The 114988-nt window shown below is 70.6% G+C and carries 93 protein-coding genes, 2 tRNA genes, 1 pseudogene and 1 riboswitch (2 of these 97 only partly in view); of the genes and pseudogenes, 31 read left to right on the top strand and 65 right to left on the bottom strand.

Annotated features, from left to right (window positions below; genetic code table 11):
* From ACFYPA_RS30200 to ACFYPA_RS30175, 6 genes are all read right to left on the bottom strand, one after another.
* Positions 1-472, bottom strand: the 5' portion of a protein-coding gene (locus tag ACFYPA_RS30200) for a DinB family protein (RefSeq protein WP_389135486.1). 113 nt of this gene lie to the left of the window's left edge; only the first 472 of its 585 coding nucleotides appear in the window; it begins with the start codon at positions 470-472; the stop codon falls past the left edge of the window.
* An 80-nt stretch (positions 473-552) separates the two neighbouring features.
* On the bottom strand, positions 553-939 hold the full coding sequence (locus ACFYPA_RS30195; protein ID WP_359082895.1) for a DUF4259 domain-containing protein: 387 nt from the start codon (positions 937-939) through the stop codon (positions 553-555).
* Positions 940-1058: 119 nt separating this feature from the next.
* Positions 1059-1472, bottom strand: coding sequence for a DUF3592 domain-containing protein (locus tag ACFYPA_RS30190; RefSeq protein WP_359082893.1), 414 nt, complete (start codon positions 1470-1472; stop codon positions 1059-1061).
* A 9-nt stretch (positions 1473-1481) separates the two neighbouring features.
* Positions 1482-1931, bottom strand: coding sequence for a hypothetical protein (locus tag ACFYPA_RS30185; protein ID WP_389135482.1), 450 nt, complete (start codon positions 1929-1931; stop codon positions 1482-1484).
* Between the two features lie 43 nt (positions 1932-1974).
* A complete protein-coding gene (locus ACFYPA_RS30180; protein WP_359082889.1) occupies positions 1975-2565 on the bottom strand; it encodes a hypothetical protein in 591 nt (196 codons plus the stop codon).
* A 25-nt stretch (positions 2566-2590) separates the two neighbouring features.
* Positions 2591-4171: a hypothetical protein gene (locus ACFYPA_RS30175; protein WP_359082887.1), complete on the bottom strand. Its 1581-nt coding sequence runs from the start codon at positions 4169-4171 to the stop codon at positions 2591-2593.
* Between the two features lie 275 nt (positions 4172-4446).
* On the opposite strand from ACFYPA_RS30175, the gene ACFYPA_RS30170 reads away from it, so the two are divergent.
* Positions 4447-4584, top strand: a complete 138-nt coding sequence (locus ACFYPA_RS30170; RefSeq protein WP_359353118.1) for a hypothetical protein — start codon at positions 4447-4449, stop codon at positions 4582-4584.
* A gap of 58 nt (positions 4585-4642) precedes the next feature.
* On the opposite strand, the gene ACFYPA_RS30165 is transcribed toward ACFYPA_RS30170, so the two are convergent.
* From ACFYPA_RS30165 to ACFYPA_RS30135, 7 genes are all read right to left on the bottom strand, one after another.
* Positions 4643-4728: transfer RNA gene (locus ACFYPA_RS30165), tRNA-Leu, on the bottom strand.
* 248 nt (positions 4729-4976) lie between these two features.
* Positions 4977-7385, bottom strand: a complete 2409-nt coding sequence (locus ACFYPA_RS30160; protein WP_389135478.1) for a glycoside hydrolase family 2 protein — start codon at positions 7383-7385, stop codon at positions 4977-4979.
* Positions 7382-8290: an ATP-binding cassette domain-containing protein gene (locus tag ACFYPA_RS30155; protein WP_359082881.1), complete on the bottom strand. Its 909-nt coding sequence runs from the start codon at positions 8288-8290 to the stop codon at positions 7382-7384. Before ACFYPA_RS30155 ends, ACFYPA_RS30160 begins: the two co-directional genes overlap by 4 nt.
* The gene (locus ACFYPA_RS30150; protein WP_359315077.1) at positions 8275-9216 is read right to left on the bottom strand and encodes an ABC transporter ATP-binding protein; all 942 of its coding nucleotides are present in this window, start codon (positions 9214-9216) and stop codon (positions 8275-8277) included. Before ACFYPA_RS30150 ends, ACFYPA_RS30155 begins: the two co-directional genes overlap by 16 nt.
* A gap of 39 nt (positions 9217-9255) precedes the next feature.
* On the bottom strand, positions 9256-10158 hold the full coding sequence (locus ACFYPA_RS30145; RefSeq protein ID WP_359082877.1) for an ABC transporter permease: 903 nt from the start codon (positions 10156-10158) through the stop codon (positions 9256-9258).
* Positions 10155-11150, bottom strand: coding sequence for an ABC transporter permease (locus ACFYPA_RS30140; protein ID WP_359082875.1), 996 nt, complete (start codon positions 11148-11150; stop codon positions 10155-10157). Before ACFYPA_RS30140 ends, ACFYPA_RS30145 begins: the two co-directional genes overlap by 4 nt.
* A gap of 152 nt (positions 11151-11302) precedes the next feature.
* Entirely contained in the window at positions 11303-13039 is a 1737-nt protein-coding gene (locus ACFYPA_RS30135) for an ABC transporter substrate-binding protein (RefSeq protein WP_359082873.1), read from the bottom strand.
* Positions 13040-13261: 222 nt separating this feature from the next.
* On the opposite strand from ACFYPA_RS30135, the gene ACFYPA_RS30130 reads away from it, so the two are divergent.
* The 4 genes from ACFYPA_RS30130 (at position 13262) to ACFYPA_RS30115 (ending at position 18828) form a co-directional block, all read left to right on the top strand.
* Positions 13262-14290, top strand: a complete 1029-nt coding sequence (locus ACFYPA_RS30130; protein ID WP_359082871.1) for a LacI family DNA-binding transcriptional regulator — start codon at positions 13262-13264, stop codon at positions 14288-14290.
* 66 nt (positions 14291-14356) lie between these two features.
* A complete protein-coding gene (locus tag ACFYPA_RS30125) occupies positions 14357-15190 on the top strand; it encodes an NAD(P)H-binding protein (protein WP_359082869.1) in 834 nt (277 codons plus the stop codon).
* Between the two features lie 268 nt (positions 15191-15458).
* A complete protein-coding gene (locus tag ACFYPA_RS30120) occupies positions 15459-16229 on the top strand; it encodes an ABC transporter ATP-binding protein (RefSeq protein WP_359082867.1) in 771 nt (256 codons plus the stop codon).
* Between the two features lie 70 nt (positions 16230-16299).
* Positions 16300-18828, top strand: coding sequence for an FtsX-like permease family protein (locus tag ACFYPA_RS30115; RefSeq protein ID WP_359082865.1), 2529 nt, complete (start codon positions 16300-16302; stop codon positions 18826-18828).
* A 68-nt stretch (positions 18829-18896) separates the two neighbouring features.
* Here the strand turns inward: ACFYPA_RS30115 and ACFYPA_RS30110 are convergent, their stop codons facing one another.
* The 13 genes from ACFYPA_RS30110 to ACFYPA_RS30050 all read right to left on the bottom strand — a co-directional run bounded on the left by ACFYPA_RS30110 (position 18897) and on the right by ACFYPA_RS30050 (position 33160).
* Positions 18897-20201, bottom strand: coding sequence for a cyclopropane-fatty-acyl-phospholipid synthase family protein (locus tag ACFYPA_RS30110; protein WP_359082863.1), 1305 nt, complete (start codon positions 20199-20201; stop codon positions 18897-18899).
* 367 nt (positions 20202-20568) lie between these two features.
* Entirely contained in the window at positions 20569-21954 is a 1386-nt protein-coding gene (locus tag ACFYPA_RS30105; protein ID WP_359082861.1) for an NAD(P)/FAD-dependent oxidoreductase, read from the bottom strand.
* Between the two features lie 434 nt (positions 21955-22388).
* Entirely contained in the window at positions 22389-23333 is a 945-nt protein-coding gene (locus ACFYPA_RS30100; protein ID WP_359082859.1) for a Ppx/GppA phosphatase family protein, read from the bottom strand.
* Between the two features lie 106 nt (positions 23334-23439).
* On the bottom strand, positions 23440-23973 hold the full coding sequence (locus ACFYPA_RS30095; protein WP_359082857.1) for a DUF501 domain-containing protein: 534 nt from the start codon (positions 23971-23973) through the stop codon (positions 23440-23442).
* 64 nt (positions 23974-24037) lie between these two features.
* The gene (locus ACFYPA_RS30090) at positions 24038-24508 is read right to left on the bottom strand and encodes a septum formation initiator family protein (RefSeq protein ID WP_359082855.1); all 471 of its coding nucleotides are present in this window, start codon (positions 24506-24508) and stop codon (positions 24038-24040) included.
* A gap of 112 nt (positions 24509-24620) precedes the next feature.
* Positions 24621-25901, bottom strand: coding sequence for a phosphopyruvate hydratase (gene eno, locus ACFYPA_RS30085; protein WP_073738482.1), 1281 nt, complete (start codon positions 25899-25901; stop codon positions 24621-24623).
* A gap of 309 nt (positions 25902-26210) precedes the next feature.
* Positions 26211-26942 (bottom strand): transglycosylase family protein, encoded by a 732-nt coding sequence (locus ACFYPA_RS30080; protein WP_389135467.1) that lies wholly within the window; start codon positions 26940-26942, stop codon positions 26211-26213.
* Positions 26943-26946: 4 nt separating this feature from the next.
* Positions 26947-27118: riboswitch (cyclic di-AMP (ydaO/yuaA leader) on the bottom strand.
* Between the two features lie 301 nt (positions 27119-27419).
* Positions 27420-28370: a transglycosylase family protein gene (locus ACFYPA_RS30075; protein WP_389135464.1), complete on the bottom strand. Its 951-nt coding sequence runs from the start codon at positions 28368-28370 to the stop codon at positions 27420-27422.
* Between the two features lie 105 nt (positions 28371-28475).
* Complete coding sequence (locus ACFYPA_RS30070) at positions 28476-29789, bottom strand: cytochrome P450 (protein WP_359082848.1); 1314 nt, start codon at positions 29787-29789, stop codon at positions 28476-28478.
* Positions 29790-29798: 9 nt separating this feature from the next.
* Positions 29799-30806, bottom strand: a complete 1008-nt coding sequence (locus tag ACFYPA_RS30065; protein ID WP_359082846.1) for a nucleoside triphosphate pyrophosphohydrolase — start codon at positions 30804-30806, stop codon at positions 29799-29801.
* Positions 30807-30839: 33 nt separating this feature from the next.
* Entirely contained in the window at positions 30840-31496 is a 657-nt protein-coding gene (locus ACFYPA_RS30060) for a SurA N-terminal domain-containing protein (protein ID WP_359082844.1), read from the bottom strand.
* A 297-nt stretch (positions 31497-31793) separates the two neighbouring features.
* Positions 31794-32195, bottom strand: coding sequence for a GtrA family protein (locus tag ACFYPA_RS30055; RefSeq protein WP_359082842.1), 402 nt, complete (start codon positions 32193-32195; stop codon positions 31794-31796).
* Positions 32192-33160 carry a glycosyltransferase family 2 protein gene (locus ACFYPA_RS30050; RefSeq protein ID WP_359082840.1) on the bottom strand — a complete coding sequence of 323 codons (969 nt, stop codon included), beginning with the start codon at positions 33158-33160 and terminating at the stop codon, positions 32192-32194. Before ACFYPA_RS30050 ends, ACFYPA_RS30055 begins: the two co-directional genes overlap by 4 nt.
* A 128-nt stretch (positions 33161-33288) precedes the next feature.
* Here ACFYPA_RS30050 and ACFYPA_RS30045 point away from each other — a divergent pair, with 128 nt between their 5' ends.
* Entirely contained in the window at positions 33289-34491 is a 1203-nt protein-coding gene (locus tag ACFYPA_RS30045; protein WP_359082838.1) for a teichoic acid biosynthesis protein C, read from the top strand.
* 111 nt (positions 34492-34602) lie between these two features.
* On the opposite strand, the gene ACFYPA_RS30040 is transcribed toward ACFYPA_RS30045, so the two are convergent.
* The 7 genes from ACFYPA_RS30040 to ACFYPA_RS30010 form a co-directional block, all read right to left on the bottom strand.
* Entirely contained in the window at positions 34603-35178 is a 576-nt protein-coding gene (locus ACFYPA_RS30040) for a suppressor of fused domain protein (RefSeq protein WP_389135458.1), read from the bottom strand.
* Positions 35179-35202: 24 nt separating this feature from the next.
* The gene (locus ACFYPA_RS30035; protein ID WP_359082834.1) at positions 35203-35694 is read right to left on the bottom strand and encodes a DUF4265 domain-containing protein; all 492 of its coding nucleotides are present in this window, start codon (positions 35692-35694) and stop codon (positions 35203-35205) included.
* 73 nt (positions 35695-35767) lie between these two features.
* Positions 35768-46360, bottom strand: a complete 10593-nt coding sequence (locus tag ACFYPA_RS30030) for a LamG-like jellyroll fold domain-containing protein (protein WP_389135454.1) — start codon at positions 46358-46360, stop codon at positions 35768-35770.
* 236 nt (positions 46361-46596) lie between these two features.
* A complete protein-coding gene (locus tag ACFYPA_RS30025; protein WP_389135451.1) occupies positions 46597-47169 on the bottom strand; it encodes a BMP family ABC transporter substrate-binding protein in 573 nt (190 codons plus the stop codon).
* A gap of 47 nt (positions 47170-47216) precedes the next feature.
* Entirely contained in the window at positions 47217-47588 is a 372-nt protein-coding gene (locus tag ACFYPA_RS30020) for a hypothetical protein (RefSeq protein ID WP_389135448.1), read from the bottom strand.
* Positions 47589-47876: 288 nt separating this feature from the next.
* Positions 47877-48659 (bottom strand): HNH endonuclease family protein, encoded by a 783-nt coding sequence (locus ACFYPA_RS30015; RefSeq protein ID WP_389135445.1) that lies wholly within the window; start codon positions 48657-48659, stop codon positions 47877-47879.
* 108 nt (positions 48660-48767) lie between these two features.
* On the bottom strand, positions 48768-49634 hold the full coding sequence (locus ACFYPA_RS30010; protein WP_389135442.1) for a hypothetical protein: 867 nt from the start codon (positions 49632-49634) through the stop codon (positions 48768-48770).
* Between the two features lie 115 nt (positions 49635-49749).
* On the opposite strand from ACFYPA_RS30010, the gene ACFYPA_RS30005 reads away from it, so the two are divergent.
* Positions 49750-50325 (top strand): TetR/AcrR family transcriptional regulator, encoded by a 576-nt coding sequence (locus ACFYPA_RS30005; RefSeq protein ID WP_359082822.1) that lies wholly within the window; start codon positions 49750-49752, stop codon positions 50323-50325.
* 20 nt (positions 50326-50345) lie between these two features.
* On the opposite strand, the gene ACFYPA_RS30000 is transcribed toward ACFYPA_RS30005, so the two are convergent.
* The 4 genes from ACFYPA_RS30000 to ACFYPA_RS29985 all read right to left on the bottom strand — a co-directional run bounded on the left by ACFYPA_RS30000 (position 50346) and on the right by ACFYPA_RS29985 (position 56492).
* Positions 50346-51659 (bottom strand): MFS transporter, encoded by a 1314-nt coding sequence (locus ACFYPA_RS30000; RefSeq protein WP_359082820.1) that lies wholly within the window; start codon positions 51657-51659, stop codon positions 50346-50348.
* Entirely contained in the window at positions 51656-52276 is a 621-nt protein-coding gene (locus tag ACFYPA_RS29995) for a helix-turn-helix domain-containing protein (protein WP_359082818.1), read from the bottom strand. Before ACFYPA_RS29995 ends, ACFYPA_RS30000 begins: the two co-directional genes overlap by 4 nt.
* Before the next feature lie 84 nt (positions 52277-52360).
* Entirely contained in the window at positions 52361-55915 is a 3555-nt protein-coding gene (gene mfd / locus ACFYPA_RS29990; RefSeq protein ID WP_359082816.1) for a transcription-repair coupling factor, read from the bottom strand.
* A 283-nt stretch (positions 55916-56198) separates the two neighbouring features.
* On the bottom strand, positions 56199-56492 hold the full coding sequence (locus tag ACFYPA_RS29985) for a helix-turn-helix transcriptional regulator (protein WP_356322329.1): 294 nt from the start codon (positions 56490-56492) through the stop codon (positions 56199-56201).
* 374 nt (positions 56493-56866) lie between these two features.
* Here ACFYPA_RS29985 and ACFYPA_RS29980 point away from each other — a divergent pair, with 374 nt between their 5' ends.
* Positions 56867-57406, top strand: a complete 540-nt coding sequence (locus ACFYPA_RS29980; protein WP_359082814.1) for a phospholipase A2 — start codon at positions 56867-56869, stop codon at positions 57404-57406.
* A 101-nt stretch (positions 57407-57507) separates the two neighbouring features.
* Here the strand turns inward: ACFYPA_RS29980 and ACFYPA_RS29975 are convergent, their stop codons facing one another.
* From ACFYPA_RS29975 to ACFYPA_RS29965, 3 genes are all read right to left on the bottom strand, one after another.
* The gene (locus tag ACFYPA_RS29975; RefSeq protein ID WP_359082812.1) at positions 57508-60090 is read right to left on the bottom strand and encodes an FtsX-like permease family protein; all 2583 of its coding nucleotides are present in this window, start codon (positions 60088-60090) and stop codon (positions 57508-57510) included.
* Positions 60087-60875: an ABC transporter ATP-binding protein gene (locus tag ACFYPA_RS29970; protein ID WP_148019058.1), complete on the bottom strand. Its 789-nt coding sequence runs from the start codon at positions 60873-60875 to the stop codon at positions 60087-60089. Before ACFYPA_RS29970 ends, ACFYPA_RS29975 begins: the two co-directional genes overlap by 4 nt.
* Before the next feature lie 326 nt (positions 60876-61201).
* Positions 61202-61807 carry a TetR/AcrR family transcriptional regulator gene (locus ACFYPA_RS29965; protein WP_389135434.1) on the bottom strand — a complete coding sequence of 202 codons (606 nt, stop codon included), beginning with the start codon at positions 61805-61807 and terminating at the stop codon, positions 61202-61204.
* Positions 61808-61883: 76 nt separating this feature from the next.
* On the opposite strand from ACFYPA_RS29965, the gene ACFYPA_RS29960 reads away from it, so the two are divergent.
* From ACFYPA_RS29960 to ACFYPA_RS29950, 3 genes and pseudogenes are all read left to right on the top strand, one after another.
* Positions 61884-62576 (top strand): NAD(P)H-binding protein, encoded by a 693-nt coding sequence (locus ACFYPA_RS29960; protein WP_359082808.1) that lies wholly within the window; start codon positions 61884-61886, stop codon positions 62574-62576.
* Positions 62573-62980, top strand: coding sequence for a TIGR03618 family F420-dependent PPOX class oxidoreductase (locus tag ACFYPA_RS29955; protein WP_359082806.1), 408 nt, complete (start codon positions 62573-62575; stop codon positions 62978-62980). Before ACFYPA_RS29960 ends, ACFYPA_RS29955 begins: the two co-directional genes overlap by 4 nt.
* Before the next feature lie 40 nt (positions 62981-63020).
* A pseudogene (locus ACFYPA_RS29950) lies at positions 63021-63911 on the top strand (haloalkane dehalogenase); the annotation flags it as partial.
* A 9-nt stretch (positions 63912-63920) separates the two neighbouring features.
* Here the strand turns inward: ACFYPA_RS29950 and ACFYPA_RS29945 are convergent.
* Entirely contained in the window at positions 63921-64802 is an 882-nt protein-coding gene (locus ACFYPA_RS29945) for an aldo/keto reductase (RefSeq protein ID WP_359082804.1), read from the bottom strand.
* Between the two features lie 14 nt (positions 64803-64816).
* Positions 64817-65752 carry an NAD-dependent epimerase/dehydratase family protein gene (locus tag ACFYPA_RS29940; protein WP_389135430.1) on the bottom strand — a complete coding sequence of 312 codons (936 nt, stop codon included), beginning with the start codon at positions 65750-65752 and terminating at the stop codon, positions 64817-64819.
* A 70-nt stretch (positions 65753-65822) separates the two neighbouring features.
* Between ACFYPA_RS29940 and ACFYPA_RS29935 the strand changes: the two genes are divergently transcribed.
* Complete coding sequence (locus ACFYPA_RS29935) at positions 65823-66809, top strand: LysR family transcriptional regulator (RefSeq protein ID WP_359082800.1); 987 nt, start codon at positions 65823-65825, stop codon at positions 66807-66809.
* A 162-nt stretch (positions 66810-66971) separates the two neighbouring features.
* On the opposite strand, the gene ACFYPA_RS29930 is transcribed toward ACFYPA_RS29935, so the two are convergent.
* On the bottom strand, positions 66972-68429 hold the full coding sequence (locus ACFYPA_RS29930; protein WP_359082798.1) for an MFS transporter: 1458 nt from the start codon (positions 68427-68429) through the stop codon (positions 66972-66974).
* Positions 68430-68601: 172 nt separating this feature from the next.
* On the opposite strand from ACFYPA_RS29930, the gene ACFYPA_RS29925 reads away from it, so the two are divergent.
* Positions 68602-69057 (top strand): MarR family transcriptional regulator, encoded by a 456-nt coding sequence (locus tag ACFYPA_RS29925; RefSeq protein ID WP_359082796.1) that lies wholly within the window; start codon positions 68602-68604, stop codon positions 69055-69057.
* A gap of 67 nt (positions 69058-69124) precedes the next feature.
* Here the strand turns inward: ACFYPA_RS29925 and ACFYPA_RS29920 are convergent, their stop codons facing one another.
* From ACFYPA_RS29920 to ACFYPA_RS29910, 3 genes are all read right to left on the bottom strand, one after another.
* A complete protein-coding gene (locus ACFYPA_RS29920) occupies positions 69125-70018 on the bottom strand; it encodes a cellulose-binding protein (RefSeq protein WP_359315119.1) in 894 nt (297 codons plus the stop codon).
* A gap of 193 nt (positions 70019-70211) precedes the next feature.
* Positions 70212-72596, bottom strand: coding sequence for an SUKH-4 family immunity protein (locus ACFYPA_RS29915; RefSeq protein WP_389135425.1), 2385 nt, complete (start codon positions 72594-72596; stop codon positions 70212-70214).
* A 5-nt stretch (positions 72597-72601) separates the two neighbouring features.
* A complete protein-coding gene (locus ACFYPA_RS29910) occupies positions 72602-73579 on the bottom strand; it encodes an SMI1/KNR4 family protein (RefSeq protein WP_359082792.1) in 978 nt (325 codons plus the stop codon).
* A 304-nt stretch (positions 73580-73883) separates the two neighbouring features.
* Between ACFYPA_RS29910 and ACFYPA_RS29905 the strand changes: the two genes are divergently transcribed.
* On the top strand, positions 73884-74417 hold the full coding sequence (locus tag ACFYPA_RS29905) for a YwqJ-related putative deaminase (RefSeq protein WP_359082791.1): 534 nt from the start codon (positions 73884-73886) through the stop codon (positions 74415-74417).
* Between the two features lie 10 nt (positions 74418-74427).
* Positions 74428-74973, top strand: coding sequence for an SUKH-3 domain-containing protein (locus ACFYPA_RS29900; protein WP_359354491.1), 546 nt, complete (start codon positions 74428-74430; stop codon positions 74971-74973).
* Positions 74974-75007: 34 nt separating this feature from the next.
* Here the strand turns inward: ACFYPA_RS29900 and ACFYPA_RS29895 are convergent, their stop codons facing one another.
* Entirely contained in the window at positions 75008-76318 is a 1311-nt protein-coding gene (locus ACFYPA_RS29895) for a histidine kinase (protein ID WP_359082788.1), read from the bottom strand.
* A 199-nt stretch (positions 76319-76517) separates the two neighbouring features.
* Between ACFYPA_RS29895 and ACFYPA_RS29890 the strand changes: the two genes are divergently transcribed.
* The 6 genes from ACFYPA_RS29890 (at position 76518) to ACFYPA_RS29865 (ending at position 81280) form a co-directional block, all read left to right on the top strand.
* Positions 76518-76589, top strand: a tRNA-Gln gene (locus tag ACFYPA_RS29890).
* A 108-nt stretch (positions 76590-76697) separates the two neighbouring features.
* Complete coding sequence (gene glmU / locus ACFYPA_RS29885; protein ID WP_389135420.1) at positions 76698-78146, top strand: bifunctional UDP-N-acetylglucosamine diphosphorylase/glucosamine-1-phosphate N-acetyltransferase GlmU; 1449 nt, start codon at positions 76698-76700, stop codon at positions 78144-78146.
* 120 nt (positions 78147-78266) lie between these two features.
* Entirely contained in the window at positions 78267-79241 is a 975-nt protein-coding gene (locus ACFYPA_RS29880) for a ribose-phosphate diphosphokinase (RefSeq protein ID WP_219573288.1), read from the top strand.
* 215 nt (positions 79242-79456) lie between these two features.
* Positions 79457-80035 (top strand): 50S ribosomal protein L25/general stress protein Ctc, encoded by a 579-nt coding sequence (locus ACFYPA_RS29875; protein ID WP_359082786.1) that lies wholly within the window; start codon positions 79457-79459, stop codon positions 80033-80035.
* Positions 80036-80140: 105 nt separating this feature from the next.
* Positions 80141-80734: an aminoacyl-tRNA hydrolase gene (gene pth / locus ACFYPA_RS29870; RefSeq protein ID WP_359082784.1), complete on the top strand. Its 594-nt coding sequence runs from the start codon at positions 80141-80143 to the stop codon at positions 80732-80734.
* 75 nt (positions 80735-80809) lie between these two features.
* Positions 80810-81280, top strand: a complete 471-nt coding sequence (locus ACFYPA_RS29865) for a hypothetical protein (RefSeq protein WP_359082783.1) — start codon at positions 80810-80812, stop codon at positions 81278-81280.
* Between the two features lie 83 nt (positions 81281-81363).
* Here ACFYPA_RS29865 and ppc read toward each other — a convergent pair whose 3' ends face one another.
* A complete protein-coding gene (gene ppc, locus ACFYPA_RS29860; RefSeq protein ID WP_359082782.1) occupies positions 81364-84093 on the bottom strand; it encodes a phosphoenolpyruvate carboxylase in 2730 nt (909 codons plus the stop codon).
* A 344-nt stretch (positions 84094-84437) separates the two neighbouring features.
* On the opposite strand from ppc, the gene ACFYPA_RS29855 reads away from it, so the two are divergent.
* From ACFYPA_RS29855 to ACFYPA_RS29840, 4 genes are all read left to right on the top strand, one after another.
* Positions 84438-85418 carry a fatty acid desaturase gene (locus ACFYPA_RS29855; RefSeq protein ID WP_359082781.1) on the top strand — a complete coding sequence of 327 codons (981 nt, stop codon included), beginning with the start codon at positions 84438-84440 and terminating at the stop codon, positions 85416-85418.
* On the top strand, positions 85415-86101 hold the full coding sequence (locus tag ACFYPA_RS29850) for a TetR family transcriptional regulator (RefSeq protein ID WP_389135414.1): 687 nt from the start codon (positions 85415-85417) through the stop codon (positions 86099-86101). Before ACFYPA_RS29855 ends, ACFYPA_RS29850 begins: the two co-directional genes overlap by 4 nt.
* A 225-nt stretch (positions 86102-86326) precedes the next feature.
* Positions 86327-88051: a VCBS repeat-containing protein gene (locus tag ACFYPA_RS29845; RefSeq protein ID WP_359082779.1), complete on the top strand. Its 1725-nt coding sequence runs from the start codon at positions 86327-86329 to the stop codon at positions 88049-88051.
* 130 nt (positions 88052-88181) lie between these two features.
* Entirely contained in the window at positions 88182-89912 is a 1731-nt protein-coding gene (locus ACFYPA_RS29840; protein ID WP_389135411.1) for an FG-GAP repeat domain-containing protein, read from the top strand.
* A gap of 40 nt (positions 89913-89952) precedes the next feature.
* On the opposite strand, the gene ACFYPA_RS29835 is transcribed toward ACFYPA_RS29840, so the two are convergent.
* Positions 89953-90336, bottom strand: coding sequence for a VOC family protein (locus ACFYPA_RS29835; RefSeq protein WP_359082777.1), 384 nt, complete (start codon positions 90334-90336; stop codon positions 89953-89955).
* On the bottom strand, positions 90336-91133 hold the full coding sequence (locus ACFYPA_RS29830) for a trans-aconitate 2-methyltransferase (RefSeq protein WP_389135407.1): 798 nt from the start codon (positions 91131-91133) through the stop codon (positions 90336-90338). Before ACFYPA_RS29830 ends, ACFYPA_RS29835 begins: the two co-directional genes overlap by 1 nt.
* 88 nt (positions 91134-91221) lie before the next feature.
* Here ACFYPA_RS29830 and ACFYPA_RS29825 point away from each other — a divergent pair, with 88 nt between their 5' ends.
* Positions 91222-91716, top strand: coding sequence for a MarR family transcriptional regulator (locus ACFYPA_RS29825; protein ID WP_359082775.1), 495 nt, complete (start codon positions 91222-91224; stop codon positions 91714-91716).
* Here ACFYPA_RS29825 and ACFYPA_RS29820 read toward each other — a convergent pair.
* Positions 91678-92478, bottom strand: a complete 801-nt coding sequence (locus ACFYPA_RS29820) for a response regulator transcription factor (RefSeq protein WP_359083002.1) — start codon at positions 92476-92478, stop codon at positions 91678-91680. The two genes, ACFYPA_RS29825 and ACFYPA_RS29820, sit on opposite strands and share 39 nt — an antisense overlap.
* Before the next feature lie 280 nt (positions 92479-92758).
* Here ACFYPA_RS29820 and ACFYPA_RS29815 point away from each other — a divergent pair, with 280 nt between their 5' ends.
* A complete protein-coding gene (locus tag ACFYPA_RS29815) occupies positions 92759-93202 on the top strand; it encodes a GNAT family N-acetyltransferase (protein ID WP_359082774.1) in 444 nt (147 codons plus the stop codon).
* Between the two features lie 15 nt (positions 93203-93217).
* Here ACFYPA_RS29815 and galK read toward each other — a convergent pair whose 3' ends face one another.
* The 3 genes from galK to galT are packed head-to-tail and all read right to left on the bottom strand — an operon-like array spanning position 93218 to position 96422.
* Complete coding sequence (gene galK / locus ACFYPA_RS29810; RefSeq protein WP_359315136.1) at positions 93218-94405, bottom strand: galactokinase; 1188 nt, start codon at positions 94403-94405, stop codon at positions 93218-93220.
* The gene (galE, locus tag ACFYPA_RS29805) at positions 94402-95382 is read right to left on the bottom strand and encodes a UDP-glucose 4-epimerase GalE (protein ID WP_359082771.1); all 981 of its coding nucleotides are present in this window, start codon (positions 95380-95382) and stop codon (positions 94402-94404) included. Before galE ends, galK begins: the two co-directional genes overlap by 4 nt.
* A complete protein-coding gene (gene galT / locus ACFYPA_RS29800; protein WP_359082770.1) occupies positions 95379-96422 on the bottom strand; it encodes a galactose-1-phosphate uridylyltransferase in 1044 nt (347 codons plus the stop codon). The genes galE and galT overlap by 4 nt, the downstream gene beginning before the upstream one ends.
* Before the next feature lie 225 nt (positions 96423-96647).
* Here galT and ACFYPA_RS29795 point away from each other — a divergent pair, with 225 nt between their 5' ends.
* Positions 96648-98318 (top strand): sodium:solute symporter family protein, encoded by a 1671-nt coding sequence (locus ACFYPA_RS29795; protein WP_359082768.1) that lies wholly within the window; start codon positions 96648-96650, stop codon positions 98316-98318.
* A gap of 15 nt (positions 98319-98333) precedes the next feature.
* Entirely contained in the window at positions 98334-98630 is a 297-nt protein-coding gene (locus tag ACFYPA_RS29790) for a hypothetical protein (RefSeq protein WP_359082767.1), read from the top strand.
* Between the two features lie 34 nt (positions 98631-98664).
* Here ACFYPA_RS29790 and ACFYPA_RS29785 read toward each other — a convergent pair whose 3' ends face one another.
* The 5 genes from ACFYPA_RS29785 to ACFYPA_RS29765 all read right to left on the bottom strand — a co-directional run bounded on the left by ACFYPA_RS29785 (position 98665) and on the right by ACFYPA_RS29765 (position 107502).
* Positions 98665-99360 (bottom strand): LuxR C-terminal-related transcriptional regulator, encoded by a 696-nt coding sequence (locus ACFYPA_RS29785; protein ID WP_359354499.1) that lies wholly within the window; start codon positions 99358-99360, stop codon positions 98665-98667.
* A gap of 368 nt (positions 99361-99728) precedes the next feature.
* Complete coding sequence (locus ACFYPA_RS29780) at positions 99729-101609, bottom strand: PQQ-binding-like beta-propeller repeat protein (RefSeq protein WP_359315144.1); 1881 nt, start codon at positions 101607-101609, stop codon at positions 99729-99731.
* A gap of 112 nt (positions 101610-101721) precedes the next feature.
* Positions 101722-103545, bottom strand: a complete 1824-nt coding sequence (locus ACFYPA_RS29775; protein ID WP_389135398.1) for a PQQ-binding-like beta-propeller repeat protein — start codon at positions 103543-103545, stop codon at positions 101722-101724.
* Between the two features lie 250 nt (positions 103546-103795).
* Positions 103796-105511, bottom strand: coding sequence for a PQQ-binding-like beta-propeller repeat protein (locus ACFYPA_RS29770; RefSeq protein ID WP_389135396.1), 1716 nt, complete (start codon positions 105509-105511; stop codon positions 103796-103798).
* A gap of 176 nt (positions 105512-105687) precedes the next feature.
* Complete coding sequence (locus ACFYPA_RS29765; RefSeq protein WP_359082763.1) at positions 105688-107502, bottom strand: ABC-F family ATP-binding cassette domain-containing protein; 1815 nt, start codon at positions 107500-107502, stop codon at positions 105688-105690.
* 191 nt (positions 107503-107693) lie between these two features.
* On the opposite strand from ACFYPA_RS29765, the gene ACFYPA_RS29760 reads away from it, so the two are divergent.
* Positions 107694-108341, top strand: a complete 648-nt coding sequence (locus tag ACFYPA_RS29760; protein ID WP_389135392.1) for a lipoprotein — start codon at positions 107694-107696, stop codon at positions 108339-108341.
* 71 nt (positions 108342-108412) lie between these two features.
* Here the strand turns inward: ACFYPA_RS29760 and ACFYPA_RS29755 are convergent, their stop codons facing one another.
* From ACFYPA_RS29755 to rsmI, 6 genes are all read right to left on the bottom strand, one after another.
* Positions 108413-109318, bottom strand: coding sequence for a 4-(cytidine 5'-diphospho)-2-C-methyl-D-erythritol kinase (locus tag ACFYPA_RS29755; RefSeq protein WP_389135389.1), 906 nt, complete (start codon positions 109316-109318; stop codon positions 108413-108415).
* Positions 109315-110187, bottom strand: coding sequence for a 16S rRNA (adenine(1518)-N(6)/adenine(1519)-N(6))-dimethyltransferase RsmA (gene rsmA, locus ACFYPA_RS29750; protein ID WP_389135385.1), 873 nt, complete (start codon positions 110185-110187; stop codon positions 109315-109317). Before rsmA ends, ACFYPA_RS29755 begins: the two co-directional genes overlap by 4 nt.
* Positions 110188-110370: 183 nt before the next feature.
* Positions 110371-111534, bottom strand: a complete 1164-nt coding sequence (locus ACFYPA_RS29745; RefSeq protein WP_389135382.1) for a ubiquitin-like domain-containing protein — start codon at positions 111532-111534, stop codon at positions 110371-110373.
* 116 nt (positions 111535-111650) lie between these two features.
* Complete coding sequence (locus tag ACFYPA_RS29740; protein ID WP_359082758.1) at positions 111651-112517, bottom strand: TatD family hydrolase; 867 nt, start codon at positions 112515-112517, stop codon at positions 111651-111653.
* A 48-nt stretch (positions 112518-112565) separates the two neighbouring features.
* Positions 112566-112955: a hypothetical protein gene (locus tag ACFYPA_RS29735; protein WP_359082757.1), complete on the bottom strand. Its 390-nt coding sequence runs from the start codon at positions 112953-112955 to the stop codon at positions 112566-112568.
* Between the two features lie 159 nt (positions 112956-113114).
* Positions 113115-114011, bottom strand: coding sequence for a 16S rRNA (cytidine(1402)-2'-O)-methyltransferase (gene rsmI / locus ACFYPA_RS29730; protein WP_359315159.1), 897 nt, complete (start codon positions 114009-114011; stop codon positions 113115-113117).
* Positions 114012-114064: 53 nt separating this feature from the next.
* Between rsmI and ACFYPA_RS29725 the strand changes: the two genes are divergently transcribed.
* Positions 114065-114988, top strand: partial view of a phospholipid carrier-dependent glycosyltransferase gene (locus ACFYPA_RS29725; RefSeq protein ID WP_359354512.1) — the 5' portion only. 855 nt of this gene lie beyond the right edge of the window; 924 of the gene's 1779 nt are visible here — the first part of the coding sequence; its start codon is at positions 114065-114067; its stop codon lies off the right edge, out of view.

Below are 114988 nucleotides of genomic sequence, written 5' to 3'. Positions count from 1 at the left end.
CGTCGATCAGCTCGCGGACGACGTCGGCGTGCCCCGCGTGCCGCTGGGTCTCGGCGACCATGTGGACGAGGGCCCGGTGGAGCGTGAGTTCCCTGCCCTCTCCCCCGGGGAGAGGGCCCGTCGCGTCGAGGTCCAGTGCGTCGATCGTCGCGTCGGAGTGGGCCCACACCCGGCGGTACCGCGCCACCGTCTCCGCGCGGGTCTCGTCCGCCGTCGCCCACAGGTCGGCGTTCGGCTCGGCGTCACCGGCGATCCAGAGGTCCGGCGCGTCGACCGGGCGTCCGAAGACGTCGCCGAAGTAGAACGCCTCGGCTCCGGTGACGTGCTTGACCAGGCCCAGCAGGTTGGTGCCGGTAGGCGTCAGGGGCCGCCGGATGTCGTACTCCGACAGTCCTTCCAGCTTCCACAGGAAAACGTCGCGGGCGTCCTGCAGGTATACGTGCAGGTCCTTCTTGTGGTCAGTCGCGCTCATGGCACCAACGTGCCGGTCACGCGCTCCGGGAGCAACGGCTTATCCGCCGGGGAAGGGCGGGGCAGAGGCGGGTCAGACCCCTACTCCGCCACCGCGGACGCCGCAGCCGTCGACGCCTCGGCCAGGCGCTCGAACGTCTGGTTGAGCACCGCCCTGCGCTCCTCCTTGTAGGCGGGCTTCGGCTCCAGGCCGTCGATCGTCGCCTCCCACACCGCCAGGAACGTCTTCTGCCACGACCGGATCAGCTCGGGCGGCGGCAGGGTCACGCCCACCCAGCCCTGGCGGTCCAGTACGAGCAGCAGTTCCAGGTTGCAGGGGACGGTCACGCCCCCGTACTCGTCCGGTTCGAGCTCCACCGGATCACCGGCCATCGCTTCCGTCACCTCGGCCACCAGCCGGGCGGCCAGGTCCCCGAGATGGTCCGCCGCCGTATCGCTGTCGAAGTTGCCCGCGCCCCACGTGCCCACTGTCCCGCCTCCGCGCCGTGCGTCGTCGCTTCCTGACTGCTCATCACAGCAGAGGGCACTGACAATCGGAGGGACAGCCGGTCAGGAGAACAGGTCGCGGCCAGGAGAAAAGGTGCCGGTCAGGAGAACAGGTTCTCCGGGAAGTCCGTGAGGAACATCAGCAGCACCAGCCCCATCAGCAGCAGGGAGAGGGCCCCCTCGGCCAGCGCGGCGCGCGGGCTGCCCGCCAGGGTGGCCGTCCGTTGCGGGTCGGCGGGGTCGTAGCGGACCGTGACCCGCGCCCCCTCGTGGAAACGCTTGGTGCCGGCGTTTTGGAACTCGACCCACTGCCCGTCCTGTGCCGTGAACGCGAAGACGTGCCAGGCCCGCCGGTCGCCCGACGAGCCCGTCGCCGAGTCGCGCTCGTGCACCCGGACGCAGCGTGCCGGGGCGGACACGCCGGAGCGTGTGCCGCGCAGCTGCTGGACGGTCCGGGTCAGGGATCTGAAGCCCAACAGCGCGACCACAGTGATGAGTACGAGCGACGTGTCCATGGAGTCCTTCTACCCGTTGCGCAGCCTGTCGACCAGGAAGCCCACCGCACAGCCGGCCACCAGGACCACCAGCTGCACCAGGAACGTGATGACCGTGAGATCGCTCCCCTGGGAGAAGAAGATCACCACCTGGAGTACGACGGCGGGGGTGAAGGCCGCGACGAAGTGCCGTATCCGCGACTCCCGCGACGCCCCTCGGTGCACGGCCGCCGCGGCCCAGACGCCCAGCGCGACACAGGCCGCGGACGGCAGGTGCAGCAGAAGGACGGTGCGGACGGGGGACGCCATGCCGGTGACGTCGTCGCCCGTGATGACGTCCCAGACGAGTACGGCGAGGGCGAGCTGCGTCACCAGCGTCACCAGGATGCCCGCGGCCCAGGGCAGCATGAAGTCCATCAGCCGCGGCCGGTCGTGGACGGGCGCGGGGGCGTACCCGCGGCGTGCGTCGTATCTGGACATTCGGCTGCCTCCTCGTCGTGGCCGGGCGCTCGGGGGTCGGGGGCTACTTCACCTGGATGCTGTCGACGATCTTCGTCCGGTCCGCGTCGCTGAGCTTGCCCTCCTGGGCGTCGATGCGGACGGAGTAGATCTTCCCCTCGGAGTCGACGCCCGTGATGACCACGCCGTCGACCTTCGCGCCCTTCGGGGGCGACTGCGGCACACCCGTACCGGTGTAGGTGAAGTCGATGCGCTTGGCATCCTTCGCACCCTTGATGTCCGCGTTCTTGGTGCTCTTGACCTCGGTGGTCGCCATGAGGAGCGCCCGGCCGACCGAGGCGGCGTCGTCACCGGTGGAGGCGTTGGCGAAGCCGCTCTGGATCGACACCTTCACCGTCGGCCGGTCCCCCTCGCTCCGCAGGGCCGCGGCGTCGTTGAGCTTGCCGCGCTCGGCCTTGCTCTGCTCGGTGAGGCCGGGCGGGTAGGCCAGCGACACCGTGGGGCCGGTGAGCTTCTTCCAGCCGCTGGGCGCGGCGGGCGCGGCCGTGTCCGCGCCCTTCTCGCCGCCGCACGCGGCGAGCATCAGACCCGCGGTGAGGACGGCGGTCGTGACGGCGACAGTCCGCACCGTCCGCCGGACGGAAAGCTTGGTCATGATCACGTCTCCTTGTACCGGTGCATCACTTGGCACAGTAGCTGTACGGGAAGAACGAGCGCTGTCCAGCGGAAGGAGCGCCCAGGAACTCGGCCTTGGTCAGGTTCTTCTCCGTCTCGGAGCTGGTGTAGGCGCCGTTGATCCCGGCGACTTCCAGGTTGATGTCGAGGCCGATCTCCTCGGACGAGGAGGATCCGTCGTACTCCTGCTTGCTGACCTGGCCGTGGTTGAACGCGTAGTGGCCGAACGGGTCGCCCGCACCGGGGTCCTTGGTCGGCACCGGTGTCCCGGTGAAGAGGTAGTTGAAGGCGCTGTTCATGCCCTGGCCCGAGAACATCTGGGCCTTGATGGCGTCGGACTCGGCCTGGGACATGTTCTTGTCGTCCAGCGGGACGGTGGTGGTGATGACCTGGGTGGTCGTCCCGCCGCCCTTCTGGTTGCCGTTCACGTCGCCCTTGAGACCGGCGTTGGCCTCGGCCTTGCCCTCCAGGGTCCGCGTCATCGTGATGCTCTTCACCTTGCCGGTCTTGCTGTCGACCGTGACGGTGATGGCGCCCGCCGCCGAACCGGACGCCTCCGCGCCCGCCTTGGCCGGTCCGGCCTCGCCCTTCGCGTACGCACCGCCGGTGGCCTTGGCCTGGTAGGTGTACGCGTCGGTGTTGTTGATGTGGTTCTGCGTCAGCGTGACTTCCTGGGCCTCGGAGATCTTGAGGCCGGCCTCGATGGTGGCGCCGGGCTTCGGGGCCGGGGTGGTCGTGCCGTCCGGGTTGGTCGTGTCGGGGGCGTTCATCCCCGCGCCGAACTGGAAACCGGCCTGGGCGGCGACTTCGAGGCTGATCTTCTGGGTGGTGATGTGCTTGTTGCCGAGCCTGTCCTCGATGTTCTGCTTGAGGCGGCTCTCCTTGGCCTTCGGCCCCTTGCCGAACCAGCTGGCGATCTCCGTGGAACCGCCCACGATGGGGCTGAGGTTGGAGAGCTTGTTCAGCCGGCTGAGCTTCTTGTACTCCTCCAGGTCCTTGCGGAACTGGTCCGCTTCCTCCTGGCTGTCGAAGACCCACGTGTCGCCCGTGGTGACGGTGAGTCCCGCGCCGATCTCGACCTTGTCCTTGCCCACGTCACCGATCTTGATGCGGGCCTTGGGTTTCTCCGTGCCCTTGATCGACCCGGCGTCCGTGAAGGTGAGCGAGACCTGCTCGTCCTTGTCGTCGATCTTTCCGTCTTTGTTGACGTCCGTCTTGGCCTTGGTCGTCGTCTCCTCGAAACCGAACTCGCCGCCGAACTCGACACCGAGCGTCTCGAAGGAGACCCCGAACTTGCCGCCCTGCGTCCCGGACCTGGTCACCGTGGCGCAGGTGAGGGGCTCGAACTCGGCGTTGGGATCGCCGCCCGCCTCCCCGCCCTTGCCGCCGCACCCGGCGCTGCCACCGCCGACCGACGAGACGAGGCACTGGATCCGGTCGCTGATCTGCCCACCGAGGCCGGCCACCGCCATGCCGCCGATGAGGGCCACGACGACCAGAATCGTGCCGAGGTACTCGAACGCGGTGGCCCCCCGGTCACCCCATCTGCTGCTGGGTATGGTCCCCCGATACCTCGTCCGCGGCATGGCTTGTCCTCCCGTATGGCCTTAGGGCAGGGAGGCTATGAGAGGTGCCCCTGTGGCGACACGGGCCCGTGGGCCCAAATCCAGGTCCCAATCGCGGGCCGCGACCGGCCTGCGGGGCCCGCACAGCGGGCGGAGGGCCCAACCGGCAGCGGTACGCACATGAGGCGTCACACACAGTGCCGCAGGGGCCCACGCCGGTACGCCGGCCACCGACCGGCGGACCCAAGCGGCTCAGCAACGCGGACCGGGCTGCGCTCGGCTTGGGGTCCTGCTTCATGCCGACGCTCGTCGCCTTCTCGCGCGGCGTGCCGAACCAGGGCTCCCTGGCCGTGGTGAACCTGCCCGTGGGGCGGACCCCGGTGGGCCGTTTCGTATCGCCGGCCGTGGCGGCGCGCACCACGCTCCGCCAGTGAGCGGGCATCCCGCGACGGGCGTCCCGCCCCCGGCCCACGCGCGCCCCCGTGCGCGCGATGGTGCCCGGAACCGGACTCGAACCGGTACGCCCCCGAGGGGCAGCGAGGTTTAAGCTCGCCGTGTCTGCATTCCACCATCCGGGCTTGGCGCGCGGCTCCGCGTTGGCACATGACCCTATCCGGGGGCTCCCCCCGGCCGGACGGACAGTGGCTCGATGTTGTCTTATTTTATTGATCGCTTGAGGGTCCGTCAGCACACGTGGGAGCCATAGTCACCTGCCCGGGCGGGGTGGCGGGCGCGGCGGCCGCGTATCCGAATTGACGGAAAGTCGCCGCACCCACACAGCCGATGCGCCAGGGCCGCGCCATGGATCGCCAGGGCCGCGCCACCCCTATCGAGTGACGGTCTCGTTGACGCAGCGCAACACCGGGTGCACGCCCAGCGCCTCCGGGTCCGCCAGGACCGCTCCTGTGATCATGAACACCTCGCTCTCCCCGGGCAGCAGCGTGACGAGCATCTCGTCCACCTCGGCCGCCGGGTCCAGCCGGTCGGGGAACAGCGCGAGGTCCCGCACCAGCGTGCGGGCCGTCACCTCGACGCGGTAGCCGGGCGCCTCGCCCCCGCTCTCCGTCACCGTGACGTCGTACCGGGCCGGCGGCAGCGCGAGGCGGGTGTCCTCCTCGTAGAACTGCACCACCCGGGTGTCACCCATGCGCGCGACCAGGAGCTCGCGGGTCCGGTCGAGCGGTTCCGCCACCGACGGCGGCAGCGGGACCCGGCCGACCGAGCGCGCGGCCGTGCTCACCACCACCTCCTCCTCGGCCAGCACCGCCCCGTCCAGGCCGTGCCGGGTCAGCCGCAGCGTGCCGGCCCAGGGCGTGGAGGCGTCGTTGACGAGGTGGACGGCTCCGTCGCGTACGGCGATCAGGCGGTCCGCGTACACCTGCCGCAGGGCGTACCAGAGCGGCTTGCGGCGGCCGTCGCCGTCGATCGCCGACCAGGAGACGACCGGCCAGCAGTCGTTGAGCTGCCACACGATCGTGCCCATGCAGTACGGGGTGTGGGAGCGGAAGTGCCGGATGCCGAACGCCATGGCGCGGGCCTGGTTGAGCTGCGTGAGCCAGTGCCAGTCGTCGAAGTCCGTGCCGGGCTGCGGCAGGTGGTCGCCCAGGCCCCGGAGCAGCTTGGCGTTGCCGTCCTCGGCCTTCTGGTGGTGGGCCAGGAGCGGGGCGTCGGGGGTGAGCGGGCCGCTGACCGCGCGGCGCAGGGTGGCGTACGCGGGCGGGCCCTGGAAGCCGAACTCGGCGACGAAGCGCGGCACCCGGTCCGCGTAGGCGCGGTAGTCGGCCCGGTTCCACACGTCCCAGATGTGGATGGTGCCGTGTGCCGGGTCCTGCGGGTGGATGTCCTCGGTGCCGGAGTAGGGCGAACCGGGCCAGTAGGGGCGGGTCGGGTCGGTCTCGGCGACGATCGCGGGGAGCAGCTCGTGGTAGTAGCCGTGCCCCCAGGTCCGGTCGCCCAGTTCCTTCTGCCAGCCCCAGTCGGCGTGGCCCTCCAGGTTCTCGTTGTTGCCGCACCACAGGACGAGGGAGGGGTGCGGGGCGAGCCGGGTGACGTTCTGGCGGGCCTCGGCCGCCACCTCGTCCCACAGCGGCTGCTCCTGCGGGTAGGCAGCGCAGGCGAACGGGAAGTCCTGCCAGACCAGCAGCCCCTTCTCGTCGGCCAGTTCGTAGAAGTCGTCGCTCTCGTAGAGCCCGCCGCCCCAGACGCGGACCAGGTTGACCCCGGCGGCGACGGCCTGGTCGAGTCGGTCGGAGATCCGCTGCCGGGTGAGGCGGGCGGGGAAGCAGTCCTCGGGGATCCAGTTGACGCCGCGTACGAAGACCGGTTCGGCGTTGACCGAGACGCGGAACGCGTCACTGTCCAGGGTGACGGACCGGAAACCGGTCCTGAGCCGGCGGACGTCGTCACCGACGCGGACCGTCACGTCGTACAGCGGTTGTTCGCCGTGGCTGTGCGGCCACCAGGGCTCGGCCTGAGGGACGGAGAGGGTGACCGAGATCCGGGACTTGTCCTCCGTGGCGACGAAGACGGCCCCCGCTCCGATCACCCCGACTTCGCCGGACAGCGGCACCAGGCCGTCGTGTTCGACCTCCAGTTCGGCGGTCAGCCGCGGCACCCCGTCCGCATCCAGGTCCGGGAGGAGCTTCACCGACGCGATGCGCGGGCCGCTCCACGTCTCCAGGGCGACGGGCCGCCAGATGCCGGACGTGACCAGCGTCGGCCCCCAGTCCCAGCCGAAGTTGCACGCCATCTTGCGGATGAAGGCGTACGGCTCCGCATACGCCCCGGGCCGGTCGCCGAGCCGCTCACGGAGTTCCTCGGCGTACGTGTACGGGGCGGTGAACCGTACGTCGAGGGTGTTGGCACCCTCCGCCAGCAGGGCCCGGACGGGGAAGCGGTAGCCGCGGTGCTGGTTGGCGCCGCGGCCCACCTCGATGCCGTTGAGCAGGACCGTGGCGACGGTGTCGAGGCCGTCGAAGCACAGGTCGGCGTGGTCGTGCCCGTCCGGTGTCCAGTCGAACGTGGTCCGGTACGTCCAGTCCGTGCGGCCGATCCAGGTCAGGCGGTCCTCGTTGTCGTCCAGGTACGGGTCGTCGATCAGCCCCGCCGCGAGCAGGTCGGTGTGGACGCAGCCGGGCACGGTGGCGGGGACGCCTCCTGTGGGGAGCCCGAGGGGCACGGGGCTGTCCGCGGTGAGCGTCCAGCCTTCGTGCAGGGGCAGGTGGCGAAGGGTCACGCGGAGGTCCTTCCGCAGTCGGGGAGCTGGGCGCAGGCGACGAAGTGGTCCGGCTCGGTCTCGTACAGGTCGGTGTCCGGCGAACCCGCCTCGTGGAAGGCGCAGCCTTCCAGCGGTTCGGCCTCGGTCCACGGGGTGTTGAGGCGGGGCACGGCGGCCAGCAGGGTGCGGGTGTACGGGTGGAGCGGGTTGCCGAACACCTTCTGGGTGTCGCCGCGTTCGACGACCCGGCCGCGGCGCAGGACCACGGTCTTCTCCGCCAGGTAGGTGCCGAGCGCCAGGTCGTGGGTGATGTAGAGGACGCCGAGGCCGCGTTCCTTGAGGACGGCCAGGAGGTTGAGGACGTCGATGCGGGTGGAGGCGTCGAGCATGCTGGTGATCTCGTCGGCGACCAGGAAGCTCAGGTCGAGCAGGAGCGCGCGGGCGATGAGGAGGCGTTGCAACTGGCCGCCGCTGAGCTGGTGCGGGTAGCGGCCCAGCACCTGTCCGGGGTCCAGGCGCACGTCGCGTACGGCCTTCTCGACGCGGCCCGCCCATTCCTTGTCGGAGACGCCGGGGTGGTAGGCGCGGCGGATCAGGTCGAAGACGCGGTCGGCCCGGAAGACCGGGTTGTAGCAGGAGAAGGGGTCCTGGAAGACGCCCTGGACGCGGCGGTAGAAGTCCTTTCCGGGGCGGACGGGGCGGCCGTCCAGGGTGAGGCTGCCGGAGCTGACGCCGGTCAGGCCGAGGATCATCCGGCCGATGGTGGACTTCCCGCTGCCGCTCTCGCCGATGAGGGAGACGACCTCGCCGGGTTCGGCGGTGAAGGACACCCGGTCCACCGCGGTGACGGAACCGCCGCCGAACGCCCCGGCACGGTAGGTCTTGGTGACGTGGTCGAGGGTCAGCATCAGGCCTTCCAGCACGCGACGGAGTGACGGGGGGCGATCTCGATGACCGGCGGCTCCTCGGCGCACCGGTCGTCGGCTAGCGGGCAGCGGTCGCGGAAGCGGCAGCCGGCCGGCGGGTTCAGGAGGGAGGGCGGGGCGCCCGCGATGCCCTTGAGGGGCTTGTCGGCGTACCGGGCGCCGACCTCGGGGAGCGAGCCGAGCAGGAGCTTGGTGTAGGGGTGGCGGGGCTCGGTCGTCAGGACCTTCGTGGGCGCCTTCTCGGCGAGCTTGCCCGCGTACATCACCATGATCGAGTCGGCGATGTGCGAGGTGAGACCGAGGTCGTGCGTCACGAAGATCATGCTGGTGACCAGGCCCTTGTCGCGCAGTCCGGTGAGCGCGCCGACGACGGCCCGCTGGGTGGAGACGTCCAGGGCCGAGGTGACCTCGTCGGCGATGAGGACGGACGGGTCGAGGAGGGTGGAGATCACCATGACGGTGCGCTGTTTCATGCCGCCGGAGAGCTCGATCGGGTAGCGGTTCAGGACGTCGTGGTCCAGGCCCACCAGGTCGAGACGGCGGTGCAGTTCGGCGGTATCCACGCTGACGCCCCGGGAGGCGAGCAGCTCACGGATCATGCGTCCGATGCGCCGGGTCGGGTTGAGGGCGCTCATGGAGTACTGCGGTACGAGCGAGATCCGGTGGAAGCGGAAGGCGTTCATCGCCCGGTCGTCGGCGACGGGTACGTCGTCGCCGTCGAGGGTGACGGTCCCGCCCGCGTGCCGCATCCTGCCGTCGAGGCGGATCAGCGACTTGCCGAGCGTCGTCTTGCCGCAGCCGGACTCGCCGGCCAGGCCGAGGATCTCCCCGTCGGCGAGGTCGAAGGAGACGCCGTCCAGGGCCCGCACCTCGCCTCGCAGGGTGCGGTAGTGGACCCGTAGATCGGTCACGGTCAGGGTCATGTGCTCGGGCCCTCCGGGAGAACGGTCATGATCATGTGCTCAGGCCTCCCGCAGCTTCGGGTTGAAGACCTCGTCGAGGCCGACGTTGGCGACGTACAGCGCGCCCACGATCGCGGTGATCCCGGCGCCCGGCGGGACGAACCACCACCACATGCCGAGTTGGAGCGCACTCCACTGCTGGGCGCTCTGCAGCATCAGGCCCAGCGAGACGCCCTCCGTGGGCCCGAGTCCGATGAAGTCGAGCGAGGAGGCGATCAGGACGGAGCCGCCGAAGAGCAGGATGAACATCATGAAGAGGTACGAGCTCATGTTGGGCGCGATCTCGCGGAAGACGATCCGCCAGGTGCCGCTCCCGCTGAGCCGGGCCAGGTCCACGAACTCGCGGGTGCGCAGCGAGAAGGTCTGCGCCCGGATCGCGCGCGCCGCCCAGGGCCACGAGGTGAGGCCGATGAACAGGCCCTGCACGGGCACCGATCGGACCCCGAGGTAGGCGTTGATGATCAGCAGCACGGCGAGCGCGGGCAGCACCAGGACCACGTTGGTGAGCATGTTGAGGATCTCGTCGACCGCGCCCCCGCGGTAGCCGGCCAGGAAGCCGACGAGCATGGCGATGACGGCGGCGATGGCCCCGCCGACGACGCCGACCAGGAAGGTGGCGCGCAGCCCGTGCACGAACTGGGCGTACACGTCCTGGCCGAAGGTGGTGGTGCCCATCCAGTACGTGCCGTCGGGCGGCGCGGCCTGCGGGCCGACGTACTCGTTCGGGTCGGCGTTGTCGAGCAGCGGGGGGCCGATGATGCCGGTGAGCAGGAGCAGCACGACGACGGTGAACCCGATGATGAGCTTGGGGTTGCGCACGGCGTAGTGGAGCGTCTCGCGGCCGGGGCGGGCGGCGGCGGGGGCCGTGGTGGTCTCGGCGGCCGGTTCGGGCACGGTGCTCATGACTGGCCTCCTGCCATGCCGGTACGGGTCCGGGGGTCGACGACGACGTACACGAGGTCGATGAGGAAGTTGGCGATCAGTACGCCGATGACGATGAACAGGAACGCGCCCTGGAGCAGGAAGAAGTCCTGGTTCTGGATCGCGGCCAGGATCAGCGAGCCGAGTCCGGGATAGGCGAAGACGATCTCGGTGACGAGGGCCCCGGCCACCAGGACGCCCAGTTGCAGGGCGAGGCCGGTGATCTGGGGCAGTACGGCGTTGCGGAAGGCGTAGCGGCGGATGAGCCGCTGCGGTGCGCCGAGGGCCGACAGGTAGGACGAGTAGTCGGACTCCAGCTCGTAGATGATCATGTTGCGCATGCCGATGGCCCAGCCGCCGAGCGCCACGAGGAAGAGCGAGAGGAACGGCAGCACCCAGTGCTGGAGCAGGTCCACGGCGAAGGCGGTGGACCAGCTGGGCTGGATGTCGAGGCTGTAGCCGCCGGAGAGCGGGAACCAGCCCGCCTTGGAGCCGAGAGCCCAGGCGAGGATGACGGCGATCCACATGTACGGCATCGCGGTCAGCAGGTACCCCGCCGGCAGCACGGTGTTGTCGAGCACCTTGCGGCGCGCGGCCAGCGCCCCGGCCCAGTTGCCGACGAACCAGCTGAGCAGGACGGCCGGGATCATCAGCCCGAGCGTGTACGGGAGTGCGTCGAGCAGTACGTCGGCGACGGGCTTGGGGAAGACCCAGATGGACAGTCCGAAGTCGCCCTGCAGCAGGGCGCCCCAGAAGTGCAGGTACTGCTGCCAGACGGGTTCGTCGAAGCCGAAGAGGTCGTTGTAGTAGGCGCGCATGGCCTCGACGGCCTCGGGCTGCGAGACCCGGGCCCTGGCCACCATGGCGGCGACCGGGTCGCCGGGCATGAAGCGCGGGATCATCCAGTTGACGGTGACGGCGACGACGAAGGTCAGTGCGTAGATCAGAAGTTTGCGGGCGAAGTAGCGGCGCAAGGGGGCTCCCCGGGGAGAGCCCCGCCGTGCGGGCGACGGTCAGGGCGGCGTGCGCACGGCGGGGCGGTCATGGAATCGGGAGCGGCCGGCGCGCGGCCGGCCGCTCCCCGGGAAGGACCGGCGCGGAGCCGGTCCTTCTCAGAACGGCCGTGTCACTTGGCGGGCTTGAGCTGGGTGAGGGCTTCAAAGCCGCCCATCTCCAGCCAGTTGCGCCACATCGCCGGTGCGTACTTCGGGGCGCCCGCGGCGTCCGACGGCCAGTTCGTCCAGCTGCCGGTGGTGGACTGGGCCCACAGGCCGTTGTACCAGAGGGGGATGACGGGCATCTCCTTGAGCTGGATCGCCTGGATCTTGGAGATGACCTTCTTCATGCCCTCGGTGTCGTCCGTCTTCACGCCGCCGAGTTCCTGGACGAGCTTCCAGGCCTTCTCGTTCTCGTAGCGACCGAAGTTGACCGTGTTCTGCTGCTTCTGAATGGGCAGCTGGAACATGTACTCGTAGTACGTCCACGGGGTGCTGGACAGCTGGCGCTCGTTGTTGACGACGAGGTCGAAGTTGCCCTTGCCGCGCGTCTCGTTGAGGGCGTTCGCGTCGGGGAACTCGGTGGTGATGCTGATGCCCGCGTCCTTGGCGGACGAGGCGATGACCTTGGCGGCCTCCATCCAGTCGGTCCAGCCGGTGGGTACGGCCAGCTTGAGGCTGATCTTGGAGCCGTCCTTGTTCTCCACGAGGCCGTCGCCGTCGGTGTCCTTGTACCCGGCGTCCGCGAGGATCTGCTTGGCCTTGTCGGTGTCGAACGTGAAGCCCTCCCGGGCCACCAGGTCCTGGTCGACGAACTTGTCCCACTGCGGGAGCAGCCCGGTCGGGTTGGCGGGCTTGACCAGTTCCCCGTACACACCCTTGACGATCTTGCCGGTGTCGACCGAGGCGGCGAGTGCCCTGCGGAAGGCCGCGTCGTTCATCGGCTTCTTCGTGGTGTTGGGCACCAGCCAGGCCGTGTTGGCGGAGAGCATGTAGGGCGGCTTGTCGTAGTACGAGACGACCTTCTTGCTCTTGATCAGCGAGGAGGCGCCCGGCAGGAAGTTGTTGCTGAGGTCCAGCTGGCCCTGACCCAGCTGACCGATGACGACCTCGTTGCTCGGGTTGGAGACGTCGACGATGTAGCGGGGCGCGGGCTTCATGGAGAGCGCCTTGACGCCCCACCAGTCGTCGCGCCGCTGCCAGACGACCCGGTCCTGGGAGTGGCTCTTGAGGGTGTACGCGCCGGTGCCGACCGGTTTGTCGTTGACCCCGTCGAGGATCTCCTTCTCGGCGCGCTTGCCCCAGATGTGCTTGGGGACGATCGGCTGCCCGTAGAGGGTGAAGTCCCACTCCTGGTAGCGGGCCTCCTTGAAGGTGAAGCGGACGGTCGTGGCGTCCACGGCCTTGGCGTCCGACAGCCAGCTCCACAGGGTGTGGAAGGACGAGGCCTCGATCTTGCCGATCCCGTAGGAGTACGCGACGTCCTCGGCGGTCAACGGCTTGCCGTCCGACCAGGTGATGCCGGGGCGGAGCTTCACCTCGTACGTCTTGTCGCCGGTCCAGCCGCCCGACTCCGCCAGCCAGGGCGTCAGCTTGCCCGCGTTGGGGTCGAAGTGGAACAGCGTCTCGTAGACCAGCCCCTTGGTGCCGGTGGCGTGGTCCCAGTTGTGCAGCGGGTTGTAGTTGGCCGGCGGCCCCCATTGCGTACCGGTGGTGTAGAGCGTCTCGTTGCGCGGAAGCGCACCGCCGCCTCCGCCGCCCGTACCGCCGGAGCCGCCCGCCGAGGAGCCGCCCCCCGTGCACGCGGTGGCGGCGAGTGCGATCACGGCGAGCGTGGCCGCGGTCCGTCCCCGGAATCCCGTGCCCATCGTCCCTCCTTCTCCCCGCCGTCCCTGCCGAGCGGAGTTACTGAACCGGGTAAGTGCCGTGAAGTTAAGGCCGCCGGAGGGCCGTGTCAAGAGAGCGGGAGCGCTCCCATCCCTTTATTTTCGGGGGCAGTTGGGCGATCATCGTTGCGGTGGACAGCCATACCGAGCAAGACCAGGCAACGAGCGTGTTCGTGTGACACGAACCGGTTAAGTGAGGTCACATTGCCCAGACACCGCCCCACGATCTCCGATATCGCGCGCCGCGCCGGGGTTTCCAAGGTCGCGGTGTCCTATGCGCTGAACGACCGGCCCGGCGTCTCCCCCGCGACCCGCGCCACCATCAAGGCCATCGCCGCAGAGATCGGATGGCAGCCCAACAGCGCGGCCCGGGCCCTCACCCGCGCCCGGGCGGACGCCGTCGGCCTCGCCCTGTGCCGGCCCGCCCGGCTGCTCGGCGTGGAACCATTCTTCATGGAGCTGATCAGCGGCATCGAGAGCGAACTCTCGCCGCGCGGCTGCGCCCTGGTCCTCCAGGTCGTCACCGATCCGGCCCAGGAACTGGAGGTCTACCGCCGCTGGTGGGGCGAGGGCCGGGTGGACGGCGTGTTCCTCGCCGACCTGCGCAGCCCCGACCCTCGCATCGAGGGCGTCACCGAACTGGGGCTGCCCGCCGTGGTGATCGGCCACCCCTCGGCGGCCGGCCCGCTTCCCTCCGTGTGGTCCGACGAGCACACGGCGCTCCGGGACACCCTCACGTACCTGACCGCGCTGGGCCACCGGTCCGTCGCCCGGGTCGCGGGACTGCCCGACCTCAACCACACGCAGCTGCGCGACCGGGCCCAGCGCGAGATCTGCGCCGAACTCGGGCTCGGCGAACCCGTCATCGTCCACACGGACTACTCGGGACAGGACGGCGCGCACGCGACGCGGCGGCTGATCAGTTCCCCGCGGCGCCCCACCGCCGTCATCTACGACAACGACATCATGGCCGTGGCCGGCCTGTCGGTGGCCCGGGAGATGGGGCTCGACGTCCCGGACGACCTCTCCCTCGTCGCCTGGGACGACTCCCAGCTCTCCCGGGTGGTCCGGCCGCCGCTCACCGCGCTCGGCCGTGACATCGCCGCGTACGGAAGCCATGCCGCGCGGACCCTGTTGTCCCTGGTCACCGGCGGCGCGGCAGCGGGCTTCGAGGACGCGGCGGCCCGGCTGGTCCCGCGCGGGTCGACGGGCCCACCGCGCAAACAGCCTTGACCTCAAGCGCGATCGAGCTTCTAGCGTCTCCTCCAGTTGCCCGACCGACGACAGGAGAAGGTACGCATGATGCTCGTAACGGGAGCCACCGGGAACGTGGGACGCGCCCTTCTGCGGGAACTGCACGCGTGCGGTGCCGGGCCGCTGAGAGGGCTCACCCGTGACGCGGCGCGGGCCGTGTTCCCCGAAGGGGTCGAGGCCGTCGAGGGCGACTTCGCGGACACCGCCTCGTTGCAGCCCGCGTTGGACGGGGTGCGCTCGCTGTTCCTCGTGTCGCGCCTGGGTCCCGATGCCGACATCCTCGACGCCGCCCGGCGGGCGGGTGTCGCACACGTGGTGCTCGTGTCGTCCATCACGGTCCAGACGCATCCGCACCTCGGACCGGCGGCCGAGAACCTGGCGGTCGAACAGCTCCTCAAGGACAGCGGCATGGCGTGGACGATCCTGCGGCCGACGCAGTTCGCCTCGAACTCCCTGATGTGGGCGGCGTCGATCCGCGCACACGAGACCGTCCTCGCGCCCTACGCGGACACCGGGCTCCCCACCATCCACCCCTCCGACGTCGCGTCGGTGGCGCGGGTGGCACTGACCGGGACCGGCCACCACGGACAGACATACGCCCTGACCGGTCCCGAGCGGGTGACCGCCCGGCAGCAGGCCGAGGCCATCGGTGCGGCGCTGGGGCGCGAGGTGCCCTTCGCCGAGATCAGCCGGCAGGAGGCCCACGCCCGGATGGCCGCCGTCTTCGGGGACGACGCCGCGGACGCGGTGCTCGACATCACGGGCGGGGACGTCAACGACGGGATACAGGCGGTGCGCGCCACGGTTGCGCAGGTCACCGGCGTCCCGGCCAGACCGTACGGACAGTGGGTCGCGGAGAACACCGCCGCCTTCCGCTGAACCGCCGCCCCGTGGCGGCGCGGAGACCCGCCGGCGGCATCGGGTCGGCCCCGACGGGTACGGAGCGCCCCGCCGGTGTCATCCCGCAGGAGTACGCGAAGGCCCCGCGGTGCGACTCAAGGCTGCCACGGGAACGGGCACCGGGAGTGACGACCGGGGGCCGATCGGCGGAGACGATGAAGGGGTGCCCCTGCCCCGGGCCCCCGCCGCCCGGCGGGGCCGCCGGACGGGGCCCCCGTCCCGTACGAACCCGACCCTGGAGTCTCCCGTGACCACCATGTCCACCGCTCACCGCGCCACCGCGGTGGCCGCCCGCGCCACGGAACTGTCCAAGGTCTACGGAGAGGGCGAGACGAAGGTGACCGCTCTGGACCGGGTCACCGTGGACTTCCCGCAGGGCGAATTCACCGCGATCATGGGTCCGTCGGGCTCCGGCAAGTCCACACTGATGCACTGCGTGGCCGGTCTCGACAGCTTCAGCAGCGGTTCGGTGCGCATCGGCGAGACGGAGCTGGGATCCCTCAAGGACAAGCAGCTCACCCAGCTGCGCCGGGACAAGATCGGTTTCATCTTCCAGGCGTTCAACCTGCTGCCGACCCTGACGGCGCTGGAGAACATCACGCTGCCGATGGACATCGCCGGCCGCAAGCCCGACCAGGACTGGCTGCACAAGGTCATCACCATGGTGGGCCTGACCGACCGGCTGAAGCACCGGCCCACCGAGCTCTCCGGCGGCCAGCAGCAGCGCGTCGCCGTCGCCCGCGCGCTGGCCTCCCAGCCCGAGATCATCTTCGGTGACGAGCCCACCGGCAACCTGGACTCCCGCTCGGGCGCCGAAGTCCTCGGCTTCCTGCGCAACTCGGTGCGCGAACTGGGCCAGACCGTCGTGATGGTGACCCACGACCCGGCCGCCGCCTCCTACGCGGACCGGGTCATCTTCCTGGCGGACGGGGCGATCGTCGACCAGATGACGCACCCCACCGCGGACGGGGTGCTGGACCGGATGAAGGCGTTCGACACCAAGGGCCGCACCAGCTGAGCCCCGGGCCCGTCCCGGGCCCGCGTCGACCACCCTCCGGCACCCCTCCCCCCTCCCAGGACTGACAGCCATGTTCCGTACCGCCCTGCGCAATGTGCTCTCGCACAAGGCCAGGCTGCTGATGACCGTCCTCGCCGTGATGCTCGGCGTGGCCTTCGTCTCCGGCACCCTGGTCTTCACCGACACCCTCGGCAACGCCTTCCGTAACCAGTCGGCGAAGAGCTACGACGGCATCGCCGTCGCCGTCACCACCTACGCCGACCAGCGCGACGAGAAGTCCGGTGCCATCGACGACGCCACCCTGAAGAAGATCCGTGCCCTGGACGGCGTGGCCTCCGCCACCGGCCGCGTCGACGGCTTCGCCGGCGTCGCCGACCCCGACGGCAAGCTCATCGGGAACGGCTGGACCAACACCGGATCCAACTTCGCCCCCGGCAAGGACGGCGAGGACGCCCAGTACACCTTCACCGACGGCTCCGGACCGACCGCCGCGGGCAGCGTCGCCCTGGACAGGGACACGGCGAAGAAGGGCGAGTACGAGGTCGGCGACACGGTGCGCGTCGCCACCACGGGACCGGTGAAGGAGTACACCCTGTCCGGGGTCTTCACCACCGAGGACGGCGCGGTCAACGCCGGCGGCAGCCTGGTCCTGTTCGACACCCCCGTCGCCCAGCAACTGTTCCTGCGGCCGGGCGAGTTCAGGGACGTCACCCTCACCGCCGCGCCCGGCACATCCGACCAGCAGCTGCTGACCGCCGTGAAGCCGCTGCTGCCCGAGAACGCCGAGGCCAAGACCGGCAAGGTGCGCGCGGACGAGCAGGCCGACCAGACCGAGACCGCCCTCAGCAGCCTCAACAAGCTGCTGCTCACCTTCGCCGGCATCGCCCTCTTCGTCGGCGTCTTCCTCATCGCCAACACCTTCTCCATGCTGGTCGCCCAGCGCACCAAGGAGCTCGCCCTGCTGCGCGCCGTCGGCGCCTCGCGCCGCCAGGTCAAGCGCTCGGTGCTGCTCGAAGCGGCCGTCGTCGGTCTGATCGCGTCCGTCGTCGGCTTCGCCCTGGGCCTCGGCCTCGCCGTCGGGCTGCGCTCCGCGATGAGCCTGATCGGCGGGAAGATCCCGGCCGGGCCGCTGGTCGTCGCGCCGCTCACCGTCGTCGCCGCCTTCGCCGTCGGCGTCCTGATCACCGTGCTGGCCGCCTGGCTGCCCGCCCGCCGGGCAGCGAAGATCCCGCCCGTCGCGGCGATGAACAGCCAGTACGCGGTCGCCACGGTGAAGTCCCTGGTGCTGCGCAACTCGATCGGTGGCGTCATCGCGCTGCTCGGCGGCGCGGCCGTCGTGGGCGGCGCGGCCCTGGCCGGGTCGAACGGTCAGATGCTCCTCGCGGGCGGCGCCTTCCTCGCGCTGATCGGCGTCATCATCCTGATCCCGCTGCTGTCCCGCCCGGTGATCGCCCTGGTGCGCCCGCTGCTGCTGCGCCTGTTCGGGGTCTCCGGCAAGCTGGCCGCGCAGAACGCGGTGCGCAACCCGCGGCGTACCGGCGCCACCGCCTCCGCGCTGGCGATCGGGCTCACCCTCGTCACCGGTATCTCGGTACTCGGCGTCACCCTCGGCCAGGCGGTCGACAAGGTGACGACGGACAACATCAGGGCCGACTACATGGTCTCGATGGCCAGCGGTGACGCGCTGGACGAGTCGGCGCTCACCGCCCTGGAGAAGGCCGACGGCGTCACGGCCGTCTCGCCCCAGCAGGCGGTCTGGCTGGACATCGGCGACACCTCGCTCTCGGCGTCCGGCGTCACCCCCGGCGATGTGCAGAAGGTCCTCACCGTCGACACCGTCGCCGGCTCCCTGGACTCCCTGGGCAAGGGCGAGATCGCGGTCTCGGACAAGACCGCGAAGTCGCACGGCTGGAAGACCGGGGACAGCGTCCCGGTCACGTACCAGGACGACAAGAAGGGCAGTCTGAAGGTCGGCGCCCTCTACAAGGACAACGAGTTCCTCTCGCCGGTCCTGATCCCCCGTGACGTCGTGGCCCCGCACCAGGGCCGGGCGGACATCCGCGAGATCTGGGTGAAGACGGACGGCGGCGCGAGCGCGGCCCACGAGCAGGCGCTGGTGGACGCGCTGGGCGACAACCCCGGCATGAGCATCAAGGACCGCCAGGACATCCGCGACATGTTCGGCGGCTCCATCAACCTCGCGATGAACATCATGTACGGCCTGCTGGCCATGGCGCTGATCATCGCGGTGCTCGGGGTCGTCAACACCCTGGCCATGTCGGTGTTCGAGCGTCAGCAGGAGATCGGCATGCTGCGGGCCATCGGCCTGGACCGGCGCAAGGTCAAGCGCATGATCCGGCTGGAGGCCGTCGTCATCTCGCTCTTCGGCGCGGTGGTCGGCATCGGGCTGGGCATGTTCCTCGGCTGGGCGATCGGGCAGACCGTGTCGGCCGAGATCCCGCAGTACGTCCTGGTCGTGCCGTGGGGCCGGATCGCCGTCTTCCTCCTCCTGGCCGGTCTGGTGGGGGTGCTGGCCGCCCTGTGGCCGGCCCGCAACGGCGCCAAGCTGAACATGCTGACGGCGATCAAGACGGAGTAGTCCCCGACGGGACATGGCAGAGGGCCGGTATCCGCCGAGGCGGGTGCCGGCCCTCTGCCATGCCGGGGTCAGCCGCTCGCGTCCGCCTTCCAGTCGCGGGCACGCAGCGGCATGCGGGAGCCCCCGCCCTCGGCGGGACGGACCGCGAGGATCTGGTTCACACCGATCTTGTTGTGCTCGAAGGAGAGCGCGGAGGCGGCCATGTAGAGCCGCCAGACCCTGGCCCGGCCGGGCGAGGTCATCCGCACGGCCCTCTCCCAGTCCCGCTCCAGGTTGGCGACCCAGCGGCGCAGGGTCAGGGCGTAGTGCTCGCGGAGCGACTCGACGTCGCGGGCCTCGAAACCGGCTTCTTCGAGGGTCGCGACGGTCCGGCCCACCGGGGCCAGTTCGCCGTCCGGGAAGACGTAGGCGTCGATGAACTCGTCCACGTGGTACGCGGACTCGTCCTTCTCCGGGCGGCGGGCGATCTGGTGGTTGAGGAGGCGCCCGCCGGGCTTGAGGAGTGCGTAGAGGTCGTCGGCGTACTCGCGGTAGCGCACCGAGCCGACGTGTTCGGCCATGCCGATCGACGAGATGGCGTCGTACGGGCCGTCCCTGACGTCCCGGTAGTCCTGGACCCGGATCTCGATCCGGTCGGTCAGGCCCTCCTCGGCGATGCGCTTCCTGGCGAAGGCGGCCTGTTCGACGGAGAGGGTCACTCCGGTGACGCGGGCGCCGTACTCACGGGCGGCGTGGATGGCCATGGAGCCCCAGCCGCAGCCGACGTCCAGGAGACGGTCGCCCTCCTTCAGTGCGAGCTTGCGGCAGACCAGGTCGAGCTTGTCGCGCTGGGCGTCCTCGAGATTCCCGCCGTCCTCCCAGTAGGCGCAGGAGTAGACCATGGAGGGGCCGAGGACCAGTTCGTAGAAGTCATTGCCCACGTCGTAGTGGTGGCTGATGGCCTCCTTGTCACGGCGCTTGGTGTGCAGGGTGCCGGCGCGGCGGCGTACCTCCTCGGGCGGCGGCGGGGGCGGGGGCCAGGGGCCGGCCAGTTGCACCAGTCCCTTGGCGGCGGCTCTCAGCTTCGGGTCGCGGACCGGGTGGACGCTGTCCTTCGCGTCGCCGCCGCGTTCCCAGATCAGCCCGGCCATCAGGTCCAGTGCCCCGTACAGATCGCCTTCGATGTCGAGCTCCCCGGCCACCCAGGCGCGCGCCAGGCCCAGTTCGCCCGGCTTCCACAGCAGGCGGCGCAGGGCACGGCGGTTCCTGATGACGAGGACGGGGGCGCCGGGGGGCCCGGATTCGCTGCCGTCCCAGGCCCGGATGCGGACCGGTAGGGGTTCTCCCAGCAACTCCTGGGCGAGAGCGGTCAGCCGCAACGCGGCGTCTGCCATGGCGCACACCTCCGTGATGGTGTTTCCCAACGTGCCCAGACATGCCCACACATGTCTCGGACCACGCCCCGGCACCCTTGGTGTCGCGGCGAGGTACACCCCCCACAACAGTTTCCGGCGGCCCGCCCATCCCGCTACCGCGCAATGGAACGGCAAAATACCTGTAGCGCACATGCATCCGCCGGGGCGCTGGCCCCCACTCTCCCGCACCGCCTACCGCTCCGACCTGCACCGATACGCCGAAGGGGCCGTCCGCACCACGGATGGCGGACGGCCCCTTCGGGCGTCGTGCGACTGACTGACGCGGATACGGTGATCCGCGGACCGGGACCGGAGGGCCGGAGCCCTCCCGTCCCCGCCTGCGGGACTAGGAGGCCTTGGCCTTCTCGCCCACGGGCTTGGCGGCGGCGGGGGCTGGCGCCGGCTTGGCGGCCTCGTAGAACTCCTCGCGGGGAGTCTCCATGGCGCCGAGCGAGACGACCTCGCGCTTGAGGAACATCGCCAGGGTCCAGTCGGCGAAGATCCGGATCTTGCGGTTCCAGGTCGGCATCGCCATGCCGTGGTAGCCGCGGTGCATGTACCAGGCGAGACGGCCCTTGAGCTTGATCTTCACCTTGCCCATGACGATCATCGCGACGCCCTTGTGCAGGCCCAGACCGGCGACCGCACCCTTGTTGGCGTGGCTGTAGTCGCCCTGCGGGAAGCCGCGCATCCCGGAGATGACGTTGTCGCCGAGGACCTTGGCCTGACGCAGCGCGTGCTGGGCGTTCGGCGGGCACCAGGCGTTCGGGTTGCCGGCCTTGCGGCCGACCATGTCCGGCACCTGGGCGTTGTCGCCCGCGGCCCAGATGTAGTCGGTGCCCTGCACCTGGAGCTTCTCGGAGGTGTCCACGTGGCCACGCGGGCCGAGCGGCAGACCGAAGCGGGCCAGCGCCGGGTTCGGCTTCACACCGGCGGTCCACACGATGGTGTTGGAGTCGACCTCCAGGCCGTTCTTCAGCACCACGTGACCGTCGACGCAGGAGTCCATGGAGGTCGAGAGGAAGACCTCGACACCACGGGACTCCAGGTGCTCCCGGCCCCAGGTGCCCAGCTTCGGGCCGACCTCGGGAAGGATCTTGTCGGCGGCGTCGACGAGGATGAAGCGCATGTCCTCGCGCTTCACGTTCGTGTAGTACTTCGCCGCGTCGCGGGCCATGTCCTCGACCTCGCCGATGGTCTCCGCACCGGCGAAGCCGCCGCCCACGAAGACGAAGGTGAGCGCCCGGCGACGGACGTCCTCATCGGTCGTCGAGTCGGCCTTGTCCAGCTGCTCGAGAACGTGGTTGCGCAGGCCGATGGCCTCCTCGATGCCCTTCATACCGATGCCCTGTTCGGCCAGGCCGGGGATCGGGAAGGTACGGGAGACGGCGCCCATCGCGATGACCAGGTAGTCGAAGGGCAGCTCGTAGGCCTCGCCGACGAGCGGCGCAACCGTGGCGACCTTGCGGTCCTGGTCGATGGTCGTGACGCGGCCGGTGAGGACCTCGGCCTTGGGCAGCACGCGTCGCAGCGGGACGACGACATGCCGAGGCGAGATGCTGCCGGCAGCAGCTTCGGGGAGGAAGGGCTGGTAGGTCATGTACGACCGGGGGTCGACGACCGTGACGGTCGCCTCGCCGTAGCGCATCTTCTTCAGAATGCGCCGAGCTGCGTACAGGCCTACGTACCCACCGCCTACTACGAGGATCCTGGGACGCTCCGTGGTGCTCATGCCATCGAGTATCCACCCCCCTCGGGGGGCACGCTCGTGAGCCCCTTCACAAGGTATGCGCCACCCTCTGCTACACTTCGCCGCCCACGTGACCCAGGTCATGGCCCCGCAGGGGAACCACGACACTTTGGCGAACGTTGTTCACCGCTTGTGAGCTGGCCCTTGAGCCGCCGAGCAGGGTGGACCAGGCCTCGAATTCACACTCCCGCAACGCGCCCGGAACCCGCCCGTATGCGACACGTGCGGCCCCGCGCACCCCCCTGCGGGCCCGTTCGGCGCAGAAGTCCGGCCCAGAGGGCCCAATTCCTTGTGAAGAAGTTCACGAACTTCGTCGCGGCGTGTCCCCGAAGCCGCCCGGAGGGCGGTTCGGAGCAGCTCAGAAGTGCAGGCCGGAGTGCCGATGAGCAGGGTTCGCGGGCCTCTGCCGACCCGCTCTAACGGGCCGCGTAGAAGGCGATGCCGTCGAGGATGTCGTGCTCGCTGACGACGACCTCCCGCGCCCCGGTCCGCTCCATCAGGGCCAGCAGGATCAGCGCCCCGGAGGCGATCACATCGACCCGGCCGGGGTGCATCGCACCGATCGCCGCTCGCTCGGCGTGGGTGGAGGCCAGGAGGCGTCCGGTGATCTCCCGGACCTGCTCCAGGGAGATCCGGGAGTGGTGGATCGCCTCGGAGTCGTACTCCTCGAGCCCCAGCGCGATGGCGGCCATGGTCGTGACCGTCCCGGCGAGACCGACGAGCGTGGCCGCCGAGGTGAGGGGAACCGTTTCCTCGGCAAGGTCCAGGGCGGCGTCGACGTCGGCCCGGATCGCGTCGATCGCGGCCGGCGCCGGCGGATCGCTGACGACACCGTCCCGCGTGAGGTGGCGCTCGGTCATCCGGACACAGCCGATGTCCACGGAGCGGGCGGCCCGCACCCGGTCGTCGCCGACGACGAACTCGGTGGACCCGCCGCCGATGTCCACGACGAGGTACGGCTTCGCGAGGTCGTCGCGCCCGGCGAGCTCCTTCGTGGCCCCGTCGAAGGAGAACTCGGCCTCCTGGTCGCCGGTGATCACCTCGGGCTCGACGCCCAGGATGTCCAGCACGCCCCGGACGAAGTCGGCCCTGTTCTCCGCGTCCCGGGAGGCGGAGGTGGCGACGAAACGGACCCGCTCCGCGCCGTGCTCCTCGATCACCGCCGCGTACTGCCGGCAGGCGGCGAAGGTCCGCTCCAGCGCCTCGGGGGCGAGCCGCCCGGTCCGGTCGACGCCCTGCCCCAGCCGGACGATCTCCATGCGCCGGTCGAGCTCGACGAGCTCCCCGGTGACGGGGTCGGCGTCCGCGACGAGCAGACGGATCGAATTGGTACCGCAGTCGATGGCTGCCACGCGTGTCATGAATACTCCAGAATCCAGCGAGCGGGGTCCGAGGGCAGAGCCCCCATCCAAGCCCCTCCGGCGATCGAGGAGCGGGAACCGGGGGCGGAGCCCCGGGTACGGACGGTCAGCCCTCGTCCGGCGCGCCGCACGGCGAAACGCACGGCCCCTTGCGCCACCACTCCGGCAGCATCGCGATCGCCTCGTCCCCGAGCGGGTTCACCCCGGGGCCCGCGGCCAGCGAGTGCCCGACGAGCACGTGCAGACACTTCACCCGGTCCGGCATGCCGCCCGCGCTCGGGAAGCCCTCCAGCACCTCGATCGCGTCACGCCGCGCGATGTAGTCCTCGTGCGCGGCCCGGTAGGCCGCGGCCAGCTCGGGGTCCGTGGCGAGGCGCTCGGTCATCTCCTTCATGACCCCGTTCGCCTCCAGCGTGCCGATCGCGGAGGCCGCACGCGGGCACGTCAGGTAGAACGTCGTCGGGAACGGCGTGCCGTCCTCCAGCCGGGGCTGGGTCTCGACCACGTCCGGGTTGCCGCACGGGCAGCGGTGCGCGATCGCGCGCAGCCCGCGCGGCGGGCGCCCCAGCTGCTGCTGGAAAGCGGCGATGTCCGCGTCGGTGGGCGCGGTGGACTCGGTCTGGGGAGGGGGCGTTTCCATGCCTGCCTAGGGATCTGATCGGACTGCTCGAACCACGGTTCTGCAGAGGTGAAGGGGATACGGCTCAGCCGCGGTCGGCGCTGTCGACGCCGTCCCACAGGTTGGAGTGCCAGGGCCGGTCGGTATCCTCCGGCTTCCCGTCGCGCTCCTTGACCGCGTCGGGGTCGACCACGGTGTAGCCGGTCTCCCCGGGAAGAAGGTAGTGCAGGTGCTCGCGGGCCAGCCGCTTGACGTACGCGTCGTCCTGGAGCCGCGCCTTCTCGTCGCGCAGCTCCTCGGTGCGGGCCTCGGCCTCCTGCGCCATCCGCTCCTGGTCGGCGATCTCGTCGCGCTGTGACACGTACTGCCGCATCGGGTACGCGAGGGCGACGATCAGCGAACAGACGATCAGGGCCAGGAACGCGGCCCGGCCGGTGAGCCGGGAGCGGCGGGCCTGCCGGCGGTTCTGGGAACGGTAGACGCGGGCCGCGGTCTGCTCACCGAGCAACCGCAGCCGGGTCGCGGTGGAGAACCGGTCCCGGTCCTTCGCGGCCATGTCTCCGCCTCCCCATTACGCACGTCCGTCCCCGCACACGGTACGGGACCGAGTGCGGGGACGGACGGAGGCCGGGGCACTTGACCCCGCCGGGCTTTGCCGGGCCTGTGTGTCAGCCCTTGAAGCGCGGGAACGCCGAGCGGCCCGCGTACACCGCCGCGTCGTCGAGGATCTCCTCGATGCGCAGCAGCTGGTTGTACTTGGCGACACGGTCCGAGCGGGCCGGGGCGCCGGTCTTGATCTGGCCGCAGTTCACGGCGACCGCGAGGTCGGCGATGGTGACGTCCTCGGTCTCGCCGGAGCGGTGCGACATCATGCACTTGAAGCCGTTGCGCTGGGCCAGCTCGACGGCGTCCAGCGTCTCGGTCAGCGAACCGATCTGGTTGACCTTGACGAGCAGGGCGTTGGCGGAGCCCTCCTCGATGCCACGGGCCAGACGCTCCGGGTTGGTGACGAAGAGGTCGTCGCCGACGATCTGCACCTTGGCGCCGATCTTGTCGGTGATGACCTTCCAGCCGGCCCAGTCGTCCTCGTACAGCGGGTCCTCGATGGAGACCAGCGGGTACGCGGAGACGAGCTCCTCGTAGTACTCGGTCATCTCGGCGGCCGAGCGGGACTTGCCCTCGAACTCGTACTTACCGTCCTTGTAGAACTCCGAGGCGGCCACGTCGAGCGCCAGCGCGATGTCCTTGCCCGGGGCGTAGCCGGCTTCCTTGATGGCCTCGACGATGAGGTCCAGGGCGGCGCGGTTCGACTCCAGGTTCGGCGCGAAGCCGCCCTCGTCACCGAGACCGGTCGACAGGCCCTTGGTCTTCAGGACCTTCTTCAGCGTGTGGTAGACCTCGGCGCCCCAGCGCAGGGCCTCCGAGAAGGACTCCGCACCGATCGGCGCGATCATGAACTCCTGGATGTCCACGTTGGAGTCGGCGTGCGACCCACCGTTGAGGATGTTCATCATCGGGACGGGCAGCAGGTGCGCGTTCGGGCCACCGAGGTAGCGGAACAGCGGCAGGTCCGAGGCCTCGGACGCGGCGTGGGCCACGGCGAGCGAGACGCCGAGGATGGCGTTGGCGCCGAGCGAGCCCTTGTTCTCCGTGGCGTCCAGGTCGAACATCGCCTGGTCGATCAGCCGCTGCTCGGTCGCGTCGTAACCGACGAGCTCCGGGCCGATCTGCTCGATCACGGCGAGGACGGCCTTCTCGACGCCCTTGCCGTGGTAGCGGTTGGGGTCGCCGTCGCGAAGCTCAATGGCCTCGAACGCGCCGGTGGAGGCGCCGGACGGCACGGCAGCACGGCCCGTGCTGCCGTCGTCGAGGCCGACCTCGACCTCGACCGTGGGGTTTCCGCGGGAGTCGAGGATTTCCCTGGCTACGACGACGTCGATGGACGGCACGAGGCATCTCCTTCTGGGATGTGACGCTGGTGGTGCAGGGTCGCTTTGGCCTTGCGCCAAGAGCCTAACCGGCCGGGCCGCCCCAACCGGCCGACCGCCCGTCCCCTGGGACGAAAAAGGACCCAAGGGCAGGCACAGCGGGGCAAACGGCCAGAATTTTACTGGCTAGTAACTACAACAGTTGAACGCTCACCGCCGAAACCGGCCGCCGCACCTCCCCCACACACCGGGGCCCCGGACCAGTACGCACGGGGGGAAGGTGCGCACCGGGCCGGGGCGGCCGGAGAGTTCAGCGAGGAGGGATCGCGACTACTTCGTCAGGTGGAGCTGCTGACCCGGGTAGATCAGGTCGGCGTCCGTGACGATGTCCTTGTTCAGCTTGTAGAGCTGCTCCCAGCCACCCTTGACCTTGTGGGCGGCGGCGATCTCGCTCAGGGAGTCGCCGGTGACGACCTTGTACTCGCCGTCACCCTTGGCGACCTTCTTGCCGGTCGGGGTGGTGACGGTCTTCTTCGGAGCGGCGGCGCGGTCCGAGCGGTTCGTGGCGGGGGCCTCGCTGCGCTCGGCCTTCTTCGGCTCGGCCTTCTGGGCCGGCGCCTCCTGCTTCGGGGCGGTCTCCGTCTTGGCGGCGGAGGAGCCGGTGTCGACACCCGGGTCGACACCGTCGTTGCTCAGGTTGCCGGCACCGGCACAGGACCAGGCGCCCGGGCCCTGCATGTCGAGGAGCTTCTCGGCGACAGCGATCTGCTGCGACTTGGTGGCCAGGTCGGCGCGGGCCGCGTACTGCGTACCGCCGGCGGCCGCCCAGCTGGACTGCGAGAACTGCAGACCGCCGTAGTAGCCGTTGCCGGTGTTGATGGACCAGTTGCCACCGGACTCGCACTGGGCGACGGCGTCCCACGTGGAGACGGAGGCGGCGGACGCGCCGGTCGCACCCATCAGGGGCACGGCGATGGCGGCACCGGCGACACCGGCGAGCGTGGCGATACGGACGGCCTTGGACGGGCGACGGTGCTTGTTGCCCTTGCTGTTGAGCAGCATCGAGACTTCTCCTCACCGACGCCTGCGAGGTGAGCTGTCGGGTTCGGGCCAAGTGAGTTGCCCGGTCGTGCGTCCTAGCGCTCGACTTCACCCCAAGCCGGTCCTGATGCGTCCTGTGACGATCGAGCCCGGCGCTTACCTGGGTCCCCCGCTCCTGCCTACGGCGCTTTACGCGTCTGTTCCCTTCGACCGACGGCAGGATTCGGCGTGACGATCGACGGGGCCCGCGGTGCGAGCGGTTCCGACCGTAAACACACTCAACCCGCATATCCAAAGATAGACATACCGCATAAACAGCCCTTACTTGCACCCCAGGGACCCCTGTTTGCGCAGGTGGGGACGGATGCGACGGGACCTCCCGGACAAGACACGCCAGTTCACGCAAAGAGACCCATGTCTCACTTGGTCAAAAGTGGGACATAGGCCTCTTAACTACCCCAAATTTCGAGGTATTTTCAGCTAATGATCAGACCGCACTCATTCGGCCCCCACGCCCAGATCGAGGCTCTGGCCAGGCAGGATGAGGTCCGGGTCGGAACCCACCTCCGCCTTGTTCGCCTCGTACAGGGCCGCCCACCCACCGGTCAGCTTCTGTGCGTCAGCAATCGCCCAGAGGTTGTCGCCCGAGCGAACGGTGTACGTGCCGTCAGCAGCCGGAATTTCGGTGTCGCGTGCGTCACCGTCACCTCGCGAGGCATGCCGCCCCGCGTCCCGGTCACTGACGCGGCCGCTCTCCCGGGCCCCCTCGGGGGCCGGCGTACCGCGGTGCTTGCCGGCCTTCTGCTGACCGCCGGAGGGGCCCTCCCCGGCATCGGAGGCTTCGTCCGCGGGCTCGGTGGAGGCGGTCGCGGAGGACGTGGCCGACGGGGACGCGGAGGCGTCCGGCTTCTCGCCCTCACCCTTCGACCCGTCTGCCGGCGCGGCCGGCGCCTCCGGTGACGCGTCGTCCGACGCGGTGGCGTCCCCCGAGGGATCGGCACTCGCGGACGGGTCCGCGCTCCCGGCGGGGTCGGCGGACGGCGTGCTGCCCGGATCCACACCCGGCAGACCGGTGTCCACGGCCAGCCCCGAGATGACCGCACAGCTCGGCCACGCCTTCGGCCCCTGGTCGTCCAGGACCTTCTCCGCGACGGCGATCTGCTGCGAGCGGCTGGCGAGGTCCGCGCGCTCGGCGTACGACTCGCCGCCGTACGACTTCCACACCTCCTGGGAGAACTGCAGTCCGCCGTAGTAGCCGTTGCCGAGGTCGGCGCTCCACATACCGCCGCTCTCGCACTCGGCCACCCGGTCCCAGGTCGAGGCGTCGGCGGCGTGCGCACCTGCCGCGCCGAGCAGCGGGATGGCGATGGCGGATCCGGTCACGCCTGCGGCGACGATGATCGCGGGTGCCTGCCGAGGGCGACGGTGTCTGCCGTTCGCGGAGCCCATGGGGATGCCTTCCGTGTGACTGACGAGTGACTGGTGAGTCGAACGGTGAACCTAGCGGGACTCGAACGTGTGTCACAAGTCGATGCAGCAGAGATCACGTGAAAGTCACAGTGTTGACAGAGTGTCACCTTTGGCGAGGGCCGGCCCCGGCGTGAACTCCACCGGCAGCGTGCGCAGTCCGCGCATGATGAGCCCGCCACGCCACCGCAAATCGGCAGGTTCCCCCGCAAGTCGCAGGTCGGGGAGGCGCTTCAGGAGGGTGGCGAGGGCGGCCTGCCCCTCCAGCCGGGCGAGCGGCGCTCCCAGGCAGTAGTGAATGCCGTGACCGTAACCGAGGTGCTGGTTGTCGCGCCGGGAAAGGTCGAGCGTGTCCGGCCCGTCGAAGCGTTCCGGGTCCCGGTCGGCAGCCGCGAGCACGACGAGCACCGGGTCGCCCGCGCCAATGCGTTCACCGCCGATCATCAGCGCCTCGGTGGCGTACCGCCAGGTCGCGAGCTCCACCGGACCGTCGTACCGCAGCAGTTCCTCCACCCCGGTGGCCAGCAGCTCCGCCTCTCCGGCGGCCAGGGAACGCTGGAGCCGCTCGCGCTGCTCCGGGTGGCCCAACAGGGTGTGGACACCGTTGCCGATCAAATTGACCGTGGTCTCAAAACCAGCAAATAGGATGATAAAGGCCATCGCGGCGGCCTCGTTCTCCGTCAGGTGTTCACCGTGGTCGCTCGCCCGGATCAGCCCCGAGATCAGGTCGTCCCCCGGGTTCTCACGTTTGCGGTGGATCAGTTCGAGGAGATAGCCCCGCATCTTCTTCACCGAACGGGCCACCCCGCCGCGAGGGCCGCCACCGTGGCGGATCATCATGCCCGCCCAGTCGCGGAAGTCGTCCTGGTCCTCACGCGGGACGCCGAGCAGGTCGCAGATCGCGTAGATGGGGAGCGGGAAGGCGAACTCGTGGATGAGGTCCGCCTCGCCCTTCTCGATGAACCCGTCGATGAGCCGGTCGGTCAGCTCCTGCACACGCGGTGCGAACTCAGCGATGCGACGCGGGGTGAACGCCTTGGACACGAGCCGGCGCAGCCGGGTGTGGTCGGGCGGGTCGATGTTCAGCAGATGCGTCATCAGCTCCGCCTTGCGCTCGCCCGGGATGCCCGTCTTCCCCTTGGCGTGCGCGGACTCCGCGTGGTGCGCCGGGTTCTTGGACAGCCGGTTGTCGGCGAGGGCCTCCCGGGCGTCCGCGTACCGCGTCACCAGCCACGCCTCGACCCCGCTGGGCAGGGTGGTGCGGTGCACGGGGCTGTGCTCGCGCAGCCAGGCGTAGGCGGGGTACGGGTCGGTGGCGAACTCCCACGTGAAGAGTTCGGGCGCGGGCGGCGTCGCGTGCGCGGGGCAGCCGGCGGGGGCGGGGTCGGAGCTGTCGTTCACCCTCCGACGCTATCCGCCCGTCCCGTGCGGCTGGCGGACGCCCTCCGCCGCCCGGATCGCGTCCCGGTACGCACGCCCCGCGGCGCGCAGGGAGGCCTCCGGGTCGATGCCGTCCTCCTGGGCGCGCACGGCCAGCGCGAGGAGCCGGTAGCCGATGTCGTCGCCCTCGGCGCCGTCCTCGTTGCCGCCCTGGGGGAGCGCCACGTCGAGTCCGGCGGTACGGACCCGGCTCGCGAGCTTCGCGGCGAGCGCCAGGGCGGGCTGGCCGAGCGGCACGCCGTCGGTGACGGACTCGCGCTGCTTCTCGATGGCCTTCGTCCGCAGCCAGTGCGCGTGGACGTCCTCCGGCGTCTCGGCGGTCTCGTCGCCGAAGACGTGCGGGTGGCGGTGGATCAGCTTCTCGACGAGGCCGGCCGCGACGTCGTCGACGGAGAACGGCTCCTCCTCGTCCTCCTCGGCGATGCGCGCGTGGAAGACGACCTGGAGCAGTACGTCCCCGAGCTCCTCGCGGAGCTCCTCGCGGTCGCCGTCCTCGATCGCCTCGACGAGCTCGTACGCCTCCTCGATGGCGTACTTGGCGAGGCCCTTGTGGGTCTTCTGCGAGGTCCAGGGGCATTCGAGCCGGATCCGGTCCATGACCTGGACGAGGTCGAGCAGCCGGGCGCCCGGGAGGTCGTACGAGCCGGGCAGCAGCTCCAGGTTCGGCATCCGCACCCGCCCCGAGCCGGCGAGCCGGGCCAGCCCGTCGGTGAGCGGCTGATTGCCCTCGCCGCCGGTGAGGATGACGACGGTCCCGCCGCCGGCGCACGCGTCCACAAGCTCCTGCGCGTCGGGCACGCCGGGCGTGACGGTGACGCCCGCCTCGCGCAGGTACGGCAGCTGCGGCTGGCCCGGTTCCCCGCAGTGCACCCGGTCGGCGGCGTGCAGGGTCTGCCAGGCGGGCCAGGACAGGAGTCCGGGCGCGACGCGGTGGCTGGCGGTGAGCAGGACGATGCGGCCGGGGTCTTCAGCGTTCACACCGCCGAATCTACCCCGGCCGTCGGACAGTCCTCAGGCCCCGGCCTCCGCGGCCGACTGGGCGGGCTTGGTGACCTGGGTGATCCAGGGGGCCTTGTACTCGGCGAGCTGGATCTGCTGGTTGTTCCAGGTGCCGAAGCGCGGGTTGACGTCGACCTTCAGCGCCTTGGACGCCTTCGTCAGCGCGTCACCGAGCACCTTCGTACCGGCCGGCGTCGTCGGGTCGGCGCCGAGTGCCTGGCCGAGCTTGGTCAGCTGGATCTGCTCGCGCAGGAAGGTGTCGATCTGGTCCGGGGCGATCCAGCGCTCCTGGAGCACCGCGGCGCGCAGCCCGTCCTCCCCCTTGTACTGGGCGACGGCCTGCGCCCGCATCTGCTGGATCTCGGCACGGGTGACGGTCACCCCGGCGTCCGCCGAGGCCTTGTCCAGGACCCGGTCCAGGATCAGCCCGTGCAGCTTGGCGCGGCCGAGCTGGCCGGACTGGTTGGTGATCTGGGCGGCCTGCTCGGAGGCGTCCTGCGCCTTGCGCACGTCCTCCACCTGGCCCTGCACGGTGGCCACCGTGATCCGGTCCCCTCCCACGAGGGCCGCGGCGCCGGGGTGGGCCTGACTGCCGCAGGCGGTGAGGAGTGGCGCCGCGCCGAGCAGTGCGGCGGAGACGGTGAGCGCGGTGCGACGGCGGCGGTGCAAAGGAGCCTCCCGAGGAGATTGTGCGGCGGTGCACAAGGCCTTGCGGTGATCGATGCTAGAGCATCCGGCACTTGGGGGGCGGGAAAAGGAGCGGGTCCGGGTGCGTGCAGCCGCAAGGCGGAGGATTGAGGCATGGCGGAGCCATGGTGATGGACGACAACGCTGCGGATGTGCGTGCCCAGACCCGCGACGCCGCCCCCAAGTGCCGGATGCTCCAGGGCAGTGGAACGGGTCCGGTCCACTGATTCGACCAACGATTCGGCAGGAGTTGGGGATGTGGCCTGCCGGCGGCGCGGCTCAGCCGACCCGTTCGACCGCTTTCGGCGGGGTGTCCGGCCGCAGCATGATCGTGCGCGAGACCACGAACGTGATCGGGATGGCGGCCGCCGCCGCGACGAGCGGTGCGTACCGGCTGCTGAATCCGGCCAGGTCGACCAGCAGGTAGACGCCGCCGGTGGTGATGACGAAGTTGGCGGCGTTGGTGAGCGGGAAGAGCAGGAACTTCCGCCAGGTGGGGCGGGTGCGGTAGGTGAAGTACGAGTTGAGGAAGAACGACCCGGTCATGCTGAGCGCGAAGGCCAGCACATGGGCGGCTATGTACGGCAGCCAGTGCAGCAGGACGAGGTAGAAGCCGTAGTACGTGCCGGTGTTCACGGCGCCCACGAGGGCGAACCGGGCCAGCTGTGCCTTGACCGTCATCGGCGTACGAACTCCATGGGTTCCGGCTCCTGGGCCGGCCGGCGCGCCTGGGTGTTGGTGGCCTTGACCAGGAAGTGCGGGCGGCGCTTCACCTCGTAGTAGATCCGGCCGACGTACTCCCCCACCACCCCGACCATCACCATCTGGACACCGGCGAGGGCGGTGAGGACCACGAGCAGGGTGACGTATCCGGGGGTGTCGACGCCCTTCACCAGGGCGACGCCGACGATCCAGGCGGCGTAGACGAAGGCCAGGGACATCAGGAGCATGCCGAGGTAGAGCGCGGCGCGCAGCGGCTTGTTGTTGAAGGAGAGGAGGCCGTCGAGGCCGTAGTTCAGCAGTTTCCCGAAGGTCCACGCGGAGCGGCCCTGTTCCCGGACGGCGTTCTCGTAGCTGAAGGTGGTGGTGGGGAAGCCGACCCAGGCGAAGAGGCCCTTGGAGAAGCGGTTGTACTCGGTGAGTTCGAGCACGGCGTCGGCGGCCCGCCGCGACAGGAGCCGGAAGTCGCCGACGCCGTCGACGAGTTCCACGTCGACGAGCCGGTTGATGAGCCAGTAGTAGGCGCGGGCGGTGAGGGTGCGGGTGACGCGGTCGCCCTTGCGGGTGCGGCGGGCGATCACCTGGTCGTAGCCCTGCGCGTGCTCCTGGAGCATGCGGCCGACGAGCTCCGGGGGGTGCTGGAGGTCCGCGTCCATGATGACGACGGCGTCGCCCTCGGCGTGCTGGAGGCCGGCCAGCATGGCGGCTTCCTTGCCGAAGTTGCGGCTGAAGGAGACGTAGCGGGCCCGGGGGTCGGCGGCGGCCAGCTCCTGGAGGATCGGGAGCGTCCGGTCCGCGCTTCCGTCGTCCACGTACACGAGCTGGAACGCGTGGCCGAGGCGGGTCATCTCGTCCGTCACACGTTCATGGAAGCGTTCGAGGATGTCTTCCTCGTTGAAGCAGGGCACCACCAGCGAGATCAGCACGAAAGTACATCAGCCGGTCAATGTGTCGAGGGCGGATGGTGTGTGTGGCGTGGGGGCGACGGCTGGGTGAATTGAGCTGGAGGGGGGCGGGGTTGAGCGCGGTGGGGCTCCCGGCTTGGATGAGCACCATGACCCACGACAGACTCATTCACCCCAGCCGCCGCTCCTTGCTCGCGTGGAGCGGCGCGGGCGCGCTCACCGTTGCCGGAGTCTCCGCCGGCACCGGCACCGCCTCAGCCGCCACCCACCCCACGCCGGGCTCGGCGCTGCTGGTGCCTTCGCCCCGGCTCGACCTGAACAGCGCATCGGACAACTGGATACGCCAGAAGTCCCTGCGCGACACGACGATCCTCCAGTCGTTCGGCTACGACAACGCCAACGGCCACGTCTACCTGGCTCAGGTGACGCAGGGCGGGCTGAAACTCTCGGGCGAGTCCGCTGCGGTGAGCAGTGTCGACCGCAACCGGCGCGGCGACCTGACCATCACCAAGTGGGACATGTCCGGCAACACGCTGGGCTACATGTATCTGCGCGGCTTCGGACACGGCATGAGCATCGGTGTCGAGCCGGTCGGCGCCAAGGCCTACCTGTGGACGGAGGCGGACGGCCAGGAGGTCCCGGACCCGGTGCACCCGGACGACCCGACCAAGACCACCAGCCGCGGCAGGCGTCTGGCACGCTTCCCCTTCGTCAGCGGCCAGGTGCTCGACTCCGGCTCGGCCGGGCTCACCATGTACGCGCCGGTCGCGGGCGCCACGACGTACACCGCCTCCGTCGACCCGGTCTACGGCCGTCTCGCCTTCCGCTGCCGCGACACGGACGGCGCGATGATCTTCCAGGTGCACGACCTGGACCTGGCCCGCCTCGGCATCTGGAGCCAGCCGCTCGCGAGTGTCCGCGAACCGAGACTCACCGCGGTTCCCGGCTGGCCGCTGACCACCTACGGCGACCCGTTCCTCCAGGGGTACGCCGTCGTCGGCCAGTACCTCTACATGCTGCACGGCAACAGCTACGGCTCCGTCCAGAAGATCAACGGCCAGGACACGGTGATCTCCGCCCCCGGCGTCGGCAACACGTTCATCACCTCGGTGAACCTCACCACGGGCGCCCTGGACCCCGCGCCGCCCACGCCGTTCAAGGAGACGGTCAACCCGGCCCACACGGCGGCCGCGTACTCGCTGGACTACCGGGAGCCGGAGGGGCTGGGAGTCCACATCCCGGACCCGGCCCAGCCGGGCGTCTTCCGGATCGGGATGGGCTTCGCCTCGGGTGTGGCGGGGGCGCGGGTGGCGACGGTCTACGGCAAGGCGGGGCTCGTTCAGCCGTCCTGACCTGACTGGGCGGGGCGGGGCCGGAGAGCCAAGCGCCCCCGTACCGGCGCCCGGACGCGAGCGCGGGCCCCCGGAGAGTTCCGGAGGCCCGCGCTCATCCCGCTGCCGGGGCTACAGGCTCATCGGCGGACGGCCGAGGTCGAACAGATCAGGATCCTGCTTGGTCAGTTCCTCCTCGAAGACCGGCCAGCCCCTCTCCGTGACGTAGTCCGCCTCGACGCCGTGGAGCGGCACCAGCCACGCCACGGAGACATGCGTCCCGTTCTCCAGGTCGACGGAGAAGAAGGCGTCATCGAAGTAGACCGGCATCGCCGCGTAGAGGTGCGCCAGGGTTCCGCCCGGACGCAGCGGCATCGGCAAGGACACGACATCCCCGCGAAGAACCGCTTTCCCCGTCGCCGCCAAGCGCTCAGCCACCCACTCCAGCACTCCGGGGAACGGCCCGTACTCATCCCCGGCAACGGGGCGAGTACAACCGAGCAACTCCAGGTGCTGAGATTCGCCCGTAGTGGGAGAGACCAGGTGCGTCTGGTGCAGGGTGGTCGTGGCAAAGGACTGAACGCCATCGAAGACGCCGCCGGTGAAATACCCCACCTGTGCGGCACCTTCAGGAGGGCCATCCCTGACCGACCACGCACCGACAAGCTGACCCAGGCGTGATTCGAAATGGTCGATCAGAATAGCCATCTTCGTTGTCCAGACTGTTCCGCGCTACCGGGTGAAGGGCCTGGCGTCGCTCCACTCCCAGTACACGCGCTCCGACTCCCGCTGGGCGGCAAAGAATTCCTGGAGTGCCCGCGAATCGCTCCCGGGGGGAATATCAATGGCGACATGGCGATGACCGCTCCACTCGCTGAGGAATCCCGACCCCTCAGCCAGCTCGTTGACCGAGGCGGAAATCTCGGAGATCCCCTCCGCCGAAACGGTGGGAGCGATGAGCCCTCTCATCGTGCGGTGGCTTCCGGAACGGACGATGCGCGACACGACATCGTCGCCGTCGAGCTCCACGACGTCATGCAACGACATCCCGTAGACCCTGAACGGAATACACAGGACTTCATGTGTTCCGTCCCCGTTCACGCCGAGCCATATCTGCTCCATGTGCTGGGCGAAACCAAACGGAGCGAGATCCACCATGGCGATGTACTGGTCGGTGGACATGATCGCCGGGTCGTCATGAACAATGTACTTCTGCGAATCCACTGCGTGGCGCCTTCCTGGGACGGCCCTAAAAGGTCGGGCGCCGCTCGATACGCGGCGCCCGACCCGAAGGGTACTACTTCTTCACATAGGGGGAGAGGCCGTACGTGCTGGCCCACCCGGTCTTCATGTTGGTCGGCCACCACGGCGGCGGCCATGCTCCCTTGTAATTCGCGGGAGGCGTTTTCGGTGCCACGCGCTCCCTCTTCGAACTGTTACACCGCCTGCACGCGGGCGTCGTGTTGAGATCAGTGAGGTCACCCCCACCGATTCTCGCTTCGACGTGATCGACCGCCTGCGCAGGATTCACCCGGCAGTACGAGCAGATGGGCGGAGTGGAGCCGGGGCTCGCATTCACGCCGATGTCGTAACTCCCGAGCAACGCCGCCGGAATGGTGTCACCGGCACCGTGGCCGCCCGAGGAACCTCCGGGAATGTCGTACACGTCATGCCGTCCGTTGACGGTGCACGCGATGGGCGTGTTTTGGTTGTGCACGAGCACCGCGGCGTCGCCGGCGCCCACGTGGTACGTGTGCAGCCCCTCGACACTCAGGTCGTACGTGACGGTCTGCGCCGTGAACGCCTTGACGTCGATCACCACGGCCGGGCGGCCCGACTCGGTCTGGAGCTTCTGGCCGGCCTGGAGATCGACCGCCTGGGTCCAGGCGTTCTTGGTGGCCTCGTAGAACTGGTGGTGCTCAGTCGTGTGGATCGTCTTCGGGCCCGACTTCGTGGACACGGTGATGTCCACGAACGCACGGTCCGTCTTGGTGACGATGACCGCCGTGACCTTGTGCTTCTCCTTCTCCTTCTTACCCGGTTCGGCCGTGAGGACGTAGTCCCCGACCTTGATCTCGGAGATCGGCTTGGTCGTGGTGTTCGCCAGGACCACCGGAGTGGCTCCGGTGAAGCTGTGCGGGGTGCAGCCCTTGCGGCCGCCGACCTTGCTCGCCGCCGCGCCGAACACGCCACCCGTCACCGCGCCGACCGCCGTGGCCTTCGCCGCGCCGGAGACGCTGCAGCCCTCCTCGCTGGCCACGCAGGAGATGCCGTAGCCGACCGCGCCTTCCGCGGCACCGCCCGCAGCACCCATCGCCGCGCCGTTCAGCGCCTTGCCGCCGACACCGGCGAGCAGGCGGCCCACCGCGCCGGAGGCCGCGCCGCCGGCCGCGCCGCCGAGGGCGCCGGTGAGGGCTCCCACGCCGACCGCGGTCGCGAAGCCGGCCAGGGTCTTGGGACCGTCACTCATCGCGTAGCCGACCGCGTTGGCCGCAGCGCCAGCCAGGGCACCGCAGCCGATGACACCCACGCCACCGGTCGCCGCGGTACAACCCGCGAAGACCACCACCCCGACCGCGACGGAGGCGATCGTCGAAGCGTGCTGCTTCACGAAGTTGGCTGTGGCCTTCGCCGCCTTCTTGACGGCCTTGCCGACCTTCTTGGCGGCCTTCACCACCTTGTGCGCCACGCTCTTGACGGCCTTGGCGACCTTGCGGACCGTCTTCTTGACGTGTTTGACGACCTTGTGGACGTATTTCTTGACGCGCTTATAGGTCCGCTTGACGTATCTCTTGACCTTTTTGACGCTGTCGGCGACATAGTGCACGGCCTTGCGCACCACGCGCTTGGCCTTCTTGACGACCTTCTTGACCGCCTTCTTGATCTTCTTGGCGGCGGCCTTGACCTTCTTCGCGACCTTCTTGACCGCGGCCTTGGTCTTCTTGTAGGCCGACTTGACGACCTTCTTGACCTTCTTCTTGACCTTCTTGATGGCCTTGTCGACGAAGCTCGGCCAGTGACCCGTCGGGTCGGTGGCCGTCATCGGGTTCTGGTCCGCGTACGCGTAGCGGTTCGCGGACACCGAGGTCGGCAGCGGGTTCATGCCCACCGTGTCGCGGCTGTTGAACTGGCCGGTCTCCGGTGAGTACCAGCGCGCCGCCATGTTGACCTTGGCGGTCTCCGGGTCCGTCCACCCCGACTGGTAGCCGAGGTGTCCGACCATGCCGGTCGACTGCTCGACCTTCCCGAACGGGGAGTACGTGGTCGAGCCCGTCAGCGCCTCGCCGTCCGCGGTGAACTGGCCCACCACGTCGTCGTGGATGTCGGTCAGTGCGAGCACCGAACCCATCGCCGACTTGATGCCCATCAGCGAACCGTCGACGTTGCGGCTGTAGCTGGTGCCGCCGTCGGACGCCACGTCGTTGCCGGCCCCGCTGTACGCGAAGTCGTACAGCGAGCCGCCCTGGCCGTCGCTCGCCTTCAGCGTCCGGTCCAGGCCGTCGTACGTGTAGGTCCGCTCGCCCTCGCTGATGACGCGGTTGAAGGCGTCCGCCTTCACCGAGGTCTGCACACCGCCCTCGTCGGTGACCGAACTCATCGTGCCGCGCGCGGTGTACGTGTACGTGTTCTGCCCGTCCGAGGAGAGTCGGTTGCGGGCGTCGTACGTGTAGGTGTCACCGCCCACGCGGGTCCGGTTGCCGGACGCGTCGTAGCCGTACTGCTCGGTCGCACTCCCGTTGTTCCAGGACGACAGGCGGTTCGCCCAGTCGTACGTGTACGTGTTCGTGGCGGCCCCGGCGACACCGGTCGTCGTCTTCGACGTCTCGTTGCCGTTGAGGTCGTAGCCGTAGGTGAACGACGCCAGGGACTTGCCCGTGGGTGACGTCAGCTTGTCCGTGGTCAGCTGGCCCAGGGAGTCGTACGAGAAGTCACGCCTGCCCTTGCCCTGGCCGTACTCGATCGAGGTCACGTTGGACTCGGTGTCGTAGCCGTACGTCATCGACGTACCGCTCGCACCGTCCACCGCCGACTTGAGCCGGCCCGCCGTGTCGTACCCGAAGGTCGACGTGCCCGACGCGTCCTTGCGCGAGGTCATCGCGCCATTGCCGTCGTAGGCGAAGGAGGAGGTGCCGGAGGGGCCGTTGGCACTCAGGAGCAGGCCGCGGTCGTCGTAGGAGAAGGTGTTCTTCTCCTCGTCCGCGCCCGCCACCGAGGTGACCTGGTCGTCCTCGTCGTAGGTGTAGGTGTGGTCGGTGGTCTCCGCCTCCGCGCCCGTGCCGTGCTGGCGGACCAGCCGGCCCCGGTCGTCGTACTCGTTGCTGACGACGACCCCGCCAGGGGAGCGCTGCTCCTGGGGGCGTCCCGCCACGTCGTAGATCATCGTGAACGTGCGGTCCACGAGGTCCGGATGCGCCGGAGTGGACGGTTCGATCTCCTTCTCCGCCATGCCCCACGTGTTGTACGTGGTGAGGAAGGCGTTGCCGCGGCCGTCGGTGAAGCGCGTGCGGTTGCCCGCCGCGTCGTAGCCGAAGGTCGTGGTGATCGACTCGGTCGCCGAGACCGGCTGGACCGCCTTGGTGATCAGACCCGTCGCATCGCTCGTGAGCGTGACGGTGTGGCCCCGGTAGTCGGTCACCGACGTCGGGTTGCCCGCACGGTCGTAGGTGGAGCTGCTGGTCCGCAGCACCTTGCCCGTCGCGTCCAGGTCCTTCGTGGCGGTCAGCTGTCCGTAGCCGTCGTAGGTGTTGGCGGTGCTGGTGCCGTCGGCGTCCACCGACGTGAGCGGCCGGCCGTCCATGTCGTACGTGAAGCGGCTGGTGGCGCCCGCGGCGTCGGTCACCTCCGTCGTCTCGCCGAGGACGTTGTACTTGTAGGACTCGCTCACCCCGGTCGGGCTGACCGTCCGGGAGAGTTCACCCCCCGGTGCCTTGTACTCGTTGATGGACGTGTAGGCCCGCTCGGTCGGCTGGCGCACGATGTCCGTGTCCGTGACCGGGCGGCCGAGGTAGTCCCAGGTCGTCTCCTGGCGGGCGCCGCCGGGCCGGGTGGCCGACAGCTGGTCGCCGTTGGCGGTGTACGTGTACCGCGTCGTGGCGCCGCCGGGCTCCTTGACCGAGGCCAGGTCGCCGAGCTGGGTGTAGGTGTACTCGGTGCGCTTGCCCAGCGGGTCGACCTCGGCGGTGACCTGGCCGAGCTTGTTGTACTCGTTCCAGGTCGCGGCCGTGATCGGGGCCGAGGCCCCGGGCGGGGTGTAGTTCGGCATCGTCGTCGAGGACTCCTGGCCCTCGGCGTCGTACGCCGTCGTCACCACGTTGCCCAGCGGGTCGGAGGACTCGGTGTCCTCACCGAACGTGTTGTAGCCGGTCATCGACACCGGGCGGACCGACACCGGGGTGCCACCGCCGGTCTCGCTGTTGACGGCGGGCTCGGTGACGCTGGTCTGCTGACCGGCCTCGTCGTAGCCGTAGTCGGTGGTGACTCCGTTCTCGTCGGTCATGGACAGCGGCAGGCCGCGCTGGTCCAGCTTCCAGGCGTTGGTGCGGACGGAGCTGCCCGCGGCCGGCAGGGTGCCGGCCTTGAGCGCGGTCACCTGCGCGGCGGTCAGCGCCTCGCCGTAGACCTGGATGTCGCTGAGCGCGCCGTTGGTGTTCTCCTTGCCGGGGATCCTCCGCCCGATCTGGAGCGGGCCCGTGGCGTCCCAGGGAGTGGTGAACGCCGTCGAGGTGCCGGCCTGTACGCCGTTGACGTACAGCCGGATCTGGGCCGCTTCCTTGTCGTACACACCGGTCAGGTGCGTCCAGGTGCCCGTGGCCACCGCCGCGGTGCCGGAGCTGGCCCGCACGATGGCCGGGCTCGCCATGTCCGCGCTGTGCCGGTTGAACGTCCACCCGTACGCCGTGGAGTAGTACAGCTGGAAACCGCTGGCGGACTCCCCGGACTGGGCCAGGAAGGTGTTGTTGGCCGCCGTGGAGTTCAGCTTCACCCACGTCGAGACGGTGAACGAGCCGCCGGTGTTGACCACCGCGCCCTTCGTCTCGCCGTAGGCGTTCGTCGTGCCGTCGAAGACCGCGGCGCCGCCGTGCTCGGTGGAGTGGGTGACCCCACTGCCGAAACCGACGCTCCGGTTGCCGCCGGACGAGTCCGCGGCCGAGGTGCCGCTCGTCTCGGCCAGCTTCCAGCGGGCCACCGGTGCGGTGGTGCCGTCGTGGAGGGTGGAGCCGGTGACGTTGCCGAGGTTGTCGTAGAGCGTGTCCTCGGTGCTGGTACGGCCGTCGGCCGGGTCGAGGTCGGTCTCCGAGACGACGTTGTCGTCCGGGTCGTAGCTCACCTTCGTGGTCCGGGCGAGCCCCCCCGGGTCCAGGACCGACGACGTGGTGCGGTCGGAGGCGTCCACCGTGAAGGTGGACACCGTCTGGCCGTCGTTGGTGACCTGCTTGACCAGGTTGCCGGCCGCGTCGTAGGTGTTGGCCTCCTCGGTGAAGGAGAGGCCGTTGGCCGGGTCCTTGCGCATCACCGAGGCGGCGAGGCCGTCGTCGGTGTACGTGTACGCCGTGACGTGGCCCATCGCGTCGGTGATCGACGCGAGGCGGCCCGCCGGGTCGTAGGCGCGGGACTCCTGCACGAGGGTCGTGGGCGACGTCGGGTTCGCCGGGTCGCCCGTGTAGTTCAGCAGGTTGGTGGTGAGGGGCCTGCCCTCGCCGTCGAAGGTGTACGTGTTGACGTTGCCGGCCGGGTCGGTCTCCTTGACCTTGTTGCCGTACACGTCGTACTCGAACGACGTGGTGTCGCCGCCCGGGTCGGTCCTCGACGCCATGCGGTTGTACGCGTCGTACGTGATCGAGGTGGCGCGGGAGGCGTCACCGCCGGTCAGGTCCGCGATCGTCTGCGAGGAGACGTTGCCGTCGGCGTCGTAGACGGTGCTGGTCCGCCCGGTGTGGACGGCGCCGGTGACCCGGTTGGTGACCGGCGGGTCGGTCTCGGTGAGGACCTGGTCGTCCTTGTCGTACGTCAGGGTCGTGGTGAGGCCGCCCGGCTGGGCGTCGGTCACCTCGGTCCTGGTGAGCTGACGTCCGAGGTTGTCGTACGTGCTCCGTTCCTTCGCCCCGTTGGCGTCGGTCGTCTCGGCGACGTCACCGTTGGCGAAGTAGGAGTACGCGGTCTTCCGGCCGCCGGGGGTGACCACCTCGGCGACCAGCCCGGCCGGCGCCTTCGCGGTGCCGCCCTCGGCCGCCGCGGTGGTTGCGGTGGTGTACGTCGTGGTGGCGGTCCGCCCGTCGGGGTGGCCCGGCACCGGCGGCGTCGTCACCGAGGTGAGGTTGCCCGCCGTGTCGTACACGTAACTGGTCAGGTAGGTGTTGTCCGTCGGGCCCGAGGAACGGCCGTCGCGCTCGGTGAGCACCAGGTCGTTGCGCGGGTCCATCGGCGGGAACGCCGTGGTCGAGTCCGGGTAGTACGTGTAGTAGTCGGTGGCGCACTTGCCCGCGGCCGTGTCCTGGCACATGGTCTGGGAGACCGTGTTGCCCCGGATGTCGTGGCCGGTGATCGAGCGGTTGCCGTTGGCGTCGGTCACGGTGCGCAGGAAGCCCGCCGTGTCGTAGCCGTACGTGGTCCGCTTGCCGTTGGTGTCGATCGCGGTCAGCAGACGGTTGCCCATCTCCGCGTCGTACACGTAGGTCAGCGTCTTCTCGGTGGGGTCGGTGAGCTTCACCGTCCGCACCGGGGCGACGCCAGCGGAGGCCTTGTACGCCGACCAGTGCTGTTCGACCTGCTCCTCGGTGAGGCCGGCCGCGTGCACGGCGACCTCGGCGATGGAGCCGGTGAAGTAGCTGATGTCGGCGGGGGCGCTGATCCAGCCCTTGGCGAAGCCCGCGCCGATGTAGGTGTGCTTGTTGTTCTCGTCTCCGGCCGCCCCGTTGTGGACGCCCTGCTTCACACCGTCCAGGTACATCGTCTGGGTGGTGCCGGTGGCGGAGAGCACCGCGTGGTGCCAGCCGTTGTCCGTGACCGTGGACGTGGAACCGAAGTCCGCCGATCCACTGCCGCTCGCGCTCCACCAGTGACCGCGCAGCTTGCCGTCGGCGGCGACGTAGAGCAGCGGGGAGTGCGATCCCACGACCCCTGCGGGGTCGTTGATGGCCTGGTCCTGGTCCGCGACCAGCACGCCCGGCTTCGCCGTCTTGAACCACAGCTCGACGGACCGATCGCCCTTGGCGTGCCAGGTCCCGTAGGGGACCTCCGCGTACGAGCTGGTGCCGTTGAACTGCGCCGCCGTGACATCACCGGCGCCGAACGGCCCGGCCACGCCCTGGGTGACGCTGTTGTACGTGCCGAAGCCGGTGTGCAGCTCGTTGGCGGCCTGCGCGGCACCCTGGGTGTCGTCCAGGCGCCAGTAGCCGGCCGGCGCCGTGCCCATCACCGCGGAGCGGTAGACCTGGGACGAGCCGGTGACGGTGGCGGGGTTCAGCTTCCAGGTACCGCCGTCGCCATCGGTGGCCTGGGCGACCAGGTCGTCCGTGGTGCCGTAGGTGACGGCCGACTGGGTCTTGCCGTTCGGCGTGGTGATCTTGTTGAGCAGTCCTGCGGACCGGGTGGCCGCGAGGTACTGCGCGGTGATGACCGACGGGTCGAGCGCCTCGGTGTAGACGGCGACCTCGGCGAGCTGTCCGGAGTAGTGCCCCAGCTTGTCGGAGGCGTTCATGGCCGGCCAGCCGTCGGTGTTCACCCCGGCGCCGAAGGAGATGTAGGGCTGCTCCCAGTCGTTGATGGTGCCCGCGAGGGTGCCCTGCTTGGCGCCGTCGAGGTAGAGCGTCTGCGTGGTCGCCGCTCCGGTGAGGGCCACGTTGTGCCACTTGCCGTCCGTGACGGTGGCCGTGGACGCGATCGTGGTCATGCACCCGGGGGACATGGCGAGGCAGCCACGGAGCTTGCCGTCCGTGCCGACGTACACCGCCGGGGTGTTCTTCTTCGTGTTCGTGACCGGGTCGGCGTCACTGAGCGGCTTGTCCCCGTAGTAGAAGAGGACACCGCCCGCCTGGGTGGTCTTGAACCACAGCGACACCGTCGTGTACGAGGGCGTGGCGCCGGGGGCGCTCGGGATCTCGACGTACGACGTGGTGCCGTTGAAGGTGGCGGCCTTCTGCGTGGAGCCGGCCAGCGGGCCGGTCCCGCCGAGGGTCACGTTGCGGTACAGGCCGTTGAACTTGCCCTGGTTGAGGTCGACCGTGTCGCTCGCGACCGTGCCGCCGGTCTCCCCCAGCCGCCAGTACGCGAACGGGTCCGCGTCCATGACGGTGGTGCGGTAGTGGTTGCCCGTGGCGTAGCCGTAGACGGTGCACTTGGTGGGGTCGGCGGGCGGGCAGACCTTGGTGAGCTGGTCGCCGGTGTAGCCGTAGTTCCAGACCTGGGCGGTGCTCGCGTCCCCGGCCTTGGCGGGGTCCGTGGTCACGGTCGACACGTGCGGGGCGGTGGCCCCGGAGGGGGTCTGCCAGGCGAAGGACAGCGACCGGTCGGACGTGGTGTTGGTGACCTTGCTGAGCTTGCCGCTCGTGTAGGTGAAGGTCTCCGCCCGGTTCGCGTAGTCCTTGATCGACGAGATCGCGAACGCGCCGGTCCGGCCGGTCACCGCCTGCTGGAAGCTGTAGGTGGTGAAGTCCTTGTCGGTCAGCGTGTAACCGCCGCCCGACGCGGCCGCCGCCAGTCTGGCGTACCGCCCCATCGGAGGCACGAAGGTGCCGTCGGCGTTGCGGCCGAAGGCGACCTGCTCGCCGCCCGGGTAGGTGATCACGACGCTGGTGAGAGTGCCCGCGCCGTCCTTCACCTCCACGGCCGTCATGTCGGTGACCGTCGCCCAGCCGGCGCCGAAGGCACCGTCGGTGCGCGGGTCACGGCTGTTGTACGAGCGCTCCACGGACAGCGACGGGCCGACGACCTCGACCTCGGCGTCGGTGTCCTCGGTGGTGTAGTTGGCGTCGCTCGGGTCGAATTCGTGGCCGTCGGTGTTCTGGGAGAGGCCCGAGGTGACCGGTGGCTGCGGCACCGCCGTGGCGAACCGGCTCGCCGAGTACATCACCGAGTCGTATCCGTCGGTGACGCTGACGTACCAGGCGTAGTTCTTGCTCCACTTGAGCTTGCCGGCGGGTATCTTCCAGCTGCTCTTGGTGATGATCCCGGAGGTGGCGACGGGCGTGGTGCTGTCGCTGTCCGCGTCGTACACCTCGAAGGCGTACGTCAGGGCAGCCATCGGCCACTTGTCGGCGTCGCTCGCGTAGACGAGCAGCTCCGGCTGGAGGGTGTTCGACTGGTGGTTCTCCGGCGGGTACTGGGCGTTGATCTGCGGCGCCTTGTTGGGCGTGTACGTCAGGTCCAGTGCGGGCCGGAAGGCCGCCGTGGTGCTGTTGTCGGAGTGGAACTTCTTCCAGTGCAGTCCGTCGGACGTCGGCGCGGTCAGGGCCAGGCCGTAGTTGGCGCTGCCGGTGGCGACGCCATCGAACCAATCGGTGGACAGCTTGACCGGCATCTTCGTGCCGACGCTCAGGGAGTTGGCGGTGTTGCTGCAGGAGGCCCCGGGGGCGACCGTGGCACTGCCGATCGCGGCGCCGTACGCCGGGCCGGGGTAGGAGGTGACACCGGCCGGGGTCCAGGACTTGGTGATCGGGTGGACCGAGAACGGCTCCGCCGTGCAGGTCGCGGACCAGATCGCGTACACGTTCAGGGTGGCGGCGGTGACCCGCTGGCCCTTGAGCGTGGTGCCCAGCGAGGAGAACTGGAGGAACGAGTTCGTCTTGTTGGTGCCGGAGTCGTAACTGCCGACCTTGATCTGGTTCTCGGTGGAGTGGTCGCCGCCGATGGTGTTCTGCGCGTACGTCGTGTTGCCGGCGGTGATCGTCGGGTCCACGGTGACGGGGTAGGACCGGGCGGGGTCGTCCAGCCAGTCGCGGTCGGCGGTCAGCCGCAGGGCGGGCTTTCCGTCGGCGGTGGTCAGTTCGTAGGTCACCGCGCGGGATATCGCCGCGTCACCGGAGCGGGGGTCGATCCTGGAGTCCTCCATGAAGGCGTGGGGAATGGTGGCGGTCACCTCCCCGTCCCCGTCGGTGAACCGCACGTCGCCGTTGTCCGCGATGCGCGGGGTGAGTCCCCGGATGTCCAGCGGGAACAGCCAGGAGTTCGGGGCCTCGGCCGAGCGCAGGACCAGCCGCTCCTTGAAGCCCTCGGCGAGCGGGGAGAGCAGCAGGTCGGTGTCCGGCAGGACGTCGGCGTACGTCGCCGTGTTGTCGGCGTCGACCGTGGCGGTGGCCTTCTTCGCGCCGCGGAGCGAGTAGGCGAAGCTGCGGCCCTCGCCGAAGTCGACGGAGGCGAGCTGCTGGTCGCCCGCGTCCGGGGCGAACTCGACGTCCAGGGAGTTGGCGGCCTGCTGGAGCCGCCCGTCCTTGTCCCGCGTCAGATCGGTGTCGATCGGCTTCCAGGCGCCGTCGGCGCCCTTGAAGTTGGACCGGCCCGCGTAATGGCGGACGGTGGTCGACCCGTCGGCGTTGACGAAGTAGTCGGAGGTCGCCGTGGACTTCTTCGCGTTCCGCCTGCTCGTCTTCGCGTCGAAGCTCTTGGCGTTGCCCGCTACGGAGTCGGTGACCGCCGTGCGGGGGCGGTCGTCGGGCCGGGTGTAGGCGCCGAGTTCGCCCTTGCCCTTGCCCGCCTTGTGACCGACGGCGAGATCGCTGCTGGTCTGGTCCGCGGTGGCGGTGTGGCTCTTGCCGCGTGCGGTGCCGCTTTCCTGGTCGGGGGTGTGCAGGGGGGATTCGTCCAGCCACTTCCACAGCCCGGACAGGGACATCTTCGGCATCGAGAGCGCCGGAAGGGTCTCACCCGTCGCGGACGCGGTCTCGGTCGTGAGCATGCACGAGAGCGAGACGAGTACGGCGACTGCCGTGCCTCGCGCCCTGCGTCGTCCGACGGGGCCTGGGGGGAACAACGATGATGGTCTTCGCCATCGAGCACGCATCGGAGCTGCTTTCTCTTCACAAGGCCTACATATGGCCTCGCGAGATTGCCCCATGCGCCGACAGCGGATCCACTTATTCCAGAGGGATCTTATGCGATCTTTATCTCATCACCCATGGATCGTCACCTCGGTTACCGCTGAACGGCGTTGACGGCCCGCCCTACGGCTTTAGCGACCTGGTCCGGCACGTCGTCGCCCGGCGCCACCACCGTCACGTTCCCGGCTTCCGCGCCCCCGCCCTCCCCCTCGGATCCGACCACGACGAACCGCACCCCCGGATGGCCGGCCGCCGCCTTGCGGACGGCTTCCGTCTGGGCGCGGCCGCTGGCCAGTACGACCTCGCAGTCCCGCTGGATCAGGCCATTCAGGTGCGGCAGCGCGTTCGCCGCCGACTGCTCACCCATGACCGGGACATGGGTGACCCGGACCCGGGTGTCCCCGGAGAACGCCTCCATGCCCTGCCAGACGGCGGCAGCGGGCGTGCCCGCCTCGATGCCGTCCTCGCCGGTGAGCAGGCACGCGTCCACGTCCTGGTATTGGCGCGCCCTGGCATCCGGCGGGCTCGCCGCCTCGTCGTCGCCACCGAACACCCACACGGCGACGAGGGCGCAGACGACCAGCAGCGCCCCGCCCGCGGTCCAGGCCCCACGGCGCCCGCGCAACAGGGCAGCCGCCGATTCGAGGGCCACCCGCACACGGGGCATGCGGCGACGGGGTGCGGGTGTCCTGCCCCGCCAGGTGCGCCGGGTCCTCATGCCGTGCCTTCCGTGCCCGTACGAGGCATCCGCCACGAGGTCCCGGCAAGCAGGCCGTGGGCCGCGGCACCCAGCGTGGCGACCAGCACCAGCAGCAGGTCCGCCGCGAACTCCGCCCCCCGTGTCTCCTCCGGGGTCAGTGCCGCCCAGAGCACCCAGGCCACGTTGGCGGCCGCGAAGCCGGCGAACGCCGCCCAGTCACCGGCCCGCCGCCGCCGGGCGGCGATGGCGAGGGAGGGCACGAAGGACAGCATGCCCAGCGTGACCACGGGGACCGCGGCCAGCAGGACGCGGGTAGTCGCCCTCAACACCCTCGCGAGCGGTGGACGCGGACCTGCCTCGACGGCGTGGGGCACGGCAGGCTTCACGCTTGTTCCTTAGGGGAGCGAGACGGGCGGCCGGGCATGGAGCGGCTCGGACCGTTCGCACAGACGCCCGATGGATTCGGACGCCGTAGAGTACACCGCTCCTTCACCGGGCCGAAGCAGGGCGTCCCGCAGGCGCCACCCGGGCATCCCATGGCAACCCGTGGGCATCCCACGGAGCAGATCCGCCCGCCGCACGATCGACCGTCGCGCCGCCTCCGAAGGGCCCGGCCGACCTCGGGGCCCAGGCCTCTGAACGCCGTGCCCGCCCCCGGGGGGCGGGGCCGGGCGTCAGTCTCCGCACAGCTCCAGCATGACCTTCTTGTCCGCGGTGGTGACCGGAAGTTCGTACTTCAGCGAGACCTGGGCGAACCGCAGCGCGTACGAGCAGCGCACCGGCTTGTACGGCGGCAGCCAGGACGCGGGGCCGGAGTCGCGCTTGGCGTTGTTGGCCGGGCCGTCGACGGGAAGGAGATTCAGCGGGTCATTCGCGATCTGCTGCCGCTTGGCCTCGTTCCAGCGGGCCGCGCCCATCTGCCAGTCGTACGAGAGCGGCATGACGTGGTCGATCTGGACCTTGGTGGCCTGCTGCTTGCGCCACTCGATGGCGGAGCCGGTGTACGGGTCCATGAGTGTCATGGCGACGACCACGCAGTCCGAGCCGTCCCGGAACCTGACCTTCTGGCCATCGCGATGCAGCAAGTCGTTTCGTGTGTCGCAGCCGTTGTGCGAGAGCGGGACGTCGTCGACCGAGTCCTTCCAGGCGTACCCGAACTTGTCCCGCTCGTAGCCGGTCTTGGGGCCGCGCCCCTTGGTCGCCACCTTCTCGATGACCTTCCGGGCGGCCGCCCGGTCCGCGTCGGAGGTGAGGGGGGCGAGGCCCGGCTTCGTACCGTCCGGGTTGTTCAGCGGGCTGGCGCCGAAACCGGTGGCGGACCGGCCGCCGCCGTTCGCGCTGCTGCTGGCCCCACCCTCGCCCATGGACACCTGGTCCGGGTCGCATCCGGTCAGGGCCAGCACGGCCACCACGCCCAGGGCGGGCACGATCACTCGACAATCGCGGGGAGATATCACTCGTAGCCGTCCTGACGGGGAGAAAGCCGAACCAACCCGGGAATCCTACGGATGTCTTCCCCGCCGGGACGCGTTCAAGACCCCCACCGCCTCCGGATGCGGCCCGGATCACACCTTCCCGATGCCCAGCGTCGTCTCCGACGGCAGCAGTCCGGAACCGAGCACCGCCACCCACAACGGGCCCAGCAACTCCACGAGCCGTTCCCGTTCCTGGTCGGTGAGGACACGCCACGGGGCCGCCGCCGCATCGTCCGTGCGCCGCTCGACCTCGGCGCGCAGAGCCCGGCCCGCCTCCGTCGCCGTACCGTCGTCCGCCAACAGGCCGCGCTTCGCCAGGCGTTCACCGGCCTGCGACCACTCCTCGTCGCTCCACCGCCGGCTCGCGAACACCTCCCGGCGCGCCGCACCGATCGCGGCGAACGAGACCAGTGCCTCGACCGGGTCGAGCTCCGCGTGCGCGAGCGCCGCGAGGTGGCCGTCGCCGCGGTGTTCGCGCAGGACGGTCGCCGCGTGCCAGAGCGCGAGGTGCGGTTCGTCCGGGCAGGGCAGTGCGGCGTTGGCGGCGGCGAGCGGGCGGCCCGTCGTATCGGCGGCCTCAGCGACGCGGCGTACGAGCGCGGCGGCCTCGGCCGTCTCCTGAGCGGTGGCCGCCTCACCCAGCAACGTCCGGTACGCGTGGTCGACCGCCCGTCGCCGCGCGGCCAGCACGTCCTCGGGCGAGGCGACGGACCAGATGGCGGGTACGTACGCGTCCACCATCGCCGGGCTGAAGCTGTAGAAGGTCTCGGTCACCCGGGCGGCCCCCGCCTCCCCCAACGGTGCTGCCCGCCACGCGAAGTAGCTCGGCCAGCGCTCGTCGACCGCGTACCCGAGCGCCGAGGCCTCCTCGAACGCCTCCGGCGCGTAGTAGAGAACAGCGTGCAGAGGCTCCAGCAGGTGCCACATCTGCCGTACGCGACCCAACTCGTCGGACATGTCTCCGCCTTCCGTAACCGCGTCAATCTAGGCATCGACTAGATCCCTATGGCAGTCACAGTGCACCCCGCCCCGCGAACTTGTCAATGACTAGATTCTGCGTAGGGTGCTGTCCATGAGCAGCGACCGCACCTACCACCACGGCGACCTGCGGCGGGCCGTCCTCGCCGCCGCCCTCGACGTCATCCGCACCGAGGGCCCCGCCGCGCTGAGCCTGCGCGATCTGGCCCGCCGGGCCGGCGTCTCACACGCCGCGCCCGCCCACCACTTCAAGGACCGCACCGGCCTGCTCACCGCCATCGCCGCCGAGGGCTACGACCTCTTCGCCGACGCCCTCGCCGAAGCCCCTGACCTGCGGGAACGAGGCGTGCGATACGTACGGTTCGCCGCCGAGCACCCGGCCCACTTCCAGGTGATGTTCCAGCCGGACCTCTACCGCGCCGACGACCCGGACCTGCTCGCGGCGAAGGAGCGGGCGTCGGTGGAGCTGCGCGCGGGCGTCACCGCGCTCCCCTCCGGCGGCGGGGACGATGCCCGGCTCACCGGCGTGACCGCGTGGTCCCTGGCCCACGGCTTCGCCACCCTGCTGCTCAGCGGCAATCTGCGCGGGGCGGTGGGCGACCGGGATCCGGAGGAGGTGTTCCGGGAACTCGCGGCACGCCTCTTCCCCCGCGCCCCGCGCCACCCCTGACACCCTGCGGGCCCCCGGGGTCAACGCGCCGCCGCGTCCGCCTCGCCGGCCATCTCCGTGTCGCCGGGCGCCTCCGCGTCTCCGTCCGGGGCGAGGTCGCGGATTCGGGGTATCGGCGAGGGGAGGAGCCACAGCACCGACAGGGCCCCTCCGACCGCGGCGACGAGGAGGGTCGGCCGCAGGCCGACGAACGTGGCGAGCACTCCCCCGACGACGGCGCCGACGGGGCGTATGCCGTAGTTGATCGTGCTGTACGCGCCCGCGACACGGCTGCGCAGCCGATCGGGGATGACGGACGCCTGGAGCGAGTTGAGGTTGACGTCGAACAGCATGACGCCGACGCCGGAGAAGAACTGCGAGGCCGCCACCGCCCCGGCGCGGATCCAGAGCGGGCCGTCCGCGGCAGCGGCGAGCCCGATCGGCGCGGGGAAGAGTACGGCGCCCACCACGATGCTGCGCCCCACGCCGATCCGGCGCGAGATCACGGGCGCGAGCACCGCTCCGAGCAGGGCACCGGTCGCGCCGATTCCCAGGGCGGCGCCGATCACCCCTGCGGACAGTCCCAGGCTCCGGCTGGCGAAGAGCACGGTCAGGCCGCTGCCCGCGACGAAGGTGAAGAAGTTGACGGTGGCCGCGCAGCCGAGCGTGGCCCGCAGCACGGGGTGGCGTACGACGAAGGCGAGGCCCTCCCTCGCGCGCCGCAGCAGCGGGGCCGTGGCGGTCACCGGCGTTTCCTCCACCGTGATCCGGCCGATCAGGACCGCGGAGACCAGGAACGTCAGAGCGTCCACCACGATCGCCACGGGAGCGGTGAGCGCCTGGACCAACGCGCCGCCGATCGCGGGGCCCGCCACCTGGGAGACCGAACGGCTCGCGCTGAGCTTGCTGTTCGCGTCGACGTAGGAGGCGCGCGGAACGAGGCGCACGAAGAACGACGGGTAGGCGGTGTTGAACAGCACTCCGGCCGCACCCGCCAGAAACGCCACGGCGTACAGCTGCGTCAGAGTCACCGCCCCGAGTACGTAGGCCGCCGGAAGGCTCAGCAGCACCGCGGCGCGCATGAGGTCGGCGAGAATCATCAGGCGGCGCTTACGGGCCTGTTGATCGACCCAGGCCCCCAGGACGATCGCGAGCAGGTTGGGCGTCCAGATGAGCGCCGTAAGCCATGCCACCTGGTTGGCCGAGGCGTTCAGCGCGCCGACGGCCATCAGGGGCAGAGCCAGTTCGGTGATGCGGTCGCCGACCTGCGAGACCGATTGTCCGGCCCAGAAACTGGCGAACCGCCGGTCCCGCCACAGCGATATCGCGGGCGGCCCGTCCTGGCCACCGTTCACGACGACTGCCCCGTCCGCTCCTCGCCCTGTTCCCCGGCACCCTCCGGCAGGACGTACCGCATCAGCCGGACGCCACGGCTGTCCGCGGGGCGGTCGGCCGCGTCCCGGTTGACGTACGGCGCGAGAACGCGCTCCATCTGGTCCTGGATGGCGGCGAGTTCATCGACGGATACCGTGACGCGGGTGTCGGCCAGTCCGGCGCCCGACCGCCATGCCGGATCGAGTCCGGGCTCGATGTCGGCGGCCCAGCGGGCGGGGACGTCCGCATAGCGCAGGAACATCTGCCGCGACAGCTCCCGCGCGGCCGACCGGCCCTCGTCGTCCGCCGGGTCCTGCGGCGTCTCGAACCGGAAGCCGCGCGCCACCGCCTCCCACCGCCGGCTGCGGCGGTCCGGCCCGGGCGCACTGTCACGGACGAGGCCGAAGGACGCGAGGTGGCGCAGGTGCCAGCTGGTCACCGAGGGGGTCGCGCCCACACCCGGGGCGAGCTCGGTCGCGGTCGACGGGCCGTTGCGGTGCAGGTGGTCGAGGATCGCCAGCCGCACCGGATGCGCCAGAGCACGCATCGCCTGCGGATCGGTGATCTCGACGTCGCCCATGCGGTTATTGGAATCCATGACGTGAGAGCATCCTCTCACACATTGTGAGAGTCAACTCTCATATCAGCGGGAACCGGCCGGGCCACCCGCCCGGCCGCCTCGTCAGGACCCCAGGATCGTCGTGAGGAACTCCCCGGTCCACGCCAGCAGTTCGCGTCCCACGACCGGCTTGCCGCCGATCTTGCCCGCGGTGGGGCGCGGCACCAGGATCTGGTGCAGGGCCGGCTTGATGATCGTCTTCGGGTACAGGCGCTTCAGGCGCAGCTCCTGCGACTCGCGCAGTTCCACCGGCGCGAAGCGGATGTTCGACCCCTGGAGCAGGATGTCGCCGACCCCGCAGGCGCGGGCCAGCATGCGCAGTCCCGCCACCAGGAGGAGGTTCTCGACCGGCTCCGGGAGCTTGCCGTAGCGGTCGGTGAGCTCCTCGCGCACCGCCCTGATGTCGTCCTCCGAGTTGGCCGAGGCGATGGCGCGGTAGGCCTGGAGGCGCAGCCGCTCGCCGGGGGCGTAGTCGTGCGGGACGTGCGCGTCGACCGGGAGCTCGATCTTGACCTCCAGCGGCGGTTCCTCCTCCACGCCGCCTTCGAGCGAGGCCCGGTAGTCCGCGACCGCCTCGCCGACCATGCGGACGTACAGGTCGAAGCCGACGCCCGCGATGTGGCCGGACTGCTCGCCGCCCAGGAGGTTGCCCGCGCCGCGGATCTCCAGGTCCTTCATCGCCACGTACATGCCCGCGCCCATCTCCGTGTGCTGGGCGATCGTGGCGAGGCGTTCGTGGGCCGTCTCGGTGAGCGGCTTCTCCGGCGGGTACAGGAAGTAGGCGTAACCGCGGTCGCGGCCACGGCCGACGCGGCCGCGCAGCTGGTGGAGCTGGGAGAGGCCGAAGTTGTCGCCGCGCTCCACGATCAGGGTGTTGGCGTTGGAGATGTCGATGCCGGACTCGACGATCGTCGTGGAGACCAGGACGTCGAACCTCTTCTCCCAGAAGTCCACCACCACCTGTTCCAGGGCCTGTTCGGACATCTGGCCGTGCGCGGTCGCGATCCGCGCCTCGGGGACGATCTCGCGGAGCCGGGCGGCGGCGCGGTCGATCGACTCGACGCGGTTGTGGATGTAGAACGCCTGTCCCTCGCGGAGCAGCTCGCGGCGGATGGCCGCGCCGATCTGCTTCTCCTCGTACGGGCCGACGAAGGTGAGGACCGGGTGGCGCTCCTCGGGCGGGGTGGTGATCGTCGACATCTCGCGGATGCCGGTGACCGCCATCTCGAGCGTACGGGGGATGGGCGTCGCGGACATGGTGAGGACGTCCACGTTGGCGCGGAGCTTCTTCAGCTGCTCCTTGTGCTCGACGCCGAAGCGCTGTTCCTCGTCGACGATGACCAGGCCCAGGTCCTTGAACTTCGTCTCGGAGGAGAAGAGCCGGTGCGTGCCGATGACCAGGTCGACGGAGCCCTCGCGGAGCCCCTCGAGTGTCGCCTTGGAATCGGACTCCGACTGGAACCGGCTCAGCGCCCGCACCTTGACGGGGAACTGGGCGTACCGCTCGGTGAAGGTGCCGAAGTGCTGCTGGACGAGGAGGGTGGTCGGGACGAGGACGGCGACCTGCTTGCCGTCCTGGACCGCCTTGAAGGCCGCGCGGACCGCGATCTCGGTCTTGCCGTAGCCGACGTCACCGCAGATCAGCCGGTCCATGGGGACGGACTTCTCCATGTCCTCCTTGACCTCGGCGATGGTGGTGAGCTGGTCGGGCGTCTCCGCGTACGGGAAGGCGTCCTCCAGCTCGCGCTGCCACGGGGTGTCCGGGCCGAAGACGTGGCCGGGGGCGGCCATCCGGGCCGAGTAGAGCTTGATCAGGTCGGCGGCGATCTCCTTGACGGCCTTCTTGGCGCGCGCCTTCGTCTTCGTCCAGTCGGCGCCGCCGAGCCGGTGCAGGGTCGGGGCCTCGCCGCCGACGTACTTGGTGACCTGCTCCAGCTGGTCCGTCGGGATGTAGAGCCGGTCGCCGGGCTGGCCGCGCTTGGCGGGGGCGTACTCGACGAGGAGGTACTCGCGGGTGGCGCCCTGCACCGTGCGCTGCACCATCTCGATGTAGCGCCCGACACCGTGCTGCTCGTGGACGATGTAGTCGCCCGTCTCCAGCGTCAGCGGGTCGATGGTCTTCCTGCGGCGGGCCGGCATCCGGCCCAGGTCCTTGGTGGCGGTGCGCTGGCCGGTCAGGTCCGTCTCGGTGAGGACCGCGAGCCGGAGCTCGGGGTCCACGAAGCCGTGCTCGATGGCGCCGCAGGAGACGTGGACGAGGGACGGGGTGATCTCGGCGAGGTCCGCGTCCAGGCGGGCCGGGATGCCTTCGCCGCCGAGCACCTCGACGGTACGGGAGGCGAGTCCCTGGCCCTCGGTGACGTACACCGTGCGCCAGCCGTCGGCCAGCCACCCCTTGGTGTCGGCGAGTGCGCGGGCGGTGTCGCCGCGGTACGCCTCCGGGGCGTGCATCCGGAGCTTGAGGGTGTCGCCCGCCGCGGCAGCGCCATATGTCTGCGTCAGCTCGTCGTCGGCCGCGAACGGGGAGACGGACCACCACATCATGTTCAGCTCGCGGGCCCGGTCGCGTACGTCCGCGATGCCGCGCAGCGACGCCGCGCCGACGTCGATGGGGGCCTCGCCGCCGCCGGCGGTGGCCGCCCAGGACGCCTCCAGGAACTCCTGGCTGGTCGCCACCAGGTCCGCGGCCCGGGTGCGGACCCGCTCGGGGTCGCAGACGACGGCCATGGAGCCCTTGGGCAGCACGTCGATCAGCAGTTCCATGTCGTCGACGAGGACCGGGGCGAGGGACTCCATGCCCTCGACCGCGATGCCCTCGGCGATCTTGTTGAGGAGTTCGCCCAGCTCGGGGTGGGCCTCGGCGAGGGCGGCGGCCCGCTCGCGGACCTCTTCGGTCAGCAGCAGCTCCCGGCAGGGCGGCGCCCACAGCCCGTGCTCGGCGATCTCCAGCGACCGCTGGTCGGCGATCTTGAAGTAGCGGATCTCCTCGACGTCGTCGCCCCAGAACTCCACCCGCAGCGGGTGCTCCTCGGTCGGCGGGAAGACGTCCAGGATGCCGCCGCGTACGGCGAACTCGCCGCGCTTCTCGACCAGTTCGACCCGGGAGTACGCGGCTGCCGCGAGTGCCTCGACCGTCTTGCCGAGGTCCGCGCTCTGCCCGATCCGCAGCGCCACCGGCTCCAGGTCGCCGAGCCCCTTGACCTGCGGCTGGAGCACGGACCGGATCGGCGCGACGACGACGGAGACCGGCCCCGTCTCGGGGTCGTCCGCCCTCGGGTGCGCCAGGCGCCGCAGCACGGCCAGCCGGCGGCCCACGGTGTCGGAGCGGGGCGAGAGCCGCTCGTGGGGCAGGGTCTCCCAGGACGGGTACTCCGCGATCGTGTCCGGCGGCAGCAGCGTGCGCAGCGCGGCGGCCAGATCCTCGGCCTCGCGCCCGGTCGCGGTGACGGCGAGCACGGTCCGCCCGGTGTCCCGGGCGAGCGCCGCCACGGCGAAGGGCCGCGTGGCCGGCGGGCCCACCAGGTCGATGTGCATCCGGTGGCCGTCTCCGGCGGCCTTCACCGCTTCGTCGAGCGCCGGATCACGTACGACGACATCCAGCAGACCGTGCAGGCTCATGAAGGGCTTCCGTCCGGGTAACGAGGGCGAGGTCCGACAGCCGGCTGCTGTCGGGGGGCGGCGCTGCTGTCGGGGGCAACGCGAAGGGCCCGACACGTCAGACGGGCCGGGGGTACGACCAGCGTACGACTCCGGGGTGACAGTCGCCCCCGCAACGGGGCTGCGCGCCGCCGGGCGGGACCCCTCATGCACGAAATCCGGCCCCGGGGCGTTTGGAGGAACGCCCCGGGGCCGGAACCGTCAGTCTACGGGGCACCCCCGTCCCCTCCGGCTGTGCTCATCCTCATCCGGCCGGCTCCGCACGCTCGGGACACGCCCGGAAGTCGACGGCCACCCGGCGGCTGGGCCCCATCGCCACGAAGAGCACGGAATTGAGCGCCGACGCGAGCTTCTCCAGCAGATACAGCGTCGGCATGCACCTGCCGCGCTCCAGCCGGGATATCGCCGCCTGGGACATCCCTGCGAGTTCCGCCAGCCTGGCCTGTGTCATGCCGACCTCGCGGCGCCGGTCGCGTACGGCACGTCCGAATGACTCCTCCAGCCCCGGCCGACGGCTCCCGCTTTCCACAGTCCTCATCCGGCCCGGCTCCCGTCGGTGTTCACCCTGCCGTACTCCGGTGCTGAAGTACGGCAATCCGGAGCGTAACCAGCCGGGCCCCGCCCTCATCCTTCGGTCGAGCAGAATCTGAGCAGAATCTGAGCTTCAGGTGCGAGAAGTCCCCGCACCGGTCCACTCGCCCGCACACGGTCTCCCGCGGCGGCGGAATGCGCATACCTGGAGTGGCATATCGGATGCCCGTCAAGTAAAAGCACCTGGCCAGGACTTCGGAATTATCTATTCCGCTTCACGAGCACCTCGGGAATGCCTCAGGAAGCCCTCAAAATGGTTGCCCGCCCAGTCCGGCCCATGCCATGGTGGCCGCCGCAATCAAACGGGAAGGAAACGCAACCTTGACCACCTTGCGTCATTCGATTTCCACCATCGCCATTACGGGAACTCTCGTACTCGGCGCAGCCGCACCTTCGCTCGCCGACTCGGCGCAGGCCCCCGCCTCCGCGTCCGCCGCGGTGACGAAATCCCAGAAGCTGTCGAAGATGGCCTCCATCACGGGCGACTCGTCCGCATCCCAGAACCGCTGGTTCTCGGCGCTCGGCGCCCGCAACAAGGCGTCCATCAAGAAGTACAAGTTCACATGGAAAACCGATGGCTGCTCCTGGGCTTCGGACAGTATCCCCGGAGGCTACGACTTCCACCTCTCGTGCTGGCGCCATGACTTCGGCTACCGGAATTACAAGCAGACCGTCGGCGCGACGAAATTCCGCGCCTCGCACAAGGCGCGCATCGACAAGGCCTTCCTGCACGACATGAACCGCGCGTGCGGGCGGACCTTCTGGGCCGATCCTTTCACCAAGGCCCAGCGCAAGAAGCTGAAGGCGGCATGCAACAAGACCGCCAAGAAGTACTACGACACCGTCCGGGCGTTCCGGTGACGGGCCGGAGCACGCACTGAAATACGAAAAACACGCAGTCGACGGCCCCTTCGGACCGTCGACTGCGTGGTGCTTTTCGCCGACTGCGCGTTGCTTTCCCGTCAGTCCGTCGCGATCGCGTTCAGGACGTTCATCCGGCCGGCCCGGAACGCGGGAACCAGTGCCGCGAACAGTCCGACGAACGCCGCGGCGACGAACACCGTGCCGATGGTCGGCCACGGGATCTCCAGGACGCCGAGCCCTTCCAGCGCCAGCAGTTTCTGCGCCGAGGTGCCCCAGGCCATCCCCAGGCCCAGGCCGAGCAGAGCGCCGAACAGGGCGATGACCACGGACTCCAGCCTGATCATCCGGCGCAGCTGGCGGCGGGAGAGGCCGATGGCGCGCATGAGGCCGATCTCGCGGGTCCGCTCGACGACCGACAGGGCCAGTGTGTTCACGACGCCGAGCACCGCGACGATGATCGCCAGAGCGAGCAGGCCGTACACGATGTTCAGGAGCTGGCCGATCTGGTCCTTCAGTTCCTGCTTGAAGTCGGTCTGGTCGAACACCTTGACCGTCGGGTCGGCGGCCACGGCGACCTTGAGCGACTCGTACGCCTCGTCCTGCTGATCCGCGGCCGCCTTCGCGAACAGGATCGAGTCCAGGGGCATGCGGTCGGCCGGGACGTACCGCTCGGCCGTGCTGAGGTTCGTGTACATCGCCCCGGAGTCGAGCGCGGAGTCGTCGGCGGTGATGGCGGCGATCTTCAGCCGGGCCGTCCTGCCGTGCTCGAAGGCGGCCGTCAGTTCGTCCCCGACCTTGACCCCGTGGCTCTTCGCGAACTTCGAGCCGACGGACATGGCGTCCTTGCCGTAGGCGGCGGAGAGGTCTCCCGAGAGCGTCTCGCGTGACAGGTCCTGCGTGTACGTCGGGTCGGTGGCGCTCAGACCCACCTTCGCGGTGGAGCCGTCCGGCAGGGTGAGCCTGGCCGGCACGTCCTTCGCGTGCGTGACGTGGGCGAGGTGCGGCGCCCCGTCGACCGCCGCGCTGGTCTGCGCGGTGAGCGGCCTCCCGTCACCGCTGCCCACCTGCACGATGAAGTCGGCCCCCACCGACTTGTCCAGCGCGTCCGTGGCCGAGGCGACCATGGAGGAGCCCACCACCGACAGGCAGGCCACCAGGGCGAGGCCGATCATGAGGGCCGCCCCGGTCGCACCGGTCCGGCGCGGGTTGCGCAGGGCATTGCGCTCGGCCAGCCGGCCGACCGGGCCGAACAGCCGCAGGACGACGACGCTGAGCGCCCGTACGACGACCCCTGCGAGCAGCGGGCCGATGACGATGAAGCCGATGAGGGTGAGGACCACGCCCAGGCCGAGGAACGCGGAGCCGTCACTCGCCTCGTCCGCCCGCGTCGTCGCCCACAGGGCGGCGGCACCGGCGCCGGTGAGGACCAGGCCGATTCCGGCCCGGATCCAGCCGGACTTGGCGTCCGCCGGTGTTCCGGCGTCGCGCAGGGCGGCCATCGGGGAGACCTTGCCGGCCCGGCGGGCCGGGACGTAGGCGGCGAGGACGGTCACGATGATGCCGAGCGCGAGACCGATCACCGGCGTCGTCCAGGCGATGGTGAGGTCCTCGGTGGACAGTTCCATGCCCATGGCGCCCATGAGCTGCATCAGCCCGATGGCGAGGCCCACCCCGGCGGCGACGCCGAGGATCGATCCGACGATGCCCAGGAGCACCGCTTCGAGCAGCACCGACCGGTTGACCTGCTTGCGGCTGGAGCCGATGGCCCGCATCAGGCCGATCTCGCGGGTCCGCTGGGCGACCAGCATGGAGAACGTGTTGACGATGAGGAAGATGCCGACGAGGAAGGCGATTCCGGCGAAGCCGAGCATCGCGTACTTCATCACGTCGAGGAAGGAGCCCATCGAGTCCTTGTTGGACTCCGCGGCTTCCTTCTGTGTCTGCACCTTGTACGCGGCCGAGCCGTCCAGCGCCGCGGTGACGTCCTGCTTCAACCGCGTGTCACTGACACCCGGTTCGGCGGTGACGGAGATCTGGGTGAAGACGTCGGGGCTGCCGAGGAGCTTCTGCTGGGCGGTGGCCGTGTCGAGGTAGACGATGGCCGCGCCCGGGTTGGTGACCTTGAAGGTGGCGATGCCGCTGATGCGCGCCCTGATGTCCCCGGTGACCGCGATGGTGCGCAGTTCGTCACCGATCTTCAGGTCGTGCTTGTCCGCGGTGTCGGCGTCGACCATGACCTCGGTCGGGCCGCGCGGGGCGTGGCCGGAGGTGATCTCCATGGAACGCAGGTCGTTGGAGGTCCAGTTGCCCGCGAGCGTCGGGGCGCCCGTGTCGGAGCCCATGTTCTTGTTGTGGCTGTCCACGACCGTGACCGCCGAGCTGGAGACGGCACCCTCGGCCTTCTTCACGCCGTCGGCCTTCTCGACCTGTGCGATCACGGAGGCGGGCAGCGACTGGGGCTTGCCGTTCGCGGGGGTGTCGTCGACCTTCGCCGTCTTCGGGCTGACGGTGACGTCGGCCGACGTCGCGGCGAAGAGCTTGTCGAACGTGGTGTTCATCGTGTCGGTGAAGACGAGCGTGCCGCAGACGAACGCCACCGACAGCAGGACGGCCACGGCGGACAGTGCCATGCGTCCCTTGTGCGCGAAGAAGTTGCGCATCGAGGTCTTCCAGACGGTCATGACGTCCGCCCGCGCGCGTCGAAGTCCTTCATGCGGTCCAGCACCTGGTCGGCGGTGGGGTTGAGCATCTCGTCGACGATGCGCCCGTCCGCGAGGTACAGCACACGGTCGGCGTAGGAGGCGGCGACCGGGTCGTGGGTGACCATGACGATGGTCTGGCCCAGCTCGTCGACGGACTTGCGCAGGAAGTTCAGCACCTCGGCGCCGGCCCGCGAGTCCAGGTTCCCGGTGGGCTCGTCACCGAAGATGATCTCCGGTTGGGCGGCGAGCGCCCGGGCCACCGCGACACGCTGCTGCTGGCCGCCGGAGAGCTCGGTGGGGCGGTGCTTGAGCCGCTCGGCGAGGCCGACCGTCTCGACGACCTGCCGCAGCCATGCGGCGTCCGGCTTACGGCCGGCGATGTCCATCGGCAGCGTGATGTTCTCCAGCGCGTTCAGCGTCGGCAGGAGGTTGAACGCCTGGAAGATGAAGCCGATGCGGTCACGCCGCAGCTGCGTGAGCTTCTTGTCCTTGAGGCCGGTGATCTCGGTCTCGGCGAGGTGGATCTGCCCGGAGGTCACGGTGTCCAGACCGGCGAGGCAGTGCATCAGCGTCGACTTGCCGGAGCCGGACGGGCCCATGATGGCCGTGAACTGCCCGCGGGCGATGTCGACGTCGACGTGGTCGAGTGCGACGACCCGGGTCTCCCCGACCCCGTACGCCTTGACGACCTGTCGCGCCCGCGCAGCGACGGCCGTACGCCCTCCAGTGCCCCCGTGCCTGGGAATGGTTACAGCCGTTGTCACGGTTTTTCTCCTATGTCGGTCGGCAACAGGTCGTCGCCGTCTGCTGTGAAGTCTGGTTGCTGGAGGGGGTCCGGCGCGCTGGTGCCCAGCGCAGTCTTCGAGTGGGGTTTTCCCCACCCCGCCCCCTGTGGCCTGCCGCAATCACGGTGCATGACCACGCTACTGAGCGGGCACGGCCGGGCACGTCCTCCGCCGGGAGGAACGGCCCCTGGGCAGATGTAAGGAGCTACCCCTAGGGGTCTGGTCCCCGGGGTGCACACGTATCTCAGGGACTGCGCCCCTGGGTCCACACCGCCGGGTGGAGAGGCGGAGCCCCGCCGGGGGCGTCAGGGCCTGCGGCCCGCTCCGGCCCTCGGGGCCAGCGCCGCGCGCAGGGCCGGGGTGAGGACGGTGCGCGTCTCGGCCGGGGTGAGGGAGGCGGGGGTGGCGAGCGGATTGAGGTAGCGGGTGTAGATCAGTCCGCCGAGGACCGTCACGACGGCGGTGGCACGGGCGGTCGCGTCCCGGCCGCCGAGGAATTCAACGAGGCGGGCCAGCAGCTCGCGTTCCAGGTACTCGCGGATCACGTCGGCGGCCTCGTCGCCCTGCGTGGTCAGCCGGCGGAAGTCGGCGTCCTCCCACAGGTCCGTCACCGCGTCGATCAGCCGGCCGGGAAGCGTCGCCGGGTCGCCGCCCAGGACCTCCTCCACCGCCAGCGCGTTCGCGCACTGGAACTGCATCACGTCCGCGAACAGGCCCTTCTTGGAGCCGAAGTGGTACGCGATCAGTGCCGGGTCGACTCCGGCGGCCCCGGCCACCGCGCGCAGGGTCGTGGCCCGGTAGCCGCGCTCCAGGAACAGCGCACGTGCCACCGGGACGATCGACTCCCGGGTCGGCGGATTGCCGCGGGGCCGGCCTCGGGGGCGTGTGGGAGTGGTGGCGGCGTTATTCATCAGCGTTGAGCCTGCGTCGCGTACCTCGGCACAGTCAAGGGCGTTCCGGCCACCACACGAAGGAATGACCCACACCATGCGTATCGCAGTCTTCGGCGCCAACGGACCGACCGGCCGCCACCTCACGGGACAGGCCCTGGCCGCCGGTCACGAGGTGGTCGCCGTGACCCGCCGCCCCGGCTCCCTGCCGGCCCGCCCCGGCCTCACCGAGGCCGTCGCCGACGCCACCGACCCGGTGGCCGTCGACGCCGCGATCGACGGAACGGACGCCGTCCTCTCCGCACTGGGCGCCCGCTTCAGCAAGCAGGCCATCACCCTGTACTCGGCGAGCGCCGCGGCCATCACCGACGCCATGGCCCGCCACGGCGTCACACGGCTCCTCGCCATCAGTTCCAGCATCGCCGACCCCGGCTGGCGCCCCACCGGCGCGCACTTCTTCAACCATGTGCTCGACCCGCTGGTGAACCGGCGCCTGGGCCGCACCCTGCACGAGGACATGCGCCGCATGGAGGACGTGATCCGCGCGACCGGCCTCGACTGGACCCTCGTACGCCCCTCGGGCCTCTTCGAGCACCCCGTCGTCACGGACTACCGCACCGCGGCGGTCAGCGCCGACGGCGTCTTCACCGCCCGCGCCGACCTCGCCGCGAGCATGCTGCGCGAGCTGGAGGAGCGACGCCACGTCCGTACGGCGATGGGCGTCATCACCACCTCCGTGAAGCCGAACATCGCCAAGCTGATCTGGAACGAGGGCGTGAAGAAGAAGTGAGCCCGGCGCCTCTCACACAACTCAGCGCCTCTGCACTGGAGTTCCTGAGCCTCCCCCGTACAGCCACCCTCACCACGCTGCGCCCCGACGGCACCCCTCACGTCGCCCCCGTCCGCTTCACGTTCGACGCGGCGACCGGGCTGGCCCGGGTGACGACCAGGGCGGCTGCCCGCAAGGCGCGCAACGTGTCGGCGGGCGGTCCGGCGGCCCGGGTCGCGCTCTGCCGGGCGGACGGTTTCCGCTGGATCACCCTCGAAGGCCGGGCCGCGGTGGGCGACGACCCCGTGCGCCTGGCCGAGGCGGTCGCCCGCTACACCGCCCGCTACCACAGGGCACCACCGAACCCGCCCGACCTGGTCGTCATCGAGATCACCGTCGACCGCGTCCTGAGCCTCGGCCTCTGAGCCGTACGCCACACAGCCCCGACCCCGAAAGCGATGTGACACCGCGATGCCCACCGTTCCCGTTCTCGGCTCCACCCTCCACTACCGCGAATCCGGCGACCCCGACGGGCTGCCGTTCGTCTTCCTGCACGGCAATCCCACCTCCTCCCACCTGTGGCGCGACGTCCTGCCGGCGGTGGCCGCGCCCGACCGCCGGCTGCTGGCCCCCGACCTGATCGGCATGGGCGAGTCCGGCAAGCCCGACCTCGCCTACTCCTTCGAGGACCACGCCCGCCACCTCGACGCCTGGTTCGACGCGCTCGGCCTGGCCGAGGCCGTCCTGATCGGTCACGACTGGGGCGGCGCTCTCGCCTTCGACCGGGCTGCCCGCGTCCCGGGGGCCGTCCGCGGCCTCGCCTTCACCGAGACGATCGTCAAACCGCTGGTCGGCGACGAATTTCCCCCGGCAGGGCGCGAGTTGTTCACCTTGCTGCGCACCCCCGGGGTGGGTGAGAACATGATCCTGGAGCAGTCGCTGTTCATCGAAGGCCTCCCGGACACGTGCGCCACACCGCTCTCCCCCGCCGACCTCGACGTCTACCGGCGCCCCTTCCCGACCCCGGACAGCCGGCGCCCGGTCCTGGCGTGGACGCGCATGATGCCGCTGGACGGCGAACCCGCGGACGTCGTGGCGCGCATCGAGCGCTACGACGCCTGGCTGGCCACCAGCCCCGAAGTCCCCAAGCTGCTCGCCGCGTTCGAGCCGGGGCCGGGCGCGATGACCGACGCGGGTGCGGTGGCCTGGTGCGAGGCGAACATCGCGGGCCTGGAGGTCTCCCGCCACGGCGTGGCCGGCCACCACTCCCCGGAGGACCGCCCCGAGGAGCTCGCCGGGGCGATCGGCGCCTGGGCCCGGCGCCACGGACTGGAATGCCCGCGGGTGGCCGGCTGAGGCGCGGCCCTACGCGGCTACGCCGTCGAGCCGCGCCACCTCCGCCTCGCTGAGTACGGTCTCCGAGGCCCGGGCCGAGTCCTGGACCGACGCCGGCCGGCTGGCCCCCGGCACCGGGACGACCGCCGGGGAGCGGGCCAGCAGCCAGGCCAGGGCGATGCGTTGCGGACTGACTCCGCGCTCGGCCGCGATGTCGTGGAAGGCGGTGCCCCCGGAGGCCGGCCCCGGCGGGCCGTCGAGTGAGCTGCGGGTGATGCCGCCCAGGGGGCTCCACGGCAGGAAGGCCAGGCCCAGTTCCGTACTCAGCCGGAGCTCGGGCTCGCCCCCGCGCACCGCGGGCGAGTACTGGTTCTGTACGGAGACCAGCCCGTCGCCCAGGATCGCGTGCGCCTCCCGGATCTGGCCGGTGGTCACGTTGGAGATCCCGGCGTACCGGATCGTGCCGGCGTCGAGCAGGTCGCGCAGCGCGCCGACGGAGTCGGCCCAGGGCACGGCCGGGTCCGGCTTGTGCAACTGGTAGAGGCCGATGGCGTCCACGCCCAGGCGCTGGGCGGAGGCCCGGGCGGCGCGCTTGAGGTGCTCGGGGGTGCCGGTGACCGTCCAGCTGCCGTCACCGGGCCGGCCGCGACCGCCCTTGGTGGCGACCAGGACGCCGGAGGTGTCGCCGCCGTGGCTCCGCAGGGCGCGGGCGACGAGGAGTTCGTTGTGGCCCCTCTCGTCGGCGTACCAGTGGTAGCTGTCGGCGGTGTCGATGAGCGTGACGCCCGCGTCGAGGGCGGCGTGCACGGTGGCGACGGCCCGCCGCTCGTCCGGGCGCCCCTCGATGGACAGGGGCATGGCGCCCAGACCGATGGCGCCGACCTTGCGGTTCCCGATGGCGCGTTGTCGCATGGCGGGGGTGCTCCTCAGGCCGCAGGGGTGGTGGATACGGGGGTGGCGACGGCTGTGGGCAGCCAGTCGGCGGTGCGGGAGAAGACAAAGCCCAGCGCCTTCGCCCGGGCGTTGCTCATGGCGTAGTACCGGTCCGAGGAGAACGGGCCGGCCGGCTCGCCCGCGGCCACGGTCCGGTACACGGGCAGCCGGCCCGCCTCCCCGGCCAGGGCGGACACGACGTCACGCACGTCCAGCAGGCCGTCGGAACAGGCGTTCAGCGGGCCGGTGAAGCCGGTGGCCGTCGCCGCCCACCGGAGCAGGTCCGCCAGCTCCTCGTAGTGGATGAACACCGTGGGCAGCTCCCGCGCGCGCACGGCGATCTCCCTCCCCCCGGCGACGCGGTCGGCGTAGTACGCCAGCCGGCCGGTGAACTCCAGCGCTCCGCCGCCCAGTACGTGGGCGCTGCGCACGGAGGCGAAGTCGAACCGGCCGTCCCGGGTGAAGACGGCCTCCGCCTGCCGCTTGCCCTCGGCGTAGTGGTCCTCCAGGTAGGCGCCGTCATGCCACGGCAGGTCCGTGCGCACCGCCCACGTCGCCGGGTCGACGCGTTCCTCCGGCACCGGGGTGTCCCGCGCGTCGGCCGGCAGGGCGGCCGTGGCCGGGTCGTAGACCTCGATGGTGGACGTCATGACGTAGCGCCGGGTGCGGCCGGAGAAGACGCGGACGGCGCTCTCCGCCTGCACCGGGGTGTAACAGACCTGGTCGACGACCACGTCGAACGTGCGCGTGCCGAGCGCGGCGAGCAGGGCGGCCTCGTCGTCGCGGTCGGCGACGAGGTGCTCGACACCCGGGGGCGGCTTCGTGGAACCGCGGTTGATGACCGTGACCCGGTGCCCGGCGGCCCGCAGCCGCTGGACCAGGAGCTTGCCGAAGTACCGGCTACCGCCGATGACGCAGATCCTTTGCATGCCCCCATCCTGGAGACGTACCGTCACCGGCAGAAGTGTCGGCCTACTGGTCACGTCATAAGGAAAACTGTTGATCGATGTGCAGCGGCTCCGCGTCCTGCGGGCGGTGGCGGAGCACGGCAGCTTCAACCGGGCCGCTGCCGTCCTGCGCCTCACTCCCTCCGCGGTCTCGCAGCACGTGGCCGCCCTGGAGCGCGGTCTCGGCTCCCAGGTCGTCACCCGCAGCACGCGCGGAGTCATCCTCACCCCGGCCGGCCGGATCATGGTCGGCGCGGCCGAGTCGGTGGCCGCCGAGATCGAGCACGCCCGACAGCGGGTCGCCGAACTCGGCACGGGCCGGGTCCAGCTCACCGTCGCCACGTTCACCAGCGGAGGCAGGCTGCTGCTGCCCGGCGCCCTCACCCGGCTGACGGCCGCTCACCCCGGCACCGTCCTGCACGTCCGGGAGTACGAGCCCGAGGACAGCCTGCCGCTGGTCCGCCAGGGCGCCGTGGACCTCGCGCTCGCCTACCACTTCGACGGGCCACTGCCCGGGCGGCCGGGTGGCAGCACCGCGCTGGAGTGGACCGCGCTCATGGACGACCCGCTGCACGTCGTCCTGCCCCAGGGGCACCACCTGGCCGGACGCGAGGCGCTCGACCTGGCCGAGCTGGCGGCCGAACCGTGGGTGCTCGGCTGTCTCAAGACCGAGGCGTACCTGCGTCGTTACGCCGAGCGGGCCGGTTTCACCCCCGAGGTGCGCGGCACCACGACCGATTACTTCTTCGCCCGCTCGCTCGTCGCGGCGCGCGTGGGCGTCTCGCTGATCCCGTCCATCGCGCTGGCGCCGAAGGTGCCGGGCCTGTGCACCGTCCCGGTGAGGCCGCCGGCTCCGGCCCGGCACATCGGGGTGGCCGTCCTCGGCTCCCGCCGCGCCCGTGCGGAGGTCGCTGCTCTGGTACGCGCCCTGCGGGAGCAGGCGGCAGCCGGGCAGCCGTCCGCCCCTGCTGCCCGTGCCGTCCGGCCGGGCGGCACCGGCCCGGCCGGCGGCTCCCACCCCGCGGACCCGCGGGGCTGACGCGGACGCCCCCGCCCGCAGGCCGGACCGCGCCGCTCCCCGCCAGGTCCGCCCCGGCGCACGGCTCACACCTGGACCGGCGTACCGACGCCGAACGGCCCGGCCACGACCCGCACAGGGGTCGCAGCCGGGCCGTCGCCGTCCGGGGACGCGTGCCGCGGGTCAGCTCTTGGCCGCGGCCACCTCCGGCGTGGCGGTCGCTCCGGCCTTCTCGCCGGCGTCACCCGAACCGCGCAGGGCCGGGATGAACGAGGAGATCACCACGGCGACGAGGGCGACACCGCAGCCGAACATCAGGCCGGTACGGAACCCGGCCTCGGAGGTGAAGCTGTAGCCGGCCGTCTCCGTGGTCATCCCCGCGAGGACCGCACCGATGACAGCGGCGCCGATCGACGTGCCCAGCGAGCGCATGAGGGTGTTGAACCCGTTGGCGGCCGCCGTCTCGGACGCCGGGACCGAGCTCATGATGAGGGCGGGCATCGCACCATAAGCGAGGCCCACACCGCTGCTGCTGACCATGAGGAACAGCATCAGGCCCCAGGCGGAGCCCATCAGGAGGATGCCGAGCCCGTAGGCCGCGGCGATGACCAGTACTCCGGAGACCAGGGTGAACTTGGGGCCGCGGGCATCGGTGAGCTTTCCGCCGAGCGGGGAGATGATCATCATCATGAGGCCGCCGGGTGCCATCCACAGACCCGCCTGCAGCATCGACTGGCCCAGGCCGTAACCGGTGGCCTCGGGGAACTGCAGCAGCTGCGGCGCGATCAGCATGCCGGCGTACATACCGAAGCCGACGAAGAGCGACGCGAGGTTGGTGATCAGCACGCGGGGGCGGGCCGTCGTACGCAGGTCGACCAGCGGGTCCTTGGTGCGCAGCTCCCAGAAGCCCCAGCCGATGAGCACCACGACGGAGGCGGCGAACAGGCCGATCGTCGTCGCGGAGGTCCAGCCCCACTCGGAGCCCTTGGACACGGCGAGCAGCAGGCAGACCAGGCCGACGGCCAGGCCGAGGGCGCCGGGCACGTCGAAACGCTGCCCCTTGGCGGCGGCCGGAACGTCCGGGATCAGGAACCAGATCAGCGCGGAGACGATGAGGGCCAGCACCGCGGAACCCCAGAACAGCACCCGCCAGTTCGCGTACTGGGCGACCGCCGAGGCGATCGGCAGGCCGAGGGCGCCGCCGATGCCGAGCGAGGCGCTGACCAGCGCGATGGAGGAGCTCAGCTTCTCGCGCGGCACCACGTCACGCAGCAGGGCGATGCCGATCGGCACCATGCCCATGCCCATGCCCTGCAGACCGCGTCCGACGATCATCGGGACGACGGTGGACGAGAGCGCGCACACCACCGAGCCGGCGAACAGCGGCACCGAGCAGACGAGCAGCATCCGGCGCTTGCCCAGCAGGTCGCCCAGCCGCCCGGAGACCGGCACGCACACCGCGGAGACCAGCAGGGTCACCGTGATCACCCAGGCGGCATTGGACGACGACGTGTCGAGGAGCTTGGGCAGCTCGGCGATCAACGGCGTGACCAGGGTCTGCATGACCGACGCCACGATGCCGGCGAAGGCCAGGGTGGCGATCACACCGCCTGATCTGGACGTCGGCTGGGGGGCATCCATGAAGAGGGACTCCTTGAGGTCGTGATCCCGTCTACCGGGACAGCGACGTGCATCGTACATGCCCGATGTGTCATACACACCACGTGTCCAGTACACATCGCGTGAGAGCATGAGCCGCCGCTCAGAATCCGACGCGGGACCGACCCCGGCGCAGAAGCAGGAGGCCGCAGACATGTCCAGGCCCACAGAAGAGGTGGAGTACGAGCAGATGCTGCTCGGACGCCACAGCCTCGCCGACCACCGGGGCGGACGCCACAAGTACGCCCTCCTCGACCGGAGCGCCTACATCCTGCTGAGCCGCCTCCGCGTCCAGGGCCCCATGTCCAACGGCGAACTGAGCGACGCCTTCGGCCTCGACGCCTCCACCCTCAACCGCCAGACCGCAGCGGTGACCCGCGCCGGACTCGCCGAACGCATCCCCGATCCCGACGGTGGCATGGCCCGCAAGTTCCGCATCACCGAGCAGGGCACCAAGCTCCTCGACGCGGAACGCGAGCGCGTCGTCCTCTCCCTGGACCAGGTCATGCACGACTGGCCGGAGGACGACATCGCCGCCTTCGCCGCCTACCTCAAGCGCTTCAACAGCAGCATCGAACAACTCTCCAAGCGCCCCTGGCCACGCCCCTGACCCACCACCGGGCACGAGCGGACGAGACCGGGCCCCTGGAGACTGACGCCGGGCCGGGCGGGGCGCCTCAGTCCTCCGCCGGAGTCACCCGCCCGGTGAGCGCCGCCAGCGAATGGCGCACGTGCGCCATGTGCGCCTGCACGTCCTCGCGCCCCTCCTCGTGCTCGCGCAGGATCCGCTCCGTCTCCCGCACCACCCGCTCCTCCCGCACCCGGGCCCCCGCGACCAGCTCGGCCCCCTGCGCCTCGGCGTCCTCCTGACCGTGCCGCGCGGCCTCCTCGGCCTCGGCCAGCGCGCGCCGCGCCGCGGCAAGACCCGCCTCCGCCCGCTCCGTCAGCTCCACGTGCTCCGCCGACTGCGCCGCCTCCGCGTCCGCCAACTCCTGCTCGGCGGCCTTCCAGCGCTCACCGTGCTCCTGCTCCTGATGCGCCAGCACACTCGCCGTACGGCTCACGGTCGCCGCCATCGCGGCCTCCGCCTCCTCACGTACCTGCGCAGCCTCCAGCCTCGCCGCGGCCAGCTCCTCACCCGCCGCGCCCTCAGCAGCAGCCAGCACCTGCTCCGCGCGGCCCGTCGCCGCCGCCCGCATCGCCTCCGCGTCGGCCCTCGCCGACTCGCGCAAGGCCCGTGCCGCCGCGTCCACCTCGTCCCGCAGCGCCTGCGCCTCCTCGGCGGCAGCAGCCCGGAGCGTCTCCGCCTCGCCCTCGGCCAGCGCCAGGATCCGCTGCGCCCGCTCCCCCAGCGACGCGTAGTCCTGCGGCGCCAGCGTGGCGACGACCTCGTCCAGCCGCGCCGACTCGGCCACCAGCGTCTCCACCAGCTCCGTCAGGCGCGCCACCTGCTCCCGCGCCCCGTCCCGCTCCGCCGACAGCGCGGCCACCGTCCGGTCCACCTGCTCCGGACGGTAACCACGGCCGCGTACGCCGACGAAGCCGTGCGCGGACACCGGTGCAGAACTCATCCTTGACGCCTCTTTCCGACTCTCCGACCACCGAGCAATACGTCAAGGATGCGGCAATTGGTCAAGAAGTCGGAATCGTTTCGACGCTTTCCGGACGGAAGCGACAGGCATCACAACCCACAGAAGGGGTGTGGCGCCCCTCCCCCACAGGGAAGGGGCGCCACACCCCGGCACTACCGCAAGGACCGGCCCGTCAGATCAGCCCGTCCCACATCTGCTCCAGCAACACCGACCACCAGCTCTCCGGCGACGCCAGAGCCGCCGGGTCGACCGCCGCCAGCTGCGCCTGGAAATCGACCGTCCAACGACCCGCCTGCTCCGGATTCAGCCCGTACCGCAGCCGCCACATCCGGCCCAGCAACGCCATCGAACGCGCGAACTCCGGCAACCCCGTGTTCACGAACTGCGGCGGCACCGACTGCCCGCCCGGACCCGCCTCCACCGGCACGGCCACGATGTTCGCCGTCCCGTACTGCACACAGATCGCCCGGCCGAAGTCCGAACCCATCACCAGGTACGACCCCGCGTCGGGAGCCGCCTGCACCTGCCGCTGCGCCGCCAGTTCCGCCAGCGTCGGCACGACCGGCTGACCCGGCTGCGCCCAGAAGAACGGCCCGAAGTCGGCGGGCAGCCCCGCCCACACCAGCGTCCGCGCCACGATCTCCGGCACACCCTGCCGGGACACCGCGCGCTGGTCGAAGCGCAGCACCCCCTGGGGGCCGAACGTCTGCAGCATCTCCTCCGCGATGGCCTCCGGCGGCACCTGCACCGCCGGCGGCACCGGCGGCAACGGAGCCCGCACCGGCGCCGGACGCGCCGGACCGTCCGCCACCTGATGCAACTCACCCTGATGCGTCAGCAGATGCTGCATGCCCTGCTGCCGGCTCGCGTGATCCGTTCCGTACGGAGCGACACTCGTGATCCGCACCTGCGGCCACGTCTCACGGATCATCCGGGCGCAGTAACCACCCGGCAGCTCGCACGACTCCAACTCCGTGTGCAGCTCGATGACCTGCTGCGGCGGCACGTTCATCGCCCGCAACTCGTGCAGCATCTGCCACTCGGGGTGCGGAGTACCCGGCGCCGAACGACGGATCAGCTGCTGCTCGCTGCCGTCCGGACCGCGGTACCGCAGCACGGCCTGGTAGCCGGGGCCGACCGTCGGCTGACCGGCCGGCGCCTGCGGATACCCGTACGAGGGCGGCGGAGTGTGACCGGGCGGCGGTACGGGACCGGGGGCGCCCGGTCCCATCGGCGCACCGGGCGGACCGGGCGGGCCGGGCGGCTGCGGAGCCGACGGCCCCACCGGCCCCGGACCCGCGAGCATCGTCGCCGCATGGTGGACATTGCCCCCACCGGGCGGCGGCGTCGTACCGAGCGGCGCGGGCGGACCGGGCGGCGCGGGCGGCTGCGGCGCACCGGGAACGCCGGGCGGACCCGGCGGCCGCGGAGCCGACGGCCCGACCGCACCCGGCTCGGCGAACATCGTCGCCGCATGGTGCACATCGCCGCCACCGGGCGGCGGCGTCGAACCGGGGGGTGCGGGCGGCGCGGGCGGCTGCGGCGCACCGGGCGGACCCTGCTGCGACACGAGCTGCGTCGGCACGTACCCACCGGCCGGAGCACCCGGCGCACCCGGCCCCGAAGGCGGCGGCAACGGCACACCCGGCCGCGCACCCGGCGTACCGGGCGCACCCGGCGGCGGCGGAGTCGTCGAGCCACCACCCCGCGCACCACGGGGCGGGACGACGGCCTTGCTCGTCGCCTCGTCCGCGATATCACCGGAGCCGGGGCCGGCCCCGGGCCCGGACACGGGGCCCCGCCCCGGACCGGCCGGACGACCCGGAGCGGAACCGCCCGGCACCGAACCGCCCGGCCCGGAAGCCGGCGGCAGACCAGGAGCGATCGCCGTCTGCGGCAGCTGGCTGCCCCCCGACATCAACGCCGTCGGAGCATCGGCCGCCACCATCCGAGGCGGCACCCCGTCGTCGTCCGCACCCGAGAGCGGCGGCGCGAACACCGTGGCCGGCAAGCCGACCTCGCCCTCGTCGGACCCCGCGTTCGTATCGGTCCCCGCCCACGGAGTGGCCCCGACCGGCGGCTGCGGCGCCGACGCCGGAACACCCTCGGGAGCCGTCGGCTCATACGGAACGGCCGCAGGGCCGTGCGGAGGCGTCTGCCCCGCCGCCTCCGCACGCCGGTCCGGAATACCCAGCTTGTCCGCCGCCTCCTGGAGCCACTCCGGCGGGCTCAACAGGAACGACGTCTGATTCAGATCGATGCGCTGCGGCGGCTCCGGCTCCGACGGCACACCGGCCACGGACCCGTACTCCTCCTCGTACCGCCGGATCACCTCACCCACCGGCAGCCCCGGCCACAACGTCGCTTCGCCGCTGTCCCGCGCGATCACCAGCCGCTGCCGTCCACCGTCCGACACCGGACCCTCGGCACGGTCCTCGGCCCACACCACGAAACCCAGTTCGAACTCACGCACCCGCACCTCCCGGTGCTGATACGCCGCAACGTCACCGTTGACCCACTCGTCCGCCCGCTCCTGCGCCTGCGCAAAGGTCACCATCGCGCTCACCCCTCCACCGGGACAGCACGCGCGAAGCCGCCATCCACCATCAGGTTCGCCACCGTCTCCAGCTCCGGCGGATTACCCGCGAGACGCTGGAGGAACGCGTCGAAATCAACGCCGCACGGCAACAGCAGCCGGTCCACCCGCTCCTGCACACTCCAGCCGTCCTGATCGCGCGCGTCGTCGTACGCACAGAACCAGACCGAACCGACGCCGTCCCCACGGACCTTCACCGCGAGAATGCCGCCCTGGACGAAACCGACCCCCAGGTAATCCTTGGTCAGGTGGTCCCGCAGGCACTTGTTCACGTACACCAGGTCATTCACCCCGGCTTCCTCACGCACCGTGAAGAACGGCTGATCCACCAGGAGGCCGAGCTCCGCGTCGAGCGCCGCACCCACCGGAGCCGAACCGCCCGCCGCCTTCAGGAACGAACGGTACGCACCCGGCAGCCGGTAGCCGAGGTCCTCCTCGACGCCCTGGATCTGCTGCTCGCTCACCGCCACGGCACCCTTCGGCAACCGGAAGTGCGCGGGCCGGGTCTCCTGCAGCGGACGCGTGCCCCGCTTGTTCTGGTCCACCGCGGTCGTCGCCAGACCACCGTGATGCCGCAGCAACGCCTTCACCTCGACCGGGACCAGCTCCATCCGCCGGCCGCCCGGCACGTGATGCCAGGTCCAGCCGTGCGGAGTGGCCACCGCGGGAATCGTGCCCCACAGCTCGTGACCGCTCGCCGCCAGCGCCGCGTTCGCCGACACGTAGTCCGTGAGCCGCAGCTCATCCACACCGAACCCCTGCGGAGGCTCGGCGATCTCCGCGGCGGCGCGCGCGTACGGCGCGAACTCAGGACAGCCGTTCCCGTCCATACGCACACCTCTGGGGTGGCGGGACGCCCGGACCGGATCCGGGAAGTGCACGAGCTGCCCGGCGTAGGCCGCGTTCGGTGGCGGGGCTTGCTGCCCGAGCCGACCTGTCGTCATGGCGGTTGCCCCCTGCTGCGTCTGGCTGATGAGGACCGACCTGCCCACGGGGGCGGTCCAGGCACAGCCTATGCGGTGAGCCCGTGGCAGACCCCTCCCCTCCGCCCCACGACCACATCCGTCACCAACCGTCACAACGGGGTGACGGACGAGCGACGAACAGGCCACCGAACCGCGACACGCAGACACGTTTCACCGACCCAGCTTTCACAGGACCCGACACATTTGGCAGGCTGTCACCCGCATACACGGGGGCGTGCACATTCGGCAGCAGCCGCTGCGGGCACGGGAGGGACACAGCACCATGCACACCGCACACTCCGCACAGACCGTCACGACCGGGGACCCCCGACTCAGCTGGAGCACCAGCGAGAACGGCCACACCCCGCGTCTGACCCACCGCCGCGACGGCATCCTGCCCGCGGTGGCCGCAGCCCTGTCCGTACGCGGCGAAACCCTCACCTGCACCGCGGGCAAGGGCGACCAGCCACCCGTACTCCACCACCTCGTCCAGGACTTCCTCGACGCCCTTCCCACCGGACAGCGCGAACGCTTCACCGGCCGCTGCCCCGAAGCCATACTGCTCTCCCGGCACCTCACCGCCGCCGAGACCGGCCGCTCCAAACGAGCCCAGCGCAAGCCCCTCACCAACGGCGAAGCCCGGCGCGCCCTCAAACACGCCCGCCTCACGGCACGCCGCATCCGCGAGGACGGCGACCCCCTCCACGGCAGCTACGCGGCCCCCTGCCGCTCCTGCTCCGTCATGCTCGCCCACTTCGGCGTACGTCCCGTCGACCTCACCACGACCGGAGCGGCGGCCACCGCCGAGAAGGGCTGACCGCGCCCCCATGCAGGACCTCCCCGCACAAACAGGCCTCAGTAACCACGACCGCCACAGCTCCACCCGCTTCCCGGTCGCCGTCGACGCCGCCCTGCGCACCGCCGGCTGGCAACCCGGCCGCTGGGACATCCGCCAGGCCGAGGAGTGGGCCGACGCCCTGCGCTCCCACGCCTCACCCGCCGGACACCAGCACGCCGTCTTCCCCGCCGCCGTCGAGGCCTGGGCCGAATTCGGCGGACTCCGCATCACCGCCACCGCGCCCGGCCGGCAGATCGCCCCGCCGAACGTCCGGATCGACCCGCTGAGCGGACTCCACCTCGCCCGGACCCTGGGAGACCTCGGCCGCGCCCTCGAAACCGAGGTCGCGCCGCTCGGTGAAGAAGGAGACGGACAGGCCGTCATCGCCATCGACGCCGAGGGGCGGGTCTACAGCATCGACCACACCGGCGACTGGTACCTCGGCCCGGACATCGACCAGGCCCTCGCCACCCTGGTCACCGGAATCCAGCCGGAACGCCTCGTCCACACCGGCACCCCCGGCACCCAGGCGTAAGCCTCCGTGAGGGGTGGCGCCCCCGCGCCCGCCCTCACACGCCGGACGGACCGCACTCGTCCGGCAGGACCGCCGACACCCGGAATCCACCGGCATCCGTCGGCCCGGACACGAAGACGCCCCCCAGCCCCAGCACCCGCTCCCGCATACCGAGCAGCCCGTTGCCCCCGCTGGGCAGCCCCGCATCCGCCGTCGCCGCGTCCGACGGACCGTTCTCCACCTGCATCGCGACCTCGGCACCCCGGTGCGCGAGACGCACCCACGTCTTCGCCCCCGCCGCGTGCTTGTGCACGTTCGTCAGGGCCTCCTGCACCACCCGGTACGCCGTCTGCTCCACCTCCGGCGCGTACACCCGCGCCTCCCCCTCCACCGACAGCTCCACCGTCATCCCCGCCGCCCGCGACTCCCCCACGAGCGTCTCCATCTCCACCAGCCGCGGCCCGTCCTCCGTCGCCACCGGCACCGCACGCCCCACGGAAGCCAACGGCACCTGCGTCACCCGCGTGACCATGGGCTCTCCCGTACGCAGCACCCCGAGCATCTCGCGCAGCTCGGTCAACGCCTGCCGCCCCATGTCACCCACCAGCGCGGCGTTCCGGACCGCCTTCGCCGGATCCTTCGGCGCCACCGCCTGCAGAGCCGCCGCGTGCACCACCATCAGACTCACCCGGTGCGCGACCACGTCATGCATCTCACGGGCGATCCGGGTCCGCTCCTCCGTACGCGCCCACTCCGCCCGCTCCTCCGCCCGGTCCGCGAGCAACGACAACTCCCGCTCCAGCGAATCCGCCCGCTCCCGCAAGCTCTCCATCAGCCGGCGCCGCGCCCCTATGTAGAGGCCGAACAGCACCGGCGGCGCGCTCAGGCCCAACGCCATGAAGAGGGACACCATCGGCACGTACCAGTCACCGGGCCCGAAGTCCGCGTCGGCGTCGACGCCCTGCCGCAGCCGCACGTACGTGACGATGAACATCCCCACCAGCGACATGCTCATCAGCACCGCGGTGATCCGCCGCGGCACCTCGGACGCGGCCAGTGTGTACAGACCGACCAGGCCCATCAGGAAACCCATCTCGGCCGGCGTCGTCGCGATCGACACCAGCACCACGGCGATCGGCCACTTCCGGCGCACCAGCAGCACGGACCCCGCAAGCAGCCCGAACAGCACGCCCACCGGCACCGGCAGCCCGGTGTCCCCCGCGAACACCACCCCTTCCAACCCACACTCCAGCGCCGAAGCCAGCGCCAGCCCCACATCCAGTGCGACACTCCGTCGCCGTTCCCACCACCAGTAGCCGCGGGTGGTCGGTCCCGCCGCTTCCCGGTCTGCCCCCGTTGCGGTCATGGCATCCAGCGTACGGGCGGGCGCATCTCATTTTCGGGTGACCTGCGCAGCACGTCCGCCGTCGAACGGAATCGAATGAGCGGCGCTTCGCGCGAACAAAAGCGCGGACCTATACCGTCGCATTGAGGGTCGGCGGTACGGCATAGTGTTGCGTGCCGATCCGACGTCCTGACGCAATGTCCGGTTAGTTCGGAGTTATTCCCCCATGGTGTAATTGGCAGCACAGTAGCTTTTGGTGCTATTTGTCCGGGTTCAAGTCCTGGTGGGGGAGCACCTCGTCGCGGGCCCCGACCAACCGGTCGGGGCCCGCACTCATGTCCGTCCCATCGCCCCCCGGTATCCTGCGGATGTCCATCACCCGAAGCCGAAGGACCCATCCGTGAGCTCCGTACGCCCGGCAGCCGTCGTCGTCCTCGCAGCGGGTGAGGGCACCCGCATGAAGTCGAAGACCCCCAAGGTCCTGCACGAGATCTCCGGGCGCTCGCTCGTCGGTCATGTCGTCGCCGCGTCCCGCGAACTGGACCCGCAGCACCTCGTCGTGGTCGTCGGCCACGCGAGCGAGCAGGTCACCGCCCACCTCACCGCCGCGGACGCCCAGGTGCGCACCGCCTACCAGGCCGAGCAGAAGGGCACCGGTAACGCGGTGCGCGTCGGCCTCGACGAGCTGGGCGGGACCGTCGACGGCACCGTGATCGTCGTCTGCGGCGACACCCCCCTGCTGGCCGGCGGGACGCTGGCCGCGCTCGCCGCCACCCACACCGCCGACGGCAACGCCGTCACCGTGCTCAGCGCCGAGGTCCCCGACGCGACCGGCTACGGGCGGATCGTCCGCGACGCGGCGACCGGCGCGGTCACCGAGATCGTCGAGCACAAGGACGCCACCGACGCGCAGCGGGCGATCCGGGAGATCAACTCCGGGGTGTTCGCGTTCGACGGCCGGCTGCTCACGGACGCGCTCGCCAAGGTCCGCACCGACAACAGCCAGGGTGAGGAGTACCTCACGGACGTGCTGTCCATCCTGCGCGAGGCCGGGCACCGGGTCGGCGCCTCGGTCGCCGGGGACCACCGGGAGATCCTCGGGATCAACAACCGGGTGCAGCTCGCCGAGGCCCGACGGCTGCTGAACCAGCGGCTGCTGGAGCGGGCGATGACGGCGGGTGTGACGGTGGTGGATCCGGCGTCGACGCTGATCGAGGTGACCGTGACGTTCGAGCGGGACGCGATCGTGCACCCGGGTACGCAGCTGCTCGGTGCCACGCACCTCGCGGAGGACGCCGAGGTGGGTCCGAACACGCGGCTGAAGGACACCGTCGTGGGTGCGGGTGCGCGGGTGGACAACACGGTCGCGGACCGGGCCGAGGTGGGCGCCGGTGCGACGGTCGGTCCGTTCGCCTATCTGCGGCCGGGTACGAAGCTGGGCGCGAAGTCCAAGGCCGGTACGTACGTGGAGATGAAGAACGCCACGATCGGTGAGGGGGCGAAGGTCCCGCACCTGTCGTACGTGGGTGACGCGACGATCGGTGATCACACGAACATCGGTGCGGCGAGCGTCTTCGTGAACTACGACGGCGTGCACAAGCACCACACGACGATCGGCTCGCACTGCCGGACCGGTTCGGACAATATGTTTGTGGCGCCTGTCACGGTCGGGGACGGCGTCTACACCGCGGCCGGCTCGGTCATCACGAAGGACGTGCCCGCCGGCTCGCTGGCCGTGGCCCGCGGCCAGCAAAGGAATATCGAGGGCTGGGTGGCCCGTAAGCGTCCGGGGAGTGCGGCCGCGCAGGCGGCTCAGGCCGCGGCGGAGGACACCGGCAGCGAAAGCTGACCGGAAACAGGTGCGTCGCGCACGGCGTACCGTGATAGATGCTCACCCCATTTCGGCTGGCTCGTTGCACTTCGGGACATCTGCGTGCAGTGCCAGAAACACGTCTGAGGAGACTGTGCTGTGACCGGGATCAAGACGACCGGCGAGAAGAAGCTGATGCTCTTCTCCGGCCGCGCCCACCCCGAGCTGGCCGAGGAGGTTGCGCACCAGCTGGGTGTGGGCCTCGTGCCGACGAAGGCCTTCGATTTCGCCAACGGTGAGATCTACGTCCGCTTCCAGGAGTCCGCCCGCGGCGCCGACTGCTTCCTGATCCAGAGCCACACGGCTCCGATCAACAAGTGGATCATGGAGCAGCTGATCATGCTGGACGCGCTGAAGCGCGCGTCGGCCCGTTCCATCACGGTGATCGTGCCGTTCTACGGTTACGCCCGTCAGGACAAGAAGCACCGTGGGCGCGAGCCGATCTCGGCGCGTCTGATCGCGGACCTGATGAAGACGGCGGGTGCGGACCGGATACTGACCGTCGATCTGCACACCGACCAGATCCAGGGCTTCTTCGACGGTCCGGTCGACCACCTGTTCGCGCTGCCGATCCTGGCCGACTACGTCGGTGCGAAGGTCGACCGTTCGAAGCTGACGATCGTCTCGCCGGACGCCGGCCGTGTGCGTGTCGCCGACCGCTGGTGCGACCGTCTGGACGCCCCGCTGGCGATCGTGCACAAGCGTCGCGACAAGGACGTGCCGAACCAGGTCAGCGTTCACGAGGTCGTGGGCAATGTGAAGGGCCGGGTCTGTGTCCTGGTCGACGACATGATCGACACGGGTGGCACGATCTGCGCCGCCGCGGACGCCCTGTTCGCTCACGGTGCCGAGGACGTCATAGTGACGGCGACGCACGGTGTGCTCTCGGGTCCGGCCGCCGACCGGCTGAAGAACTCGAAGGTGAGCGAGTTCGTCTTCACGGACAGCCTGCCGACGCCGGGCGAGCTGGAGATCGACAAGATCACGGTGCTGTCGATCGCGCCGACGATCGCGCGCGCGGTGCGTGAGGTCTTCGAGGACGGTTCGGTCACGAGCCTCTTCGAGGAGCAGTAGGCACTTCAGCGTGAGGCGCTCGCCCTCCGGGGCGAGGAGTGTCACGGAAGATCCACTTTGGGTGCGGCCTCCCCGCCGGGTAGACTCAGCGAGTTGCTCGGCGAGGGAGGCCGTACCCGTAGGTACGGCGGTCCGTTATCGACGCGCTCTTCGTAGCAGGCCTGTCGTGGGCCGGGTGACCATCCGTTGTTTGTCACCTTACGAGGAGTGCAGTCATGGCCGAGATCAAGCTCAACGCCGCGGTCCGTTCGGAGTTCGGCAAGGGCGCTGCCCGCCGCACCCGTCGCGCGAACCTGGTTCCCGCGGTCATCTACGGCCACGGCGCCGAGTCGGTGCACATCACGCTTCCGGCCCACGAGCTCGGCCTCGCGCTCCGTACGGCCAACGTCCTCATCGGCCTGGAGATCGACGGCAAGGACGCCCTGGTCATCCCGAAGGCCGTGCAGCGCAACGCCATCAAGGGCAACATCGAGCACGTCGACCTGCTGACCGTGAAGCGCGGCGAGAAGGTCGAGGTCGAGATCGCGGTGCACGTCGAGGGCGAGCTGGCCCCGGGCGGCAACCTGCTCGAGTACGTCCAGAACACCCTGCTCGTCGAGGCCGAGGCCACGCACATCCCCGAGTCCGTCACGGTCTCCATCGCGGGCCTGGACGCCGGTGACTCGATCCTCGCCAAGGACGTCCCGCTGCCCAAGGGTTCCGTGCTGGCCGGTGACGAGGACGCCGTCGTGCTCCAGGTCGTCGCCGCTCAGGTCGAGGAAGCCCCCGCCGAGGACGCTCCCGCCGAGGCCTGAGCCTTGCCCCACCTGCTTGACTGACGGGGTGGCGGATCTCCGCGAGGAGGCCCGCCACCCCGTTTCCCTGTCGCCACCCGCCCGTACGCGAGGAGACCCAGCGCGATGTCCGACGCCACCGACCCCTGGCTGATCGTGGGCCTGGGCAATCCCGGTCCCGAGTACGCGGCGAACCGGCACAACGTCGGTTTCATGGTCGCCGACCTCCTCGCGGAGCGGATCGGCGGGAAGTTCAAGCGGGCCCCCAAGGCGCAGGCGCAGGTGCTGGAGGGGCGGATCGGTCCGCCCGGGCCGTTGAGCCGCCGGGTGGTGGTGGCGAAGCCGATGTCGTACATGAATCTGTCGGGTGGCCCGGTGACGGCGCTGCGCGACTTCTACAAGGTGCCGCTGGATCATGTCGTGGCGGTGCACGACGAGCTGGACATCGACTACGGGACGCTGCGGCTGAAACTGGGTGGTGGCGACAACGGCCACAACGGGCTGAAGTCGATGACGAAGTCGATGGGTCCGGGTTATCACCGGATCCGGTTCGGGATCGGGCGTCCGCCGGGGCGGATGCAGGTCGCGGACTTCGTGCTGAAGGACTTCTCGTCGACGGAGCGCAAGGAGCTGGCGTTCCTGGTGGACCGGGCGGCGGACTCGGTGGAGTGCCTGTTGGCGGAGGGGCTGGAACGCGCGCAGGGCGCGTACAACTCCTGACATACCCGCTGGTAACCGGGCTGTTTTCAGCCACGGCTTGACCGACCGTAGGGGCCTGGCCAAAGATCGGCCCCCATGAAGCGGAGCACCTCCCACCGTGCCGTGCAGTACGGCCGCAGCGCAGCGCTCGGCTGTGTCGTCCTCCTGTTGCTCGTCGCAGGTGTGCTGTCCTCGTGGGACTCGGCGCACCACGTCGTGCTGGCGAAGGGCCGTGAGCACGGGACGATGACGGTGACGGGGTGCGGCAGTGAGGTCTGCACGGGTCCGTACACGCCGTCGGACGGCGGGTCGGCACGTTCCCGGGTGTCGGTCGACAAGTCCGTGGCGGCGAAGAAGGGTGATCGTTTCCCCGTCGTCGTGAAGCCGGACACCTTCGAGGTCGTACGGACCGGGACGCCGGGTTTCCTGCATGCGTGGGTGCCGCTGGGCGGTGCGCTGATCCTGGCCGGCCTGGTGATCGGCGGCGGTCTGCGGCTGCCCCGGGTCGGCTGGGGTACCGGGATCGCGGGCGGGGCCCTGCTGGTGGCGACGTTCATCGCCCTGTGAGAGCGCCCCGCCCGCGCACGCGTCCGAGTAACACCGCCTGATCGGACGGCGTTACTCGGACGGTGTTGACCGGACCGTGTTGATCAGCCGGTGTTACGGAGTCCGGCCGCGACGCCGTTGACGGTGAGCAGCAGGGCGCGGGCGAGCAGCGGGTCGGGTTCCTCGCCGCGTTCGGCCGCCTGGCGCTGGCGGGCCAGCAGGGACACCTGGAGGTAGGAGATCGGGTCCAGGTAGGCGTCGCGGATGGCGAAGGTCTGCTGGAGCACCGGGCTGGTGCTGAGCAGTTCGGTTCCGCCGGTGACCCTGAGGACCTCCTGCACGGTGAGGGCGTGCTCCGCCTCGATGACGTCGAAGACGTGCTTCAGCTCGTCGGGGACGAGGGTGTCGACGTAGTGGCGGGCGATGCGCAGGTCGGTCTTGGCGAGGGTCATCTCGACGTTGGAGAGGAAGTTCTGGAAGAAGTGCCACTGTTCGTGCATCTCGTCCAGGACGGTGTCGAGACCGGCCTCGCGCAGGGCCTTGAGGCCGGAGCCGACGCCGAACCAGCCGGGCACGATCTGCCGTGACTGGGTCCAGCCGAAGACCCACGGGATGGCGCGCAGTCCGTCGAGCGAGACGCCCGAGCCGGGGCGGCGGGAGGGCCGCGAGCCCAGGTGCAGGTCGGCGAGCTGGTCCACCGGGGTGGAGGCGAGGAAGTACGTCGGCAGGTCGGGGTCCTCGACCAGCTTGCGGTACGCGGCGTGGGCGGCGTCGGAGACGGTGTCCATGGCCGCGTCCCAGCGGGCCAGGGCCTCGTCGGACTGGCGGGGCGCGGTGTGCAGCGCGGAGGCCTGGAGGGTGGCCGCGACGGTCAGCTCCAGGTTCTCGCGGGCGAGCGCGGGGATGAGGTACTTGTCGGAGATGACCTCGCCCTGCTCGGTCACCTTGATCTCGCCCTCGAGCGTGCCCCAGGGCTGCGCGAGGATCGCGTCGTGCGAGGGGCCGCCGCCGCGGCCGACGGTGCCGCCGCGGCCGTGGAAGAGGCGCAGGCGTACGCCGTAGCGGTGGGCGACGTCGCGGAGCCGGCGCTGGGCGCGGTGGATCTCCCACTGGGAGGTGGTGATGCCGCCGAACTTGGAGGAGTCGGAGTAGCCGAGCATGACCTCCTGGACGTCGCCGCGCAGGGAGACGAGGCGGCGGTAGGAGGGGTCGGCGAGCATCTCGTCGAGGATGACGTCGGCGGCCTTGAGCTCGTCGGTGGTCTCCAGGAGCGGGACGATGCCGATCTTGGCCCAGCCGCCGTGGAGGTCGAGGAGTCCGGCTTCGCGGGCGAGGACGGCGGCGGCGAAGACGTCGTCGGCGCCCTGGCACATCGAGATGATGTAGGACTCGATGACTTCGGGGCCGAAGCGTTCGAAGGCCTGGCTGATGGTGTGGAAGACGCCGAGGGTCTTCTCGCCGGCGGCGTCGAGCGGGGCCGGGGTGGGGGCGAGCGGCCGGCGGGAGCGCAGTTCCTTGGCGAGGAGCTTCTGCCGGTAGTCGCGCGGCATGTCGGCGTAGCGCCAGGATTCCTCGCCGAGGCGGTCGAAGAGCTGGCCGAGCGCGTGGTGGTGGGCGTCGGCGTGTTCGCGTACGTCCATGGTGGCGAGCTGCAGGCCGAACGCGGCGAGGGTGCGGATGGTGCGGTCCATCCGGCCGTCGGCGACGATGCCGCCCTTGTGCGCGCGCAGGGAGGTCTGGATGAGGGCCAGGTCGGCGACGAGTTCGGCGGTGCCGAGGTAGTCGCAGCCGGGGCGGTGCGGGGTGCCGGAGGCGAGGCGCTCGCGGGTGTTGACGAGCTTCTGCCGGATGCAGGTGGCCTTGAGCCGGTAGGGCTCCTCCGCGTTCAGCCGCTTGTAGCGGGGGCTGATCTCCGGGAGGGCTTCCAGGTCGGCCTGGAGGGAGGCGAGGAGCTCGTCGGTGGCTCCGGTGTAGCGGATGGAGTTGGAGAGCAGTCCGCGGAGCTGGTCGACGAGTTCGAGGGCGTCGGTGATGCCGTGCTCGTGCTGGAGGATCAGTACTTCCCAGGTGACGGCGGGCGTCACGTTGGGGTTGCCGTCGCGGTCTCCGCCGATCCAGGTGCCGAAGGTGAGGGGGCGGGTGCCGGCGGGCAGTTCGACGCCGACGCGCTCGAGTTCGGCGGCCAGGTCCTCCAGGACGTCGCCCACGGCGTTGGCGTGGAGTTCGTCGAGGTAGTAGATGGCGTTGCGGGCCTCGTCGGCGGGCTCCGGGCGGACCACGCGCAGTTCGTCGGTCTGCCAGATGAGGTCGATGTTCTCGGCGAGCCGGATGTCCTGGCGGCGCCGGTCGGCCTCGATGACGGGGGTTTCGAGGAGTGCGGCGATGCGGCGGAGCTTGTTCAGCACGGAACGCCGGGCGGCTTCGGTGGGGTGTGCGGTGAAGACCGGCCGGACGTTGAGGTTCTTGACGGTCTCGCGCAGGTGCTGGGGGTCCGCGTCCTTGAGCCGGTCGGCGGTCCGGGCGAGGAGTCCGCCTTCGGCGGCGCGCCGGTCGCGCATCTCGTGGGCGCGGTGGACCTGCTCGGTGACGTTGGCGAGGTGGAAGTAGGTGGAGAAGGCCCGCACGAGCTGTGCGGCGGTCTCCAGGTCCGTGTCGCCGAGGAGCTCGGCCGCGGCCTCGCCGTCGGTGCGGGTGAGGGCGCGGACGCGCTCGACGAGGTCGAGGAGTTCCTGCCCCTCCTGGCGTACGAGGGTCTCGCCCAGCAGGTCGCCGAGGCGGCGGATGTCGGCGCGCAGCTCGGGGCTGGCGGCGGGGGTCTGGTCGGCACTGCTCACAGTGTGCGGCTCCTTGCAGTGGTTGAGCACGGGATCCGGGGCCGGCGGCTGGCAGCGGGTGCTGACGCGACCCCCCGGGTGGCAGGGTGCGGACCGCGCTGTCCGACCTCTCCAGGATAGGTGTCCGTGCTGTCGGTGCTGTTCGCGCCCCGAGAGGTGTCCGTTGTTCGTGGCGGGTACGTACGGGGTAGGCGTGGAGTCCCCTACCCCGTAGGGGGCCGGTCTGTGCCCGGTCGGTCGTTCTCCCGTGTGGCGGGCCTCCTCGCTGCCATACTTACGACGCCGTAGGTTACGGGTGCGTAGCCCGGACTGTTCGTTGCATTTCTACCCACAGGGGACTCCCCATGAAGTCCAGCCCCGAAGTGATCGAGGCCGCCGAGGCGGCTGACGGTCAGGTTCTTCCCTCCGCCACGCTCGGCGGGGACAACAAGCGGTCGGTCGAGCAGATCGCGCTCCTGCTGTTCATCGTCGTGCCGTTCGTGGCGTTGGTCGCGGCGGTGCCGCTGGCCTGGGGCCGCGGTGTGAGCTGGCTCGATCTGGGCCTGCTGGTGGCGATGTACTACATCGGCTGCCATGGCATCACGATCGGTTTCCACCGGTATTTCACGCATGGTTCGTTCAAGGCGAAGCGTCCGCTCCGCATCGCCCTGGCCGTGGCCGGTTCGCTGGCCGTGGAGGGCCCGGTGGTCCGCTGGGTGGCCGATCACCGCAAGCACCACCGTTTCTCGGACGCGGAGGGCGACCCGCACTCGCCGTGGCGTTTCGGTGAGACGCTGCCGGCCCTGATGAAGGGCCTGTGGTGGGCTCACATCGCCTGGATGTTCGACGAGGAGCGGACTCCTCAGCAGAAGTACGCGCCCGATCTGATGAGGGACCCGGCGATCCGCGGGATCTCCCGCCACTTCCTCTCCTTCACGATCGTCTCGCTGGCCATTCCGCCGCTGGTGGGCGGGCTGGTCACGATGTCGTGGTGGGGTGCGGCGACCGCGTTCTTCTGGGGCTCGCTGGTCCGGGTGGCGCTGTTGCACCATGTGACCTGGTCGATCAACTCGATCTGTCACGCGGTCGGCAAGCGCCCGTTCAAGTCCCGTGACAAGTCCGGCAACGTGTGGTGGCTGGCGGTCCTGTCGTGCGGTGAGTCCTGGCACAACCTGCACCATGCCGACCCGACGAGTGCGCGGCACGGCGTGATGCGCGGTCAGATCGATTCGAGTGCCCGGCTGATCCGCTGGTTCGAGCAGTTGGGCTGGGCGACCGATGTGCGCTGGCCCGACTCCGCGCGTATCGAGTCCCGGCGCCACCCCGTGCGGGCCGACGCGGCATGATTGACGACGTGGCGACCGATGGAAGCACAAGCAGCGAGAACACCCGTGCACCCTCTGCCCGGCGGACCCGCCGGGTGCGGATGACGGGGAAGGAACGCCGCGAGCAACTGCTGGACATCGGTCGCACACTCTTCGCCGACAAGGGTTTCGAGGGCACGTCGGTGGAGGAGATCGCGTCGCGTGCGGGGGTCTCCAAGCCGGTGGTGTACGAGCACTTCGGCGGCAAGGAGGGGCTGTACGCCGTGGTGGTGGACCGGGAGATGCGTCAGCTCCTGGACATGGTGACCAGCGCGCTGACCGCCGGTCATCCGCGTGAGCTGCTGGAGCAGGCGGCGTTCGCGCTACTGGACTACATCGAGACGTATACGGACGGTTTCCGCATTCTGGTCCGGGATTCGCCGGTGGCCCAGTCGACGGGTACGTTCGCCTCGCTCATCAGCGATATCGCCACGCAGGTGGAGGACATTCTGGGTCTGGAGTTCAAGGCCCGGGGCTTCGACCCGAAGCTGGCGCCTCTGTATGCGCAGGCACTCGTCGGGATGGTGGCGCTGACGGGTCAGTGGTGGGTGAACACGCGCAAGCCGAAGAAGGCGGAAGTCGCGGCCCATCTGGTGAATCTGGCGTGGCACGGGCTGGAGAACCTGGAGTCGAAACCGCGGTTGATCGGGCATCGCAGGAGTTGAGCGGGCGTGTCCCGATTGCTTCCTGATTGCCCCTCCCGGGTGTGTCCGATCCGAGACGTCGTTCACTGCTAAAGCACTTCAGTCCCGCTGGTCACAGTTGTAGAGTCTGTGATTATCCCGGGAATGCTTCAGTGCACATGTATCGCACTCGTGAAGGCGTTTCTCCCGGTTCCACCACTTACCCCTGGGGGGGCTTTGTCTTCTGTGGAACCCGGCCGTCGTGTCATGCCCGCGCGCTCGAAGCGCGCCGGCCGGATCGCGGCCTGCACCGCACTCGTTCTCTCGGCCGGCATGCTGCTGGCCGCCCCGGCCTCGGCCGATGACACCGCACCGCACCGCACCGCCGTCGAGCAGTCCGCGCCGACTCTCGACCGGCTGCCGTCCCTGACGCTCCCGAAGCACCCGGCGCAGAAGTCGCGTGCGGCGGGCGTCGAGGGTGCCGCTGCCGCGGTCGTGCCCGCGAAGCCGCGCCTGGACATGGACGGCGACGGGTACAGCGACACGATGTACCGCGCGATCAACGGCAAGGTGTACCTCGAGCCGTCGACCGGCGCGGACTCCTACGAGTACTCGATCTACGGCTCGGACGGCCTGCAGTTCAAGGACCTCGTCGCGCCCGGCGACCTGGACGGCAACGGCAGCCCCGAGTTCCTGACGCTGACCGCCACCGGCACGCTCTCGCTCTACCAGAGCCAGAGCACCTACAGCGGTTACGCCACCTGGTCCGGCCAGGGCTGGCAGATGTACAACAAGCTCGTCGGCGCCGGGGATCTGACCGGTGACGGCCGCGGCGACCTGCTGGCCCGTACGCCGTCGGGCGAGCTGTACCTGTACGCCACCAACGGCGCGGTCGACAGCAACCCGTTCAGGTCCCGGGTCAAGGTCGGCAGCGGCTGGGGTGCCTACGACCAGCTGGTCGGCGCCAACGACGTGACCGGCGACGGCATCGCCGACCTCTTCACCCGTACGCCCGCCGGGGAGCTGTACTTCTACGCCGGCACCGGCAAGGCCGCCCAGCCGTTCGCGGGGCGCGTGATGGTCGGCAAGGGCTGGAACGGCTACAACCAGATCATCGGCGTCGACGACGCCAACGGTGACGGCCTCGGCGACATCATCGCCCGGACGACGGCCGGCGCGATGTACTACTACGAGTCGACGGGCGTGGGCAGCTTCCTCACCCGTACGGGTGGTGGCACCGGCTGGAACGTGGCGTCGCAGTTCGTCGGGGCGGGCGGCAACCCCGACTTCGGCAAGAACGAGATGCTCGGGCTCGACACCAGGGGCAACCTGTACTGGTACTACCCGAAGAACAACGGTCTGTTCGCCGCCCGGCAGCAGGTCGGCAAGAACTGGGGCGGTGCCAACATCACCTTCCCGTCGGCCCTCACCTACAGCGGCCGGTCCGAGATCCTGGAGCTGTTCGCCGGGACGCTGTACAACGGCGACTACACCATCGGCAAGGGCTGGGGCGTCTACAACAGCCTCGTCGGCCCCGGTGACCTCAGCGGCGACGGCAAGGGCGACCTGCTGGCCCGCACCAAGGGCGGCACGCTCTACCTCTACCGGGGCACCGGCACGGGTGTCGGGTTCGCCTCGCGGATCAACGTCGGCGGCGGCTGGGACGCGTACAACAAGCTGGTCGGCGCCGGTGACTACAACGGCGACGGCCGCACCGACCTGCTGGCCCGCACCAAGGGCGGCACGCTCTACCTCTACCCGGGTACGGGCGTCGCGTCGAAGCCGTTCAAGTCACGCGTGAACATCGGCGGGGGCTGGAACACGTACAAGAAGCTGGCCGCGCCCGGCGACATCACCGGGGACGGCAAGGCCGACCTCGTGGGTGTCGACGGCAAGGGCGACCTCTACCGCTACACCTCGACCGGCACCGGCAAGTTCGGCGCCCGGGCCAGGGTCGGCGGCGGTTGGGGTACGTACGCCAACCTGTACTGATCCCTCGCACGACCGCACCATCGCGTTCCGACGGACGCCCGTCACCGGCATCCGGTGGCGGGCGTCCGCGGGCGCTTCACCATGAACCCCTGGGGGGGCTTTGTCTTCTGTGGAACCCGGCCGCCGTGCCATGCCCGCGCGCTCGAAGCGCGCGCGCCGCGTCGCGGCCTGCACCGCCCTCGTCCTCTCGGCCGGCATCCTGCTGGCCGCCCCGGCCTCGGCCGATGACACCGCACCACAGCGCACCGTGACCGAGCGGCCCGCGGACTCGGCGGGCCCGGGGCCGTCCCTGAACCTGCCGGAGCACACCGACCGTCGGCAGGCGGCCGCGGCCTCCGCCGCGAAGCCCCGTGCGGACTTCGACGACGACGGCTACTCCGACCTGGTCTACCGGACGTACGACGGCGAGCTCGACATCACGCCGAGCAGCGTCGAGGGGACTTTCGCGTTCGAGATCCCCGGCAAGGTCGCGACCGCGCACAAGGACATCATTCCGGTCGGCGACCAGACGGGTGACGGGTTCGCGGACCTGCTGACGCTGTCGCCCTACGGCTCGCTCTCGTTCTACTCGGGGATGTCGGGGGCGGGCACCGGCAACGTCGAGTGGACCGGCAAGGGCTGGCAGATCTACAACAAGGTCCTCTCGCCCGGTGACCTCACCGGCGACGGGCGTGCCGACCTGCTGGCCCGCACGCCCGCGGGCGAGCTGTACCTGTACCCGGCCACCGGCGACACGTCCACCGCGCCGTTCGGGTCCCGGGTCCTGATCGGCAAGGGCTGGGGCACCTACGACCAGCTCATCGGGGCGAACGACGTCACCGGGGACGGCATCGCCGACCTCTACGCCCGGACCGTCTCCGGCGACCTGCACTTCTACGCGGGTACCGGTACCGCGAAGGCCCCGTTCACCGACAGTGCCCGGGTCGGGCACGGCTGGCACATCTACAACCAGGTCATCGGCGCCGACGACCTCGACGGCGACGGCCGCGGGGACCTGATCGCCCGGGCGGTGAACGGTGACGTCTTCGTCTACTCCTCCGTCGGCGACAGCGGCGAACTGTCGGTCCGCGTCGCGGGCGGCACCGGTCTGAACGTGGCGTCGCTCCTCGCGGGCGCGGGCGGCGCCCCCGACTACGGCAAGAACGACCTCCTCGGGCTCGACTCCAAGGGCACGCTCTGGTCGTACTGGTCGCTGAACAACGGCAAGCTGAGCGCGCGTGCCCAGTCGAGCGATGTCGGCGGCTGGAAGGGCGCCAAGCCCTTCTACTCGTCCTCGCTCAACGAGAACACCCTGGTCGACCTGATGGAGGTGTACGACGGCGGGCTCTACAACTACAGCTACGCGCCGGACAGCGCCCCCCGGATCAGCAGCGGCTGGGGCGGCTACAACCTCACGGTCGGCCCCGGCGACCTCACCGGCGACGGCAAGGCCGACCTGCTGACGCGTGACACCGGCGGCACCCTGTACCTCCACCCCGGCAACGGCACGGGCAACGGCCTCGCCGCCCGGATCAGGGTCGGCGGCGGCTGGAACGGATACAACGTGATCATCGGCGCCGGTGACTTCACCGGCGACGGCCGCACCGACGTGCTGACCCGCGACTCGGCGGGGCTGCTCAGGATGTACCGGGGCACCGGCGACAAGTACCGGCCCTTCCAGTCCCCCTTCCCCGTCGGCAAGGGCTGGAACACCTACACGAAGCTGGCCGCGCCCGGCGACCTCACCGGGGACGGCAAGGCCGACCTCGTCGGGGTCGACCGCAACGGCAGCCTCTACCTCTACATCTCGAACGGCTCCGGCCAGTTCACCCGCCCGGTCAGGCTCGGCGGCGGCTGGAACACGTACAGCGTCCTGAACTGATCCACCGGCGCGCGGCCGCGACGCGTCCGACGGGGCCCCGTCACCGGACTTCCGGTGGCGGGGCCCCGTCCGGTTCCAGGAACTCCAGCCGGTTGCCCACCGGGTCGTGGCTGAAGAAGCGGCGGTGGCCGGGCAGGTCGCCGTCCCAGCGCACCTCGGCGCCGCGCTCCGTCAGCCGGGCCGCGTACGCGTCGATGTCACGCACCCGCAGGCCCGGATGGGCCTTGCGGGCCGGGCGGAAGTCCGCCTCGATGCCCAGGTGGAGCTGGACGGGGCCGGCCTGGAACCAGCAGCCGCCGCGGGCGGCCAGGGCCGGTGGCTTGGGGATCTCCGTCATCCCGAGAACGTGCGCGTAGTACGTGCGCAGGGCCTCCTCCGAGCCTGCGGGGGCGGCCAGCTGGACGTGGTCGAGGGCGGCGATCATCACTTCTCCCGGTGGGCGACGGCGAAGATGCGGCGGAACGGGAAGACGGTGCCGTGGGGGCCCGCGGGGTACGCGGTGCGCAGCAGGTCGCGGTAGTCGGCGAGGAAGGCGTCCCTGGCGTCCTCGTCGTCGGCGAGGGCGGTGAGGACGGGGCGCAGTCCGGTGCCCTTCACCCAGTCGAGGACGGGGTCCTCGCCGTGCAGGAGGTGGAGGTAGGTGGTCTCCCAGACGTCGGCGGTGCGGCCGGTTCCCGTGAGGCGGTCCAGGTAGCCGGCGGGGCTGAGGACGGCGTCGGTGTGGCGCAGGCGGCCGGCGAGGCGGGTGCGCCAGCGCGGGGACTCGGCGAGTTCACGCATCAGGGTGTGGGAGGGCTGGCCGAAGTTGCCCGGGACCTGGAGGGCGAGGCTGCCGCCGGGGGTGAGGGCGTCCATCCAGCCGGGGAGGCGGTCGGCGTGGCCGGGAACCCACTGGAGCAGGGCGTTGGAGACGATCAGGTCGTACGGTTCCGCAGGGGTCCAGGTCGCGGCGTCGGCCTCGGCGAAGTCCAGCAGTGCGGTGGTGTGGGCGCGGGCCCGTTCCAGCATCTGCGGGGAGTTGTCGTAGCCGGTGATACGGGCCCGGGGCCAGCGTGCGGCGAGCAGGGCGGTGACGTTGCCGGCGCCGCAGCCGAGGTCGGCGATACGGGGGTCGGGGGCGCCCGGCGGGTCGGGGACCCGGGCGAGCAGGTCGTGGAAGGGGCGGGTGCGATGGTCCGCGTGGCGCAGGTACTGCTGCGGGTCCCAGGTGGGTGCGGTCATGCCGTCCAGGATCAACCGCAACTATCTTGATGTCAAGACACTTGAATTCAAGAGACTTCATGTCGACAGACCCTCTACACTGATCCACATGGAGGACGAGGTCGACCGACTGGTCGCTGCATGGCGCCGAGAGCGCCCCGACCTCGACGTGGAACCACTCGAGGTCCTCAGCCGCGTCTCCCGCCTGGCCCGCCATCTCGACCGGGCCCGCAGAATCGCCTTCGCCGAGCACCATCTGGAGCCGTGGGAGTTCGACGTCCTCACGTCGCTGCGCCGCGCCGGCGCCCCGTACCAGCTCTCGCCCGGCCAGCTCCTCACCCAGACCCTGGTCACGTCGGGCACGATGACCAACCGCATCGACCGACTGACCAAGAAGAACCTCGTCGAGCGGCTCCCCGACCCCAGCGACCGACGGGGCGTGCTGGTCCGGCTCACCGCCGAGGGCCGCGACAAGGCCGACCAGTCGCTGGCCGGACTGCTCGCCCAGGAGCGCGCCATCCTGAGCGAACTGTCCGGTCGCCAGCGGGGCGAACTGGCGGGTTTGCTACGCCAGTTGACTGCCCCGTTCGACAACATCCCCTAGCCCCGGGACCTCTGCGTCCAGGTCGGCGGGGCCCACGCCCGCGCGCCGGGCCAGTGCGACGGCCGCCAGCGTCGAGTGCACACCCAGCTTGCCCAGGACGTTCTGCATATGGGTGCGGACCGTGTGCGGGGAGAGGTAGAGCCGCTCCGCCACCGCCTTGCGGCCGAGCCCCGCCACCATGCAGCGCAGCACCTCGCGCTCGCGCGGGGTCAGGGACTCGACGAGCTGTTCGCTCTCGGTGCGGTGCTTGCGGTCCGCCATCAGCTCCCGCAGTACGCCGGTGAGCAGCGCGGGCGGCAGATGCGTCTCGTCGCGCAGCACACCCCGGATCACCGCGAGCAGCCGTTGCAGCGAGCTGTCCTTGGCGACCCAGCCGCAGGCACCCGCCTGGAGCGCGAGCGCGGCCCGGCGCGGGTCGTCCTTCTCGGCGAGCACCACCGTACGCACGGAGGAGCGCAGCGCGCGGATGCCGGCGACCAGGGAGAGGCCGTCGACCGGGCCGTTCACCCCGCCGTTCGGGGCGGGCACCTGGGCGGGGACCGCGGCCGGGCGGGCGGGCGGGCGCAGGACGCCCAGCTCGGCGTCGACGAGTATCACGTCGTATCCGCGGCCCTCGGTCGCCGCGCGTTCCAGGCAGCGCAGGGCGGCCGGCCCGCTGCCCGCCGCGGCCACGTCGACGTCCGGCTCGGCGGCGAGGGCCGCGGCGAGCGACTCGGCGAAAATGCGGTGGTCGTCGACGACGAGAACCCGGATACGGGTCACAGGCACCCCCATGCTGTGTGTTCTGGGGCGCGCGAAGCGTGCGGCCCCCGGCGGGGACGGACCGGCACGGGTGCGACGCCTGAGCGGGGAGTGGGACCGCGGTCCACGGCCGCCGCCGTGGTACCGATTGCCACCCCCTCCGGGCGTCGCACCCGGCTGTCTCGTACCCCTGAATCAGCACCGGCCCCCACCGGTGCTGTGCATCAGGGTACGGGCGGCGGCCTCGGGGGGAAGCGGATTTCACAGAACTGACGGTCAGTCGGGTCCTAGGGTGTGGTACATGTTCCGTCTTGAGACAGAAGTGGACAAAGAACGACGTCAGCTGTTGAACAAGTGGCTGCGTGACGACAACACCGCACGCTCACCGCGGATCCGCGCCCTGCGGGACACGCCCGCCGCGCACCAAGTGCCGCTGGAGGTATGGGCACTGGACGACGAAGGACGGCTCGCCGCGGGGCTGACCGGTCGCACCTGGGCGACCTGGCTCCATGTGGACCTGCTCTGGGTCGATGCCGCCCACCGCGGTCGCGGCCTCGGCTCGCGGCTGCTCGCCGAGGCGGAACGCGTGGCCCGCACCGACCGCTCCTGCGCCCGCTCCCGGGTGGAGACCTGGGACTTCCAGGCTCCGGACTTCTACCGGAAGCGGGGTTACGAGGTGCGGGGGCGGGTGGAGGACTACCCGCCGGGCATCACGGAGTTCACGCTCACCAAGGAGCTCGGCTGAACGGCTCCCGCCGGTTCAGACGAGCCGACGGGCCCCCGCGGACGGCACCGCGGGGAAGACGCCGGGTGCGGCGTAGCCCGCCGCGGTGAACGCCTCCCGCACGGACTTGGTGACCGTGTCCGCCCGCGACTCCTCGACGAGCACGATCGCCGAGCCGCCGAAGCCGCCGCCGGTCATCCGCGCGCCGAGCGCGCCGGACGCGTTCGCCGTGTCGACGACCAGGTCCAACTCCACGCAGGAGACCCGCAGATCGTCCCGGAGCGAGACATGGCCGGCGGTGAGGACCGGGCCGGCCGCGCGTACCTCGCCGGCGTCGAGCAGTGCGATGACCTGCTCGACGCGCTGGTTGTCGCTGACCACGTGACGTACGTAGCGCACGACGGACTCGTCCGCCCCGGCCCCGGCCAGCGTGTCGAGCGCCGCGCCCAGTCCCTCGTACGGAAGCTCGCGGAGCGTACGTATGCCGAGGACCCGGGCCCCCTCCTCGCAGCCGGCGCGGCGCAGTGCGTACGCGCCGTCGCCGAGCGCGTGCTTGACGCGGGTGTCGACGACGAGGAGCTGGAGGCCGTGGGCGGCGAGGTCGAAGGGGACTTGGCGCTGGGTGAGGTCGCGGGTGTCCAGGTGCAGGGCGTGGCCGTCGGTGCAGCAGGCCGATGCCATCTGGTCCATGACACCGCAGGGGACGCCGACGAACGCGTTCTCGGCGCGCTGGGCGAGGACCGCGAGTTCCGCCGCGGTGAGGCCGAGCCCGAAGAGGTCGTTCAGGGCCAGTGCGGTCACCACTTCGAGGGCGGCGGACGAGGAGAGCCCGGCGCCGGTGGGGACGGTGGAGGACAGCTGGATGTCGGCGCCGGTGATCGCGTGGCCGGCCTCGCGCAGCGCCCAGACGACACCGGCGGGGTAGGCGGCCCAGCCGTGGCCGGAATGCGGGGTCAGCTCGTCGACGCGGAGCTGGACGACGCCGCCCGGCACGTCGGTGGAGTGGAGTCGCAGCTCGCCGTCGGTGCGGCGGGCGACGGCGGCGCGTGCGGTGTGCGGCAGGGCGAGCGGCATGACGAAGCCGTCGTTGAAGTCGGTGTACTCGCCGATCAGGTTGACCCGGCCGGGGGCGGCCCAGACTCCCTCGGCGGCGGTCCCGTAGAGCGCGGTGAAGGAGGCGGTGAGCTCGGTGCGGGAGGTGATCGGCTCAGCGTTGTCGGTCATGGTGCGGTGGGCTCCTCTCGGCGGGCGAACGTCCAGGCGTCGGTGACGATTCCGGCCAGGTCGGCGCGGGACGGCTGCCAGCCGAGGCGCTCCTGGGCGGTGGCGGCGGAGGCGACGAGGACGGCCGGGTCGCCGGCGCGGCGCGGGGCCGCGGTCTCGGGGACCGGGTGGCCGGTGACCTGGCGGACCGTCTCGATGACCTCGCGGACCGAGAAGCCGTTGCCGTTGCCGAGGTTGCAGATCAGGTGCTCGCCCGCGGTGGCGGCGTCCAGCGCCAGTAGGTGGGCCTCGGCGAGGTCGGCGACGTGGATGTAGTCGCGGACGCAGGTGCCGTCGGGGGTGGGGTAGTCGTCGCCGTAGACGGAGATCGACGCGCGCTGCCCGAGCGCGACCTGGAGGACCAGCGGGATGAGGTGGGACTCGGGGCTGTGGCGCTCGCCGCAGCTGCCGTACGCCCCCGCCACGTTGAAGTAGCGCAGCGAGACGGCGGCCAGGCCGTGGGCGGCCGCCTCACCGGTGATCATGTGGTCGACGGCGAGCTTGGTGGCGCCGTAGGGGCTGGTCGGGGCGGTGGGGTCGGCCTCGGTGATGGGGCTGGAGACCGGTTCGCCGTAGGTGGCGGCGGTGGAGGAGAAGACGAGGGTGCGCACCCCGGCGTCGCGCATCGCGGCGAGCAGGGCGGTGGAACCGCCGACGTTGTTGACCCAGTACTTCTCCGGGTCGGCGACGGACTCGCCGACCTGGGAGTACGCGGCGAAGTGCAGCACCCCGTCGTAGGAGGGGTCGAGCCACTTCGCGGCGTCCTGGACGCGGCCCTCGATGAACTCGGCGCCGGCCGGGACGCCCTCGCGGAAGCCGGTGGAGAGGTCGTCGAGGACGGTGACGGTGTGCCCCGCCTCCAGCAGGTGCTGGGCGACCACGCTGCCCACGTATCCCGCGCCGCCGGTCACCAGGTACTTCTTCGGGGACTTGCTCACTCGCTCGCTACCTCTCGCAGTCGCTGGGCCGCGGTCTCCGGCGGCACGTCGTTGATGAACACGCTCATGCCGGATTCGGAACCCGCGAGGAACTTCAGCTTGCCGGAGGTACGTCGAATGGTGAAAAGCTCCAGATGGAGCCCGAAGTCCTCCCGCCCCTCGACGCCGAACGGGGCCTGGTGCCAGGCGGAGATGTACGGGGTCGGGGGCTCGCCGGGGCCGAAGATCCGGTCGAATCGCCTCAAGAGTTCCAGATAGACCTGTGGGAACTCCGTGCGGGCGGCCTCGTCGAGCTCCCGGAGGTCCGGGACGCGGCGGCGCGGGTGGAGGTGGACCTCGTACGGCCAGTGGGCGGCGTACGGCACGAAGGCCACCCAGTGCTCGCCGGCCAGGACGATCCGCGAGCCGTCGGCCTCCTCGCGGGCCACGATGTCGTCGAAGAGGTTGCCGCCGGTCGCGGCGCGGTGGGCCGCTGCGGAGCGGAGCATCAGCTCGGTGCGCGGGGTGACGAACGGGTAGCCGTAGATCTGGCCGTGCGGGTGGCCGAGGGTGACGCCGATCTCGGCGCCCCGGTTCTCGAAGCAGAACACCTGGGTGACCTGCGGGAGCTCGGCGAACTCGGCGGTGCGGTCGGTCCACGCCTCCAGGACGAGGGCCGCCTGCTCCTCGGTGAGGTCGGCGAAGGACGCCTGGTGGTCGGAGGTGAAGCAGACGACCTCGCAGCGCCCGGAGTCACCGGCGAGGGAGGGGAAGCGGTTCTCGAAGACGGCGACGTCGTAGTCCGGCTCCGGGATCTCGCTCTGCCGGCCCTCCCGCGAGGGGCAGAGCGGGCACTCGTCGGCCGGCGGGTGGTAGATGCGGCCCTGGCGGTGCGAGGCGATGGCGACGCTGTCGCCGAGGAGCGGGTCGCGGCGGACCTCGGACGAGGTCGAGACGGGGTCGAGCGGGCGGCGGTCCACCGCGTCGCGGACGACGTCGTCACGGCTGTCGTAGTAGATCAGCTCCCGGCCGTCGGCGAGCGTCGTAACCGTCTTCTTCACCAGACTCCTCCCAAACAGAACCAAACACAATGAACCACAAATCAACAGACTCGTCAATGAGTCCAGCGCTGGTGGCGTGACCGGTATCCGGCGGGGTTGAAGGCAAAGTTTTCGGCAATACGATCACAATCCAACAAAGAACCTCATCGGAACTGTTCAGTTTCTGAACACAAGAGCGTAGGTTCCTTCGGGTTCAGTTCGCGCAACGAAGCGAGATACCCCCACATGCAATATCTGGCTGCAGGACTCCGGCTCCCCACGAACGGGCTCGACTACACGATCCTGGCGATCTACTTCGTCGTCGTCCTCGGCATCGGCTTCGCCGCTCGGGCGAGCGTGAAGACGAGCCTCGACTTCTTCCTGTCCGGACGGTCACTGCCCGCGTGGGTGACCGGTCTGGCCTTCGTGGCGGCGAACCTCGGCGCCACGGAGATCCTCGGCATGGCGGCGACCGGCGCGCAGTACGGCGTCGCGGTCGTCCACTGGTACTGGATCGGCGCCATCCCGGCCATGGTCTTCCTGGGCCTGGTGATGATGCCGTTCTACTACCGCTCGAAGGTGCGCTCCGTACCGGAGTTCCTGCTGCACCGCTTCGACAAGTCGGCCCACCTGCTGAGCTCCATACTCTTCGCCTTCTCGGCGGTCCTGATCGCGGGCGTCAACCTGTACGCCCTGTCGATCGTCGTGGAGGCGCTCCTCGGCTGGCCGCAGTGGGTCGCGATCGTGGTCGCGGGCCTCTTCGTCCTGATCTACATCACGATCGGCGGGCTCTCGTCCGCGATCTACAACGAGGTGCTGCAGTTCTTCGTCATCCTCGCCGCGCTGATCCCGCTGACCGTGCTGGGTCTCAAGCGGGTCGGCGGCTGGGACGGGCTGAGCGACTCGCTGGAATCGAGTCACGGCGCGAACTTCATGACGGCCTGGGGCGGCACCGGCATCGGTGACGCCAACCCGCTGGGCGCCAACTGGCTGACGATCATCCTCGGCCTCGGCTTCGTGCTCTCGTTCGGTTACTGGACCACCAACTTCGCCGAGGTGCAGCGCGCCCTGTCCGCGAAGAACCTCTCGGCCGCCCAGCGCACCCCGCTGATCGCCGCGTTCCCGAAGATCTTCATCGTGTTCCTCGTGATGATCCCGGGCCTGGTCGCCGCCGTGGTCGTGCCGAACATCGGCACCGCCGGCTCGGACACGACGTACAACGACGCGATCCCGCTGCTGATGCGGGAGCTGCTGCCCAACGGTGTGCTCGGCATCGCGGTGACCGGTCTGCTGGCCGCGTTCATGGCGGGCATGGCTGCCAACGTCTCCTCGTTCAACACCGTGTTCACCACGGACATCTGGGCGCGGTACGTGAAGAAGGACCAGTCGGACGCGTACTACCTGCGCTTCGGCCGCGGGATCACGGTGATCGGGGTGCTGGCCTCCATCGGCACGGCGTTCATCGCCGCCAGCTTCTCCAACATCATGAGCTACCTCCAGACGCTGTTCTCCTTCTTCAACGTCCCGCTCTTCGTCGTCTTCATCATCGGCATGTTCTGGAAGCGCGCCTCGATGAAGTCCGGGGTCTGGGGGCTGCTGGCGGGCACCACCGCCGCGATGGTCAACTACTTCGTCATCTACAAGCAGGGCATCATCGACATCCCCAGCGACCAGGGCGCCAACTTCGTCTCCGCCATCGTCGGATTCGTCGCCGGTGCGGTCGTCATGGTCGTGGTCACCCTGTTCACGGCTCCCAAGCCCGAGGCCGAACTGGCGGGCCTGGTGTACGGGACCGAGTCACCGGAGGCCGACGAGGTGCCCGAGGAGGGCGACAGCGCCTGGTACCGCCGGCCGGCCCTGCTGGGCTGGAGCGCGATCGTGCTCGCCGCCCTGTGCTACGTCCCCTACTCCTTCTGATCGGAGCGATTCACCATGTCCGACATGCGCAAGGAAGTCTCCGAACTGGAGAAGAAGTCCGCGACAGCGGCCCGCCTCTTCGACATCCGGCGGATCATCGGCGGCCTCTTCGTCGTCTACGGCGTCATCGTCACCATCGCCGGGATCAACCCGTCCGACGCTGACCTGAAGAAGGCCGAGGGCGTCCACATCAACCTGTGGACCGGGCTCGCCATGCTGGCCCTGGGGCTGTTCTTCCTGGTGTGGCTGAAGCTGCGCCCGGCCCAGCCGCCGGCCGCCGCGCCGGACACCACGGACGCGTCCGGCGGCTGACCCCGCCGTCGCCGCCCGCGGGGGCCGGACACCGTCAGCCGACGATGTCCGGCCCCCGCGGCGTACCCAGGGCCGCCCGGTCCAGCAGTCCGGTGCGGGCGGCCAGCGCCGCCGCCTCCAGCCGGGAGCCGACGCCCAGCTTCATCAGCACGCGCTGGACGTGGGTACGGGCGGTGCTGGGCGCGATCCTCATCCCGGCCGCGATCAGCCGGGTGTCCTCGCCCTCGGCGACCCGGATCAGGACCTCGACCTCGCGCGGGGTGAGCATCCGCAGCAGTCTCCGGCCCTCGTCGTCCGGCTGCGCGGCCGGGTTGAGCAGCTCGGCGAAGGCGCCCTGGAGCAGTTGCGGGGCGATCGCCGTCTCACCTGCGCGGGCCTTGACCATCGCCCGCTCGACGCCCTCGATCCGTTCGTCGTGCCGTACGTACCCCGCCGCACCGGCCGCGAAGGCGGCCGCGATGCCGCGTGGACTGGGTACGGGCCCGAGGACCACCACGGCGATCTGCGGGCGTTCGCGCCTGATCCTGACGATCGGGTCGAAGGCGCCCGGCTCGGCGGGTGCCGCCGTGCCGAACAGGCAGATCTCCGGCGCCCTGCTCACGACCAGTTCCGCCGCCCCGGCGGTGGGCGCGGCGGCGGCGAGCACCCGGTGCCCGCGCAGCTTGAGTGCCGAGGCGAGCGCCTCGGCGAGCAGTCGGTGGTCATCGACCACCATGAGCCGTACGCCCATCGAGCAACCCCCATCGCACCGGCAGGCCCCCCGGCCCTATCCAGACCCGGCAAGTTACACGCTTGTTCGAGGCGGCGGGCGGCTTAGTGGCCAGAAGGACAGAGATCGCCGACTTCGGCTGCTTTGAGGATGAGTTGATGACCCATCGTGGCCGAATTGCGCCTGTTGTCATCAGCATGCTGACCACGCTCGACCCGTCCGTGAGGACAAGGCCGCTGACGGTCGTTCGGTGGGTGCGCGCCTGATCACCACCGGCGCTGCCGGCACCGCACGGCGGTGGCCGGAACAACACCGCGCGGATACGGGCGGACACATGCGTGAGGGGGTGGAGCCGGCCGGCTCCACCCCCTCACGCATGTGTCCTGCGGTCAGTTCGTGCTGAACGAGACGACGAGGTACTCCTTGTCGGTCAGCGAACTCTCACGCGGCTTGCTGACCATCGTCTCCGAGATGTACAGCTTGCCGCCGCCGTAGACGTACTCGGCGTAGTCCGCGGAGAAGCTGGTCTCCGCGTCCCGGGCGGCCTCGTCGCCCGGGTTGTCCATCAGCACGGTCTGCTTGAACGTCGTGCCGTCGACCGAGACGACCTGGCCGCCCTTGTCGTAGGGGGGCTCCTTGTACGCGATGAGGTTGCCGCCGTCCATGCGCAGCGGGAACATCGTGTAGCGCTCGCCCGCGTCGGCCCGGTCGCTGGTCGGCTTGCCGGTGGTCAGGTCGAACGAGACGATCTCGTTGGTCCTGCCGTAGTCGTCGGAGGCGCCCTCGTGCTCCTCGGTGGGCACGTAGACGCGGTTGTTGCCGACGGCGAGGTGCTGGCAGCTCTCGACCTCCGTGGAGCGGCAGCTCGCCGCGTACTTCTCGCCGTCCGCCGCGATCCGGGTGATCAGCTTGCCGCTGGCCGCGTCGATCGAGAAGAAGTCCGAGATGCCGCTGCCGTCACCTGCGGTGTCGCCGACGTCTGCGGCGACGACCAGTGGCTTGGTGGAGACGATGCTCGCGTACTCGACGCCGGGCGGCATCTTGTACGAGGAGATCGGCGCGCCCGAGGTCGGGTTCAGGGCCTGGATGATGAGCTGCGGGTCGTCGTACGTCCCGCACTTGCGGACCACGGCGAGGGCCTCGCCGCCGCCGTACCCCTTGTCGTAGCAGCCGTCCGTGCTGACCTTCGGCTTCCAGCGCTCGGCGCCGGTGTTCAGATCGAAGGCCGCGCCGCCCTCGAGGCCGCCGGCGGCGACGGTGCTGCCGCTGACGGTGACCTCGTCGAACCGGACGGGGCGGTCACCACCGGTGGACGCGGTCACCGGCTTGTTCCACATGAGTTTGCCGGTGCCGAGGTCGAGCGCGCCGACCTGGTTGCAGCTGGAGTACTTGGTGGTCGCGGAGCGCTTGGCCTCCTCGAAGACGATGGCCGTCTTGAAGTCCTTGCTCATGTGCCGGGAGGCGGCGCAGAGCTGGCCGGTCAGCGGGATCGACCAGAGCTTGGTGCCCTTGGCCGGGTCGTAGGCGACGATCTCGTTGACGCCCGTCTTCACGTACGCCTTGTCGGTCAGCCAGGAGCCGTTGACCGTGGTGACGTCGGTGACCTTGGGCTGCGGGAGCTGGAAGCCGACCGTGGACTTGGGGTCGGCCGGGGCCTTCTCCTTGCCGCCGCCGGTGCTGCTGCCGGAGCCGCCCTTGCCCTCGCCCGTGGCGCCCTCACCGGTGGTGCCGGAGGTGGAGGCCTCGTCCTTCTTGTCGCCGTCGCCACCGCTCGACGCGAACCAGACGCCGCCGCCGATGATCAGTGCCACGGCGACCACCGCGGCGACGATGATCTGGGCCTGGGTGGAGAACTTCTTCGGTCCGTTGCCGCCGGGCTGCTGCGGCTGGTACGGCTGCTGCATGGGCGTGGTCGGGTAGCCGTAACCCTGCTGGGGCGGCTGGCCGGGCGGGAATCCGTACCCCTGCTGAGGGGGCGGGCCCTGCGGGTAGCCGTAACCGGGCTGCTGCGGCTGGTTCTGCGGGTAGCCGTAGCCGGGCTGCTGCGGGGGCGGGCCCGCCGGCGGCGGGGTGCCGTAACCGCCCGGCGCCGGGGGCGGCGGGGTGGCCGGCTGCTTGCCGTACGGGTCGGCGGGCGGCGGCGTCGGGGCACCGAAACCACCGGGCGGCGGATCCTGGGGAGCACCGAAACCACCGGGCGGCGGGTCCTGGGGCGCGCCGAAACCGCCCTGGGGCGGGTCGTTGGGCGGCGGCTGGGGCGGCTGCGTCATGGCGTTGCGTACCTCGGGGGGAAGGGGGGTCGGTCGGTGGGCCGGAGCCGGTCGCGGACGGGTCTGCCGCCGTCCGCGACCGGTGGTGCTCTGCGGGTGCCGTGGGGAGCCGTTACTCGCCGAAGGCCATCATGGTCTTCGTCTCCAGCTCTTCCTCGTCGTTGGTCGCGCTGACCCGCCCGCTGGCGATGAACGAGCGGCCGCCCGCGTACCGGACCCTCTCGCTCCAGAACGAGCTCTCGATCTCCGACGTGGAGGCCGGGTGCTGGAGCAGCATCTTCGGGGTGCCGCCGGTGGGCGCCAGGGTGGCGATGCCGCCGCCCTTTCCGTAGGCGGCGTCCACGTAGAGGATCACGTTGGCGCCCTCCATCCGCAGCGGCCTCATGGTCTGCTCGGCCGGGGCCTTCGCCTTCCACTTCGTCCTGCCGGTGTTCAGGTCGAAGGCGACGACCTGGTTGGTGCGGGCGGATCCGGCGGTGTCGTCCTCCGTCCGCATGTAGAGCGTGTTGGCGTCGGCGGTGACACCGTCACAGCCGTCGACGGGCTTGCCGAAGATGGCGAAGGCGTTGCCGCAGGACATCGGGAACTTGTCACCCTTGTCGCTGGTGATCTGGGAGCGGAGCGTCCCGTTCTCCCGGAGCGCGAGGATGCTCCACTTCTTGTCCTTGCTGCTGGTGCCCTTGCTCAGCGACACGATGAGCGGGCTCACCGAGTAGATGTTGTCGACCTCCCAGCCGCGGGCCGGCTTGTAGGTCCACTTCGGCTTGCCGCTCTTCGGGTCGATCTCCTCGACCTCGTGCTGCGGGTTGTAGGGGTCATCGGTCCGGCAGTTGGTGGCGGCGATCAGCTTGGCGCCGCCCGCGAAGGCGAACGGCTGGCAGTTCCCGTCCCGCTTGCCGAACAGTTCCTTGCCGTCGCTGACCTGGTAGGCGTTGGAGCTGCCGGAGCGGCCGACCGTCACGGTGTCGCCGCTGATGGCCAGGGAGAGGTCCGACATCAGGTCGAAGAGCCCGCTCTTCTTGACCTCCTTCTTCCACCCCGCCTTCCCCGTGGTGAGGTCGATCAGCTGGAGGGCGGAGCAGTCGGCCTTGTCGGTCGTGCCGTTCTTCACCGCGATGACGATCTTGCCGTCCGCGGTGGTCTGCGACGGCGCGGAGCAGATGTCCGCGGGCAGCTTCAGGGTCCACTTCTGCTTGCCGTCGGCCACCGAGTAGCCGGAGACCGTGCGGTACATGCCCCTGACGATGGTGTCGCCGACGATCCACGGGCCGTACACGTCCGCGCCGTTGCGCGGCAGGTCGACGTCGTTCTTCTGCAGCCAGAGGACCTTCGCCTCGCCGGGCTTGCGCCCGCCGTTCAGGTCGTCATCGCCCTCACGGCCGGTGCCGTTGCCGTCGCCCTCGTCGACGGACGGGGAGGTGGACGGCTTCAGGACCTCTTCGCTCTTCTTCGCGACGGGCTTCTTCTCGTCGTCACCCCCGCTCGTCGCCAGATAGACGCCGCCGATGACCAGGAGCGCGGCGACCGCGGCACCGATGATCACGGCGGGCTTGCCCTTGAACGGGCCGCCGCCCCCGGGCCCCGTGGGACCGGCGGGGGCCGGCGCGCCGGGGTACTGCTGCTGCGGGTAGCCGTAACCGGGCTGCTGCGGCTGGCCGTACGGGCCGGGCTGCTGCGGCTGGCCGTACGGGCCGGGCTGCTGCGGCTGGCCGTAGGGGCCCGGCTGCTGGGTGTACGGGCCGGGCTGCTGCGGCTGACCGTACGGGCCCGGCTGCTGGGGATAGCCGTAACCCGGCTGGGCGGCCGGGGCCTGGGGTGGCTGCGCGGGTGGCGGAGTCTGCGGCGGGCCCTGGGGCGGCTGAGGAACTCCCTGCGGCTGCTCCTGCGGAGCGCCGAAGCCTCCCTGCGGCGGTTGCTGGCTGGGCGGCTGGGTCATCAGCGCGTCCCCCTTCATGCGGTCCGGTGCCCGGTCCGGACTCCCCCGCGATCGCGCCGGCACTCCAGGGATCGGCGAAGACCCCTGAATTACCGGCGAAATGGAGCGAATCGGGCATGGATCCCGCAGTGTTACGTCAGTCGAGCGGGCCTTCTTTGTACCACCCGGCCCGCCAGCGGCCCCGGTTCGGTCCAGCCCTGTTCCCAAGGGAGAACCGGCCCGTGATGCCGCCGTTACGCCTAATCGACCGTCAGTTGCCGAAGGCGGCGATCGATCGCAGTTCGATCTCCTCGTCGTTGTCGCCGCTGATCCTCGTACGCGTGAGGAAGCTGCGTCCGCCCACGTACGAGATGCCCGGTTGGTAGAAGCCGCGTTCGAGGTTCGAGGCCGCCGCCGGGTGCCGCACCACCATGGCCCATGTGCCGCCGGTGGAAGGGAGGGAGGCGATGCCGCCGCCCTTGTTCTTGGCCGCCGCCACATACATCAGCAGCTTGCCGCCCTCCGTCCGCAGCGGGGTGAAGGGCTGGTCCGCCGGCGAGGCCGCCGCCCACTTGTACGTGCCGGTGGACAGGTCGTAGGCCGCGACCTTGTTGCCACTGCCGGCCTTGATGTCGGTGGCCCCGGTCGCCATGTACAAGGCGTTGCCACCGGCGGCCACCCCGACGCAGCTGTCGAGGTTGGCCCCCTTGGTGCGCCGGTCCTTGTCGCATTGCACCGCGAAGTTGCCGGGCCCGCCCGAGAGCTGGGTGCGGTAGGTGCCGTTGGCGTTGAGCACCAGGACGCCCCACTTCTTCCTGTCCTGCTGGAGCGAGATCACGGGGGGATCGGTGGAGTAGATCTGCGCGACCTGCCAGCCCTTCTTGACCTTGTACGTCCACCGCACCTTGCCGGTGGCGGGGTCGATCCGCTGCACCAGGTGTTCCTTGTGGTCGTCCGCCGCGGTCTGGCAGCTGGCCGCGGCGATCGCGACGGGGCCACTGGCGAAGCCGAACGGCTGGCAGTTGCCGGGCAGTTCACCCCACAGCACCTTGCCGTCGCTGACCCGGAAGGCATCGGTCCTGCTGGTACGCCCCACGGTCACGGTGTCGCCGTTGATCGCCATGGCGAGGTCGGAGAGCCCGTCCCAGGCACCCTCGCGGACGTAGCCCTTGCGCCAGCCGAGCTTGCCCGTGGTGAGGTCCACCATCTGCAGGTTCTCGCAGGAGGCGTCCGCCCCCGGGGACTCCTGGATACCCAGGACGATCTTGCCGTCGGCGGTGGGCCGCGTGGGCGCCGCGCACACGTCGGTGGGCAGTCGCACGTTCCACTTGAGGGTGCCGTCGGCGACCGAATAGCCCGTGATCGTGTGGTACATGGCCGTCACGAGGGTGTCACCGGCGAACCAGGGGCCGTACACGTCCTCGCCGTACTCCGGAAGGTCGACGCCGCTCTTCTGGAGCCAGAGGAGCTTGGCCTCCCCCGACGTGCGCTCCGCGTTGACGCCGGCCGCCTCCTCACGGGGGGTGACCGTGCCGTCGTCGTCGCCGTCACCCTTGCCGTCGCCCTGGTCCACGGTGGGCGAGGGGGCCGGCGGGGCGGAGCTGTGGCCGCCGTTCGCCGTGGGCTTCCCGTCGTCGCCGGTGGCGAGCCAGATGCCGCCGCCCGCCAGGAGCACCACTGCGAGCAGGCCGCCGATGATCACCCCGGTCCGGCCGCGGAACCGGCCCCCGCCCTGCGGTCCGCCGGGCTGTGGTCCGCCGGGCTGCGGGTGCTGCGGCGGGTAGCCGTAACCGAAGCCCTGCGTCGGCTGGTTGTACGGGCCGGGCCGGCCGTACGGGCCCGGCTGACTGCCGTAGGGACCGGGCGGGGTGCCGTACGGGCCGGCCGGCTGCGGCGGGGTGGCCGGTGGCGGATACGACCCGGGCGGCGGGTCGTACGGAGCTCCGAACCCACCCTGCGGCGGCTGCTGTCCGGGCGGCTGGCTCATCGGCCCGTCCCCCTGTTCCGTTGTCATTCCGTCGGTGCCGGTGGTGCCTGAGGTGCGACGCGGTCCGGCTGTCGCACCGGGCGAGGTTTCTTTCTACCACCCGCCCCACAGGCCTCACCGGCCACACCCGTCACGGCAGTTGTACCGGCCACGTGACGGGGTGCCCCGGCGAGCGGTCAGGCGTCCTCGGCCAGCTCCAGCCAGCGCATCTCCAGCACATCGCGTTCCGCGACCAGTTCGCGCAGTTCGGCGTCGAGCTTCGCGACCTTCTCGAAGTCCGTGGCGTTGTCGGCGATCTGGGCGTGCAGCGTCGTCTCACGGGTCGACATCTTGTCGAGCTGGCGCTCGACCTTCTGGAGTTCCTTCTTGGCGGCGCGCGACTCCTGCGGCGAGACCGCCGGGGCCGGGGCGGCGGCACGGGAGGACGCGGCGGGTGCGGCGGCGGGCGCGGCCCCGGCCATCTGGAGCCTGCGCTCCAGGTACTCGTCGATGCCGCGCGGCAGCATCCGCAGCGACTTGTCGCCGAGGAGCGCCAGCACCTTGTCCGTGGTCCGCTCGATGAAGAACCGGTCGTGGGAGATCACGATCATCGACCCGGGCCAGCCGTCGAGGAGGTCCTCCAGCTGGGTCAGGGTCTCGATGTCGAGGTCGTTGGTGGGCTCGTCGAGGAAGAGGACGTTCGGCTCGTCCATCAGCAGCCGCAGGATCTGCAGCCGGCGCCGCTCACCGCCCGACAGGTCGCCGACCGGCGTCCACTGCTTCTCCTTCGAGAAGCCGAACTGCTCGCAGAGCTGGCCGGCCGTCATCTCCCGGCCCTTGCCGAGGTCGACGCGGTCGCGGACCTGCTGCACGGCCTCCAGCACCCGGAGGTTCGGGTTGAGCTCCGCGACCTCCTGGGAGAGGTAGGCCAGCTTCACGGTCCTGCCGACGACGATCTTCCCGGCGGCGGGCTGCGCCTCGCCCTGGGTGCGGGCCGCCTGTTCCAGCGCCCGCAGCAGCGAGGTCTTGCCCGCGCCGTTGACCCCGACCAGGCCGATCCGGTCGCCGGGGCCGAGCTGCCAGGTGAGGTGGGTGAGCAGCGTCTTGGGGCCGGCCTGGACGGTCACGTCCTCCAGCTCGAAGACGGTCTTGCCGAGCCGGGCGTTGGCGAACTTCATCAGCGCGCTGGTGTCGCGGGGCGGCGGCACGTCGGCGATCAGTTCGTTGGCCGCCTCGATGCGGTAGCGCGGCTTGGACGTACGGGCGGGGGCGCCGCGCCGCAGCCAGGCCAGCTCCTTGCGCATCAGGTTCTGCCGCTTGCCCTCTTCGGTGGCGGCGATCCGCTCCCGTTCGGCCCGGGCGAAGACGTAGTCGCTGTAGCCGCCCTCGTACTCGTGGACCGTGCCGCGCTGGACGTCCCACATGCGGGTGCAGACCTGGTCGAGGAACCAGCGGTCGTGGGTGACGCAGACCAGTGCGGAGCGGCGGGCGCGCAGGTGTCCGGCCAGCCAGGAGATGCCCTCGACGTCGAGGTGGTTGGTCGGCTCGTCGAGGACGATCAGGTCCTGCTCGGCGATGAGCAGCTTGGCCAGCGCGATGCGGCGGCGCTCACCACCGGAGAGCGGGGCGATGACGGTGTCCAGGCCGTGCTCGAAGCCGGCCAGGTCGAGACCGCCGAAGAGTCCGGTCAGCACGTCGCGGATCTTGGCGCTGCCCGCCCACTCGTGGTCGGCGAGATCGCCGATGACCTCGTGGCGGATCGTGGCCTTCGGGTCGAGGGAGTCGTGCTGGGTCAGGACACCGAGGCGCAGCCCGCCGTTGTGGGTGACCCGGCCGGTGTCCGCCTCCTCCAGCTTGGCGAGCATCCGGATGAGAGTCGTCTTGCCGTCTCCGTTACGACCGACGACACCGATCCGGTCCCCCTCTGACACACCGAGGGACACACCGTCGAGCAGCGCACGGGTGCCGTACACCTTGCTGACCTGCTCGACATTGACGAGGTTGACGGCCACGAACGCTCCAGCTCGAAGGAGAAACACTGACCTTCAGCGTAGTCGCCACGGCGCGGGACTCCTGACGAGCGCCCGCTCACCCGTACGGGCCGGGGCCCTGCACGGCTGCGCGGACACCCCTGTGCGGTACCTTGCGCGGATTGATCAAGGTCCGGGGCCGGTCCCCGGGCCGCACCGGGGTGGGGAACTTCATGACACGACCTACGGTTCGCGGGCTGGTACCCGTTCTGCTGGCAGCCATCGCGCTGACCGGCTGCTCGTCGGGGTCCGGCGACAGTGCGGAGGCGGACACGAAGCCGGGCGGCGGAGCCGCCTCGCAGGGGGCTGACGGCGCGAGCGCGGCCAAGGGCGGCACCGTCGGGGGCTCCGGTTCCGGATGCGAGCTGCCCGTCGTCTTCGACGTGGCGGAGCACTGGAAGGCGGAGGCCGTGGTGCCGGACGAGCCGGGCTCGGATCTCGCCGCGCTCAGCAGGCAGGGCCCGGTGGCCATGGTCTGCGAGATCGACGCGAAGCCCGCCGGGCACATCGGCTTCCTGCGGGTGTGGCAGGGCGCCGGCAAGGGGAGCACGGCCCGCCAGGCGCTGGAGGGCTTCGTGAAGGCCGACGAGAACGCCTCGAAGATCACGTACAAGCAGTCCACCGTCGGGAAGCTGTCCGTGACCGAGGTCGCCTACACGATCTACAGCAAGATCATGGAGGAGTCGCGCCCGAACCGGGCCTTCGCCGTGGCCACCCCGGACGGGCCGGTCGTGGTGCACCTGGGCGGACTGGACGCGACGGAGCACAAGGGGATGCTGCCGGCGTTCGAACTGGCGAGGAAGAGCGTGCGGCTCGGCTGAGGCCGGGCGGGACGCCGCCTCGTCCACCGCGTGGTGGAGGACGAGGTGCGCATCGCCTCCTGCCGCTACCGCTACGGCCGCTGAAGCGTCGCCCCCTGCGCCGGTGACGCCGCGACCCGGGCGGTGCGGCAGGTCCCCGAGGCGGTCAGGGCGTCGGCGAGCGCGCGGGCCGACGCCTCGTCCTCGGTGAGGAACGCGGTGGTCGGCCCGGAGCCCGAGACCAGGGCCGCCCGTGCGCCCGCGACGGTGCCGGCGGCCAGGGTGTGTTCCAGCGAGGGGCGCAGCGACAGCGCCGGGGCCTGCAGGTCGTTGCTGAGCGCGGCGGCGAGCGCACCGGTGTCGCCGGTCCGCAGCGCGTCCAGGAGGGGAGCGGACACCACGGGTTCGGGCACGTGCGTCCCCTCCGTGAGGCGGTCGAACTCGCGGTAGACGGCCGGGGTGGAGAGGCCGCCCTCGGCGACGGCGAAGACCCAGTGGAAGGTGCCGCCCACCTCGACGGGGGTGAGCTGCTCACCCCGCCCGACGCCGAGTGCGGCCCCGCCGACCAGGCTGAACGGCACGTCGCTGCCCAGCTCGGCGCAGAGGGCCAGGAGCTCCTCGCGGGTGGCGCCGGTGGACCAGAGCGCGTCGCACGCCAGCAGGGCGCCGGCCCCGTCGGCGCTGCCGCCCGCCATGCCGCCGGCGACGGGGATGTCCTTGGCGATGTGGATGTGCACGTCGGGCGCGATGCCGTATCGCCCGGCCAGCGCGATCGCGGCGCGGGCCGCGAGGTTGGAGGCGTCCAGCGGCACCTGGGCGGCGTCCGGGCCCGAGCAGGTGACGCGCAGCCCGTCGGCCGGGGTGACGGTGACCTCGTCGTACAGGCCGACGGCGAGGAAGACGTTGGCGAGGTCGTGGAAGCCGTCGGGGCGCGCGGCGCCGACCGCGAGCTGGACGTTGACCTTGGCGGGCACCCGGACGGTGACGCTCTCGCTCATGCGGGCTGCTCCGGCTTGTTCTCGGCGATGGCGGCGAACTCCTCGACGGTGAGGGCCTCGCCGCGGGCCTGCGGCGAGACGCCGGCCGCGACCAGGGCCGCTTCGGCGGCGGGCGCGGAGCCCGCCCAGCCGGCCAGGGCCGCGCGCAGCGTCTTGCGGCGCTGGGCGAAGGCGGCGTCGACGACGGCGAAGACCTCGGCCTTGCTCGCCGTGGTGGCGACGGGCTCGGTCCTGCGTACCAGCGAGACGAGTCCCGAGTCGACGTTGGGCGCGGGCCAGAAGACCTTGCGGCCGATGGAGCCGGCGCGCTTGACGTCGGTGTACCAGTTGGCCTTCACCGACGGCACGCCGTAGACCTTGTTGCCGGGCCTGGCGGCCAGCCGGTCGGCTACCTCGGCCTGCACCATGACCAGGGTCCGCTCGATGCCGGGGAAGCGGTCGAGCATGGTGAGCAGCACCGGCACCGCGACGTTGTACGGAAGGTTGGCGACCAGCGCGGTCGGCGGCGGCCCCGGGAGTTCCCGTACGAGCATCGCGTCGGAGTGGATGAGCGTGAAGCGGTCGGCGCGCCCCGGCATCCGGGCGGCGACCGTGGCCGGCAGGGCGGCCGCGAGCACGTCGTCGATCTCGACGGCGACGACCCGGTCGGCCGCCTCGAGGAGCGCCAGGGTCAGCGAGCCCAGGCCGGGGCCGACCTCCACCACCACGTCGTCCGGGCGGACCTCCGCGGTGCGCACGATACGGCGGACCGTGTTGGCGTCGATGACGAAGTTCTGACCGCGCTGCTTGGTGGGGCGTACGCCCAGCGTCGCGGCCAGCTCGCGGATGTCTGCGGGGCCCAGGAGGGCGTCGGGCTCTGTGGTGCTCACCTGTTAAGCGTACGGGCTGTCGCCAGGGCCTTTCGTGCGGAACGGGCCGGATCAGGGAGCGGGGTCCGGTGCGTGCGGCTGCAAGGCGGAGGAGGGAGTCACTGCGGAGCATTGGCGACCGACGACAACGCGGCAGGTTGCGTGCCGGACCCCGCGAGCCCGGCCTGGTCCAGACGAGAGGCCCTAGTCGGCCGTCCCGGCCGTGCGCGGCCCGGTGCCGGCCTTCACGACCCGGCTGACCGGTTCCCGTACGACCTCGGTGGCCAGTACCCGGGGCTTCTGGCGGACGCCGTTGACGGTCCGCAGGGCGTACATGACGCGGCGTGAACCGTCCTGCCCCTCGCGCTCGACCACCTCCGTGCCGACGGCCAGGGCACCGTCCCCGGACCGCTCCACGGCGTACGGCAGCAGTTCCTCGCGGACCACCCTGGTGGTGGCGATCCGGAGCACCGAGACGGTCTGCCCCTCACGCGGGAAGCTCTCCGGGGCCACGGAGGTGGTGTCCTCGCCGTGCAGAAGGACTCCGGCCCGGGCGACGGCCTCGCGGACGGTGGCGGCGTTGGTGCGGACGGTGTGCTCGCGGCCGTCGGCCATCACGGTGACGGTGCGCTCGGTGCGCACGTCCAGCGTCAGTCCGTTGCTTCCGATCGGGGCGGCCCCGGAGACGGAGAGGTAGGCGCCGTCGGCCCGTACGCCCAGCCGGCGCAGGGCGGCGCCGACGGTGGGCTCGGAGGTCCAGACCCGGCGCCGCACCCCGTCGAGGGTGAGCGTCACCGGGCGCGGCCCGCCGACGGTGATCACGTCACCGTCGCTGATAGGGGTGTCGGGGGCCGGGGACACCGCCGCGCCGTCATCGGCGTCGATGCCCTGTTCGGCGAGGAGTTCGCCCACGTCGTCCGCGAAGGTGTGCAGGGTGCGGGGCTCGCCGTCGACGTCCAGCGTCACCGCCTTGTCCTCGGCGACGAACGCGGTCGTCCCGCCCGCCAGGAACGCGACCACGAGGGCCTGCGGCACCAGGCGGCGCAGTTGCTCGGGACCGACGGGCACCCGGCGCCGCCGGGCACCCCGCCGCGCCGCGGACCTGCCGCCGGGGACCGGCACGGGGAGAGCGGTGACGGTGGTCGCCTGCGCGGTGCGGCCCGCGCCACCGGTCGCGGCCGCCGTCCGCCCCGTCGGCATGTCGACGACGGTCGGCGTCGGCCGGGGCCACGCCGCAAGGGTCAGCTGCTCGTGCGGCGGTACGGGGGACGGGCCCGGCACGACGACGGTGGCGGGTCCGCGCGTCCCGGCCCGCGCCGTACGCCCCCTGCCGCGTGCTGCACGGTGACTGCCCTGCGAATTGCTCACGACGCTCGCTCCAGAAGATCCGTACCGGCCGGCTCGCTCTTGCGCGCCCGGGACGATAGCGGAGCGTGCGTCACCCTCCAAAGCGGCGCGACTACACAGCGTCGCGCGTCACCCGGTCAGTAGTCGAACGCGCGGGCCGTGTTGACGGCGATCGCCGACGCCAGGGTGTCCTCGTCGACGCCCTTGACCGCGGCCATGGCACGCAGCGTGACGGGAATCAGATAGGGCGCGTTAGGCCGTCCGCGGTACGGGGCGGGGGTGAGGAAGGGCGCGTCCGTCTCGACCAGGACCAGTTCCATCGGCGCCACGGCCAGCGCGTCACGCAGCGGCTGGGCGTTCTTGAACGTCACGTTGCCCGCGAAGGACATGAAGTACCCGGCGTCCGCGCAGATCCGGGCCATGTCGGCGTCACCGGAGTAGCAGTGGAAGACGGTCCGCTCCGGGGCACCGGCGTCGGCCAGGACGCGCAGCACATCGGCGTGCGCCTCGCGATCGTGGATGACGAGCGCCTTGCCGTGCCGTTTGGCGATCTCGATGTGGGCCCGGAAGGACTCCTCCTGGGCGGCCATGCCCTCGGGACCGGTCCGGAAGTGGTCGAGCCCTGTCTCGCCGACGCCCCGCACATGGTCCAGGGCGGCCAGCGCGTCGATCTCGGCGAGCGCCTCGTGGAGCGCGGCGGCCCCGCCGGCCTCCCGCGCCCCCTGCCGTGACCAGTCGTCCGGATCCCCGTGCACGATCCGCGGCGCCTCGTTGGGGTGCAGGGCCACGGCCGCGTACACACTCGCGTGCGCCGCGGCGGTCTCGGCGGCCCAGTGGGAGCCCTTCACGTCGCAGCCCACCTGGATGACGGTCGTCACGTTCACCGCGGCGGCCCTGGCCAGGCCTTCCTCGACGGTGCCGTCCTGCATGTCCAGGTGGGTGTGCGCATCGGCGACCGGCACCCGGAGGGGCTCGGGCAGCGGCGGGGCTTCGGTACGGCTCATGGCCACGATCGTACGAGGACCGCGGCCGGTGACGTCACCGTGCGGGCATCACTTGCGGTGGAAGGGGTGGAGCAGGTCGGAGAGGTGCCAGTGGTGGGCGCCCGTGGGAGCGGCGGTGGCGGCCATGGGCTCGTCCTGCGACTCCTCGGCGGGCGGCGGCCCGGCCGGCGTCCGGGAGCGGTCCTGGTGGAGCAGCTGCTGCACCCCCGACACCCGGCCGGACCGCATGATCCGTACGACGTGCCCGCCGCAGTTCGTGCAGGTCGGCGTGGAAAGCGGGGAAGGCACGCGTTCGCCGTCCGCCTTGTAGACCACGAATGCGTGGTTGGAGGTGTCGACGTGGTGCTCTATTTCGTAGGCCTGTTCCCAGCCGTGTCCGCACCTCATGCAGGCGAAGGCGTAGGCCTCGTGCACCGTGGTTGCTGCGATCTCGCTCATGCCTGCTCCTCTTGTCCGCCGGACAAGCACTCCGGAGAATGCGTCCTGGATCCAGTGGACGCCTTTACCGGCGGGAGCGCACCGGGCCCTGTCGAGTGTTGGAGCGGATTTGGCCTTCTCGTGGCAAAAAGGCCCGGAACGCGGCTCGCGCTTTGCTTTTCACGATAGTCCTTTACTCTCCGCTGGGCCGGTCCGAGCCGCATTCTTTGCTGCGACGACCGCGTCGAACACCTCGCGCTTGGGCAGCCCCGCCGCCGCGGCGACGGCGGCGATCGCCTCCTTGCGCCGCTCCCCCGCCTCCTCGCGCACCTGCACCCTGCGCACCAGCTCCTCGGCGTCGAGTTCCTCGGCCCCGGAGTCGGCCGCGCCCTCGACGACGACGGTGATCTCACCGCGTACACCCTCGGCCGCCCAGTCGGCGAGCTCGCCCAGCGGGCCGCGCTTCACTTCCTCGTACGTCTTGGTCAGCTCGCGGCAGACCGCGGCGCGCCGGTCGGCGCCGAAGACCTCGGCCATCGCAGCGAGGGTGTCGTCGAGCCGGTGCGGGGCCTCGAAGAAGACCATGGTGCGGCGCTCGCCGGCGACCTCGCGGAGCTTGCCGAGGCGTTCACCGGCCTTGCGCGGCAGGAAGCCCTCGAAGCAGAACCGGTCGACCGGCAGCCCGGACAGGGCGAGCGCGGTGAGCACCGCCGACGGGCCCGGGACCGCGGTGACCTTGATGTCCTTCTCCACGGCGGCGGCGACCAGCCGGTAGCCGGGGTCGGACACGGACGGCATTCCGGCGTCCGTGACCAGCAGCACCCGGGCGCCGCCCATCAGTGCCTCGACGAGTTCGGGCGTACGGGCGGACTCGTTCCCCTCGAAGTAGGAGACGACACGCCCCGTCGTGTGGATGCCCAGCGCCTGGGTCAGCCGGCGCAGCCGGCGGGTGTCCTCCGCGGCGACGACATCGGCCGTCTCCAGTTCGGTGGCGAGGCGTGGCGGGGCGTCCGCCACATCGCCGATGGGGGTCCCTGCGAGTACCAGCGTTCCAGTCGTTCCAGTCACAACGTCCATCCTCCCAGCACCGGCGGCACCACTCGCACAGATGCGTTCCCTACGATGGCGCGGTGACGAGTACTGCGCCCGAAGCCCGGCAGGGCCAAGACGCCGGGGATCAGCACGGCCCGGAGCCGACTTCCTGGCAGCAGCGGCTGCGCCGCTTCGGCCATTTCCCGCGCCCCGGTATCGGGCTGCGGGAGCGGCTGGTTCCGCCGTACACCCGCCCCGGGGGGCAGTTGTGGGCCGTGCTCGGGGCGCCCCCGCTGCTCGCCGAACGGCTGGTGCGCTGGTCGGCGTGGGGCGGTCCGCTGCTGGTGGCGGCGGTCGCGGGGGTGCTGCGGTTCTGGAAGCTGGGCAGCCCGCACGCGGTGATATTCGATGAGACGTACTACGCCAAGGACTCCTGGGCCCTCATCAAGCAGGGGTACGAGGGGTCGTGGCCCAAGGACGTCGACAAGCTGATCCTCAACGACCCCTCGCAGGTGCCGGTCCCGACCGACCCGGGTTACGTGGTGCACCCGCCGGTCGGCAAGTGGATCATCGGGATCGGCGAGCAGCTGTTCGGTTTCACGCCGTTCGGCTGGCGGTTCATGGTCGCCGTGCTCGGCACGCTGTCGGTGCTGATGCTGTGCCGGATCGGCCGCAGGCTGTTCCGCTCGACGTTCCTGGGCTGTCTGGCGGGCGCGCTGCTCGCGGTGGACGGGCTGCACTTCGTGATGAGCCGCACCGCGCTGCTCGACCTGGTGCTGATGTTCTTCGTGCTGGCCTCGTTCGGCTGTCTCCTGATCGACCGGGACTGGGCGCGGCGCAGGCTCGCCGCCGCGCTGCCGGTCGACGAGGACGGCGTGCTGCGGCCGGACACCGGGGTCGCGGAGGGGCTGCGGCTCGGCTGGCGTCCGTGGCGGATCGCGGCCGGCGTCAGTCTCGGCCTCGCCTTCGCCACCAAGTGGAACGGGCTGTACATCATGGTCGCGTTCGGCCTGATGACGGTG

The organism is Streptomyces sp. NPDC005775 (assembly GCF_042871565.1).
Lineage (GTDB): Bacteria > Actinomycetota > Actinomycetes > Streptomycetales > Streptomycetaceae > Streptomyces.
The sequence above is the reverse complement of the archived record's forward strand: the minus strand, read 5'-3'. Positions and strand labels throughout refer to the sequence as shown.

Coding starts and splice junctions, on each gene's coding strand:
- ACFYPA_RS29835 (WP_359082777.1), bottom strand. CDS start 90,336: ATGATCGCCGCCCTCGACCACGTCCAGCTGGCCGCCCCCGCAGGCTCG.
- ACFYPA_RS30040 (WP_389135458.1), bottom strand. CDS start 35,178: ATGGCTATTCTGATCGACCATTTCGAATCACGCCTGGGTCAGCTTGTC.
- ACFYPA_RS29925 (WP_359082796.1), top strand. CDS start 68,602: ATGTCCAGGCCCACAGAAGAGGTGGAGTACGAGCAGATGCTGCTCGGA.
- ACFYPA_RS29785 (WP_359354499.1), bottom strand. CDS start 99,360: ATGGGCGTACGGCTCATGGTGGTCGATGACCACCGACTGCTCGCCGAG.
- ACFYPA_RS30010 (WP_389135442.1), bottom strand. CDS start 49,634: ATGTCCGACGAGTTGGGTCGCGTACGGCAGATGTGGCACCTGCTGGAG.
- ACFYPA_RS29985 (WP_356322329.1), bottom strand. CDS start 56,492: ATGAGGACTGTGGAAAGCGGGAGCCGTCGGCCGGGGCTGGAGGAGTCA.
- ACFYPA_RS30170 (WP_359353118.1), top strand. CDS start 4,447: ATGCCGACGCTCGTCGCCTTCTCGCGCGGCGTGCCGAACCAGGGCTCC.
- ACFYPA_RS29815 (WP_359082774.1), top strand. CDS start 92,759: ATGTTCCGTCTTGAGACAGAAGTGGACAAAGAACGACGTCAGCTGTTG.
- ACFYPA_RS30115 (WP_359082865.1), top strand. CDS start 16,300: ATGTTCCGTACCGCCCTGCGCAATGTGCTCTCGCACAAGGCCAGGCTG.
- ACFYPA_RS30095 (WP_359082857.1), bottom strand. CDS start 23,973: ATGGAAACGCCCCCTCCCCAGACCGAGTCCACCGCGCCCACCGACGCG.
- rsmI (WP_359315159.1), bottom strand. CDS start 114,011: ATGGACGTTGTGACTGGAACGACTGGAACGCTGGTACTCGCAGGGACC.
- pth (WP_359082784.1), top strand. CDS start 80,141: ATGTCCGACGCCACCGACCCCTGGCTGATCGTGGGCCTGGGCAATCCC.
- ACFYPA_RS29960 (WP_359082808.1), top strand. CDS start 61,884: ATGCGTATCGCAGTCTTCGGCGCCAACGGACCGACCGGCCGCCACCTC.
- ACFYPA_RS30045 (WP_359082838.1), top strand. CDS start 33,289: ATGACCCACGACAGACTCATTCACCCCAGCCGCCGCTCCTTGCTCGCG.
- ACFYPA_RS30150 (WP_359315077.1), bottom strand. CDS start 9,216: ATGACCCTGACCGTGACCGATCTACGGGTCCACTACCGCACCCTGCGA.
- ACFYPA_RS29735 (WP_359082757.1), bottom strand. CDS start 112,955: ATGAGCGAGATCGCAGCAACCACGGTGCACGAGGCCTACGCCTTCGCC.
- ACFYPA_RS30075 (WP_389135464.1), bottom strand. CDS start 28,370: ATGGGCTCCGCGAACGGCAGACACCGTCGCCCTCGGCAGGCACCCGCG.
- ACFYPA_RS30030 (WP_389135454.1), bottom strand. CDS start 46,360: ATGCTCACGACCGAGACCGCGTCCGCGACGGGTGAGACCCTTCCGGCG.
- ACFYPA_RS29920 (WP_359315119.1), bottom strand. CDS start 70,018: ATGAGTTCTGCACCGGTGTCCGCGCACGGCTTCGTCGGCGTACGCGGC.
- ACFYPA_RS29780 (WP_359315144.1), bottom strand. CDS start 101,609: ATGACGCAGCCGCCCCAGCCGCCGCCCAACGACCCGCCCCAGGGCGGT.
- ACFYPA_RS29755 (WP_389135389.1), bottom strand. CDS start 109,318: ATGAGCGAGAGCGTCACCGTCCGGGTGCCCGCCAAGGTCAACGTCCAG.
- ACFYPA_RS29845 (WP_359082779.1), top strand. CDS start 86,327: ATGCCCGCGCGCTCGAAGCGCGCCGGCCGGATCGCGGCCTGCACCGCA.
- ACFYPA_RS29915 (WP_389135425.1), bottom strand. CDS start 72,596: ATGGTGACCTTTGCGCAGGCGCAGGAGCGGGCGGACGAGTGGGTCAAC.
- ACFYPA_RS30175 (WP_359082887.1), bottom strand. CDS start 4,171: ATGCCGCGGACGAGGTATCGGGGGACCATACCCAGCAGCAGATGGGGT.
- ACFYPA_RS30185 (WP_389135482.1), bottom strand. CDS start 1,931: ATGTCCAGATACGACGCACGCCGCGGGTACGCCCCCGCGCCCGTCCAC.
- ACFYPA_RS29790 (WP_359082767.1), top strand. CDS start 98,334: ATGTCCGACATGCGCAAGGAAGTCTCCGAACTGGAGAAGAAGTCCGCG.
- ACFYPA_RS30105 (WP_359082861.1), bottom strand. CDS start 21,954: ATGAGCACCACGGAGCGTCCCAGGATCCTCGTAGTAGGCGGTGGGTAC.
- ACFYPA_RS30180 (WP_359082889.1), bottom strand. CDS start 2,565: ATGACCAAGCTTTCCGTCCGGCGGACGGTGCGGACTGTCGCCGTCACG.
- ACFYPA_RS29740 (WP_359082758.1), bottom strand. CDS start 112,517: ATGAGCCGTACCGAAGCCCCGCCGCTGCCCGAGCCCCTCCGGGTGCCG.
- ACFYPA_RS30145 (WP_359082877.1), bottom strand. CDS start 10,158: ATGAGCACCGTGCCCGAACCGGCCGCCGAGACCACCACGGCCCCCGCC.
- ACFYPA_RS29760 (WP_389135392.1), top strand. CDS start 107,694: ATGACACGACCTACGGTTCGCGGGCTGGTACCCGTTCTGCTGGCAGCC.
- ACFYPA_RS29830 (WP_389135407.1), bottom strand. CDS start 91,133: ATGACCGCACCCACCTGGGACCCGCAGCAGTACCTGCGCCACGCGGAC.
- ACFYPA_RS30080 (WP_389135467.1), bottom strand. CDS start 26,942: ATGCTGCTCAACAGCAAGGGCAACAAGCACCGTCGCCCGTCCAAGGCC.
- ACFYPA_RS29930 (WP_359082798.1), bottom strand. CDS start 68,429: ATGGATGCCCCCCAGCCGACGTCCAGATCAGGCGGTGTGATCGCCACC.
- ACFYPA_RS29940 (WP_389135430.1), bottom strand. CDS start 65,752: ATGCAAAGGATCTGCGTCATCGGCGGTAGCCGGTACTTCGGCAAGCTC.
- ACFYPA_RS29965 (WP_389135434.1), bottom strand. CDS start 61,807: ATGAATAACGCCGCCACCACTCCCACACGCCCCCGAGGCCGGCCCCGC.
- ACFYPA_RS29840 (WP_389135411.1), top strand. CDS start 88,182: ATGCCCGCGCGCTCGAAGCGCGCGCGCCGCGTCGCGGCCTGCACCGCC.
- mfd (WP_359082816.1), bottom strand. CDS start 55,915: ATGAGCCTGCACGGTCTGCTGGATGTCGTCGTACGTGATCCGGCGCTC.
- ACFYPA_RS30005 (WP_359082822.1), top strand. CDS start 49,750: ATGAGCAGCGACCGCACCTACCACCACGGCGACCTGCGGCGGGCCGTC.
- ACFYPA_RS29855 (WP_359082781.1), top strand. CDS start 84,438: ATGAAGTCCAGCCCCGAAGTGATCGAGGCCGCCGAGGCGGCTGACGGT.
- ACFYPA_RS30110 (WP_359082863.1), bottom strand. CDS start 20,201: ATGGCAGACGCCGCGTTGCGGCTGACCGCTCTCGCCCAGGAGTTGCTG.
- ACFYPA_RS29825 (WP_359082775.1), top strand. CDS start 91,222: ATGGAGGACGAGGTCGACCGACTGGTCGCTGCATGGCGCCGAGAGCGC.
- ACFYPA_RS30090 (WP_359082855.1), bottom strand. CDS start 24,508: ATGGCCGCGAAGGACCGGGACCGGTTCTCCACCGCGACCCGGCTGCGG.
- ACFYPA_RS29775 (WP_389135398.1), bottom strand. CDS start 103,545: ATGACCCAGCCGCCCAGCCAGCAACCGCCGCAGGGAGGCTTCGGCGCT.
- ACFYPA_RS30100 (WP_359082859.1), bottom strand. CDS start 23,333: ATGACACGCGTGGCAGCCATCGACTGCGGTACCAATTCGATCCGTCTG.
- ACFYPA_RS29770 (WP_389135396.1), bottom strand. CDS start 105,511: ATGAGCCAGCCGCCCGGACAGCAGCCGCCGCAGGGTGGGTTCGGAGCT.
- ACFYPA_RS29910 (WP_359082792.1), bottom strand. CDS start 73,579: ATGACGACAGGTCGGCTCGGGCAGCAAGCCCCGCCACCGAACGCGGCC.
- ACFYPA_RS30025 (WP_389135451.1), bottom strand. CDS start 47,169: ATGCCCCGTGTGCGGGTGGCCCTCGAATCGGCGGCTGCCCTGTTGCGC.
- ACFYPA_RS29850 (WP_389135414.1), top strand. CDS start 85,415: ATGATTGACGACGTGGCGACCGATGGAAGCACAAGCAGCGAGAACACC.
- ACFYPA_RS30055 (WP_359082842.1), bottom strand. CDS start 32,195: ATGACGGTCAAGGCACAGCTGGCCCGGTTCGCCCTCGTGGGCGCCGTG.
- ACFYPA_RS29995 (WP_359082818.1), bottom strand. CDS start 52,276: ATGGATTCCAATAACCGCATGGGCGACGTCGAGATCACCGATCCGCAG.
- ACFYPA_RS30190 (WP_359082893.1), bottom strand. CDS start 1,472: ATGGACACGTCGCTCGTACTCATCACTGTGGTCGCGCTGTTGGGCTTC.
- ACFYPA_RS29865 (WP_359082783.1), top strand. CDS start 80,810: ATGAAGCGGAGCACCTCCCACCGTGCCGTGCAGTACGGCCGCAGCGCA.
- ACFYPA_RS30125 (WP_359082869.1), top strand. CDS start 14,357: ATGATGCTCGTAACGGGAGCCACCGGGAACGTGGGACGCGCCCTTCTG.
- ACFYPA_RS29945 (WP_359082804.1), bottom strand. CDS start 64,802: ATGCGACAACGCGCCATCGGGAACCGCAAGGTCGGCGCCATCGGTCTG.
- ACFYPA_RS29895 (WP_359082788.1), bottom strand. CDS start 76,318: ATGACCGCAACGGGGGCAGACCGGGAAGCGGCGGGACCGACCACCCGC.
- ACFYPA_RS29900 (WP_359354491.1), top strand. CDS start 74,428: ATGCAGGACCTCCCCGCACAAACAGGCCTCAGTAACCACGACCGCCAC.
- ACFYPA_RS29875 (WP_359082786.1), top strand. CDS start 79,457: ATGGCCGAGATCAAGCTCAACGCCGCGGTCCGTTCGGAGTTCGGCAAG.
- ACFYPA_RS30135 (WP_359082873.1), bottom strand. CDS start 13,039: ATGGGCACGGGATTCCGGGGACGGACCGCGGCCACGCTCGCCGTGATC.
- ACFYPA_RS29795 (WP_359082768.1), top strand. CDS start 96,648: ATGCAATATCTGGCTGCAGGACTCCGGCTCCCCACGAACGGGCTCGAC.
- galK (WP_359315136.1), bottom strand. CDS start 94,405: ATGACCGACAACGCTGAGCCGATCACCTCCCGCACCGAGCTCACCGCC.
- ACFYPA_RS29975 (WP_359082812.1), bottom strand. CDS start 60,090: ATGACCGTCTGGAAGACCTCGATGCGCAACTTCTTCGCGCACAAGGGA.
- ACFYPA_RS29905 (WP_359082791.1), top strand. CDS start 73,884: ATGCACACCGCACACTCCGCACAGACCGTCACGACCGGGGACCCCCGA.